The organism is Pseudomonas citronellolis (genome assembly GCF_900112375.1).
Lineage (GTDB): Bacteria > Pseudomonadota > Gammaproteobacteria > Pseudomonadales > Pseudomonadaceae > Pseudomonas > Pseudomonas citronellolis.
This window is the reverse complement of record NZ_FOLS01000016.1, coordinates 1-112194: the sequence shown is the minus strand read 5'-3', so window position 1 is coordinate 112194 and position 112194 is coordinate 1. Positions and strand designations below refer to the sequence as shown.

Here is a 112194-nt window from a genome sequence, read left to right as displayed (position 1 = left end):
ATGGCTATTGAAAAGTCGCTTCCACGGCAATCCAACCGCGATTTCCTCTTTCAGCATGGTCCCAACTCTGAAATCGCTGTCCGCCTTACGATCGAAGATGGACCTGATCTTCTCCTCGGGAAGCAGGTAAGCCGCATCCTGGATCATCGGTAGATACTTGATGCCCTGAGTGAAGCCAGAACGGTCGAAGTATCCAATCGGCCTAGCCTCCACCTTCCGTACAAACGCCTGCCGGCCGTCATGCATCTCAGTGCGACTTTCGTCCAGATACTCGCCCTCGACGATGCAGATGATGTCGCGGAAGCCTCGCTGGATGGATAGGTATTCGCGGATTGAGACTCCCTTGTATTTCTCTCCTTCGTAGAACAGGGTTTCCTTGCTCGACTGTTCGTCGATCTTCAGAACCAATTTTGTTCCATGGACGGCGATGACCTCGCCAACGCGAATACTCATGCCAGGTTCTCGAGGTCTGCATCGGCCGCAGGAGGAGTTGCTGGAGCTATGGGGGGAGCAGGTGCAAGAGCTGTAGCCTCCGGCCAAGCCAATACCTGCTCATTGAATGCGGTGAAGTCCATCACCCCACTCTGTAGCATCAGGCACTTGACGTTACGGTTGCCCTTGAATTTATTCTCCATTTCGGCGTGCCCGGACTGGCTGTAACAGCAAACAAACACCTGCAGACCCGGATTGGAAAGAGAACGCATGACGAGGTTGAAGATGTGCTCGTCGGCAAACGAGAACCCGAAGGTGATGAGCACGGCGTTGGGCTTCTCAAGCTCATAACTGAGCAGCCGCAGCATTTGATAGTAATGCTCCTCGTAGACCGTCTCGTGGAACTTCCACTTGGTCGGGTTCACGATTGGAATCCGCTCATATTTGTCCCAAAAAGCGTCCAGTTCATCATCGGTGAAATCTGGGACTGGGACGTCGGCAAGTGTCGATGCAGGGTTATTAAGCGCAGCCGAAAATGGCTGCAGCAACGCCATAGCGTCAGCATCCAGCAGTTCTTCGCGGCTAGACAGGTCGTAGCCGACCTGAATCGTGGCGTCCAACTTGCTCCAATAGACCGACCCATGCAAATGGATCAGGTTGATTTGAGGGATGCTGCTCTGATGACGGCCGAAGACACCGGCCTGGCAAAGGTAAGACCCGAAATTTCGGGCCTGTAGGATGCGCCGTGTGAACCCCCGTGCACCATCATTCAATACGAAGTCAGTGTGGCCCTCCTTGATAAGCGCGTCGGCCACGAGCGGGAAGCAACCGTCATAGTTCGTCGTGAACACATTGCAACGACGATCCAGCGCTTTGCGGCGTTTTACCATTTCGAGCGCTGTCGTTAGGAAGGTGCGGTAGTTCTTGATAACCGTGGCGCCTGCCTCTCCGGCCACTGCCCGCTCCAGGCTAAGCTCCTCAGCCGGACGGATACAGCTGGCGTAGTAATGCATGAACAGCGGAATTAGGCGCTTGTCGCCCTCACGCTCAAATCTGGTGGCTAGATCTTCCAGCGTGTAGCGCGAATTGCCCTCACCAGTCTGGACCTGCAGTTGGAGGGTCGGGAGCAGGCCGAACGATGCTCCTGATCCGAAGAGGAAATTGATGTCTTGGTTGTAGATGTCGCCGATAGAAATCACTGGCTGTCCTCCCTGGCTGCGCAGAATGACGCAAGGAGACGATACATCTCGTAGTGGGCAGAGTGCCACCGCGGGACCATGAATGACGACGGCGCGAAAGACAGCGACCTCTGTCCGGCTGACATTAACCGCTAAGCTCGAGCGACAGCTAATGGCCGAAAACTGCCGCTCAATGTGTCGAAAAAGTGTCGAAATCAACGAGCCAGAAAGCCTCTGACCTAGTTTTGGAGCCTGAGAAAACTCGAGCAATAGGACGCACTGGGCTGCTCTGCCATAGTGGTTTCAAGGGTTTGATTTCATACGCATGAAAGGTCTGCTTACGGCTCTGGATTCAACTGGTGGTTCGGCTACTACGTGGTGACCTGGTATCCGAAGAAGACGAGGCAGGGGACCTTGGCAGGATCAATCCAACGACCTCCAAAGACATGAAAAAGGGCATCCTAATGGACGCCCTTTCGTATTTTTGAGGCGTAGTCGCAGCGATTCTTTAGCTCCGGCATGACGCCTGGGTGAGCCGCCACTCAGAGAGTGCCAGTTCCCTGCTGTCAAAATCCCTGGGACCGATACTGGAAAGCCAAGTCCGAAGATGCGCAGTTGCAGTCCTCGGAGAGGATGTTCTGGTCGAGGCTATGGTGACGTGCTCTCGGATGTTATGCAGCAGGCAGGGCAGGGGCTGAAATGATGAAACCCCAGCTAGTAGCAGGGGTTTCATTATCGGTGAATTGTTACGGTAGTTGGGGCCCGTGGTCGTTGGCCTGATTCAACGGCTTTGCATCGAAGGCCGGGATCTATGCCCCAGGGCTAGTCAACCGCCGCAGCCATGTCCGCATTGGCAGCCATCTTTCTTGCGCAGAATTTCGTAGAGATCGTCCTTGAGCTGCAGCTTCTGCTTCTTCAGCGACTCGATGGTGTCGTGGGTTGCGGGAGTGATGCCCGCTTCCATGTTCTTGATCTCCTGGTCGAGCTCGTTGTGGCTATGGAAGAGCTTTGCAAAATGCGGATCCTCGGTCTTGAGGCGAGAAATCTTTTCGCGGAACTCGGGAAACATGAGGGTTCTCCAGGGGAGTGAAAAAGGCACTTTGCGGGATTCGAACCTGGCCGGTGTTGAGGTAGATCACTGAAGGCGCCACACGAAAGGGCTTGTCCGCTCCTGGCGGATAGCAACCGTCCCCTGACGGCAATTTTCAGCCCACCGCTACCGCCGAAAAGCTCACCCTCATACTGACCGGCGACTGGAATCGCCTGACCCTGGGCGGCGGCGCCAGCTGGAACTCCAGCAACTCGCTGTACTTCAGCCGCTACAACAGCCGCGTGGGGCAGGACGACTACACCATGGTCAACCTGATGGCGCGCTACCGGCTCACCGACCATCTCTCGACCACGCTGAACCTGAACAACCTGCTCGACGAGAAGTACTACGCTGGGTTCTCCGGCAGCTACGGCCACTACGGGCCACCGCGCAACCTGATGGTGAACGTGCGGTACGACTTCTGAGTTCAGGCCTCATTGGTCGAGGCGTGGAGAGGCCGCAGTGGTCAGCTGTCGCACGAGGTAGCGGCTCGGTAGCATGCGATTTTCGTCGCCAGCGGATCCCGGTGGTGCTGCGTTCTTGATCTGCACTTGCCGTTGACGCAAAACCAATAAATCCGCCTGATCGACCAAGGGACTGAAGAGCAAATCGCCATGAGCGTGACCATCCGCAACGAACAGCCCGAAGACATCGAAACCATCACACTGCTGACCACAGCGGCATTCGAAAACGAAGAACACTCAAGCCATACCGAGCAATTCATCGTCAACGCCCTGCGCCGCTGCTGGCAACTCACCGTCTCCCTGGTGGCGGTAGAAGATGGTGAGGTCGTCGGCCATGTCGCCATCTCACCGGCTCGAATTTCGTCTGGCGCAAGTGGCTGGTACGGACTCGGGCCGATCTCCGTATGGCCGGATCGTCAGGGCCAGGGCATTGGCTCGGCCTTGATGAAAGCGGCCCTGGCAGAGCTGCAACGCCTCGGCGGTATTGGCTGCGTAGTGCTGGGCGACCCTGGCTACTATGGCCGTTTCGGTTTCAAGGCCCACCCGGGTTTGGAATTGCCTGGAGTGCCCCAGGAATACTTCCAGGCGCAGGTATTTGCTGGTGAGCTGCCGACCGGCACTGTTCAGTACCATGAGGCGTTTGAGGCTATCGAGTAGTCGTGTCTCCCTGATGGCGATGCACGGCTAAGCGAAGGTTCAGGCGCTGGATGACTTTGTCTCCAGTGCGGATGAAAACGATCCTGCTTTCACATTGCGACTCCAGGAACTGCAGAGCCAGCTTGAAGTAGCTGTTCAACGATGGAAGGCATTCGGTTCACCGTCCAGCTTCTGGTCTTCCTGGTTTGGGAGGTCGATACGCAAGCTGGTGCAGTAATGCGGCTTTTTGTACGCGCCCGGGATTCGCGCGCAGGGCGCGCTCCTACAAGAGGCTCGGTGTGTGGCAGCCCGTAGGAGCGGATCTCATCCACGAATCGCGCCGGAACCTCTGGCTATCGCGGACAAGGTCCTACCATACGGGCGGGCGCGGCTTCTCGTAGGAGCGAGCTTGCTCGCGAACCAGCCCCGCTGCGGAATCTGTTCGCGAGCAAGCTCGCTCCTACGAAGAGCATCCGGGCGTGGGCTGTAAGACAGTTGCTCCTACAGGACTGCTTCAGCAAACACTGGACCTCGTAGGATGGGTTGAGCGAAGCGATACCCATCGCTATGACCGCATGGGTTTCGCAAACTCAACCCATCCTACGAAGAGCGCCTCGGCGCAGTCGGCACGACAGTTGCGCCTACGGGATCGAAGCGCCACCCACTACCGGCGGATAGCGCTTCACGTCACGCCCCTTACGCCCGGCCGCGTTCCTCAGCGGCGGCATACAACCGCTCGGCATCGGCCGCCAGGTACTCCAGCGCGCAGAAGGCGCCGTCCAGCACATCCTCGGCGGGCGAACCCAGGTCCGGCGCGCCGGCCAGCAGGCGCAGCAGATTGACCAGGGCCGATTGGCGGGATTGGGCAGCGTCGTAAAGCTCCGACGGGGCGGTGTTCTTGAGAGGGTGGGGTAGAACAGCGGATGCGATATGCATGGGAAAATCTCCGAGTAGGCTGGTTTTCCGCGCCCTGACGCCAATCAGGGTGGGCGGACCGTGCAGGTTGGCGTACCGGACTCGGACCGGCGCATCCGAAGATGCCCCACACGGCCCTCCCATAACGCGGGTGCAGCCGTGCTAGACGCAGGACAAAGTCTCCTGCGTCTACCGAGCACGGGACGCCAATCCCGTACCGCCCAGGTTGGGCGGCGAGGCAACGTTAGGGAGTTGCCGCGGGACTGTCAATCGGACGGAACAGGGAGGCGGCTGGGGCGAGAAAAAGGAACAGTTTCATTTTCGGATAGGCAGTCCGCTCCTGGCCGATAGTCACCAGCCACCGACCTGTTTGCTCTGCTGATCCCCTCAAGATCAGGCCCCATTAGCCTCAAAGCTGTCACTGCGCGCCATGCGCCACATCCGCTCGTAGAACTCCCCTTCGATATTGCCGCTGAGCAGTTCGCCCGGCTTGAGGAAGTAGTGCAGGTGGGCGAACAGGCGGATTTCGCTGGACGACACTCGGCGCACCAGGTGTTTGGCTTCCACTTCCGAGGGGTGGCGCAGGCCGGCGGCGGCGAGCATTTCGGCCAGGGCTTTCAGGGTGTTGCGGTGGAAGTTGTAGACGCGCTCGGCCTTGTCCGGCACTACCAGGGCGCGTTGGCGCAGTGGGTCCTGGGTGGCTACGCCAGTGGGGCATTTGTTGGTGTGGCAGCTCTGGCTCTGGATGCAGCCGATGGCGAACATGAAGCCGCGGGCGGAGTTGGCCCAGTCGGCGCCCATGGCCAGTACGCTGGCGATGTCGAAGGCGCTGACCACCTTGCCGCTGGCGCCGACGCGGATCTTGTCGCGCAGGTTCAGGCCGACCAGGGTGTTGTGCACGAACAGCAGGCCTTCGCGCATGGGCAGGCCCATGTGGTCGACGAATTCCACCGGGGCGGCGCCGGTGCCGCCTTCCTTGCCGTCGACCACGATGAAGTCGGGGAGGATGCCGGTTTCGTGCATGGCCTTGGCGATGCCCATGAATTCCCAGGGGTGGCCGATGCACAGCTTGAAGCCCACCGGCTTGCCGCCAGAGAGTTCGCGCAGGCGGACGATGAAGTCGAGCAGTTCCCTGGGCGTGCTGAATTCGCTGTGGCTGGACGGCGATACGCAGTCCTGGCCCATGGGCACGCCGCGGGTGGCGGCGATCTCGGCGGTGACCTTGTGCTTGGGCAGGATGCCGCCGTGGCCCGGCTTGGCGCCCTGGCTGAGCTTGATTTCGATCATCTTCACCTGCGGGCTGGCGGCCTGGGCGGCGAAGCGTTCGGGGTCGAAGCGGCCGTCGTCGCCGCGGCAGCCGAAGTAGCCGCTGCCCAGTTCCCAGGTCAGGTCGCCGCCGTATTCGCGGTGGTAGGGGCTGATGCTGCCTTCGCCGGTGTCGTGGATGAAGTTGCCCATGCGCGCGCCCTTGTTCAGCGCGCGGATGGCGTTGGCGCTGAGGGCGCCGAAGCTCATGGCGGAGATGTTGAACACCGAGATGGAGTAGGGCTGCTTGCACTCGGGCCCGCCGACCGTCACGCGGAAGGTGCTGGGGTCGGCCAGCGGCACCGGGCGGATGGAGTGGGCGATGAATTCGAAGCCGGATTCATAGACGTCGATGAGGGTGCCGAAGGGCTTGTCGGCGGTTTCCTGCTTGGCGCGGGCGTACACCAGGCCGCGCTGGGCGCGGGAGAAGGGCAGGGCCTCGCGGTCGCCTTCGAGCAGGTACTGGCGGATTTCCGGGCGGATGCCTTCGACCAGGTAGCGGATGTTGCCGAGGATGGGGTAGTTGCGCCTCACCGCGTGGGGCGCCTGCAGCAGGTCGAACACGCCCAGCAGGCTGAGGGCGAGTGTCACCAGGGTGAAGGGCCAGACCCAGTCGTGCCCGAGGAAGGGCAGGCTGAACAGGGTGAAGAGCACACAAGCGGCGAAGAAGGCGTAACGGCTTAGCAGCGACAGGTTCATGGAATCTCCAGTCGTCGGGCTTGATCACGGGGGTGGGCTGCCGGCATGGCGCAGCGGACCGCCATTGAGCATGGCAGGCGTTGCGCCGCTGTGCTCGGGCGAAGGTCAATGGGCTGGGCGTTGCGGGCGGATTCTTATGGTGTGGAAGGCTTGCGAGGCCGAACTTAGCCCGAAGCGGGGAAAAAAGAAAGCAAGCTAACGATATTTTCTGTCGCTGAGAAAGCTTGTGCCGCGAACTGCAATATTGGCGCGCCGGCCGCCGTTCGCTGGCGGCCGGCGGCGGGGATCAGAGCGTGGCCTTGACCTGCAGGCCGAAGACCAGGGCGTTGTCGATGCTTTGCCCGGAGAAGGCGCCCGGCTCGATCACGTATTGCACGTCCGGGCGCAGCAGCAGCCAGGGCGTGGCCTGGAAGCCGTAGCTCAGTTCGACCAGGCGCTCGGCGTTGTCCAGCTCGGGGTAGGCCTGGCCGTTGGCCAGGGCGTTGTCTTCCTGCAGTTCGCGGCTGCGCGGGTTGGGCACGGCGCGGCCGAAGCCCAGGGCGAGGGTGTCGCGCGGGCGGCCGGCGAAGGGCTGGTAGAGCACCACGCCGGCGCTGTACCACTTGCTGAAGGGCGAGGCCGCCGAGCTGGCCACCGAGACCTGGCCGAAGAGGTGCAGGCTCTGCCCCGGGCGATGCTGCGCGTGCCACACGGCCTGGTCGGCCAGCAGGTAGTGGCCGTCGCGCCCGGCGACCTTCTCGTCGCTGCCGATGCGCTGGGCGTCGGAACTGTCGTAGTACCAGCCCAGCTTGTATTCGCCGGGCAGCTCGTCGAGGCGTTTGTAGACCAGTTCGACGGGCACCACGGTGCCGGTGCTGTGCTTGGGCGTGAGGTGCCAGGCGCGGCTGGAGTTGCCGTTGCTCTCGGGGTCGACGTTGAAGGCCGCCACGCGCAACTGCCAGGCCGGCGAGAAGCTGTATTTCAGGCGCACGCCCAGGTGGGCGTTGGGGTAGTTGCTCCAGCCGCTGCCGCCGGACATGTTCAGCGGGTGGCCGCAGAAACCGGCGTTCATGAAGTTGCAGAGGATGCCGCTGTCCAGGCCGCCGAGGTCGTTGCCCATGGCCATGTAGCCGAGCTTCACGTCCAGCGCCGGGGTGAACAGGTTGCGCTCGTAGCTCAGTTCGGTGAGGCGGGTGTAGAGGCCGCCGTAGTTTTCCTGCACCGGCAGGCGGTTGCCGACCAGGTCGCCGGAGCCGTCGTTGCCGCGGCGGTCGTTCACGGTCAATTGCACCAGGCCGCCGTTGTCCAGGCCGTAGAGCTTGCCCAGGTCGAAGCGCACGCCGAGCTTGAGGTTCTGCGAATAGCGCGCCGAGCGCTTGAGGCCGCCGTCGGCGTTGTACACGGTCTCGCCGCTGTATTCGCCGGTGAAGCGGATGCCCTGGTCGTCCAGTTCGTGGCGCAGGCCGCCCCAGTCGCCGCTCAGCGTCGAGCGTTCGAGCGGGTCGTCGGCCAGGGCCAGGGACGGGGTGAGGCAGGCGGCGCCCAGCAGCAGGCGCAGGGAGGTGGAGGGGAATCGCATGACGGAACACTTACCGGATGAGGGGAGACGCGGCCCTGGGCCGCGCCGGAAGAGGGCGCCCGCCGGAGTGGCGGGCTCATGGTTCAGGGCAGGGCGTAGGCCATCACGTAGTCGCCGCGGTCCGGCGACTGGCGGGCGCCGCCGGCGGTGACCACGATGTACTGCTTGCCGGTCCTGGGCGAGACGTAGGTCATCGGGCCGCCCTGGCTGCCCACGGGCAGGCGGGCCTTCCAGATTTCCTTGCCGTTGCCGCTGTCGTAGGCGCGCAGGTAGAAGTCCTGGGTGCCGGCGATGAACACCAGGCCGCCCTGGGTGGACAGGGTGCCGCCGAGGGTCGGCAGGCCGATGGGGATCGGCAGGTGCATGCGGATGCCCAGCGGGCCGGTGTCCTCGACCGTGCCCACCGGCACCTGCCAGGCGACCTTGCGGGTCTTCAGGTCGATGGCGCTGAGGGTGCCGAAGGGCGGCGCCTGGCAGGGGATGCCGGCCACCGAGAGGAAGCGGTTCTTGTTCACCGCGTAGGGCGTGCCCTTGAGCGGCACCGCGCCCATGCCGGTGTTCAGCGCTTCGCCGCCGGAAGCGGCCTGGCCCTTGTTGGCCGAGGGGACCATCTGCACCCACAGGCCCAGGCGCATGTCGTTGACGAAGATGAAGCCGTGCACCGGGTCGGTGGAGATGCTGCCCCAGTTCATGCCGCCCAGGGAGCCGGGGAAGCTCAGCGAGAGGTCGGTGCCCGGCGCGGTGTACAGGCCGTCGTAGCGCATCTTCTTGAAGTCGATGCGGCACAGCAGTTGGTCGTACGGGGTGGCGCCCCACATGTCCGATTCGGTGAGGGTCTGCGCGCCTATCTGCGGCATGCCCACCGATTTCGGCTGGGTCGGCGAGTAGGGCTCGTTGGGGATATTGGCGGCTTTCACCGGCACTTCGTCGACCTGGGTCAGCGGCTTGCCGGTGGCGCGGTCGAGCACGTAGATCTGCCCGGCCTTGGTGCCGATCACCACGGCCGGCACGCTCTTGCCGTCGGCCACGGGGAAGTCCACCAGGCTCGGCTGCATGGGCAGGTCGAAGTCCCAGAGGTCGTTGTGCACGGTCTGGAACACCCACTTCTCGGCGCCGGTGGTGGCGTCCACGGCGAGGATCGAGGCGCCGTAGGTGTGGTCGAGCTTCGTGCGCTCCACGCCGTAGATGTCGGTGGAGGAGCTGCCCATGGGCAGGAACACGGTGTTCATCGCCGCGTCGTAGGACATCGGCGCCCAGCTGTTGGGGGTGCTGCGCACGTAGGTGCTGCCCGGCGCCGGGGCCTGCTTGTCCTGCGGGTTGCCCGGGTCGAAGGCCCAGCGCATCTGCCCGCTGATGACGTCGAAGCCGCGGATCACGCCGCCGGGCATGTCGGTCTGGACGTTGTCCGCCACGCGGCCGCCGACCACGACGGTGGTGCCGGCCATCAGCGGTGCGGAGCTGAGCTGGTAGTAGGAGTCGGGCACGTCGCCCAGGCCGGCCTTGAGGTCCACCTGGCCGTCGTTGCCGAAGCCCTGGCAGAAGGCGCCGGTGTCGGCGTCCACGGCGATCAGGCGGGCGTCGATGGTGTTGGTCAGCAGGCGGCGCTGGCAGTTGGCGCCGGCCGGCACGCTGACGGCGGTGACCGGCGTGCTGTTGGGCTGGGTGGGCTGGGCGACGGTCTTGGTCGCGTCGAAGTAGGCCAGGCCGCGGCAGCGCTGCCAGACCTTGGACTGCGCGTTGATTTCGTTCTTCCACAGCTGCTTGCCGGTGTCGGCGTCCAGCGCGATCAGGTCGTTGTGCGGGGTGCAGATGAACACCTTGTCGCCGACCTGCAGCGGGGTGAGTTGGTCCTCGGCGCCGTTGCCGTCGCTCTCGGCCACGTCACCGGTATGGTAGGTCCAGGCCACCTCGAGCTTGTCGACGTTGCCGCGGTTGATCTGGTCCAGCGCGGCGAAGCGGCTGCCGCCCTCGGTGTTGCCGTAGTGGGCCCAGTCCTTCTGCGCGTGGGCCGGGTCCACCGGCGTCAGCCCCGGGCCGTCGCCTGTGGGGGCGACGCTGGGGTGGGCGACGAACATGTTGCCGGCGGCCACCGCCAGCAGCACGGCGAGCACCGCGGCCACGCCATAGGCGCCGCGCCCGGCGACGCCGCCGGAGGCGCGCACCAGCATGGGGTAGATCAGCGCCACCGCCAGGCCGATGGCGCCGAACATGAACAGCCGCGAGAACAGCGGCCAGAACGCCAGCCCGGCGTCGGCCAGGGCCCAGAGGGCGGTGCCCGCCAGGAAGGCGGCGAACAGCCAGGCGCCGGCCGGCTTGCGCAGCGCCAGCAGGACGCCGGGCAGGGCCATGGCCAGGCCGCCGATGAGGAAGTACCAGGAACCGCCCAGGCTGGCCAGGCGGGCGCCGCCGGCGGCCAGGGCGAGGCCGAGGAGGGCGATGACCACCCCCAGGCCGACCAGAATGAAGGTGCTGGCGCCAGAGGCGCGCTGTGCTTGTCTCATGCCGGGAATCTCGCAGTGTGGGAGTGCGAATTATACCCTTAGCAAGCTAATTAACTAGATGGTTAATGGTGTTTTGTCCGATTTCCGACCAGGCGGTCGTGCTCAGCAGGCGATCACGTTCACCGCCAGGCCGCCCTTCGACGTCTCCTTGTACTTGTCCATCATGTCGCGGCCGGTGTCGCGCAGGGTGTCGATGGCCTTGTCCAGCGACACCAGGTGCTGGCCGTCGCCGCGCAGGGCCAGTTGGGCTGCGTTGATGGCCTTGAGCGAGGCCATGGCGTTGCGCTCGATGCAGGGCACCTGGACGAGTCCTGCGACCGGGTCGCAGGTCAGCCCGAGGTTGTGTTCCAGGCCGATTTCGGCGGCGTTCTCCACCTGTTCCAGGCTGCCGCCCAGCACTTCGGCCAGGCCCGCCGCGGCCATGGCGCAGGCCGAGCCGACCTCGCCCTGGCAGCCCACCTCGGCGCCGGAGATGGAGGCGTTGAGCTTGCACAGGATGCCGACGGCGGCAGCGGTCAGCAGGTAGCGCTCGATGGCGTCCATGGGCGCGTCGGCCTGGTAGTGGGCGTAGTAGTGCAGCACCGCCGGGACTATGCCGGCCGCGCCGTTGGTGGGGGCGGTGACCACGCGGCCGCCGGCGGCGTTTTCCTCGTTCACCGCCAGGGCCCAGAGGTCGACCCAGTCCATGGCGCCCAGGGTGCTGGCGATCAGGTTGCCGCTGCCGGCCTCGTTCAGCCGGCGGTAGAGCATGGGCGCGCGGCGGCGCACCCTGAGGCCGCCGGGCAGGGTGCCCTCGGTCTCCAGGCCGCGGCGCACGCAGGCCTGCATTTCCGCCCAGATGTGTGCAAGGCCGGCGTGGATCTGGTCCTCGCTGCGCAGGCTCAGCTCGTTCGCCCACATCAGGTCGCTGATGCGCCGGAAGCCGTGGGCATGGCACAGCCGCAGCAGTTCCTCGGCGCTGTGGAAGGGGTAGGGCATGGGGTTGTCGGGCAGGGCGCGGTCGGTGTTGAAGTCGGCCTCGTCGACCACGAAGCCGCCGCCCACCGAGTAGCAGGTGCGCTCGGCCAGCACGTGGCCGGCGGCGTCCAGGGCGCGCAGGCGCATGCCGTTGGGGTGGGCCGGCAGGCTGCCGTCGTGGAACACCAGGTCGCGGCCGGGGCTGAAGTCGATGACGTGCTCGCCGTCCAGGGCCAGGCTGTGTTCGGCGAAGATGGCGTCCACCAGCGGCGCCAGGGCGGCGGGGTCGGCGTCCGCCGGGTCGATGCCGAGCAGGCCGATCAGGCAGGCACGGTCGGTGGCGTGGCCCTTGCCGGTGGCGCTGAGCGAGCCGTAGAGGTTCACCTCCACGCGCGTTACGCGGGTCAGCAGGTCGGCCGCGCGCAGGCGCTCGACGAACTCGCGGGTGGCGCGCATGGGGCCGACGGTGTGCGAGCTGGACGGGCCGACGCCGGGCTTGAACATGTCGAAGACACTGAGGGTCATGGTTGTGGTCCTCCTGGGTTCAAGCATGGACCTGTTTGGGGGGGATTGCCGGGGGTTGTGGTGTGTGGGGTTAAGAGCGCCCTCTCCCCAACCCTCTCCCTGAAGGGAGAGGGGGCTGTCCTGAGTGGCCGGGGAGTCTGGAGTCATCCTGATACTGCTGGTCCCATCCTCGTCATTCCCGCGAACGCGGGAACCCAGTGCCTTGCACAGGGTTTCAGGGAGCTTGGTGATTGCGCTTCACGCCGAACGGTTCCCTCTCCCGCTTGCGGGGGAGGGGTAGGGAGGGGGAGCGGCGTGCAGGGTTGGCAGTGGAGTGTCGGCGAAGTCCCGTTGCCCTCACCCCAGCCCTCTCCCGGAGGGAGAGGGAGCCGTTCGGAGTGGATAGGGAATTTGGAGTTAGCCTGACACTCCTGGCCTCACCCTCGTCATTCCCGCGAACGCGGGAACCCAGTGCCTAGCACAGGGTTTCAGGGAGCTTGGTGATTGCGCTTCACGCCGAACGGTCCCCTCTCCCGCTTGCGGGGGAGGGTTAGGGTGGGGGAGCGGAGTATGGGGTTGGCAGTGGAGTGTCGGCGAAGTCCGTTGCCCTCACCCCAGCCCTCTCCCGGAGGGAGAGGGGCTGTTCGGAGTGGGTGGGGAATTTGGAGTCATCCTGATACTCCTGGCCTCACCCTCGTCATTCCCGCGAATGCGGGAACCCAGTGCCTTGCACAGGGTTTCAGGGAGCTTCGTGGTTTCGCTTCACGCCGAACGCCGCGTCAGCCGGCAAGTTCGTAGGGCGCATAACCGTTCGCGGTTATGCGCCCTACTTACCCCTGCGCCTGCAGAAACAACGAAAACAACTCCGACTGCGACTTGATCCCCAGCTTGCTGTACATGTGCTTGCGGTGCACCTTCACCGTCTCCGCCGAGATCGCCAGCTTGCGCGCTATCTCCTTGCTGGAGCAGCCGCTGAGCATCAGCCGGCCCACTTCCAGCTCGCGGGCCGTCAGCGGAGTTTCCAGGCGTTCCACGGTTTCTTCCAGGCGGCTCTGCCAGCGCGGCGCCGGTGGCGTGGCCTGCTCCAGCAGTTCGCGTTCGAAGGCCATGCGCTGGCGCATCAGGCCGGCCACCCAGGGGCGCAGCAGGTCGAGCAGGGCGACCTGTTCGGCGCTGAAGCGGCCCTTGCTGCCCAGGGACAGGCACAGGGTGCGCTCGGCGTCGAGCTGCACGTTGAACTGCACCTCGTCGGCCACCACGTTGAGGCGGAAGTAGCGCTGGTAGTAGTCGGTCTGCTCGAAGCATTCCGGGGCCACGTCGGCCAGGCGCAGCAGGCCGCTGCCCGGGGCCTCGCGGCTGGCGATGTAGAAGGGGTCGAGCAGGTACAGGCCCTTGAGGTAGTCCTGGAACAGCGGGTCGGGGCCGCCGTCCTCGCCCGGGCATTCGGCGAACACCTGCGGGCGGCCGTTGCTGAAGAGCAGCGCCACCCAGCTGTCGAATGGCACATACTCGTTCAGCAGGCGCACCAGGGCGAGCCAGAAGTTGGGCTTGTCCAGCGTCTCGATCAACTGCCCGACCGAGCGGTGCCAGGCGATGTCCTGCAGCGTAAGGTTCATGCCTCTACCCCTGTTGGGTTACCACGTGGGCGTAATTACCCGGGCGCGCTGGCGAACTGCATACTCGGTGAATGCCTTGCACCGGCCCGGCGCGCATTCTGACCCTTTTGCGCCGGGCGGTCATGTTTCCCGCCAGGACGGCTGATCCATCCCGCGTGGCGAGCGAGCCCGCAACAAGAACCACAGGAGCTGCAATGAAGGTCGAACTCGTCCAACTGGCCGGCCGCGACGGCGACACCGCCTACAACCTCGGGCGTACCCTGGCGGCGATCCGCGCCTGCGCCGCGGATACCGACCTGGTGGTGTTCCCCGAGACCCAGCTGATGGGCTTCCCCACCGAGGACAACGTCGCCCGCCTCGCCGAGCCGCTGGACGGCCCCAGCGTGCGCGCCGTGCAGCAGGTTGCGCGGGAGCGCGACGTCGCCGTGGTGGTGGGCATCGCCGAGGCCGGCGACGACGGCCGCTTCTACAACACCACGCTGCTGGTCACCCCCGAGGGCATCGCCCTGAAGTACCGCAAGACCCACCTGTGGGCCTCCGACCGCGGCATCTTCACCCCCGGCGACCGCTACGCCACCGCGCTGTTCAAGGGCGTGCGGGTGGGCATCCTGATCTGCTTCGACATCGAGTTCCCGGAAAGCGCCCGCGCCCTCGGCCAGCTGGGCGCCGAGCTGATCCTGGTGACCAACGGCAACATGGACCCCTACGGCCCCACCCACCGCACCGCGATCACCGGCCGGGCCATGGAGAACCAGGCCTACGCGGTGATGGTGAACCGCGTCGGCGAAGGCGACGGCGGCCTGGTGTTCGCCGGCGGCAGCGCGGTGGTCGACCCCTTCGGCCAGCTGCTCTGCGAGGCCGGCCGCGAGGAGTGCCGGATGCGCGTGGAACTGGACCTGGCGCGCCTGCAGCAGGCGCGCCGCGACTACAGCTACATCGCCGAGTGCCGCTTCGTGCTGCCCGGCGAGACGCGCGAGCACGCCGACGGCCTGCGCGAGCTGCTGATTCCGGGCTGAGCCCCGGAAGGCGCAGGGCCGCGCCAACGATCCAGCCAAGAAGTACCGGTGGGAGCGTCCCTCCCGCCTGCGTCTCCCGGGTGAGGGGAGGCGCCTTTGCACGCGTCGATTTCGACTCTGCCATAACAAACACAACTCGGAGTAAGCACTCAATGGCTCGACTCAAGCGCACCCTCTCGCTGGGTTCGGTGGTGCTGTTCGGCATCGCCTACATGACCCCCATCATCGTCCTCGGCACCTTCGGCATCCTCGCCGACACCACCGGCGGCGTGGTGCCCGCGGCCTACCTCGTGGCCTCGGTGGCTATGCTCTTCACCGCCCTCAGCTACGGGCGCATGGCCGCCGCCTTCCCGGTGGCCGGCTCGGCCTACACCTACGTGCGCAAGTCCATCAGCCCCAAGCTGGGCTTCCTCGCCGGCTGGGGCGTGCTGCTGGACTACCTGTTCCTGCCCATGGCCATCTGGCTGATCGGCGCGGCCTACCTGCACTCGGCCTTCCCGGCGGTGCCCCAGGCGCTGTGGGTGCTGGCCTTCATCGGGGTGACCACCGGCATCAACGTCATCGGCCTGCGCCTGGCGAAGAACGTCAACAGCGTGCTGATGCTGGTGCAGTTCCTGGTGCTGGCGGCCTTCGTGCTGCTGGCGGTGCACTACGTGCTGGGTGACGCCAGCAAGCCGCTGTGGTCGCTGGAACCCTTCTTCAAGGAGGGCGTGCAGCTGCCGCTGATCATGAGCGGCGCGGCCATCGCCTGCTATTCGTTCCTGGGCTTCGACGCGGTCAGCACCCTGACCGAGGAAACCCACGAGCCGCGCAAGAACATCCCGCGCGCCATCCTGCTGATCACCCTGATCGGCGGCTTCATCTTCATCGCCGCCAGCTACTTCGTGCAGCTCGCGCACCCGTCCACCGAGTTCCAGAACGCCGACTCGGCGGCCTACGAGATCGCCCGCAACATCGGCGGCGACCTCTTCGTCAGCATCTTCCTCATCGGCCTGATCGTCGGCCAGTTCACCTCCGGTCTGTCGGCCCAGGCCAGCGCCTCGCGCCTGCTGTTCGCCATGGGCCGCGACGGCGTGCTGCCCAAGGCCTTCTTCGGCACCCTGAGCGAGCGCTTCGGCACCCCGGTGGGCAGCATCGTGCTGTGCGGCGTGGTCGCGCTGCTGGCGCTGGAGATGGACGTGACCACCTCCACCTCGTTCATCAACTTCGGCGCCTTCCTGGCCTTCAGCCTGGTCAACCTGTCGGTGATCTTCCACTACTGGATCGCCCGCGGCGAACGCGGCCTGCGCGGCGCGGTGCTGTTCCTGGCCTTCCCGCTGATCGGCCTGGTCGCCGACCTCTGGCTGATGGCCAGCCTCGACCACCTGGCCATCTACCTGGGCCTGGCCTGGCTCACCGCCGGGGTGCTGTACCTGGCCGTGCTCACCGGCGGCTTCCGTCAGCAGCCGCCGGAGATGCACTTCGAGGAGGCCTGATTCAGGCCGGGTGCGGGCCGGCGGGCAACGGCCGGCCGCGCTCGGGAGCGTCGGGCTCCGCCGTGGCGCCCGCGGCCAGTTCGCGGGCGTCGGCGCGTTCAGCGCTGGACAGCTCGCCGGCCCGGAAGCCGGTGATGCGCAGCAGCGCCAGGGTGCAGGTCAGCGAGACCAGGGCGTAGAGCCCCGAGGCGATGGCCACGCCGACGATGCTGCCGGTGCTGTTGAGTATCCACTGGGCCAGCACCGGCGTGCCGCCGCCCACCAGCAGCGAGCACAGCTGGTAGGCCAGCGACAGCCCGGTGTAGCGCACCCGCGCGGGGAAGGCGCGGGCGAGGATGCCGCCCACCGCGCCGTAGAACATCGCATGGGGCACCGTGGCCAGGCACATACCCACGGCGGCTATCCAGTAGACGTTGGTTTCCACGGCGAAGAACATCGCCGGCATCAGGATGAACTCCGGCAGCACCATCAGGCAGGCCGCCTTGCGCATGTCGATGCGCGAGGCCAGCAGCGCGCCGAACGGCTGGCTGAAGAACTGCACCACCAGGGCGATGACGATGATGCTGAGGAAGGTGCCCTGGCTGTAGCCGAGGGTCTTGGTGGCCCAGGACAGGGCGAAGGTGCTCTTGAAGTAGGTGACGTGGATGATCGGCAGCACCCCGGCGCCGAGCAGCACGATCAGCCAGTGCTCGCGCAGCACTTCCACCAGCGGCAGCTTCACGGTCTTCTTCTGCTGCAGCAGGCGCTTCATGTCCTCGGACTCTTCCAGCTTCAGGCGGATGACCATGCCGACGATCACCAGCGCCGCGGAGATCAGGAACGGGATGCGCCAGCCCCAGAGCATGAAGTCCGGCATGGGCAGGGCGCTGAGGGCGAAGAACACCAGGGTCGCCAGCAGGTTGCCGGTGGGCGAGCCCTGCTGGGCGAAGGCGGCGTAGAGGATGCCCTTGCCCTTGGGCGCGCTTTCGCTGGCGATGAGGATGGCGCCGCCCCATTCGCCGCCCACGGCGACGCCCTGGATCACCCGCAATGCCACCAGGGCGACGGGCGCCCACACGCCGATCTGCGCGTAGACCGGCAGCAGGCCGATGCAGGTGGTGGCGATGCCCATCATGATCAGGGTGATCACCAGGGTGTTCTTGCGCCCGATCCGGTCGCCCAGGTGGCCGAAGATGATGCCGCCCAGCGGGCGGGCGACGAAGCCGGACCAGAGGGTGACGAAGGACAGCAGCGTGGCCAGGCCCGGGTCCATGTCGGCGGGGAAGAACACCTTGCCGAACACCAGGGCGGCGGCCAGGCCGTAGATGTAGAAGTCGTACCACTCGATGGTGGTGCCGATGAAGGAGGCGATGCCGGCCTTGCGGGCCTTGCGGTGCAGCGCTGCGTCTGCGGAGGAGGGCGTGCTGGGCATGGGCGGGTCCTGCTTATTGTTGTTGTTCTGGTCGCCGACGCGCAGGCCCCGCGCGCGCCCTCCGGGGGAGGGCGCGGGGTGGCGACTGGCGTGCGTCGGTGTTGCCCCGGGTTGGCTCGGAGTCTATGCGGCGCCCCTGCGGATCAATAGTTTTTTAATCTTATGGTGCGATAAGCGATTGCGTATCGACGCCCTCGTCCAGGCAGGCCTTGAGCGTGGCCAGGAAGGCCTGGGCCGCATGGGGCGCGTCCTGCGCGGCGAGGATGGCGTGGATTTCCGAGCGCGCGCCGCTCTGCTCGATCTCCAGGTAGCGCACCTGGTTCTTCCAGGCCAGGCACAGCGTCTGCGGCAGCAGGGCCACGCCCATGCCCAGGCCGACCATGGCCGCGATGGTCTGCCACAGCCGCGCCTCGTGGCGGATGTGCGGGCTGAAGCCGGCGTCCACGCAGCGGGCGATGATCAGGTCGTGGTAGTGCGGCGACAGGCTGCGCGGGAAGAGGATGAAGCCCTCGTCGCGCAGCTCGGCGAGGTCGATGCGCGCCCGCCCGGCCAGGCGGTGGCCGGCCGGTACGCAGCAGAGGAAGGGGTCGGCGACCAGGCATTCGGAGGCGATCCCGGCCGGCAGCCTGGCCCAGTGCACGAAGCCGATGTCGATCTGCCCGCGTTGCAGCGCCAGGGCCTGTTCCGAGGTGTTCATCTCCATCAGCACCACTTCCATGTTCGGCTGCTCCGCCTCGAAGCGCGCCATGGCCCGCGGCAGGCCGCGGTAGAGCATGGAGTTGACGAAGCCCACGCGCAGCTGGCCCACCGCGCCCTCGGCGGAGAGCAGCGTCAGGCGCTTCACCTTCTCGGCCTGCAGCAACAGGCTGCGCGCCTCGTCGAGCAGCACCTGGCCGGCGTTGGTCAGCTTCACCGACTTGTTGTTGCGCACCAGCAACTGGATGCCCAGTTGCTCCTCCAGCTTCTTGATGTCGAAGCTCAGCGCCGGCTGGGAGATGAACAGGCGCGCGGCGGCGCGGCCGAAATGCAGCTCCTCGGCGACGGCGATGAAGTAGCGCAGTTGCTTGAGGTCCATGGCAGGGCACCCGGGTTTCTACGATTTGTTTTTCTTATCGTGGATGATTTTTATTGTATTGGATACTTATCGTCACGCACTCCTAGTCTCGGCGCCAGAACAAGACCCGGAGACGCGCCATGACCGCCATGCCTGAAGTCCGCCCCGAAGACGCCCTGAACATCCCCGACAGCCGCGGCATCAACCTGTATGCCTGCGACCCCTCGCTGCAGGGCCTGCTGGAGGTGTACCTGCCGCCGGAGGTGCTGGCGCAGTGGCGCGACACCCTCGAACGCCTCGGCGCCCGCGCCGGCGACGAGCTGGACGTGCTGGCCCTGTCGGCGGACAGGAACCCGCCGCTGCTGGCGCCGCGCACCCGCCGCGGCGAGGACCTGCAGAGCATCCGCAAGCACCCGGACTACGTCGCCCTCGAGCGCGTGGCCTATTCGGAACTCGGCCTGGCTTCCATGAGCCACCGCCCGGACGGCGCGCTGCCGCTGGTGAAATACGCGCTCACCTATCTGTTCGTGCAGGCCGAGTTCGGTCTGTGCTGCCCGGTCAGCATGACCGACTCGCTGACCCGCACCCTGCGCAAGTTCGGCGCGCCGGAGCTGGTGGAGCGCTACCTGCCATCGCTGGCTTCGCGGGACTTCGACACGTTGTTCCAGGGCGCCATGTTCATGACCGAACAGGCCGCCGGCTCCGACGTCGCCCGCACCCGCACCCTGGCGCGGCAGCAGGATGGGGAGTGGAAGCTGTACGGCGACAAGTGGTTCTGCTCCAACCCCGACGCCGACCTGGCCATGGTCCTGGCCCGCCCCGAAGGCGCGCCCGAGGGCATGAAGGGCGTGACCCTGTTCCTGCTGCCCAAGCACCGCCCGGACGGCTCGCGCAACGCTTACCGTATCCTGCGCCTGAAGGACAAGCTGGGCAGCCGCTCCATGGCCAGCGGCGAAATCTGCCTGGAAGGCGCCAGCGCCTACCTGATCGGCGAGGTCGGCCGCGGCTTCCAGCAGATGGCCGACATGGTCAACATGTCGCGCCTGTCCAACGGCGTGCGCGCCGCCGGCCTGATGCGCCGGGCGCTCAGCGAGGCGCTGTTCATCGCCCGCCACCGCCGTGCCTTCGGCAAGCACCTGATCGATATGCCGCTGATGCAGAAGCAACTGCTGAAGCTGATGCTGCCGGCCGAGCAGGCGCGCTCCATGTTCATGCAGATCGCCACCCTGCTGCCGCGCGCCGATGGCGGCGACGCCGCGGCGCAGAAGTGCGTGCGCATCCTGACCCCGCTGATCAAGTTCCGCGCCTGCCGCGATGCCCGGCGCGTCACCGGCGACGCCATGGAGGTGCGCGGCGGGGTGGGCTACATCGAGGAATGGAGCGACGCGCGCCTGGTCCGCGACGCCCACCTGGGCTCCATCTGGGAAGGCACCAGCAACATAGTCGCGCTGGACATCGCCCGCGCCGTCACCCGCGAACAGGCCCTGGAGCCGCTGCACCAGTACCTGCGCGGCCTGCTGGCCGAGAGCGGCCTGCCGGACGCCAGCCGCGCCCGTTTCGAGATGCTGTTGGAGCGCAGCGTGGCGCTCATGGCCGACGTGGCCGAGGCGCGCCAGGACGAGCAGGTGCGCCAGGCCGGCAGCGCGCTCTACCACATCGCCAGCGCCATCTTCATGGCCTGGGAAGCCGGCCGCCAGGCCAGCGACCGCCGGCGCCTGGCCCTGGCCCACCTGGTGCTGCAGCACAAGCTGCTGCCGCGCGACCCGCTGGGCCTGCAAGCCGGGGCGTCGCTGCTGGCCCGGCTGCTCGACGAGGGCGAGATGAGCCTGGACGAAGCCATGCAGCTGCTGCCGGCCTGACTTCCCGCAACCGACAAGAATCGACAAGAGAGAGTTGCCATGAACCACGAGACCGGTGCCCTGCGTGGCCTGAAAGTCATCGACCTGAGCCGCGTGCTGGGCGGCCCCTACTGCTCCCAGGCCCTGGCCGACCACGGCGCGGAAGTGATCAAGCTGGAACCCCTGGGCGGCGACGAGACGCGCGGCTGGGGCCCGCCCTTCGAGGGCGATACCGCCGCCTACTTCCGTGGCGTCAACCGTAACAAGAAGGGCATCGCCGTCGACCTGTCCAAGCCCGAGGGCATCGAGTTGCTGCTGCAACTGCTGGAAGGTGCCGACGTGCTGATCGAGAACTTCAAGCCCGGCACCCTGGCGCGCTGGGGCATCGGCTACGCCGAGGTGCTCAGCCCGCGCTTCCCGCGGCTGGTCCACTGCGCGGTATCCGGCTTCGGCGCCGACGGCCCGCTGGGCGGGCTGCCCGGCTACGACGCGGCGATCCAGGCCATGGCCGGGCTGATGAGCGTGAACGGCGAGGCCGAGGGCGGGCCGTTGCGCATCGGCCTGCCGATCGTCGACATGGTCACCGGTCTGAACGCCGTGGCCGGCATCCTGCTGGCGCTGCACGAGCGCGAACGCAGCGGGCGCGGGCAGTCGGTGGACATCGCCCTGTACGACTGCGGCATCTCGCTGCTGCACCCGCACCTGCCGAACCACTTCGCCTCCGGGCGCACGCCGCAACGCACCGGCAACGCCCACCCGAACATCGCCCCCTACGACAGCTACCGCACCGGCGGCGAGCCGATCTTCCTCGCCGTGGGCAACGACCGCCAGTTCGCCAAGCTGTGCGAATACCTGGGCGCCGGCGCGCTGCTGGAAGACCCGCGCTTCGCCGACAACGGCCAGCGCTCGGTCAACCGCGAAGCGCTCAAGCAGGCGCTGGAAGGCCACCTGATGGCCCACGACGGCCGCGAGCTGGCCGAACGGCTGATCCGCCTGGGCGTGCCCTGCGGCGCCATCGCCACGGTGGACCGCGTGGTCGAACACCCGCACACCGCGCATCGCGGCCTGGTGGTGCAACTGGGCGACTACCGCGGCATCGCCTCGCCGGTGAAGCTCTCGCGCACCCCGGCCAGCTACCGCAGCGCGCCGCCGGCCCTGGGCGGGAACACCCGCGAGGTGCTCGCGGAGCTGGGCCTGGCGCCGGAGACCATCGAGGCCCTGTACCGGCGCGGCATCGTCCGCGGCTGAGTCTTTCCGGCAGTTTTGCCCACGTGGGGGACCTGCGCCAGGCGATGGCGCCGTTCCGCTGCGAGCGGTCTATGCTTTTGGGCCGACCCGTCATCGGCAGAGGCAAGCACCATGAGCGACCGTCGCATCACCTTCTACCACTCCCCGCAAACCCGTTCCTCCGGCACCCTGGCGCTGCTGGAGGAACTGGGCGCCGACTACGACCTGCACCTGCTCAACATGCAGGCCGGCGAGCAGCGCCAGCCGGCCTACCTGGCGATCAACCCGATGGGCAAGGTCCCGGCCATCCGCCATGGCGAGGCGCTGGTGACCGAGCAGGGCGCCGTCTACATCTACCTCGCGGACCTGTACTCGGAAGCCGGACTGGCGCCGGCCATCGGCGACCCGCTGCGCGGGCCCTACCTGCGCTGGCTGGTGTTCTACGGCTCCAGCTTCGAACCGGCGGTGACCGACCGTTCCCTGGGCCGCGAGCCGGCGCCCCAGGCGCGCAGCCCCTATGGCGATTTCGAGACGGTGATGAAGGTCATCGATGACCAACTGCAGAAGGGCCCCTACCTGCTCGGCGAACGCTTCACCGCGGCGGACGTGCTCTGGGGCTCGGCGCTGGCCTGGACCACGCACTTCGGCATAGTGCCGAAGACCCCGGCCATCGAGCGCTACATCGCGAAAGTCACCGCGCGGCCCTCCTTCGCCAAGATCGCCGAACGGGACGCGCAATGGCACGCGGAACACGCCGAGGTGGTGGGTAAGGTGTAGGAGCGGGCCCTGCCCGCGATTCGGCGGATAACGCCGTAGGCGTTATCCGCCCTACGGATTTCCGACGGGGTTGCGGCAGGGGTTGGGGCTCTGCAAAGAGCGCCCTCTCCCCAGCCCTCTCCCGCAAGCGGGAGAGGGGGCTGTTCGGAGTGGCCGGAGAATCCTGAGTCATCCTGAAACGCCTAACCCCCACCCCGTCATTCCCGCGAATGCGGGAGCCCAGGGTTCGCGAGCAAGCTCGCTCCTACGAAAAGCAAAAGCAAAAGCAAAAGCGCGTTTGCTCTTGGGATTTCCAGAGAAACATCCGCGAACTCCGGAACGCCCCTTCAGAAGGCCGAGCGAAACCCGCGCTCAGGAGGTCATGCGACATGGATGTCGCGAGAGCCCCGCGGGCTACAGGGACGTACCCTCGGGGCGGGCCTCCGTGGCGGGGGAATTCGTGAGGGTAGCCCGACTCTGTCGGGCCCGTATGCGGGCAAGCCTTTTTGGTTCCTTTTTGCGGGGGTGGCCTTCCACCGTTTGACAAAAGGGACTCGCCCGAGGGGGCGAAACAAAAACTCTCCGCAGACTCGGAGCGGCGCGTTACACCCAAACAAGAAGGCAGCTGGGTTATTCCCCTTCGGGCCAGCGCAAGCGCTGTTCGCGATGGAGCCGCGTCCCGCGTTCGCGGGAATGACGGGGTGAGAGTCGTGTTTTCCGACGTCATTCCCGCGAACGCGGGAACCCAATAGACAGGAGGAATACCGTGCTGCCCGACAACCTGTAGGAGCGGGCCCTGCCCGCGATTTCGCGCGCAGGGCGCGCTCCTACGAAGAGCATCCCGGCGCTGCCCACGACTTCAACCCTTCGCCGCGCTGACCCCTTCCAGCGTGGCGAAGGAGGTGTCCTTGGCCGTCAGCAGGAAGTCGCGCATGAAGGGCGCATCCAGCATGTCCGCGCGGATGGCCGCGTAGAGCGTGCAGTACAGACCCTTCTCGCCCAGGCGCTTGGCCGTCACATAGCCGCGCGAGCTGTATTCGTGCAGCGCCCAGTTGGGCAGGCTGCACACGCCGCGGCCGGAGGCCACCAGCTGCATCATCATCACCGTCAGCTCCGAGGTGCGCACCTGGGCCGGCTCGACGTCGGCCGGCTCCAGGAAGCGGGTGAAGATGTCCAGGCGGTCGCGCTCGATGGGGTAGGTGATCAGCGTCTGGCTGGCCAGGTCTTCCGGCACTATGTAGGGCTTGCCGGCCAGCGCGTGCTGGTTGTCCACCGCCAGCAGCGCCTCGTAGGTGAACAGCGGCACGTAGGTGATGCCGGCGATGTCCACCGGGTCGGAGGTCACCACCAGGTCGAGGTCGCCGCGGGCCAGGGCCGGCAGCGGGGCGAAGGAGAAGCCCGAGGCCAGGTCCAGCTCCACCTCCGGCCAGGCGTCGCGGAACTGGTCGATGGTCGGCATCAGCCACTGGAAGCAGCTGTGACACTCGATGGCCATGTGCAGGCGCCCGGCGGTGCCGCCGGCCAGGCGGGACAGGTCGCGTTCGGCGGTGCGCAGCTGCGGCAGCAGGGAGTCGGCCAGCTGCAGCAGGCGCAGGCCGGCGCTGGTGAAGCGCACCGGCTTGGTCTTGCGGATGAACAGCGACAGGCCCAGGCGGTCCTCCAGTTCCTTGAACTGGTGGGACAGGGCGGATTGAGTCAGGTGCAGGCGTTCGGCGGCTTCCACCAGGCTGTCGGCTTCACGCAGGGCGTGGAGGGTTTTCAGGTGACGAATCTCGAGCATGGCGCCGCTTCCAACATGAGTAAAACTTGATTACATCCGAAACTGGATTGAGTTTGTCTCATGCGCGGCCGGCTGTCGACCCGCCCGTGCCGCCGCCGATCTACCAGCTCAGGTAGAACATGCCCTTGGCCAGCAGCACTATGCCCAGGACGTGGGCGAAGACGCTGTAGTGGATGATCCGCGAGCGCCGTCCGGTCATCCCGCCGCTGTGCATCAGGTACATGGCGCAGAAGAAGTGGCAGAGCACGCTGGCGGCCAGCAGCAGCTTCAGGCTCAGCAGAGTGGCGAAGGGCGAGTCCAGCGGATGGGACAGCAGCGGCAGGTAGCGCAGTTTGAGCATGCCCAGGCCGCTGCCGAAGAGCGTCAGGATCACCCAGGGCATCACCCGCCGCAGGCGCTGGCCGAGGGCGCGCTCCACGGCGCGCAGGGCGTCTGCCGGCACATGGCGGCGCACCCGTTCGAGAATCAGCACCTCGAAGAACACGGTGCCGACGAAGGCGATGGCGGCCAGCAGATGCAGGACCAGCAGGATCGGATAGCTCATGGGCGCCCCTTGGCGAACGACTGCTTCCTTGGAACCATGCCGGGCCGGCCGCGCCCGTGCCATGACGCCGATCAGGCTGGCGGCGACCGCTCGGCGCCTTTCATCAAAGTGTCACGGTTGTGTGGCAGAGCGATGCACGGAAATTCATCAGAATCGGCTTTCACTGGGGTTCTGCATTCCGGATTTTCACATGCGTGCGTTTCTACTGGCGCTGGCACTGTCGTGCCTGGCGCCCCTCACTGCCTTTGCCGGCGATCGTTGCGACCCACGGGTGCCCACCGACACCCTGGACCTGGGCGACGTGCGCCTGGCCTACCAGAGCATAGGCTCGCCGAAGGACCCGACGCTGCTGCTGATCATGGGCCTGGGCGGCCAGCTCATCCACTGGCCCGACGAAGTGGTGCAGACCCTCTGCCAGCAGGGCTTCCGCGTCATCCGCTACGACAACCGCGACGTCGGCCTGAGCGCCTGGCGCGTGCCCACGCCCGGCGCCAACCTCACCTACGAGGTGATCCGCTACCGCCTGGGCCTGCCGGTCAGCGCGCCCTACAGCCTCACCGACATGGCCTGGGACGCCCTGCGCCTGCTGGACGGGCTGCACGTCGAGCAGGCCCACGTGCTGGGCGCGAGCATGGGCGGGATGATCGCCCAGCACGTCGCCGACCTCGCGCCGCAGCGGGTGCTCAGCCTGACCCTGGTGATGACCAGCTCCGGCGCCGAGGGCCTGCCGGCGCCCAGCGACAGCCTGCTGAAACTGCTGGCCCGGCGCGAGGCCGGCAGCCGCGAACAGGCCATCGAGCAGCAGGCCGACCTGCTCGCCGCCCTGGGCAGCCCGGAGGTGAAGGACGACCGCGAGCAACTGCTGCACCAGGCGGCGCAATCCTACGACCGCGCCTTCAACCCCGAGGGGGTGCAGAGGCAGATGCTGGCCATCCTCGCCGAGCCCAGCCGGGTCGACCTGCTCAACCGTTTGAATGTGCCTACGCTGGTGATTCATGGCACCGCCGATCCGTTGTTGCCGGTGATGCATGGGGTGCATGTGGCGGCGCATATCCGCGGGGCGGAGTTGAAGCTGATTCCGGGGATGGCCCACCGTTTCCAGGAAGCCTTCAAGGCGCCGTTGCTGGCGGCGGTGTTGCCTTACCTGCGGGCGCACCAGACGGCGGGGCATGTGGCGCAGTTGTAGGGGGCTTTCGTAGGGCGCATAACGCCTACGGCGTTATCCGCCGAATCGCGGACAGAGTCCGCTCCTACGGTTCCAGGAAAGCCCCGTAGGATGGGTTGAGCGAAGCGATACCCATCACCATGGCCCGATGGGTATCGCAAGCTCAACCCATCCTACGAAAGCACCTCGACGCAGACAGTTGCTCCTACGGTTCCAGGAAAGCGCGGGCGTAGGAGCGGACTCCGTCCGCGATTGGTCACCGGCCACGCCGGACGTTCCGGTGGCACGGCCAACGGCGGATAACCGCGAACGGTTATTCGCCCTACGCTCCCGGATGATCCACCCCTCAAACCGCCTTCGGCAAAGGCGCGAACAGCGCATCGATATCGGCATCATCCAGCTGCCAATCCGTTCCCGCGCCTTCGAGGATGCCGGCCGCCAGCGCGGCCTTCTCCCGCTGCAGCAGCTGGATCTTCTCTTCCACCGTGCCGCGGGCGATCAGTTTGTAGACGAACACCGGCTTGTCCTGGCCGATGCGGTAGGCGCGGTCGCTGGCCTGGTTCTCGGCGGCCGGGTTCCACCAGGGGTCGTAGTGGATCACCGTGTCCGCCGCGGTCAGGTTCAGGCCCACGCCGCCAGCCTTCAGGCTGATCAGGAACAGCGGCACGCGGCCCTGCTGGAAGTCTTCCACCGGCTGGCGGCGGTCGCGGCTGTCGCCGGTCAGCAGGGCGTAGTCGATGCCGCGTTGCTGCAGGGCTTCGCCGACCAGCGCGAGCATCGAGGTGAACTGCGAGAACAACAGCACGCGGCGGCCCTCGGCGAGCAGTTCCTCGAGCATGTCCAGCAGGTATTCCAGCTTGCCCGAGGTCACCGTCTTGGCGCGGCCGCTGGGCGGCGGGGCGTCCTTTTGCACCAGGCGGATGTCGCAGCACACCTGGCGCAGCTTGAGCAGCGCTTCGAGGATGATGATGCGGCTGCGCGCCAGGCCGCGGCGGGCGATTTCGTCGCGGACCTTGCGGTCCAGGGCCAGGCGCACCGTCTCGTAGAGGTCGCGCTGGGCCTCGCTGAGCTCGATGTGCTGGATGAACTCGCTCTTGGGCGGCAGCTCCGAGGCCACCTGCTCCTTGGTGCGGCGCAGCAGGAAGGGGCGGATGCGCGCGGCCAGGTGGGCCAGGCGCGCCTGGTCGCCGTGGCGCTCGATGGGCGTGCGGTAGTGCTGGGCGAACTGCTTGGCGTCGCCCAGCCAGCCGGGCAGCAGGAAGTGGAACAGCGACCAGAGCTCGCCCAGGTGGTTCTCCAGCGGCGTGCCGGTCAGGCACAGGCGGTGCCGCGCGTTCAGCTGGCGCGCGGCCTGGGCCGCCTTGGTGCCGGCGTTCTTGATGTTCTGCGCCTCGTCGAGGATCAGCAGGTGGTAGGCGTGCTTGCCGAGCTTTTCCGCATCGCGGGGGAGCAGGGCGTAGGTGGTGAGGATGAGGTCGTGCTCCTCGATCTTCGCGAAGTCGCGCCGCCGGCCCGCGCCGTGCAGGGCCAGCACGCGCAGGCTGGGAGTGAAGCGCTCGGCCTCGTCCAGCCAGTTGGGGATCAGGCTGGTGGGCATCACCACCAGGGCCGGCGCGCTGAGGCGCCCGGCCTGCTTCTCCAGCAGCACGTGGGCCAGGGACTGCAGCGTCTTGCCCAGGCCCATGTCGTCGGCGAGGATGCCGCTGGCGCCCACCGCGCGCAGTGTCTGCATCCAGCTCAGGCCCTCGTGCTGGTAGGCGCGCAGCTCGGCGCGCAGGCCCTCGGGCAGCGGCGCCGGCTGGGCGCGGTAGTCGCGCAGGCGCAGGGCGATCTCGCGCAACTCGTCGCCGCCCTGCCAGCGCAGCGGCAGCTCTTCCAGCTCGGAGAGCCGCGCGGCGTCCGGCGCGCCCATGCGCAGGCGGCGCACCGGTGCCTGGTCGCCCAGGTAGAACTCCGACAGCGTGCCCAGCAATGGCTTGAGCTTGCCGAAGGGCAGGGCCACCCGCAGCGGCCGCTCCGAGGCGGTCTGCCAGCTGTGCACCGGGTTGCGCCCGGCGTCCAGGCGCAGCACCAGTTGCTCGTCGTCGGAATGGCGGGCCAGGGCCTGCGGGTCGAGCAGCGCCGGCATGCGCCGGATCAGTTCGATCAGCGCCGGCAGCAGGCTGATGCGGCGGCCGTCGACCTCGATGCCCAGTTCCAGGTCGAACCACTGGCGGTCGTCGGTCTCCTCGATCTCGGCGTACCAGTTCTCGATGGGCGTCAGGTCGAAGACGAACTCCGGGCGCACGTCCACGTCCCAGCCGCGCTCGCGCAGCTGCGGCAGGCCCTCGCGCATGAACTGTTGCCAGGTGGCGTCGTCGGGTAGCTCGAACATTTCCCCGGCGCTTTCCTCCAGGGCATCGCTGCGTCGCATCGCCGGCTTGAAGCCGAACTGGCGCAGTTGCTGGCGTAGTTGCTGCTCGCGCTCGGGCTGGCGGCTGAGGCGGACGATGCGGTCGTCGCGGAACACCCGCAGCTCGCTGCCGGTGCGCGGGTTGATCGGCCCCGAGACGGGCATGCCGGCGTACAGGAAGGCCAGCGCGGCGCGGTGCCGGGCGATGTTCTGCATGCGCCCGCTGCGCAGGTCGAAGCCGCTGTGCACATGGCTGCCCAGGGTCAGGCGCGGGCGCGGCGCCAGGTCGGCGGGCGCCGCCGGCGGCTCGGCGGGTGGGGTCATCGGAGGTTCCTTCCGGCAAGCCCGGGGAAATACACAAACGCCCGATGATACCCCTATTTCCTGCGACGCGCTGCCACGGGCGGCTCAGCGGGCGAAGCGCCGCGCCCCCGCCACGCAGGCCACCACCGCCAGGGTCGAGACGGCCATCAGCGGGCTGACCTGCTCGTGCAGCAACAGGCCGGCCAGGGCCAGGCCGAAGAAGGGTTGCAGCAGCTGCAACTGGCCCACCGCGGCGATGCCGCCGCGGGCCAGGCCGTGGTACCAGAAGAAGAAGCCGATGAGCATGCTGAACAGCGACACGTAGCCCAGGCTCAGCCAGGCCGGCAGGCTGGCCGCGGCGAGGTCGGCCGGCCAGGTCCACAAGGTCAGCGGCAGCATCAGCGGCAGCGACAGCACCAGCACCCAGCAGATCACCTGCCAGCTGCCCAGGTGCCGCGACAGCCGCGCGCCCTCGGCGTAGCCCAGGCCGCAGGCGAGGATGGCCGCGAGCATCAGCATATCGCCCAGCAAGCTGCCGGCGCCGCCCTGGCTCAGCGCGTAGCCGGCCACCGCCGCGCTGCCGAGCAGCGAGAACGCCCAGAACGCCGGGCGCGGCCGCTCGCCGGCGCGCAGCACGGCGAAGCTGGCGGTGGCCAGCGGCAGCAGGCCGACGAAGACGATGGCGTGGGCCGAGCTGACGTGGCGCAGGGCCAGGGCGGTGAGCAGCGGGAAGCCGACCACCACGCCCAGGGCCACCACCAGCAGCGCGGGGATGTCCTGGCGCGCCGGGCGGCGCTGGCGCAGCACGAAGAGGATGGCCGCGGCCAGCAGCCCGGCGATGCTGGCCCGGGCCAGGGTGAGGAAGGTCGGTTCGAAGCTGCCCACCGCCACCCGCGTGGCCGGCAGCGAGCCGCTGAAGATGAGCACGCCGAGGAAACCGCTGAACCAACCGCCTAAAGAAGCATTCATCGAGCATTCGCCGAGAGGAGAGGGGAGTCTCGATGGTGGCGCCGGGGAGGGCGGGCGGCCAGTGACAGATCAGTACAATTCGAACAAACTGTCCTTGATTTTCATCGGTACAGTCGAGGTGGCCATGGCCGTGACACGGGTGGACGGGGTGATGCGCCAGGTGCGCGAACGCCTGGCGGCGCGCAGCCTGGTGCCGGGCGAGCGGCTGCCGTCGATCCGCGCGCTGGCGCAGAGCCTGGAGGTGTCCAAGAGCACCGTGGTGGAGGCCTACGAGCGCCTTGTCGCCGAGGGCCTGATCGCCGCCCGGCGCGGTTCCGGCTTCTACGTCTGCGGCCGGCTGCCGCCGCTGTCGCTGGCGGAGATCGGCCCGGCGCTGGACCGCAGCATCGACCCGCTGTGGATTTCCCGCCAGGCGCTGGAAGCCGCCGAGGATTCGCTCAAGCCCGGCTGCGGCTGGCTGCCGCCGTCCTGGCTGCCGGAGGACGAGCTGCGCCGCGCTCTGCGCCAACTGGCCCGCGAGCCGCAGTCGAGCCTGCTGGAGTACGGCCGCCCCTATGGCCACGCCGGCCTGCGCGAGCAGCTGGCGCGGCGCCTGGGCGACTACGGCCTGCAGGTCGGCGCGCAGCAGATCGTGCTCACCGACGGCGGCACCCACGCCATCGACCTGGTCTGCCGCTTCCTGCTGGAGCCCGGCGACGAGGTGCTGGTGGACGACCCCGGCTACTTCAACTTCCAGGCCCTGCTGCGCGCCCACCGCGCGGTGGCCATCGGCGTGCCCTACACGCCGCAGGGGCCGGACATCGAGGCCCTGGCCGGCATCCTGCAGCGCCACCGGCCGCGCCTGTACATCACCAACTCGGCCTTCCACAACCCCACCGGCGCGCAGCTCTCGCCGCTGGTGGCGCACCGCCTGCTGAAACTGGCCGAGGCCCATGACCTGCTGATAGTCGAGGACGACATCTTCGCCGACTTCGAGCATGAGCAGGCGCCGCGGCTATCGGCCTTCGACGGTTTGCAGCGGGTGATCCAGGTCGGCAGCTTCTCCAAGACGCTGTCCGCCTCGGTGCGCTGCGGCTATATCGCGGCGCGGCCAGAATGGTGCGAGCAACTGGTGGACCTGAAGCTGGCCACTTCCTTCGGCAACAGTCCGTTCAATGCCGAGTTGCTCCACGAGCTGCTGCGCAAGGGCGGCTACCGCCGGCATATAGAAAGCCTGCGCGTGCGCCTGGCCGACGCCATGGGCGACACCCTGGCGAGCCTGCGCGGCCTGGGCCTGCAGCCCTGGTTGGAGCCGCGCGGCGGGGTGTTCGTCTGGGCGCGCCTGCCCGGCGCCCTGGATGCCGCCGCGGTGTCCCGCGCGGCGCTGGAGCAGGGCATGGTGCTGGCGCCGGGCAACGTCTTCAGCCTGGGCCAGAACGCGCCGGACTTCCTGCGCTTCAACGTCGCCCAGTGCCAGTCGCCGCGGGTCTTCCAACTGCTCGAACGGGCCATGGAGACGGCCCGGCGGGGGCGCTGAAAACTTTTCTGATTTTTTTCTGCAGGTTTTCCACGGTCGTTCGGCCTCTGTGCAATCCCGCTTGTGCGAACGAGGAAATCCACAGCATGTCCCGCTTCCCCAACACGTCGCCGCGCCCGCTGCTGCGCGCCCTGCGCATCGCCACCCTGGGCCTGGCCGCCAGCCTGCCGCTGGCCGCCGCCGTACCGGCCCTGGCCGCGCCCGCCGCGCACCACTTCAAGGTGCCGGCCGGCAGCCTGGAAGATGCGCTCAACGCCTACGCGCGCCAGGCCGGCGTGCTGCTGACCTTCGACCCGGCGCTGACCCGCGGCCTGCGCAGCCCGGGCCTGGAGGGCGACTACCCGGTGGAGGCCGGCTTCGCCGTGCTGCTCTCCGGCAGCGGCCTGGCCGCCGAGTCCAGCGCCGACGGCAGCTACCGCCTGCAGCGCAGCGCCACCGAAGGCGCCCTGGAGATGAAGGCGCAGACCATCACCGCCCAGGCCGAGGAAGACCCCAAGGGCCCGGCCCACGGCTACCTGGCCAGGCGCAGCGTCACCGCTACCAAGACCGACACGCCGATACACGAGACCCCGCAGTCCATCTCGGTGGTCACCCGCGAGCGCATGGAAGCCCAGGGCGTGCAGTCGGTGAACGAAGCGCTGCGCTACACCCCGGGCGTGTCCTCCTACGGCTCCAACAACCGTTCCGACTGGTACACCGTGATCCGCGGCTTCTCGCCGACCACCTACCAGGACGGCCTGCAACTGCCCACCACCATCAACCTGGCCAGCTGGATGGTCGACCCCTATATGCTGGAGCGCGTGGAAGTGCTGCGCGGCCCGGCCGGCGTGCTCTACGGCCAGGGCGACCCGGGCGGGGTGATCAACCAGGTGTCCAAGCGCCCGAGCACCGTGGCCCAGCACGAAATCCAAGTACAGTACGGCAGCGATGCGCGCAAGCAGCTGGGCATCGACAGCACCGGCCCGCTGGACGACGCCGGGGTGTGGAGCTACCGGGTGGTCGCCGTCGGCCATGACGGCGACATCCGCGACACCCCCTGGGAGGACCGCCGCGTGGCCCTGGCGCCGTCGCTGAGCTGGCAGCCCGACGAGGACACCCGCCTGACCCTGCTGGCCAGCTACCTGAAGGATGACAGCAACGCCCAGGACAACTTCCTGCCGGCCTCGGGCACGCTCAGCCACAGCGCCTACGGCAAGATCCACCGCAGCTACTTCACCGGCGACGAGCACTTCTCCAAATACGAGAAGGAGCAGTACAGCCTGGGCTACGAGTTCGAGAAGCGCCTGAACGACGTCTGGCAGGTGCGCCAGAACCTGCGCTACGCCCACCTCGACCTCAACGACAACATGGTCTACGGCGTCGGCACCCTGGCCTACTGGGACATGGGCGACGACCGCACCCTGATGCGCTTCGCCGGTATCGAGAACCCCGAATACAGCCGCTGGACCCTCGACAACCAGGCCCAGGCCGACTTCAACACCGGCTGGCTGCGCCACACCCTGCTGCTGGGCCTGGACTGGCAGCGCCAGCACACCAGGGACCCGCAGGCCTACGTGCTGACCACCCCGCTGGACCTCTACGGCGGCCCGTCCTACGGCCCGGTGGACGCCTCGGCCTTCACCGCCGACGACTGGACCTACAGCGACCAGACCTCGCGCCAGACCGGCGTCTACCTGCAGGACCAGCTGCACTTCGACGAGCACTGGGTGCTGTCCCTGGGTGGCCGCTACGACTGGGCCAGCGCCAGCACCGACAGCTGGAGCACCGCCTCCAGCAGCCACACCAGCCAGAAGGACGAGGCCTTCAGCGGCCGCGTCGGCCTGGTCTACCTGGCGGACAACGGCCTGGCGCCGTACTTCAGCTACAGCGAGGGCTTCACCCCCAACGCCGGCACCGACTACGCCGGCAAGCCGTTCGATCCGACCAAGGCCAAGCAGTACGAAGTGGGCGTGAAGTTCCAGCCCAAGGGCTCGGACAGCAGCGTGAGCGCGGCGGTGTTCGAGATCACCCAGCGCGACGTGCTGACCCCGGACACCGACCCCACCCACGTCAACAGCTACGTGCAGACCGGCGAAGTGCGCTCGCGCGGCATCGAGCTGGAGGCCGTCGGCGCGGTGACCCGCGAGCTGAACCTGATCGCCACCTACACCTACCAGGACGTGAAGAACACCAAGGCCAACGACGAAAGCGACGGCAAGACGCCGATCAGCATCCCCACGCCGCGCAACATCGCCTCGCTGTGGGCCGACTACACCCTGCGCGACGGCCTACTCAAGGGCCTGGGCTTCGGCGCCGGGGTGCGCTACAACGGCCGCAACCCGGGGGCGCCGGACAACTCGCTGAACGTGCCCAGCTACACCCTGCTGGATGCTGCCGTGCACTACGACACCGGCCCTTGGCGCTTCGCCGTCAACGCCACCAACCTGACCGACCGCGAGTACATCGCCGGCTGCTACGACGCCACCCGCTGCATCTACGGCAACGGCCGCAACGTGCTGGGCAGCGCCACCTACCGCTGGTGATCCTGGCCCTGGACCAAGGCCAAACGGCCAAGTGACGTAGGGCGTATAACCGTTCGCGGTTATACGCCGTTTCACCTTGCCCACAGCCCACGCCAAGGCCAAACCCGGCGCCGCCTCGGACCAAGGCCAAACGGCGGATAACGCGGAGCGTTATTCGCCCTACGCCAAGCTCGACCGTGGCGTAGGGCGTATAACCGTTCGCGGTTATACGCCGTTTCACCATGGCCGCAGCCCGCGCCAAGGCCAAACCCGAAGCCGCCTCGGACCAGGGCCAAACGGCGAATAACGCGGAGCGTTATTCGCCCTACGCCCGCCCCGGAATTTCCTGTTGGTGGCAAAGGCGCGCGGGATTATTCACATCCGTTCTTGCGTATCTCTTTCAAATGCGAACGCATTTCATATAAATTTCCGCTTTTGCCCACCCCGGATCGGGGTGAACTTCTGTCAGCAGGTGAGCACAGCCATGCACCCGTCCGGATTCCCGCCGTTCCAGCCCGAGGTACGCCCATGAGCAGCAAGGGCCGCTTCGGCGCGCAGCTCAGCGCGCGCATCCTGGCAGCGTTGTTCGGCGGCTATGCCCTGGCCTACACCAGCACCGCCTTCCTCAGCGTCTACCTGCCGCTGGCCCGCGCCGACCGCGTGGCCTTCGCCAGCCTGGGCTGCTTCATGGTCTGGGTGGTGGCCATCCTCTACGTGTTCGCCGCCCGCAGCACCTGGCGCGCCTGCCTGGTGCCGCTGGCGCTGAGCGCGCTGCTGGCGCTGGCCGCGTTCCTGCCCCACGATTTCGGAGTCCGCCCATGAGCCTGCGCCAGTCGATGTCCGGGCTGCATACCTGGAGCGGCCTGCTGGTCAGCTGGCTGCTGTTCGTGGTGGTCTTCTCCGGTAGCCTGTCGTGCTTCGACGCGGAGCTGACGCGCTGGATGCTGCCGCAACTGCACGAGGCGGCGCAGCCGACGGTGGGGGTGGACCAGGTCCATGCCGTGCTGGCCGAGCGCGCGCCCAAGGCCCATGCCTACTGGATGCTGCCGCCCAGCGAGCGCGCGCCGTACTGGACCGCCGGCTGGGTGCCCAGCGACCTCAGTGAGTTCCAGTCCTTCCTGATCGACGCCCAGACCGGCGAGGAGCTGCCCAAGACCGTCGGCGGGCGCTTCTTCTTCGACCTGCACTACGGCCTGCACGCCGGCACCCCGGGCATCTACATCGTCGGCGTGGCCGGGATGTTCATGCTGGTGGCGATGGTCAGCGGGGTGATCGTCCACCGGCGCATCTTCAAGGACTTCTTCACCCTGCGGCCGAAGGCGGCGCGCCAGCGCGCCTGGCTCGACGCGCACAACGTGCTGGGGGTGGTTGGCCTGCCGTTCCACGTGCTGCTGGCCTACACCGGGCTGGTGATCTTCATCACCCTGTACATGCAGGCCGGCATCAAGGTCGCCTACAAGGGCGATTTCGAGCGCTTCGAACACGAGGTACAACACGCCTTCGACCGCGAGGAGCTGGGCCGTCCGGCCAAGCCGCCGAAGCCGATCTCGCGCATGGTCGAGCGCGCCCACGAGCTGTGGGGCGACGACAGCCGGCTGGGCTGGATCAACCTCGAACACCCCAACGACGCCTCTTCCATGGTGCAGATCCGCCGGGCCGTGGACCGCGGCATGGTCAACGACCAGCGCACCGTGTCCTTCGATGCCGGAACCGGTGCGCTGCTGCACGTGCAGCCGCCCTACGGCAACGGCTACAAGACCTACGCCTGGCTGACCGGACTGCACATGGCGCAGTTCGGCGGCACCCTGGTGCGCATCCTCTACCTGCTGCTGGGCCTGGCCGGCTGCGCGATGATCTTCGGCGGCCTGCAGGTCTGGGTGGCCAAGCGCGAAGCCCGCGGCAGCCGCGGCCTGGGCCTGGTGCGCACGCTCAACGCCGCGGTCTGCGGCGGCCTGCCGCTGGCCAGCCTGGGCCTGCTGGCGGCCTCGCGCCTGTTGCCGGTGGAACTGCTCCAGCGCCAGCGCTGGGAAGCCGGCACTTTCGTGGTGGTCTGGCTGCTGGCGCTGCTGCACGCGGCATGGCGCCAGGGCAGCGGCCGCACCGCCCGCGAGCAGGCGCTGGTCGCCGCCGTGCTGGCCCTGGGCCTGCCGCTGCTGGGGCTGTTCGGCCCCGAGCCGGGCCGCCTGACCAGCAGCCTGGCCCGCGGCGACTGGATGCTCGCCGGCGTCGACCTGGCATTGTTGCTCAGCGGCGCGCTGTGCGCCGCCCTGGCCTGGCGCCTGGGCCGCCCGCCGGTGCCCGCAACCAAGGCGCGCCGTCGTGAGCGCGTGGAAGGGGAGTACGCCTGATGCTGCTGGTCTTCGGTCTCAACCTGCTGGCGATGACCGCCGCCTGCCTGGGCCTCGCCCGCCACCACCGCGAGCTGTTCGGCAGCGCGCCCAGCGAAGGCCGCGTGCGCCTGCTGCGCGGCGTGGCGCTGGTGGACGGCGGGCTGGCGCTGGCCTACTGCATCCACCTGCTGGGCATCGAGCTGGGCCTGGTCTACTGGGCCTGCCTGCTGATGCTCGCCACCACCACCCTGGTGGCCCTGCTGGCCTGGCTGCCGCGCCTGACGCTGCCGGCGGCGGCGGGGGTGCCGCTGGTGGGCGGGGTGTTGGCGGTGTTGGGGTGAAAGGTTGGCTCGTGCGCCTTACGTCACGGTCTAGCTTGGCGTAGGGCGAAGACGCTCCGGGTTCGACCTTGGCGTGAGCTGTGGCCAAGGTGAGACGGCGTATAACCGCGAACGGTTATACGCCCTACGTCACGGTCGGACTTGGCGTAGGGCGAATAACGCTCCGCGTTATCCGCCGTTTGGCCTTGGTATCAGGCCGAGCCTTGGTCGAGCTTGGCGCCGAACGCCGCGCGGTATTCCCCCGGCGTAGCCCCCAGCGCCGCGCGGAAGCGGTTGCCGAAGTGGCTGGCGCTGGAGAAGCCGCAGGCCAGGGCTATCTCGCTCAGCGCCAGGCTGCCCTGGCGCAGCAGTTCGCAGGCGCGGGCCAGGCGCCGGGCCAGCACGTACTGGTGCGGCGGCATGCCGAAGCTCTCGCGGAACATGCGCGCGAAGTGGTATTCCGAAAGCGCCGCCAGCGCTGCCAGCTCGCCCAGGCTGAGCGGTTCGGCGAGGTTCTGCTCGATGTAGTCGCACAGCCGCCGGCGCAGGACAGGGGCCAGGCCGCCCTTCAGGCGCAGGCCGTCGCGGCGGCCGACCTGGGTGAGCAGGGCGTGGTCGACGATGGCCTGGGCCAGGCTGCTGGTGTGCAGGCGTTCGCCCGGCTCGTTCCAGTCCAGTTGCACCAGCTGGCGGAAGCGCGCGGCCTGCTGCGGGTCGTCGAGGAAGGTGTGTTCGCGCAGGCGCAGCTCGCGCGGTTCGCGGTCGAGCAGCTGCACGCAGCCCAGGGCGAAGCGTTCCGGGCTGAAGTACAGGTGCGCCAGGCGGATGTCGCCGTTGACGATCCACGAGGCTTCCTCGCCGGCCGGCATGATGCACAGCTTGTCCGGCGCGCCCTTGGCGCCGGGGGCGCCGCGGCGGAAGGTGCCGGTGCCGCCGGCCAGGTAGCAGGACAGCGTGTGGTGGTCGGGGCTGAGGTAGTCGCGGGCGTCGTGGCGGTTGCTCCACATGGCCGCGGACAGGCCGTCGCCCAGCTCGGCGCAACGCTCCAGGCGGGCGTTGGGCGAACTGTTCATGGACTGGAAGACCTGTAGTTGTTCGATGGCGGACATGGGGCGACTCCTTCAGGCCTCCACTCTACCCGCGCCCACGCGCGTTGCCAGCCCGGTTGTCGCAATAAGCGCAAGAATCTGCAAGCGGCGCCCCTGCCTGTGGGCAGACACTGGCCTCCCATGACCGGAGGCCAGCCATGAACCTGTCGCTCTACCTGCTCACGGTGCTCATCTGGGGCACCACCTGGATCGCCATCAAGCTGCAGGTCGGCGAGGTCGCCATCCCGCTGTCCATCGCCTACCGCTTCGCCCTGGCGGCGCTGGTGCTGTTCGCCATCCTGCTGCTGTCGCGGCGCCTGCAGCCGCTGGGCCGGCGTGGCCAGGCGCTGTGCCTGGCCCAGGGCCTGTGCCTGTTCTGCGTGAACTTCCTGTGCTTCTACACCGCCAGCCAGTGGATCCCCAGCGGGCTGATCGCCGTGGTGTTCTCCACCGCCACCCTGTGGAACGCGCTGAACGCGCGCATCTTCTTCGGCCAGCGCATCGCCGCCAACGTCGCCGGCGGCGGCGCCCTGGGCCTGCTCGGCCTGGCCCTGCTGTTCTGGCCGGAGCTGACCGGCCACGCCGCCAGCCGCGAGACCTTCTACGGCCTGGGCCTGGCGCTGCTGGGCACGCTGTGCTTCTCCGCCGGCAACCTGCTCTCCAGCCTGCAGCAGAAGGCCGGGCTGCGCCCGCTGAGCACCAACGCCTGGGGCATGCTCTACGGCGCGCTGATCCTGCTGGCGATCTGCCTGGTGCAGGGCGTGCCTTTCACCTTCGACAGTAGCGCGCGCTACGTCGGTTCGCTGTTGTACCTGGCGATCCCCGGCTCGGTGATCGGCTTCACCGCCTACCTGACCCTGGTCGGGCGCATGGGGCCGGAGCGCGCGGCCTACTGCACCGTGCTGTTCCCGGTGGTGGCGCTGAACGTCTCGGCGTTCATGGAGGGTTACCAGTGGAGCGCGCCGGCCCTGGCCGGGCTGGCGCTGGTGATGGCCGGCAACGTGCTGGTGTTCCGCAAGCCGAAGCCGGTTGCGGTGGGGGAGGTGGCGCGGGCGTGATTTACGTCGGTGCAGGGGGGCGGCGAATCCAATCGCGGACGGGGCGCACGGCTTCTCGTAGGAGCGAGCTTGCTCGCGAACGGGCCCCGCAGCGGAGTCTGTTCGCGAGCAAGCTCGCTCCTACGAAGAACATCCTGGCGTGGCCTGTAGGAGCGGACTTCGTCCGCGATCAGCCCTTCCACACCTGCGGGTTGACCAGGTTCTTCGGCCGCTCGCCGCGCAGCGCCGTCTCGAAGTTCTCCAGCGCGCATTCGGCCATGGCCAGGCGCGTTTCGTGGGTGGCCGAGCCGATGTGCGGCAGGGTCACGGCGTTGGGCAGGGCGAACAGCGGCGATTCGGCCAGGGGTTCCTTCTCGTAGACGTCCAGGCCGGCGGCGAGGATGCGTTTTTCCTGCAGCGCCTCGACCAGCGCCGCTTCGTCGATCACCTGGCCGCGGGCGATGTTGACCAGGATGGCGCTGGGCTTCATCAGCTCCAGTTCGCGCTTGCCGATCAGCTTGCGAGTGGCGTCGGACAGCGGCACCACCACGCAGACGAAGTCGGCCTCGCCGAGCAGTTCGTCGAAGCCGCAGTAGCGCGCGCCCAGTTCCTGCTCCAGTTCCGGCTTGCGGCTGTTGCCATGGTAGAGCACGTCCATGTTGAAGCCGAAGCGGCCGCGGCGGGCGATGGCCGCGCCGATGCGGCCCAGGCCGAGGATGCCGAGCTTCTTGCCGTGCACGTCGACGCCGAACAGCGGCGCGTCCACGGTGCGCTTCCACTGCCCGGCCTTGGTCCAGGCGTCCAGCTCGGCGGTGCGCCGGGCGGCGGCCATGATCAGGGCGAAGCCGAGGTCGGCGGTGGTTTCGGTGAGCACGTCCGGGGTGTTGGTCAGGGCGATGCCGCGCTGGTTCAGGTAGGCCAGGTCGTAGTTGTCGTAGCCCACCGAGACGCTGGAGATGACTTCCAGCTGCCCGGCCTGGGCCAGCTGCTTCTCGCCCAGCGGGCGGCCGACGCCGATCATGCCGTGGGCCTGGGGCAGGGCGGCGGCGAACTGGGCGTCGACGTCACCCAGTTTCGGGTCGAGCACGGTGACGTTGAATTGCGCGCGCAGGCGTTCGAGGTGTTCGGGCGCCAGGCGGCTGAAGACGAAGACGTTCTTTTTCATGGTGGGGAAGGCAACGACTGACAGACGGGAGCGCAACCCTAGCATCCCCGCCACCGCCCTTGGCAAGCCCGGGGGCCCAGGCGGCGAGGATGCGGGGCGGTTATCGCGCGGCCAAAGCCGCGCGAGCGCGGGCTAGGCCAGGTGCGGGCGGGCCATGCCGGCCTCGTCGGCCTGCAGCACGCCGGGCAGGTTCTCGCGCAGGTAGCCGACCCAGGTCTTGATCTTGGCGTCCAGGTACTGGCGCGACGGGTACAGGGCGTAGACGTTGAGCAACTGCAGCTTGTGGTGCGGCAGCACGCGCACCAGCGAGCCGTCCTCCAGGCCTTCCAGCGCCGAGTAGACCGGCAGCGCGCCTATGCCCATGCCGCAGCGGATGGCCTCGGTCATGGCGTCGCCGACGTTGACCTGGAAGGTCGGCGGGCCGACGGTGATCATTTCCTGGCCGTTGGGGCCGTCGAACAGCCACTTGTCCAGGGCCAGAACCGGGCTGACCAGGCGCATGCAGTCGTGGTTGACCAGGTCGCTGGGGGTGCGCGGCGCGCCGCGGGCCTCTATGTAGGAGGGCGAGGCGCAGAGGATGCTGTAGGTCTCGCCGATGCGCTGCGACACCAGGCCGGAGTCGGGCAGCTCGGTGGCGACCACGATGGCCACGTCGAAGCCTTCGTCGAGCAGGTCGGGCACGCGGTTGGCCATGGTCAGCTCGAAGCTGACTTCCGGGTGCTGCTGGCGGTAGCCGGCGATGGCGCGGATGACGTAGTGCTGGCCGATGCCGGTCATCGAGTGCACGCGCAGGCGCCCGGCGGGGCGGGCGTGAGCGTCGCCGGCCTCGGCTTCGGCCTCCTCGACGTAGGCGAGGATCTGCTCGCAGCGCAGCAGGTAGCGCTGGCCCGCCTCGGTCAGCGCGATGCGCCGGGTGGTGCGGTTGAGCAGGCGCGCGCGCAGGTGGGTTTCCAGGTTGGCCACGGCGCGCGAGACGTAGGCGGTGGTGGTGCCCAACTGCTGGGCCGCGGCGGTGAAGCTGCCGGTCTCGGCCACGCAGACGAACGCGCGCATGGTTTGCAGAGTGTCCATTCGGAGCCCTCGGGAACGACAGGGTGGCTTATTGTCACATGAGACATCCGGCCGCATTATTTCATTATCGGTAATAAAGATTCACAAATTGGCCGTCTTATCCGTTTCGTCCCGTCTCCCTAGAATTTACTCGCCTGAATGGTTTCTTCGGCATCCTCTACGCTTAAACAGCAAGTTCACCCTCCAGGACTCTCATCCGTGTCGCGTCACCTCGTGAAAGGACTGGCGTTCGTCGGCTCCTTTGTCGTTTTCTCAACAATTGCCGGTTGCATCAGTACCCATGGCATCGCCCCGCAGGAACAGCGCCTGGGCAATGACCAACTGGCCACCGACGCCGCCATCCAGTCCGCCAACCGCGATGCGAAGTGGCCGGCCGAGCAGTGGTGGCGCGCCTTTGGCGACCCGCAGTTGAACACCTGGGTGCAAACCGCCCTGGATAACAGCCCGAGCCTTTCCGAGGCCGAGGCGCGGGTGCGCATGGCACTGTCGATGGCCGGGGTGGCCGAGTCCGCCGAGTCGCCGCAGGTCAGCGCGGATGCCTCGCTGACCCGTCACAAGTGGCCCACCGACTATTTCTACGGCCCGGGCGACCTGGCCGACACCACCAGCTGGAACAACAACGCTTCCCTGGGCTTCTCCTACAACCTCGACCTCTGGGGCCGTGAGCGCAGCAACACCGAGCGCTACATGAACGTGGCCTACATGACCGCCGCCGAGGCGCGCATGGCCCAGCTGGAGCTGGAGAGCAACCTCGTCCGCGCCTACATCCAGATGTCGCTGCAGTACGCCGAGCTGGACATCGCCGAGGCCATGCTCGAACAGCAGCAACAGATTCTCTCCCTGGCCCAGCGCCGCCTGGCCGGGGGCCTGGGCACCCAGTTCGAGGTCAGCGAGGCCGAGGTGCCGCTGCCGGAGACCAAGCGCAAGATCGACGCCATCGAGGAAGCCATCGCGCTGTCGCGCAACCAGATCGCCGCCCTGGCCGGCAAGGGCCCGGGCGCCGGCGCCGCGCTGGGACGGCCGAAGCTGGCCCTGGCGAAGCAGCCGGGGCTGCCCAGCGCGCTGCCGCTGGAGCTGGTCGGCCGCCGTCCGGACGTGGTCGCCATGCGCTGGAAGGTCGCCGCGCAGGCCAAGGGCGTGGACGTGGCCCGCGCCGAGTTCTATCCCAACGTCGACCTGATCGCCAGCCTGGGCTACAGCGCCGTGGGCGGTGGCATGCTGGAGTTCATCACCGCGCGCAAGTTCACCTACAGCGCGGGCCCGGCGATCTCCCTGCCGATCTTCGACGGCGGCCGCCGCCGCGCCCAGCTGGGCCAGGAGTCGGCCGGCTACGACGCCGCCGTGGCGCAGTACAACCAGACCCTGGTGCAGGCGCTCAAGGGCGTTTCCGACCAGTTGATCCGCACCCATTCGATGGAGAAGCAGCAGACCCTCGCCGAGCAGGCGGTGGCCTCCGCGCAGAAGACCTACGACATCGCCGCCAAGGCCTTCCGCGGCGGCCTGACCGACTACCTGCACGTGCTCAACGCCCAGACCCGTCTGTTCCAGCAGCAACTGACCCTGCAGCAGGTGCAGGCCGCGCGCCTGGAAACCCACGCCGGCCTGGTGGTGGCCCTGGGTGGCGGCCTGATGGCGCCCAAGGACGCGCCGGGCGAGCACCGGATGGTCCCCGAGACCGTCTCCGTGCGGCCGCTGAGCGAGCGCTGAGATGGCCAGCAGCCAAGCTCTGCAAACCCGCTCGCCGCTGGAGGAGGTGCGCCGCGCCTTCTTCGAGTGGGCGCGCAGCGACGGCGTGACCTGGGTCTACGTCGCCAAGGTGCTGACCGCCGCCATGCTCACCCTGTGGCTGGCCATGCGCCTGGAGCTGCCGCAGCCGAGCACCGCGACCATCACCGTGTTCATCGTGATGCAGCCGCAGAGCGGCCAGGTGTTCGCCAAGAGCTTCTACCGCATCCTCGGCTCCCTGGTCGGGCTGACGGTGATGGTGGCGCTGATCGCGGTGTTCGCCCAGGAGCGGGTGCTGTTCCTGCTGGTGGTGGCGCTGTGGGTCGGCGCCTGCACCGCCGGCGCCGCGCGCTACCGCGACTTCCGTTCCTACGCCTGCGTGCTGGCCGGCTACACCGCGACGCTGATCGGCCTGCCGGCCACCCTGCACCCGGAAGCCGCCTTCATGTCGGCGGTATGGCGGGTGCTGGAGATCAGCCTGGGCATCCTCTGCTCGACCGTGGTCAGCGCCGTGGTGCTGCCGCAGACTTCCGCCGCGGCCATGCGCAACGCCCTGTACCAGCGCTTCGGCGCCTTCGCCTGGTTCGTCCTCGACAACCTCGGCGGCGGCCAGCGCCAGCGTTTCGAGGCGGCCAACGTCAACTTCGTGTCCCAGGCCGTGGGCCTGGAGGCGCTGCGCAGCGCGACGCGCTTCGAAGACCCGCACATGCGCCTGCGCAGCGGCCGCCTGGCGCGCCTGAACAACGAGTTCATGGTCCTGACCACCCGCTACCACGCCCTGCACCAGTTGCTCGAACGCCTGCGCAGCCAGGGCGGCGAGCGCGTGCTGGAAGCCCTGGAGCCGTGCCTGGACGAGCTGCGCGAAGTGCTCGGGCCGTGGAAGGGCAAGCCGCTGCTGGACCGCGACGCCGCGGCCCTGGCCGAGCAGCTGGAAATGCGCCGCCAGCGCCTGATGCAGCGCATCCGCGAGGCCCGCGCCGCGGTGCGCGAACAGGTCGAGGAGGTCGGCGAGCGCCTGGACTTCAACACCGCCGCCGAGCTGCTCTACCGCCTGGTGGCCGACCTGCACAACTACGCCCTGACCCACGCCTCCCTGGCCGACCACCACCACGAGCGGGAGAACTGGAAGTTCGGCTTCTCGCCCAAGGCCAACCTGGTCGGCTCGCTGGTCGCCGGGGCGCGCACCACCCTCATGATCCTGGTGTTCGGCCTGTTCTGGATCGAGACCGCCTGGCCCAGCGGCAGCACCTTCGTGCTTAACGCCGCGGCCGTGGCGGCGCTGGTCTCGGCCGTGCCGGACCCCGCCAAGCTGGCCATGCAGATGGCCGTGGGCACCTTCTTCGCGGCCATCCTGGGCTTCGCCGAGACCTTCTTCGTGTTCCCCCACCTGGATGGCTTCCCGCTGCTGTGCGTGGCCCTGGCGCCGGTGTTCGCCCTGGGCGCCTTCCTCTCGGTGAAGCCGGCCTACGGCGGCTACGGCCTGGGCCTGCTGGTGTTCTTCAGCTTCGGCGCCATCCCGGCCAACATGACCGTCTACGACGCCGGGCGCATGCTCAACGAGTACATCGCCCTGGTGCTGTCGCAGAGCTGCGCGGCGCTGGTGGTGGCGGTGCTGCTGCCGCCCACCAGCGCCTGGCTGTGGCGGCGCCTGGAGAAGGACCTGCGCATGCGCGTGGTCGAGGCCATCAGCGGCAAGAGCGCGGGCCTGGAGGCCACCTTCGAGAGCCGCACCCGCGACCTGATGAACCAGGCCTACGGCGTCGCCGCGCGGCGCCCGGACGTGCAGCGCGGCCTGCTGCGCTGGATGTTCCTGGTGCTGGAGGTGGGCCACGCCATCATCGAGCTGCGCAACGAACAGGCGCGTCTGCCGGACGAGCCCTGCTACGCCGAGGCCATGCCCTGGCGCCAGGCCATCCGCAGCATGGGCCGCGCGCTGATCCGCCTGTTCGTGCAGCCGGGCGAGGCCAACCGCGAGCGCGCCCTGGCCGCCGTGGAACATGCCATCCTCACCACCAAGGCCACCGAGGAGCCGTGCGCGCCGGACTTCGAGAGTTCGCCCCTGCGCCGGGTGGTCAGCTACCTGCACTTCATCCGCACCACGCTGCTCGACCCGCAGTCGCCGCTGCGTGATGCCAGCCAAGGAAACGCCAGCCATGCCGCTTGACGACCTGCCGCGGGAAATCGCTTTCCACGGCGTCTACATGCCGACCCTCACCGCGCTCTTCGTGGTCGCGGCGGTGATCTGCTGGGTCATCGACCGCATCTTCGCCTCCATCGGCCTGTACCGCTTCACCTGGCACCCGGCGCTGTTCCGCGTGTGCCTGTTCGCCTGCCTGTTCGGCGGCCTGTCCCTGACCGTCTACCGATAACGAGCCAGTTCCCATGACCTTGAAATCCGTCTTCAGCCTGCTGGCGACCCTGATCATCCTGGTGATCGCCGTGTTCATCGGCCGCACCCTCTGGGTGAACTACATGGACACCCCCTGGACCCGCGACGGCCGCGTGCGCGCCGACATCATCAACGTCGCCCCGGACGTGTCCGGCGTGGTGGTCGACGTGCCGGTGCGCGACAACCAGCAGGTGAAGAAGGGCGACCTGCTGATGCAGATCGACCCCGACCACTACCGCATCGCCGTGAAGCAGGCCGAGGCCCAGGTCGCCTCGCGCCTGGCCACGCTGAAGATGCGCCAGCTCAACGCCAAGCGCCGCGCCGCGATGGACAACGAAGTGGTGTCCCGCGAGAGCCTGGACGACGCCAGCAACACCGCCGCCGCCGCCGAGGCCGACTACCAGCAGGCCCAGGCCGCGCTGGACGCCGCCAAGCTGAACCTGGAGCGCACCCAGGTGCGCGCCTCGGTGGACGGCTACGTGACCAACCTCAACGTGCACCGCGGCGACTACGCCCGCACCGGCGAGGCGAAGATGGCGCTGGTCGACGAGAACTCCTACTGGGTCTACGGCTACTTCGAGGAAACCAAGCTGCCGCACATCGCCGTGGGCGACCCGGCCGAGCTGCAGCTGATGAGCGGCCAGCGCCTGAAGGGCCACGTGGAAAGCATCGCCCGCGCCATCTACGACCGCGACAACCCGGAAAGCCGCGAACTGGTCGCCGACGTCAACCCGACCTTCAACTGGGTGCGCCTGGCCCAGCGCGTGCCGGTGCGCATCCACATCGACGAAGTGCCGGAAGGCGTGCTGCTGGCGGCGGGCATCACCACCACGGTGATCGTCAACCCGGGCAGCCAGGACGCGACGGCGCAGTGAGCGCAATGCGCGTCAGGTAAAAAACAGGGGCTTCGGCCCCCGTTCGTTTTTCCCGGCGGAGGCCCTGTAGGAGCGGGCCCTGCCCGCGATTCGCGCGCAGGGCGCGCTCCTACATGGAATGGCGTAGGTGGGGCAGCGTAGGAGCGGATCTTATCCGCGAACCGAGCCGGAACCTCCGGCTATCGCGGACAAGGTCCGCTCCTACGGGGGAGGAATACCGTGTTTCCCGGCAACCTGTAGGAGCGGGCCCTGCCCGCGATATCGCGCGCAGGGCGCGCTCCTACATGGAATGGCGTGGGCGGGCACAGCTTCTCGTAGGAGCGAGCTTGCTCGCGAACAAACGCGGTGCCATGCGGTTCGCGAGCAAGCTCGCTCCTACGAAGATACCAAGAGCGTTTCGGCGCTGATCCAACCGCCTCAGCGCTTGGCCAGGGTAGCGCCGCGCCCCAGGTTCTGCGCCTTGGCCACGCTGCAGCTGGCGCCGGCGAGGAATTGCGAGTTGCTCAGCCATTCCTGCTGCGGGTAGTAGGCGAACACGTAGCTGCCTTTCTGCAGGGTGTCGATCAGCTTCTGCGCCACCTGCGGGCGCACCGCCGGGCAGCCCTGGCTGCGGCCCAGGCGGCCGAGGCCGGGGACCACCTTGGGATCGGCGTAGGCTGCCGCGTGCATGACGATGGCGCGTTCTTCGCTGTTGTCGTTGAAGCCCGGTTCCAGGCCCAGCAGGCGCAGCGAGCGGCCGTGCTTGCCGCGGTAGGTCTGGCCGGTCTGGTACAGGCCGATGGACGACTGGTAGCTGTTGGGACGGTTGGAGAACGAAGTGGCGAGGTCGTCACCGCTGTTCTTGCCGTGGGCCACCCACTCCTCGAACAGCAGCTTGCGCCGCTGCAGGTCGAACACCCACAGGCGCTTGTCGCGCGAGGCCTTGGAGTAGTCGATGACGGTCAGCAGTTCGTCGCGCCCGCCCAGTTGCGCGGCGTTGGCGCACTGGTAGGCGCTGAGCGCCAGGCGCAGGGCCTGCAGGTTGGTGGCCGGGGCCAGGCGGTGGAGTTCCTCGGCGCTGGGCAGCGCCGCTTGGGCGAGGCTGCTGCCGAGCGCGTAGAGCGCGCCCACGGCGAGCAGCGGCCGGAGTTTCCCCCAGACGGTGGATATGGACGGCATGGCGCCGTTCCCCCTTTGTCACTTCCTAAGGTCTGTTTTCGATTGCGCATGCAAGTGCGCGAAATTGGGGGGATTCTCGCCTATTTTTTGATCGATGCCGGTACCGCTTGTCGGTCGTTGGTGGTGATCACCGTGAAGTCCGGGTTGCTGCGCGTCTCGCGGCTGGACGGCAGGTCGGTGATGACCAGGGTGCTGCCGACGTCCATGGCCAGCAGCAGCGAGTGCAGGAAGTGCGCGTCCATGCTGAACTGGCCGAGCTGTTCGGCGGGCGTCAGGCCGGCCTGCGGGTTGCTCACCTGCACCGCGCTCCAGCGCAGGTTCGGGCTAGGGCTGGCCAGCTGTTCGGGGCTGGGCCGCTCCAGCAGCGAGAAGGCCGCCACGCCGGTGCGCGCGCCGGGGTTGTCGAGGGCCACCGGGGCGCTGCCGATCTGGGTGCCGCCGCGGTACACGTAGGCGCGGCGGTCGGCGCGGCTGATCAGCACCGCGATCGGCCCGAGGGTTTCGCCCGGGTCGCTCCAGTAGGGTTCCACCGCCGGGCTGGCCGGGCCGCTGGCCTTGCCTTCGCTCACCTGCGGGGCTAGCAGGCCGGGGTGGTAGACCTCCACCGGCGAGCTCTTGGCGTCGGAGATGATCACCGTGGTGTTGCTGAAGCCGGTGACCTCGTAGAGCTTCTTGGCGAAGGCCATGGGCAGGCGGATGCAGCCGTGGGAGGCGGGGTAGCCGGGCAGGTTGCCGGCGTGCAGGGCGATGCCGTCCCAGGTCAGGCGCTGCATGTAGGGCATGGGCGCGCTGTCGTACAGGTCGGAGTGGTACTCCACCTTCTTCTGCAGGATGGTGAACACGCCGGTGGGGGTTTCCTTGCCGCGCTTGCCGGTGCTGACCGTGGCCACGCCGATGGCGATGCCGTTGCGGTACACGTAGGCGCGCTGTTCGGTGAGGCTGACCACCACCGTGACCGGGCCCTGCGGGGAAATCTCCGGGTACCAGAGGAACTGCCCGGGCTTGAGCTTCTTCAGCGCCGCCTGCAGGTCGTTGAGCGGCGAGGCGTGGCCGGAGTTGGCCTCGGCGGGGAGGACGACCAGGCTGAACAGCAGCAGGACGAAAGACAGGATCTTCATCGTATTCCTTCGAGGCGCGGGCGTCCTCGCAGCTTAGTCGGGGCCGAGCCGCCCCTGCAATCCGCGATGCCGGACGGCAGGCCTCAGTCCAGCGCGGCCAGCTCGGCGGCGCTCAGGGCGCGGTACTGGCCCGGCGCCAGCTGCGGGTCCAGGGCCAGGCCGCCCATGCGTTCGCGGTGCAGGCGGGTGACCTTGTTCTGGAAGTGCCCGAACATGCGCTTGACCTGGTGGTAGCGGCCTTCGTGGAGGGTCAGGCGCGCCGCCCGCGGGGCGAGGATCTCCAGCTGCGCGGGGAGGGTGGTGAGGTCCTCGTGGCGGAAGTACAGGCCGCGGGCGAAGACTTCGGCGTAGTGGGCCTCGATCGGCTGCTCGGTCTCCACGTAGTAGACCTTGGGCAGCTTGCGCCCGGGCAGGGTCATGCGCCGTGACCACTGGCCGTCGTTGGTGATCAGCAGCAGGCCGGTGGTGTTGAAGTCCAGCCGCCCGCCGATGTGCAGTTCGTGCTTGTCCGGTTCGTCGAGCAGGTCGAGCACGGTACGGTGTTCCGGGTCCCGGGTGGCGCTGACGCAACCGGCGGGCTTGTGCAGCATGAAGTAGCGCGCCGGGCGGCCGGCCTGCAGCACCTCGCCATCCAGCTCCACGCGGCTGAATTCGCGCACCTCGTGGCGGCTGTCGCGGACCTCCACGCCATCCACCTTCAGGCGCCCGGCGGCCAGCAGCAGGCGAGCGTCCTGGCGGCTGAAGCGGGGCAGGTTGGTGAGGAAGCGGTCCAGGCGCATCAGGCGGGTTCGTCGTCGGGCGGCAGGCTCTGCGCACAGCGCGGGCACAGGCAGGCGCGGTCGAGCAGCTGTGGCGGGACGCGGGCCAGGGCGGCGGGGTCGATGCGCGTCTGGAAGCACCAGCAGAGCGTCCCGTCGGCGTCCGGGTCGGCCTGGCTGCAGCTGTTGCGCTGGCCGCAGAGGGGGCAACGGGTGGGATCGGGGGTGTCGGTCATGGTGCGGGTCGGTGCTTTGCTGGAGCACAGGGTGCAGCGGGTGGCGCTGGGGTGCAAGGGGAATCGGATGCTTGGGGGGTGTGAATGGGGTTTGCTGGGGGTGGAGGTGTTGGGGTTAAGAGCGCCCTCTCCCCAACCCTCTCCCGCAAGCGGGAGAGGGGGCTGTTCGGAGTGGGTGGGGAGTTTGGAGTCATCCTGGAACGCCTAGCCCCACCCCGTCATTCCCGCGAATGCGGGAATCCAGTGACGGGCGGTTCGCGAGCAAGCTCGCTCCTACGAAAAGCAAAAGCAAAAGCAAAAGCAAAAGCAAAAGCGCGTTTGCTCTTGGGATTTCCAGAGAAATATCCGAGCGCACCGGAGTGCCCCTTCAGAAGGCCGAGCGAAACCGGCGCTCAGGAGGTCATGCGACATGGATGTCGCGAGAGCCCCGATGGGCTACAGGGACGTACCCTCGGGGCGGGCCTCCGTGGCGGGGGAATTCGCGAGGGTAGCCCGACTCTGTCGGGCCCGTATGCGGGGCAAGCCTTTTTGGTTCCTTTTGTGGCGTTTGACAAAAGGGACTCGCCCGAGGGGGCGAAACAAAAAATCTCCGCAGACTCGGTGCGGCGCGTTACACCGAGCCCAACGCAAAAGTCTCTGGGTTCCCGCGTTCGCGGGAATGACGGGGGGGGGGAGGTTGGGTGCGAGGGACCAAGCCCTCGCAAGCAAGCAAATCCATACCCCCATCCCAAATGAAAATGCCGTTTCTCCCAAGGGAAGAAACGGCATTCTCTTCAAAGCCCCACCACACCGGCAGGGCTTTCCTCACGCCAAAAGGCTTAGGCTTGAACGACCGGAATCTTGGCGTTCGCAGCAGCTTCCTTGAACTCGGCGATCTGGTCGAAGCTCAGGTAGCGGTAGATATCGGCAGACATGCTGTCGATATCCTTCGCGTAGGCCATGTACTCCTCGACGGTCGGCAGCTTGCCGATGATCGAAGCCACAGCGGCCAGCTCCGCCGACGCCAGGAACACGTCGGTGGAATCGCCCAGGCGGTTCGGGAAGTTACGGGTGGAGGTGGAGACCACGGTGGAACCGGTCTGTACGCGCGCCTGGTTGCCCATGCACAGCGAGCAGCCCGGCATTTCCATGCGCGCGCCAGCCTTGCCGTAGATGCCGTAGTAGCCTTCCTCGGTCAGCTGGTGGGCGTCCATCTTGGTCGGCGGGGCCAGCCACAGACGGGTCGGAATGCCACCCTTGACCTTGTCCAGCAGCTTGCCGGCGGCGCGGAAGTGACCGATGTTGGTCATGCACGAACCGATGAACACCTCGTCGATCTTGCGGCCTTGCACGCTGGACAGCAGGCGGGCGTCGTCCGGATCGTTCGGGGCGCAGAGCACCGGCTCTTTGACGTCGGCCAGGTCGATCTCGATGACCGCGGCGTATTCGGCGTCCTTGTCGGCTTCCAGCAGTTGCGGGTTGGCCAGCCAGGCCTCCATCGCTTTCGCGCGGCGCTCCAGGGTGCGGGCGTCGCCGTAGCCTTCGCCGATCATCCAGCGCAGCAGGGTGATGTTCGACTTCAGGTATTCGGCGATGGCCTCTTCCGGCAGCTTGATGGTGCAACCGGCGGCGGAGCGTTCGGCCGAGGCGTCGGACAGCTCGAAGGCTTGCTCGACGGTCAGGTCGTTCAGACCTTCGATCTCGAGGATGCGGCCGGAGAAGATGTTCTTCTTGCCTTTCTTCTCGACGGTCAGCAGGCCGGCCTGGATGGCGTAGTAGGGGATGGCATGGACCAGGTCACGCAGGGTGATGCCCGGTTGCAGCTTGCCCTTGAAGCGCACCAGTACCGATTCGGGCATGTCCAGCGGCATGACGCCAGTGGCAGCGGCGAAGGCCACCAGGCCGGAACCGGCCGGGAAGCTGATGCCGATCGGGAAGCGGGTGTGCGAGTCGCCGCCGGTGCCGACGGTGTCGGGCAGCAGCATGCGGTTCAGCCAGCTGTGGATGATGCCGTCGCCCGGACGCAGGGACACGCCGCCGCGGGTCATGATGAAGTCCGGCAGGGTGTGGTGGGTCTTGACGTCGATCGGCTTCGGATAGGCCGCGGTGTGGCAGAAGGACTGCATCACCAGGTCGGCGGAGAAGCCCAGGCAGGCCAGGTCCTTCAGCTCGTCGCGGGTCATCGGGCCGGTGGTGTCCTGGGAACCGACGGTGGTCATCTTCGGTTCGCAGTAGGTGCCCGGACGCACGCCCTTGCCTTCCGGCAGGCCGCAGGCGCGACCGACCATCTTCTGCGCCAGGGTGAAGCCCTTGCCGGTGTCGGCGGGGGATTCCGGCTTCTTGAACAGGTCGGACGGGGCCAGGCCCAGTTCGGCGCGGGCCTTCTCGGTCAGGCCACGGCCGACGATCAGCGGGATACGGCCGCCGGCGCGGACTTCGTCCAGCAGCACGGGGGTCTTCAGCTCGAAGGTGGTGACCACTTCGCCGCTGTCGTGGCGGGTGACCTTGCCTTCGTACGGGTACACGTCGATGACGTCGCCCATGGCCAGGTTGGTGCAGTCGAACTCGATCGGCAGGGCGCCGGCGTCTTCCATGGTGTTGTAGAAGATCGGGGCGATCTTGGTGCCGAAGCAGAAGCCGCCAGCGCGCTTGTTCGGCACGTAGGGGATGTCGTCGCCGAAGAACCACAGCACCGAGTTGGTGGCGGATTTACGCGAGGAGCCGGTGCCGACCACGTCGCCGACGTAGGCGACCGGGAAGCCCTTGGCCTTGACCGCTTCGATCTGCTTCAGCGGGCCGACGGCGCCCGGCTGGACCGGCTCGATGCCGTCGCGGGCCATCTTCAGCATGGCCAGGGCGTGCAGCGGGATGTCCGGGCGCGACCAGGCGTCGGGCGCCGGGGACAGGTCGTCGGTGTTGGTTTCGCCGGGCACCTTGAACACGGTCAGGGTGATCTTCTCGGCCAGCGCCGGGCGGGCCTGGAACCACTCGCCGTCGGCCCAGGATTGCAGCACGGCCTTGGCGGCGGCGTTGCCTTTCTTGGCGCGTTCGGAAACGTCGTGGAAGGCGTCGAACATCAGCAGGGTGTGCTTCAGTTGCGCGGCGGCGACTTCTGCCAGTTCGGCGTCGTCGAGGGCTTCGACCAGGGTGGCGATGTTGTAGCCGCCCTGCATGGTGCCGAGCAGTTCGAGGGCGCGCTTGCGGTCGATCAGCGGCGAAGCGGCTTCGCCCTTGACCACGGCGGACAGGTAGCCGGCCTTGACGTAGGCGGCTTCGTCGACGCCCGGCGGGACGCGGTTGGTGATCAGGTCGAGGAGGAATTCTTCTTCGCCGGCCGGCGGGTTTTTCAGGAGTTCGACCAGACCTGCGGTCTGTTCGGCGTTCAGCGGCTGGGGCACGATACCCTGGGCGGCACGCTCTTCTACGTGTTTGCGGTAGGCTTCAAGCACAGTATTTCCCTCATCAGTGGTCCCGTGGGACGCGTATCCAGGAGACCTCGCCGATCCATTCGTCAGGCATGGTGGACGGTAATCCACGGACCTACGACGGCACCGGCAGCCTCCAGACAGAAGCTGTTTTCAAAGTTTTACGCCGGAGGGCCTGGGACGAGGGGGACTGGGCGCTTGAGGGAGGCGCCCAGGCCGCGAGGCCGCCGGAATCTGTGCTTCGTGACGCTTTGAAAACAGCTTCGAACGGGCATTGCGCCTTGTGAAAGGCGGGCCGATTCTACTGGAATTCATTGCTGAAAGTAAGCGCCATTGCGCCGATGCGGAAGGTGATCTTGCCTAGACAAAGGGCTAAGATGACGCCCGTCCCCCGTTGTCCCGAAGCCGTTCCGCCATGTCCTCCCAGCGCATCAAGACCCCCTGTGTCGGCCTCTGTTCCACCGTCTACGGCGACCTCGTGTGCCGCGGCTGCAAGCGCTTCCATCACGAGGTGGTGAACTGGAACCTGTACGGCGAGGAGGAGAAGCGCGCGGTGTGGAAGCGCCTGGAAGTGCTGCTGGTGCAGGTGATGGTGGCCAAGCTGGAGGTGTTCGACGCGCCGCGCCTGCGCGCCCAGCTGGAGCAGCGGCAGATCCGCTTCGTCCCCGAGCAGTCGCCGTACTGCTGGGCCTACCAGCTGATCGCCCGCGGCTCGCGGCTGATCCAGAACCTCGATGCCTACGGCGTGGCCCTGCTGCCGGAGTTCCGCGAGCGGCCGCTGCCGGAGCTGCGCGACGCCATCGACCGCGAGTTCTTCCTGCTTTCCGAGGCCCACTACGACCGCTACATCGCCCCGCGCTTCCTCAGCGAGGGGATGGACCTGCGGGTCTGAACCAGCACCCGCCGTTCGTCGGTTTCAGCGCCGCGCCTGCTTCAGCGTCTCGGCGATGAGGAAGGCCAGCTCCAGCGACTGGTCGGCGTTCAGCCGCGGGTCGCAGTGGGTGTGGTAGCGGTCGCTGAGCCCGGCCTCGGTGATCGGCCGCGCGCCGCCGATGCACTCGGTGACGTTCTGCCCGGTCATCTCGATGTGGATGCCGCCGGCGTGGCTGCCTTCGGCCTTGTGCACCTCGAAGAACTGCCGCACTTCGGCGAGGATGCGCGCGAAGTCGCGGGTCTTGTAGCCGCTGGAGGCCTTGATGGTGTTGCCGTGCATCGGGTCGCAGCTCCACAGCACCTGGCGGCCTTCGCGCTGCACGGTGCGGATCAGCCGCGGCAGGCCGTCGCCGACCTTGTCGGCGCCCATGCGCACGATCAGGTTGAGGCGGCCGGGGTCGTTGTCCGGGTTGAGGATGTCGATCAGGCGCAGCAGCTCCTCGTCGCCCATGCTCGGCCCGACCTTGACGCCGATGGGGTTGCCCACCCCGCGCAGCATCTCGACATGGGCGCCGTCCAGCTGGCGGGTGCGGTCGCCGATCCAGAGCATGTGCGCCGAGCAGTCGTACCAGCCGCCGGTCAGGCTGTCGCGGCGGATGAAGGCTTCCTCGTAGTTCAGCAGCAGCGCCTCGTGGGCGGTGAAGAAGCTCACCTCGCGCAGTTGTGGGGCCGTGTCCAGGCCGCAGGCGCGCATGAAGGCGAGGGTTTCGTCGATGCGCCCGGCGAGCTGGCTGTATTTTTCCGCCAGGGCCGAGTTGGCGATGAAGTCGAGGTTCCACTTGTGCACTTCGTGGAGGTCGGCGAAGCCGCCCTGGGCGAAGGCGCGCAGCAGGTTGAGGGTGGCGGTGGACTGGTGGTAGGCCTGCAGCAGGCGCTGCGGGTCCGGCACGCGGTTGGTCTCGTCGAAGCCGATGCCGTTGACGATGTCGCCGCGGTAGGCCGGCAGGGTCAGGTCGCCCACGGTTTCCTCGCCGGAGGAGCGCGGCTTGGCGAACTGCCCGGCCATGCGCCCGACCTTCACCACCGGGCAGCCGGCGGCGAAGGTCATCACCACCGCCATCTGCAGCAGCACCTTGAAGGTGTCGCGGATTTTCGCCGCGGAGAACTCGGCGAAGCTCTCGGCGCAGTCGCCGCCCTGCAGCAGGAAGGCGCGCCCGGCGGTGACCTCGGCGAACTGCCGGCGCAACTCGCGGGCCTCGCCGGCGAACACCAGCGGCGGATAGCTGGCGAGGCTCTGTTCGACCTGCTGTAGGCGCGTGGCGTCGGGGTAGACGGGTTGCTGCTGGATGGGGCGGCTTCTCCAGCTGTCGGGGCTCCAGGTCTGGCTCATCGGGGGCTCGCGGGGCAATGGCGGATAGTCGCCCATGGTAACACCGGGCGGGGCCACCTTCAGCGCGGCGGGGCTGGTATCCTTCGCCTTCCATGAGCCCGCGGCCGTCGCCGTCCTTGCCCTGCGGAGAGCCCGCGTGTACCAGAGCCTGCCTTCCAATACCCTTCCGCATCGCCGGCCGCGCGCTGGCGCCCGTTGCCGTGGCCGGGGGCGCCGGGCATGAGCGAGGACCTGCTGATAGCCGAGGAGCGCGACGCCTACGGGGTGATCCGCGTGGTGGAGCAGGGCGGCTACCGCTACCTGGAGTTCGGCGAGGAGGTGGAGCAGAGCTGCGTGCGCATCGGCGATCCGGCCTGGCTGGAGTACGACTATTCCCGCGCCATGCTGCTGGGCGCGCTGTGCCATCCCGCGCCGCGCCGCGCGCTGTTCCTCGGCTTCGGCGCCGGCAGCCTGACCCAGGCCTGCCTGAAGCACCTGGCGCTGGACGAGGCGGAGGCCGTCGAGCTGCGCCCGGCGATTCCGCGCCTGGCCCGCGAGCACCTGGGCCTGGTGGACGAGCCGCGCCTGCGGTTGCGCATCGGCGACGCGGTGGAGGAGCTGGGCAACTGCGAGCCGGCCGACCTGATCTTCCTCGATCTCTATACCGACACCGGACCCGCGCCGGCGCACCTGGGCTGGGACTTCCTCGGCGCCTGCCGCGACAAGCTGCGCCCCGGCGGCTGGCTGATCATCAACCAGTGGAGCACCGACGACGGCCGGCCGCTGGGCGCGGCCCTGCTGCGCGGGCGCTTCCACCGCCACTACCTGGAATGCCCGGTGCCGGAGGGCAACGTGATCGTCTTCGTGCCCGCCGACGTCGAGCAGAGCCTGGAGCCGCGCGGGCTGAAAAAGCGCGCCAAGGCCCTGCAGGGCGACCTGGGCTATGACCTGGGCGTCTACATCGACGCGCTGCGCCCCGCGCAGTAGCGGCGGGGCGCCCGCTCAGGGGAGCTGGTAGCTGAGCGTCAGGTTGAGCCGCGGGCTGCGCTCGTCGTTGTCGATGGCGCGGTCGGCGAACGGTTTGGCCACTTCCATTCCCAGCACGTACTGCTTGCGGTTGGAGAAGCGCACCCCGACGGCGCCGGAGCCGAGCTTGGCGCCGGGCTGGCCGTTGGCGTTGTAGTGGGTGCGCGCGCCGTCCACCACCAGGTAGGGCTGCAACTGGTTCATCCACCTGTTCTGCCAGAGGAACGAGTAGTTCACCTCGTAGGAGGCGCCCCAGCCCTTGTCGCCGGTGGCCTGGTCGTCCGGATAGCCGCGGCCGAAGTTGGCGCCGCCGTAGGTGATCTGCTCGGAGTCCGGCAGGCTGTCGTGGGCCCACTGGAAGCTGACGTTGGCCACGCCCTGCATGCGTTCGCCGAACTGGTTCTGCTGGGCGCCGAAGCCGAGCACGCGGGTGAAGTCCTTCTTCGCCGGCGCGGTGCTCTGCGCGTCGAAGGCGTTCAGGCCCTTGTAGACGGCCAGGCTGCCGGCGCGCGCCTGCTTCTCGGCGAACTGCTGGACCAGGGTGTCGATGCCCACCACGCGCAACTTGCTGCGCAGCTTCACGCTGTAGGGCGTGGCCGGCGCCAGCAGGTCGTAGCGGCTGCTGTCGTCGACCGTGTAGGCGCGCAGGTTGACGTCCCAGGTGAGGTTGCGGCGCAGCAGCACGGGGATGCCCAGGCCGGCGCTGACCCGTTCGTTCTCGCGCTTGCGCGCGTACTGCAGCGGGCCGATCACCACGCGGTCTTCCAGGCTGGCGTTGTAGTGGCTGTAGCCGGCCATCAGTTGCAGGCCGTTGTCGCCCAGCAACTGGCTGTAGTTCCAGGCGCGGTAGTGCTCCTTGTCGTCGCCGGGCGGGTAGAGGTAGCTGAACTGCAGTTGTTCGCCGCGGCCCAGCAGAGAGGCCAGGGTGGCGTTGAACAGCCCGCGCGGGTTGCCGTGGCGCGAGTCGAAGTCGGCGCCGGTGGTGACCATCTCGTGCCTGCCGAGCATCTCCAGCACGGCGCCGCCATCGGTGGTGGTCGGCGGGTTGAGGACCATGTCCATCTGCAGGCCGGGAACCCGGCTCATCAGCACGCTGAAGCGCTCGAAGCTGGCGCGGCTCAGCGGCCGTTCGGCCTTCAGGCGCTCGATCCAGCGCGCCACGCGGGCCTGGTGCACGCCCAGGTCGCCGGCGCTGCGCACTTCGCGCAGGTGGCCTTCGATCAGCATGATGCGCCCGACGCCGCCGCGGAATTCCTGGTTGGGCACGTAGGCGAAGGAAATGACGAAGCCGTCGTCCTGGTAGCGCCGGGTGATGGCCTTGGCCGCCGCCACCAGTTCGCCGATCTTGATCTCGCGGCGGGTCAGCGGCTCCAGCAGGGGCTTCCAGGTGGCGATGGGGTAGTGGCCGCCGCCGGCGACTTCGATGCGCCGCAGGCGGATGCGCCGTTCGAGCAACTGCTGCGGCTGCGCGGCCGCCGGGGTGCTGACCCGCGGCGCCTGCGGGCGCACGTCGCCGCCGGGCAGGTTGGGCCTGGGCAGGCTCTGTTCGATGTCGGAACCGGGCAGTTGGATGGGGCGGTCGGCCCAGGCGAGGGGGCTGGCTAACAACAGCGTTACTACGGTCAGCTTGCGCATGGCTTCTCCCTGAAGCCGTTAAATGAAAGGGCGAAGGGCCGTTGCCGACCCTTCGCCGTTCGCTTTGGCGGGCTTGCCGTCAGTTTCCGGACTTGCCGCCCAGGCTGCCGGTCACGCCGCCCAGCAGGCCACCCACGGTGCCCAGGGTGCCGCCGAGCAGGCCGCCGTTGCTGGCCAGGCCGTTGCTGCCGACGCTGCTGGTGACGCCGCCGAGGGTGCCAGTGACGCCGGAGAGCAGGCCGCTGACCGGGCTGCTGCTGCCGGTGACGCCGCCCAGGGTGCCGGTGACGCCGGAGAGCAGGCCGCTGACCGGACTGCTGCCGCCGGTGACGCCGCCCAGGGTGCCGGTGACGCCGGAGAGCAGGCCGCTGACCGGGCTGCTGCCACCAGTGACGCCGCCCAGGGTGCCGGTGACGCCAGAGAGCAGACCACCGACCGGGTTGCTGCTACCGGTAGCGCCGCTCAGGGTGCCGGTAACGCCGGAGAGCAGGCCGCCGACCGGATTGCTGCTGCCGGTGGCGCCGCCCAGGGCGCCGGTGACGCCCGAGAGCAGCCCGCCGATCGGGTTGCTGGGGCTGCTGCCGGCCTGTGCGTTGACCAGGCCGCCCGTCGCGCTCACGGCCTCGCCGACGTTGGTCACGACGCTGCCCACCGGCGCGAGGACCGGCGTGGCGCTGCCGAGCTGGGTGCCGACCTGGCCCACCAGGCCGCCGACCGTGGTCACCAGGTTGTTCACCGGCGCGCCCAGGCCGGTGGTGGCGCCGACCTGCTGGGTCACGCCCTCGACCTGGCCGACCAGGCCGGCGGTGGTGGCGCTGAGCTGCTTGGTCAGCGGGCTGAGCGGGCCGCTGGTGACGGCGCCGCTGAGGGAGTCGCCGAGCATGCTGATCTGCCCGCCGACGCCATCGACCACGCCGCCCAGGGTGGCGGTCACCGGTTTCAGCGGGGTGTTGGCGCCCACCGCGGCGACGGTGCTGCCCAGGTCGCTGACCGCGTTGCCGACGCTGCTCACCGTGCCGGTGGCGCCGGCGACTGTGGTGCCCAGGGCATTGGGATTGCTGCCGAGCTGGCCGATGCCGTTGGTGATACCGCTGCCCAGGCTGTTCACGCCCTGGCCGACGTCCTGGATGACGTTGCCGGCGCCTTCGCTCACGCCGCTGCCGACCACCGGCAGGTCAATGCCCTTGACCACGCCGCCGACGCCATTGACGGTGTTGCCCAGGGCGCTGACCGCTTCGCCGGTGTTGCTGAGAATGGTGCTGGTGGTGCTGGAGGTGGTGCTGCCGCCATCACCGCCATTGTTGCCGCCATTGCCGCCGTCGCCACCGCTGCCGCCAGTACCGCCGGAACCGCTGCCATCGCCACCGCTACCCGAGCCACCGTCGCCGGCGCCCTGGCCGGAACCGTTTCCGGAACTGGCGACACTGCTGTGATGGCCGCCCTTGCTGCTGCACCCTTGCAGCGACATGGCAACGACCAGAAGAGACAATGCGAATACACGAATGGGACCAGACATCTTGTTGGGCTCCTCCCTGACGGGCTCTGGTGTTTCAGGGGAAGCCTCGATCCGCCAGCGGGAAGAGCGCCTCTCCTGATTTCCGGCACAGTCTTCGTGCTTTGTCGGGAGGGCGAAATTGCCTCTTGTAGATAGTCGTTTGGTCGTTTGCGTCCCGTTGATTCGCCTGTGGTTCCAATGGAAATGGCGGCCTTTGCGGGGCCGTTTAATACTTTCGATATAGCGCTTTGCCGGGGTGCGTCGAAGGCGCGCGTGGGCGTCGTCGCGAAGGGCGGTGGCGGGGCGCTGCGGCTAGTTGCCGGAGAAGTTGCCTTCGCGCTTTTCCAGCAGCGACTGCAGGCCTTCGCGGGCGTCCTCGCTGGCGAGCAGCGCCTTGAGCTGTTGCGGCAGCTCGCGGATGGCCACCGCCGTCCCCTGCTCCTGGGCGCGCCGCGCCGAGGCCAGGGTGGCGCGCACGGCCAGCGGGGCGCGGCGGGCGATGCGCGCGGCCAGCTTCAGGGCTTCGGGCAGCAGTTCCTCGGGCGGGTGGATTTCCTGCACCAGGCCCAGGCGCCAGGCTTCGTGGGCGTCGAACTCGTCGCCGCTGAGCAGCCAGCGCATGGCGTTGCCCCAGCCGGCCACCTGCGGCAGGCGCAGGGTGGCGCCGCCCAGCGGCAGCAGGCCGCGGCGCACCTCCATCTGGGCGAAGCGGGCGTTGCTGGCGCACAGGCAGATGTCCGCCGTGAGCATCAGCTCGATGCCGATGGTGTAGCAGTAGCCCTGCACGGCGACCACCAGCGGCTTGCTCAGCCGCGGCCCGCCGAGGGTGCCCCAGGGATCGACCGCACCGGCCGGCAGCTGCCAGCCGTCGTGCAGGCGCTGGCTGACGTCGGCCAGGTCGAGGCCGGCGCTGAAGTGTTCGCCGTGGGCGACGATCAGCGCGCAGCGCAGGTCGTCGTCGCGTTCGTAGTCGCCCAGGGCCAGCATCAGCTCGTCGAGCATGCGTTGGTCGAAGGCGTTGCGCTTCTGCGGCCGGTTGAGGCCCAGCAGCAGGAGGTGGCCGCGGCGCGTGACGGTGACGCGGGGTTCGCTGGTAGGGTTCACGGCGCGTGCTCCTGGCAGGTGGCCCTGCTCGGTATAGACGGCGGGTGGCCGGTTGTGCAAGTCTTGACCGTTCGGCCAGCGGTAGTGGAAAAGCCGCACATCGGCGGCGTTTTTCCGGTATGATGCGCGCCGGCCTATCACGGCCCCGTTCGGGACCGCACCCTTCGGCGCTTCGCGCTCCGTCTGTGCTACCGCTTCCGCGGACTTCCTTGACGTATTCTTCCAACAGTTCAGTTCGCAAATCCCCGCTTCCAGCTGCCTGGGTGACTTCTACTGTCGTACAGGGCATGCGCAGCTCGGCCATTGGGTCTTTGCGGATGTATTTAGAGGCAAAACCCATGACCCAGGAAACCGGCGGCTTCGCCGCGCTCGGCATTCATCCCAATATTCTCGCCGCCATCGCCGCGGTCGGCTACGAAGAGCCGTCGCCCATCCAGGCCCAGTCGATCCCGGTGATCCTCGAAGGCCACGACATGATCGGCCAGGCCCAGACCGGCACCGGCAAGACCGCCGCCTTCGCCCTGCCGCTGCTGTCGAAGATCGAGGCCACGCGCCGCGAACCCCAGGTGCTGATCCTGGTGCCGACCCGCGAACTGGCCCTGCAGGTGGCCACCGCCTGCGAAACCTACTCCAAGCAGATGCCGGGCGTCGGCGTGGTCGCGGTCTACGGCGGCGCGCCCATGGGCCCGCAGCTCAAGGCCCTGCGCCAGGGCGCCCAGGTGCTGGTGGCCACCCCCGGCCGCCTGTGCGACCACCTGCGCCGCGACGAGAACCTGCTGGGCACCGTCGAGCGCCTGGTCCTCGACGAGGCCGACGAGATGCTCAAGCTCGGCTTCATGGACGACCTGGAAGTGATCTTCGAGGCCATGCCGGCCAGCCGCCAGACCGTGCTGTTCTCCGCGACCCTGCCGGCCTCGATCCGCAGCATCGCCGAACGCCACCTGAAAGAACCCAAGCACGTCCGCATCGCCGCCAAGACCCAGACCGTGGCGCGCATCGAGCAGGTCCACCTGATGGTCCATGCCGACCAGAAGGCCGCCTCCATCCTGCGCCTGCTGGAAGTCGAGCAGTTCGACGCGCTGATCGGCTTCGTGCGCACCAAGCAGGCCACCCTGGACATCGCCGAGCTGCTCGAGCGCCAGGGCTACCGCGCCGCCGCGCTGAACGGCGATATCCCGCAGGCCCAGCGCGAGCGCGTCATCGAGTCGCTCAAGGACGGCTCGCTGGACATCGTCATCGCCACCGACGTGGCCGCCCGCGGCCTGGACGTGGCGCGCATCACCCACGTGCTGAACATCGACATGCCGTACGACCCCGAGTCCTACGTGCACCGCATCGGCCGTACTGGCCGCGCCGGCCGCGAAGGCCGCGCGCTGCTGCTGGTGACCCCGCGCGAGCGCCGCATGCTGCAGGTGATCGAGCGCGTCACCGGGCAGAAGGTCGGCGAAGTGCGCCTGCCCGACGCCGACACCGTGCTGGAAGCACGCCTGGCGCGCCTGGCCTCCAGCCTGCAGCCGCTGCTGGAAACCGCTGTCGCCAGCCGTGGCGCCGTGCGCGACGAGCTGTGCCGCCGCCTGGGCACCGATGCCGAAACCCTGTCCGCGGTGCTGCTGGCCAAGCTCACCGAAGGCAAGGCCCTGGACCTGGAGTCGGTGCGCCGCGAGCAGCCGCTGACCCCGGCCGCCCCGCGCGAGCGCAGCGAACGCTACGAGCGTGGCGATCGCGGTGAGCGCAGTGACCGTGGCGAACGTTGCGAGCGCCGCCCGATGGCCGCCCCGGCCGAAGGCAAGGCCCGCTGCCGCACCGCCCTGGGCGCGCGCGACGGCGTGGCGGCGAAGAACCTGCTGGGTGCCATCCTCAACGAGGGCGGCCTGTCCCGCGAGGCCATCGGCCGCATCCAGATCCGCGAGACCTTCAGCCTGATCGAACTGCCCGAAGACGGCCTGGAGCGCCTGCTCGGCAAGCTCAAGGACACCCGCGTCGCCGGCAAGGCCCTGCGCCTGCGCCGCTACCGCGAGGATTGATCCGCGCGCTACGCGCCGCGATCGAATGAAAACGCCGCATCCGGGTGACCGGGTGCGGCGTTTTTGTTTGGAGCAATTGTCTTGCCGGCCGCGCGAGGTGCTTTTCGTAGGATGGGTTGAGCTTGCGAAACCCATGCTGCCATTGGTGATGGGTATCGCTTCGCTCAACCCATCCTACGAAGGTTGTAGGAGGCATGGCATTTCCACCCGTAGGAGCGGACTCCGTCCGCGATAGCCGGAGGTTCCGGCGTGATTCGCGGATGAGATCCGCTCCTACGCCACCCACCCGTGCCATTCCCCTGTAGGAGCGCGCCCTGCGCGCGAATCGCGGGCAGGGCCCGCTCCTACAGTTTGCTGGGAGGCATGGCGTTCCCCCCCCCCCCCCGTAGGATGGGTTGAGCGAAGCGATACCCATCGCCCCGCCCGTCTGCTCAGCTGTCTTCCAGCGGCCCCATCGCGGTGGTGTTGAAGCCGCCGTCGACGTAGAGGATTTCGCCGCTGATGCCGCTGGCCAGGTCGGAGCAGAGGAAGGCCGCGGCGTTGCCGACTTCTTCGATGGTCACGTTGCGCCGCAGCGGGGTCTGGCGTTCGTTGGCGGCGAGCATCTTGCGGAAGCTCTTGATGCCGGAGGCGGCCAGGGTGCGGATCGGGCCGGCGGACACCGCGTTGACCCGCGTGCCCTCCGGGCCCAGGCTGCCGGCCAGGTAGCGCACGCCGGCTTCCAGGCTGGCCTTGGCCATGCCCATCACGTTGTAGTTGGGCATGGTGCGCTCGGCGCCCAGGTAGGTGAGGGTCAGCAGGCTGCCGTTGCGGCCTTTCATCATTTCGCGGCCGGCCTTGGCCAGGGCGACGAAGCTGTAGGCGCTGATGTCGTGGGCGATGCGGAAGCCGTCGCGGCTGGTGACGCTGGTGAAGTCGCCGTCCAGCTGGTCGCCCGGGGCGAAGCCCACCGAGTGGACGATGATGTCCAGGCCGTCCCACTGTTTGCCCAGCTCGCGGAACACCGCCTCGATGTCGGCATCGTTGGCGACGTCGCAGGGGAAGCACAGCTCGGCGCTGGAGCCCCAGCCGGCGGCGAATTCCTCGACGCGGCCCTTGAGCTTGTCGTTCTGGTAGGTGAAGGCGAGCTGCGCGCCTTCGCGGTGCATCGTCTCGGCGATGCCCGAGGCGATGGACAGCTTGCTGGCCACGCCGACGATCAGCGCGCGTTTACCGGCTAGAAAACCCATGTTCGTTCCTTCCTTGCAGGTCATTCTTCAAGCGCAGCCGCCGGGGCCATGAAGGCGGCTTCCAGCAATTGCTGCGTGTAGGGATGCTGCGGCGCGCTGAAGATTTCCTGCGCCGGGCCGCCTTCGACCACCTTGCCCTGGCGGATCACCAGCAGCTGATGGCTCAGGGCCTTGACCACCGCGAGGTCGTGGCTGATGAACAGGTAGGTGAGGTTGTACTTGGCCTGCAGCTGGCGCAGCAGGTCGACCACCTGGCGCTGCACCGAGCGGTCCAGCGCCGAGGTCGGCTCGTCCAGCAGGATCAGCGCCGGCTTGAGCACCAGGGCGCGGGCGATGGCGATGCGCTGGCGCTGGCCGCCGGAGAATTCGTGGGGGTAGCGATGGCGCGCCTGCGGGTCCAGGCCGACTTCCAGCAGCGCGTCGATGATCCGCTGCTGCTGTTCCTTCTCGTCGCAGATGCCGTGGATCTCCAGGCCCTCGCCGACGATCTGGCCCACCGACAGGCGCGGGCTGAGGCTGCCGTACGGGTCCTGGAAGACTACCTGCATCTCGCGGCGCAGCGGGCGCACCTCGGCCTGGTTCATGGCGTCCAGGGCGTTGCCCTCGAAGCGGATGCCGCCGCGGCTGTCGATCAGCCGCAGGATGGCCAGGCCCAGGGTGGACTTGCCCGAGCCGCTTTCGCCGACGATGCCCAGGGTCTGCCCGCGGGGCAGGCTGAAGTCGATGCCGTCCACCGCCTTGATGTGGGCGACGGTGCGGCGGAACACGCCCTTCTTGATCGGGAACCAGACGCGCAGGTCCTGCACGCTCAGCAGTTCCTCGCCCGGCGGGTTGGCCGCCGGCGCGCCGCTGGGTTCGGCGCCGAGCAGCTCGCGGGTGTAGGGGTGCTGCGGGGCCTCGAACAGCTGCTCGCAGTCGGCCTGCTCGACGATCTTGCCCTTCTGCATCACGCACACGCGGTGGGCGATGCGCCGCACCAGGTTGAGGTCGTGGGTGATCAGCAGCAGGGCCATGCCCAGGCGCGCCTGTAGCTCGGCCAGCAGGTCGAGGATCTTCAGCTGCACGGTGACGTCCAGCGCCGTGGTCGGCTCGTCGGCGATCAGCAGTTCCGGCTCGTTGGCCAGGGCCATGGCGATCATCACCCGCTGGCGCTGGCCGCCGGACAGCTCGTGGGGGTAGGACTTCAGCCGCGTGGCCGGGTCGGGGATGCCGACCAGGTCGAGCAGTTCGAGGGTGCGCGCGCGCGCCGCCTGGCCCTGCAGGCCCTTGTGCAGGGCGAGCACTTCGCCGATCTGCTTCTCCACGGTGTGCAGCGGGTTCAGCGAGGTCATGGGCTCCTGGAAGACCATGGCGATGCGGTTGCCGCGGATGCCGCGCAGCTTGCGTTCCGGCGCCTTCAGCAGGTCCAGCCCGGCATAGCGGACGCTGCCGCCGGGATGGCTGGCCGTGGGGTAGGGCAGCAGGCGCAGGAGGGAAAGGGCGGTGACCGACTTGCCCGAGCCGCTTTCGCCGACCAGGGCCAGGGTCTCGCCGCGACGGATGTCGAAGCTGACCTTGTCCACGGCGTGGACGCATTCCTCGCCGCAGGCGAAGTCGACGCAAAGGTCGCGGATTTCCACCAGGTTGTCTTGGGCGCTCTGGCTCATCTCACTTCCTCGGGTCGAAGGCATCGCGGGCGGCCTCGCCGATGAACACCAGCAGGCTGAGCATCAGCGCCAGCACCACGAAGGCGCTGATCCCCAGCCACGGCGCCTGCAGGTTGGACTTGCCCTGGGCGACCAGCTCGCCGAGGGACGGCGAGCCGGCTGGCAGGCCGAAGCCGAGGAAGTCCAGGGAGGTCAGGGTGGCGATGGCGCCGGTGAGGATGAAGGGCATGAAGGTCAGGGTGGAGATCATCGCGTTGGGCAGGATGTGGCGGAACATGATCTTGCCGTTCTTCATGCCCAGGGCGCGGGCCGCGCGCACGTATTCCAGGTTGCGCCCGCGGAGGAACTCGGCGCGCACCACGTCCACCAGGCTCATCCAGGAGAACAGCAGCATGATGCCCAGCAGCCACCAGAAGTTCGGCTGCACGAAGCTGGCGAGGATGATCAGCAGGTAGAGCACCGGCAGGCCCGACCAGATTTCCAGGAAGCGCTGGCCGAGCAGGTCTACCCAGCCGCCGTAGAAGCCCTGCAGGGCGCCGACCAGCACGCCGATCAGCGAGCTGAGCAGGGTCAGCACCAGGGCGAACAGCACCGAGATGCGGAAGCCGTAGATCACCCGGGCCAGCACGTCGCGGGCCTGGTCGTCGGTGCCCAGCAGGTTCTCCCGGCTCGGCGCCGAGGGCACCGGCACGCGCAGGTCGTAGTTGATGCTGTCGTAGCTGTAGGTGATCGGCGGCCAGAGCACCCAGGCGTCCTTCTCGGCGAACTGCTGGCGCATGTAGGGCGCCTTGTAGTTGCCCTCCAGGGGGAATTCGCCGCCGAACACGGTCTCCGGGTAGCGCTTGAGCACCGGGAAGTACCACTGGCCGTCGTAGTGCACCGCCAGCGGCCTGTCGTTGGCGATCAGCTCGGCGCCCAGGCTCAGCACGAACAGCGCGAGGAACAGCCACAGCGACCACCAGCCGCGCTTGTTGGCCTTGAAGCGCGCCCAGCGGCGCTGGTTCATCGGGGACAGGCGCATCGGATCACTCCCGGTTCTCGAAGTCGATGCGCGGATCGACGAGGGTGTAGAGGACGTCGCTGACCAGCTTCATGATCAGACCGAACAGGGTGAAGATGAACAGGGTGCCGAACACCACCGGGTAGTCGCGGTTGAGCGCCGACTCGAAGCTGAGCAGGCCCAGGCCGTCGAGGGAGAAGATCACCTCGATCAGCAGCGAGCCGGTGAAGAACACCCCCAGCAGCGCCGAGGGCAGGCCGGCGATGATCAGCAGCATGGCGTTGCGGAACACGTGGCCGTAGAGCACCTGGCGCTCGGTCAGGCCCTTGGCGCGGGCGGTGACCACGTATTGCTTGCCGATCTCGTCGAGGAAGCTGTTCTTGGTCAGCAGGGTGATGGTGGCGAAGTTGCCGATGACCAGGGCGGTGATCGGCAGGGCCAGGTGCCAGAAGTAGTCCTTGACCTTGCCGAAGGTGCTCAGCTCGTCGAAGTCGTTGGAGGTCAGCCCGCGCAGGGGGAACCAGTCCCAGTAGCTGCCGCCGGCGAACAGCACCACCAGCAGGATGGCGAAGAGGAAGGCGGGGATGGCGTAGCCGATGATGATCGCCGAGCTGGTCCATATGTCGAACTGGCTGCCGTTGCGCACTGCCTTGGCGATGCCCAGGGGGATGGACACCAGGTACATGATCAGAGTGCTCCACAGCCCCAGGGAGATGGACACCGGCAGCTTCTCGATGATCAGGTCGGTGACCTTGGCGTCGCGGAAGAAGCTGCTGCCGAAGTCCAGGTGCACGTAGTTCTTGAGCATGATCCAGAAGCGCTCGGGCGCCGGCTTGTCGAAGCCGTACATGCGCTCGATCTCCTTCACCAGCTCCGGGTCCAGGCCCTGGCCGCCGCGGTAGTGCGAGCCGCCGGAGGAGGCCAGCTCGCCGCCGGAGCCGGCGATGCGCCCGGTGGCCCCGCCGGCGGCGGCGTTGACGCCTTCGAGCTTGGCGATCATCTGGTCCACCGGCCCGCCGGGGGCGGCCTGGATGATGATGAAGTTGATCAGCAGGATGCCGAACAGCGTCGGCACGATCAGCAGCAGGCGGCGCAGGATGTAGGCGAGCATCAGCGGGTCTCCTGCGCCTGGGTCACGGCCTGAGTCGGCTCGGCCTTGTCGCGGGCCTGCCACCAGGTCATCAGCGCGTAGCTGTAGGGCGGCAGCTTCGCGGGGTGGGCGATGCGGTTCCAGTAGGCCAGGCGCCAGGTGTCCAGGTACCAGTTGGGCACCACGTAATGGCCCCACTGCAGGGCGCGGTCCAGGGCGCGGGCGTGGCGCACCAGGGAGTCGCGCGAGTCGGCCTTGATCAGGCCGTCCACCAGTTCGTCGATGGCCGCGTCGCGCAGGCCGATGAAGTTGCGGCTGCCGGGGTTGTCGGCGCTGGCCGAATGCCAGAACTCGCGCTGCTCGTTGCCCGGCGAGTTGGACTGCGGCCAGCTGGCGACCATCATGTCGAAGTCCCGCGAGCGCAGGCGGTTGATGTACTGGGAGATGTCCACCACGCGGATCTGCATGTCGATGCCCAGCTCGGCGAGGTTGCGCTTGTAGGGCAGCAGCACGCGCAGGAAGTCGGCCTGCACCAGCATGAATTCGAAGCTCAGCGGCTTGCCGTCGGGGCCGACCATGCGGTCGTCGACGATCTTGTAGCCGGCCTCCAGCAGCAGCTTGTAGGCCTTGCGCTTCTGCTCGCGGATGATGCCGCTGCCGTCGCTGACCGGCGGCTCGTAGACTTTGTCGAAGACCTGCGGCGGCAATTTGCCGCGCAGCGGTTCGAGGATCGCCAGCTCCTGCGCGTCGGGCAGTTCGTGGGCGGCCATCTCGGAGTTCTCGAAGTAGCTGCGGTCACGCTTGTAGGAGCCGAAGAACAGCTGCTTGTTGGTCCACTCGAAGTCGAACAGCAGGCTGATGGCCTCGCGCACCCGCGCGTCCTGGAACACCGGGCGGCGGGTGTTGAAGGCGAAGCCCTGCATGCCCCAGGGGTTGTCGTTGTGCAGCTCCTGGCGGACGATGCGGCCGTCGCGTATCGCCGGCGAGTCGTAGGCGGTGGCCCAGTTCTTCGCGATGCGCTCCTCGTTGAAGTCGAACTGCCCGGCCTTGAAGGCTTCCAGGGCCACGGTCAGGTCGCGGTAGGAGTCCACCACCACGGCGTCGAAGTTGTTGAAGCCGCGGTTCACCGGCAGGTCCCTGGCCCAGTAGTCCTTGACCCGCTCGTAGCGGATCGAGCGGCCCGGGTCGACCTTGGCGACGCGGTAGGGGCCGCTGCCCAGCGGCGGCTCCAGACTGGTCTTGGCGAAGTCGCGGCTGGCCCACCAGTGCTTGGGCAGTATCTGCAGCTGGCCGAGGATCAGCGGCAGCTCGCGGTTGCCCGGGCGCTTGAAGTCGAAGCGCACGCGCAGTTTGTCCTCGGCCACCACCTTGTCGACGTCCGCGTAGTAGTTGCGGTACATCGGGTCGCCCTGCTTGATCAGCGTCTGGAAGGTGAAGACCACGTCGTCGGCGGTGACCGGGGTGCCGTCGTTGAAGCGCGCCTGGGGGCGCAGGTAGAAGCGCACGAAGCGCTGCTCGGGGTCCTTCTCGATCTTCTCGGCGAGCAGGCCGTATTCGGTGAAGGGCTCGTCGAGGGAATGGAAGGTCAGGGTGTCGTAGATGAGGCTGATCTGCGAGGCCGGGTTGCCCTTGGGGATGAACGGGTTGAGGCTGTCGAAGCCGCCGGTGTCGGAGAGCCGCAGGGTGCCGCCCTTGGGGGCGTCGGGGTTGACGAAGTCGAAGTGGCGGTAGCCGGCCGGGTATTTCGGCGCCTCGTCGTAGAGGGTGATGGCATGTTGCGGCGCGGCCTGCAGGCCGGCGCCCAGGCCGAGCAGGCCGAGCAGGAGGAGGGCGCGGAGCTTCATCGACGGCGCTCCGCCGCCGATCCGGTGGTGGGCGCGGGTGCGGGGCGGGGGGCGCTGGTCGGCATTCTGGGCATGGTCTGCTCGTAGGTGCGTTCGGGCTGGCATCGTTTGTACTGGTTGGGGCCCGTCCCGTGCAAGGGGCGGCAGCGGACGCACGGCGCGGCGGGCGACGGCGCGCCGGCGCTTGCACGGGCGTCCCGAGAGGGCCACGGTAACAGCTTGTATTGCGGGGAAAAAGCTCGGGCCGGAAGCTTAGGCCGTGCTTTCGGGGAAAAAGTTGCCGGGGGCGGGGAGCGCCGGCGGGGTTTCAGTGCCACCGCGGGGTTTGCTGCAACGGATCGGCAATCGCGGACGGAGTCCGCTCCTACATCACCGGTTGGCAACGATTCTCGTAGGAGCGAGCTTGCTCGCGAACCGCATGGCACCGCGTTTGTTCGCGAGCAAGAACTAGGCGTCCCCCTCGATCCTACGAAGAACATCGCAAGGGGCGTAGGGCGTATAACCGTTCGCGGTTATACGCCGCTACACCGCACCTGCCGCCAACGCCATTGCTGGGCCGGACGGGAAATCAGCGGCTCGCGGTATCGAGATAAAGCGTCAACGTCTGCCCAGGCTTGAGCGCGTGGGCGCTGCTGCGCGGGTTCCAGCGCTTGATGTGCTGCATCTCGACGTTGAAGCGCTTGGCGATCAGGTACATGGAATCGCCCTGCTTGACCTTGTAGTAGGTCGCCGCTTCCTGCTGTTGCTGCTTGGCCTTGCCGCTGGCGCCGCTGCGCGATGCCAGCTGGGTGGCGCCTTGCAGCTTGAGCACCTGGCCGGGCTTGACGCCGTGGCCGTCCAGGCCGTTCCAGCGCTTCAGGTCGTCGACGCCGACACCGGTGGCGCGGGCGATCTGCCAGAGGTTGTCGCCGCTCTTGACCTTGTAGCTGCGGGTGGCGTTGGCCAGGCTGGGCGCCTTGGTCACGCCGGCCTTGGCCACCTGGCGCGCGGGCTCCAGTTCCGGCATGCGGCTGCCCTTGGCCGGGATCAGCAGCGCCTGGCCGTTGCGCACGCGGTTGGAGCTCAGGCGGTTGCTGCTCTTGAGCTCGGCCACGCTGATGCCGTGCTTGGCCGCGATGCTGCGCAGGCTGTCGCCGCGGCGCACCTTGTACTGCTTCCAGCTCACCAGGTCCTGGGGCTGCAGGGTGGCGAGGCCGGCCTTGAGGCGTTCCACCTTCTCCTTGGGCACCAGCAGCTGCTGCGGGCCGTCCATGGTGATGCGGCGCTTGAAGGCCGGGTTGAGCAGGTACAGCTCGTCCTCGTCGAGTTCGGCCAGCGCCGCGACGCGCGACAGGTCCAGGCCGGGCTTGACCTTCACCGCGGCGAAGTAGGATTCGTTGGCGATGGGGTTGAGGTTGATGCCGTAGGCTTCCGGCGACATCACCAGCTGCGACAGGGCCAGCAGCTTGGGCACGTAGTCCTGGGTTTCCTGGGGCAGCGGCAGGTTCCAGTAGTCGGTCGGCAGGCCGAGCTTCTGGTTGCGCTCGATGGCGCGGCTGACGGTGCCTTCGCCGGCGTTGTAGGCGGCCAGGGCGAGCAGCCAGTCGCCGTTGAACATGTCGTGCAGGCGGTTCAGGTAGGTCAGCGCCGCGTTGGTCGAGGCCTTGATGTCGCGGCGGCCGTCGTACCAGCTGGTCTGGCGCAGGTTGAAGTGGGTGCCGGTGGTGGGGATGAACTGCCACAGGCCCACCGCCTGGGCGCGGGACACGGCGAGGGGGTTGTAGGCGCTCTCGATCATCGGCAGCAGCGCCAGTTCCAGCGGCATCTGCCGCTCTTCCAGGCGCTCCACCACGTAGTGCATGTAGGGGCTGCCGCGCTCGGAGGCCTGCTCGATGAAGGCCTGGTTGCTGACGAACCACAGGCGCTGGCGTTCGATGCGCGGGTTGGTGTCGGTGGCGTCGGCCTGTAGCTGGAAGCCGTGGCGCATGCGCTGCCAGATGTCGCTGTCGGCGTAGGCCGGGTTGAACTGTACGTCCACCGCGCGGCTGGCGGGGCGATAGGTCAGGGCGTCCTGGTCGGTGCCGCTGTGCTGGCTGGTCTGGCAGCCGGCGAGGGCGCCGGCGCCGAGCAGGACGGAGACTCGTATGGCACGAGCCAATGCGTCTAGATCGCTGGTCTTACTGGTCTTTGGCGGCATTGGCGGATGACTTTGTCCAGGGTAAAAATTTCGGGGATTCTAGAAACCGCGCCGGACGTGGTCAAGATTTCGCCAGACCTCAGAATTTATCTTTCCATTGCCGAATGACCGCAAAAACCTCTGCGGGGCTGGCTGTCGGCCCGCCGTTCCGCTCGTCGGCGGCTTTTTTCACGCTGTTTTCCGAGGTGCGCAGGAAGGGGTTGGTGGCCCGTTCCAGGGCAATGCTGGAGGGCAGGCTGATGCGGCCCTGTTCGCGCCAGACGCTGACCTCGTCGAAGCGCGCGGCCAGCTCGGCGTTGCCAGGCTCCACCGCGCGGGCGAAGCGCAGGTTGCTCAGGGTGTATTCGTGGGCGCAGTACACGCCGGTGGCGCCCGGCAGCGCGGCGAGGCGGCCCAGGGAGGCGTGCATCTGCGCCGGGGTGCCCTCGAACAGGCGGCCGCAGCCGCCGGCGAACAGGGTGTCGCCGCAGAACAGCAGGGGCGCGTCGGCGTCCGCATGGTAATAGGCGATGTGCCCGAGGGTGTGGCCGGGCACCTCGATGACCTCGAAGCCCAGGCCCAGCACCTCGACGCGCTCGCCGTCGCGCAGCGCCAGGTCGATGGCCGGGATGCGCTCGCCGGCCGGGCCCAGCACGCGGGCGCCGCTGGTCTGTTTCAGGCGCGCCACGCCGCCGACGTGGTCCTGGTGGTGGTGGGTGACCAGGATGTCGGTCAGGCGCCAATCCGGGTGCGCGGCCAGCCAGGCCTCCACCGGCGCGGCGTCGCCCGGGTCGACCACCGCGCAGGTCCGGGTGGTCACATCCTGCAACAGCCAGATGTAGTTGTCGGAAAAGGCGGGTAGCGCGTCGATCTGTATCATGGCCGGATGTCGCTAAGCGGAATGGGTTGGCGCATAGTAGTGCGAATGTGCCGTCCTGTGTTCGCCGAACGGCGTCGACCGCCCTCCTGGCGGCGACAGCCAACCTGTTTCAGGGGGTGGTGAGAATGGAACGAGAACCCTTCGCCCAGGCCGATGCCGACTGGCTGGAGCTGATCGCCGAGGCGCGCGACTGGTTCGCCGGGCCGCTGGGCGCCATGATGCTGGCCGAGGAGCAGCGCCTGCTCTGCGACGAGCTGCAGCGCTACTTCGGCGGCTACCTGGTGCACTACGGCCCGCACGCAGAGCTGCCGGAGAGCACCGGCAACATCCAGCGCGGCGTGCGCCTGGGGCCGCCGCTGCCGGGGGTGGAGATCGCCTGCGACGAATGCGCCTGGCCGCTGGGCGAGCACGCCGCCGACGTGGTGCTGTTGCAGCACGGCCTGGACTTCTGCCTGTCGCCGCACCGCCTGCTGCGTGAAGCCGCGCGCAGTGTGCGCCCCGGCGGGCACCTGCTGGTGATCGGCGTCAATCCGCGCAGTGCCTGGGGCCTGCGGCATTATTTCGCTTCCGACGGCCTGGGCCGGGCGCGCTGCATTTCCCCCGGGCGCGTCTGCGACTGGCTCAACCTGCTGGGCTTCGCGCTGGAGAAACGCCGCTTCGGGTGCTATCGTCCGCCGCTTGCCTCGGCTGTCTGGCAGGCGCGCCTGGCGCGCATGGAAGGCTGGGGCGCGGGCCTCAAGGGCACCGGCGCCGGCTTCTACCTGCTGGTGGCGCGCAAGCTGGTGGTCGGCCTGCGGCCGTTGCGCCAGGCTCGCCGCGAGGCCCGCGGCCAACTGGTGCCGCTGCCGGTGGCCAAGGTCAGCCGGCGCGATTCGGAAATCTAGCGACGGCCTTCGCCAGTCCCTCGTGCCACCATCCCGGGGCGGGACGCCGCGGGCCGTACTGAAGGTGATATGAGCGAAGAAGAGAAGGTCGTCATCTATACCGACGGCGCCTGCAAGGGCAACCCCGGCCGCGGTGGCTGGGGCGCGGTGCTGTTCTACAAGGGCGCCGAGCGCGAACTCTGGGGCGGCGAGCTGGAGACCACCAACAACCGCATGGAGCTGACGGCGGCCATCATGGCCCTGGCGGCGCTCAAGCGGTCCTGCGAGATCCGCCTGGTCACCGACTCCGAGTACGTGATGAAAGGCATCAAGGAATGGTTGCCGAACTGGAAGAAGCGCGGCTGGAAGACCGCCGCCAAGCAGCCGGTGAAGAATGCCGACCTGTGGCAGGCGCTGGACGAGCAGGTCAACCGGCATAATGTCGAGTGGCAGTGGGTGCGCGGCCACACCGGGCACCCCGGCAACGAGCGCGCCGACATGCTCGCCAACCGCGGCGTCGCCGAACTGCCGCGCTGAATATTGCAACGGGCGCCCGCGGGCGCCCTCCATGGTCAAAGCTACAAGGTCCTGAAATGCGCAGCGTCGTACTGGATACCGAAACCACCGGCATGCCGGTCACCGATGGCCACCGGATCATCGAGATCGGCTGCGTCGAGCTGGAAGGCCGCCGCCTCACCGGCCGCCACTTCCACGTCTACCTGCAGCCCGATCGCGAGATCGACGAAGGCGCCATCGCCGTCCACGGCATCACCAACGAATACGTCAAGGACAAGCCGCGCTTCCGCGAGGTGGCCGACGAGTTCTTCGAGTTCATCCACGGCGCCCAGTTGATCATCCACAACGCGGCGTTCGACATCGGCTTCATCAACAACGAGTTCGCCCTGCTGGGGCAGAGCGAGCGCGCCGAGGTCAGCGACTACTGCTCGGTGCTCGACACCCTGATGATGGCCCGCGAGCGCCACCCGGGGCAGCGCAACAACCTCGACGCCCTGTGCAAGCGCTACGGCGTCGACAACTCCGGCCGCGACCTGCACGGCGCACTGCTCGACGCCGAGATTCTCGCCGACGTCTACCTGGCGATGACCGGTGGCCAGACCAGCCTGTCGCTGGCCGGCCATGGCGCCGAGGGCGACGGCAGCGGCCGCCCGCAGCCCAGCGCGATCCGCCGCCTGGCGGCCGGCCGCGCGCTGACCCGGGTGATCCGCGCCAGCGACGAGGAACTGGCGGCCCACGCCGTGCGCCTCGCCGCGGTGGAAAAATCCACCGGCGGCCCGTCGCTGTGGGCGCAACTGGAAGCCCCCGCTGCACAGGAATAGCCATCGGCGTAGGGCGTATAACCGTTCGCGGTTATACGCCGTTTCACCTTGGCCCCAGGCCACTGCGGAGCCAGACTCGAAGCCCCTGTCCGGACCGCCCCGACCCTGACCGTGAAGCCGGGCAGGACTCGGGCCTATCGGCGTACAACCGCGAACGGTTGTACGCCCTACGGCTCCGCCCAGCCCCTCGTCCGCTCCACCGCCTTCTTCCAGCCCGCATACAGCCGCTCCCGCTCGGCCGCCTCGCAGTTGGGCTGGAACACTCGCTCGATCACCGCCTTGCCCTTCAGTTCGTCCAGGCCCTGCCAGAAGCCACTGGCCAGCCCCGCCAGCACGGCGGCGCCCAGCGCCGTGGTCTCGCGCATCTGCGGGCGTTCCACCGGGGTGCCGAGGATGTCGGCCTGGAACTGCATGAGGAAGTTGTTGGCCACCGCGCCGCCGTCCACGCGCAGGGCGCGCAAGGGCTCGCCGGCGTCCTGCTGCATGGCGTCGAGCACGTCGCGGGTCTGGTAGGCGATGGATTCCAGGGTGGCGCGGATCAGGTGGTCGGCCTTCACCCCGCGGGTCAGGCCGAACAGCGCGCCGCGGGCGTACGGGTCCCAGTAGGGCGCGCCCAGGCCGGTGAAGGCCGGCACCAGGTAGACGCCGTTGCTGTCCTTGACCTTGCTGGCGAAGTACTCGGAGTCGTGGGCGTCGTTGATCACCTTCAGCTCGTCGCGCAGCCACTGCACCGTGGAGCCGCCGTTGAACACCGCGCCTTCCAGGGCGTACTGCGGCTCGCCGCGGGGCCCGCAGGCGATGGTGGTGAGCAGGCCGTGGGTGGACTTCACCGCCTTGGCGCCGGTGTGCATCAGCAGGAAGCAGCCGGTGCCGTAGGTGTTCTTCGCCTGGCCGGGCTCCACGCAGAGCTGGCCGAACAGCGCGGCCTGCTGGTCGCCGGCGATCCCGGCGATGGGTGTGCGGTGCACGCCCAGGCCGCCGACCCGCGCCTGGCCGAACACCCCGGAGGAGGCCTGGACCTTCGGCAGCATGGCGCGGGGAATGTCCAGGGCCGCCAGCAGGCGATCGTCCCAGTCGAGCTTGTGGATGTCGAACAGCAGCGTGCGTGAGGCGTTGGTGTAGTCGGTGACGTGCACCTCGCCCTCGGTGAGCTTCCACACCAGCCAGCTGTCCACGGTGCCGAACAGCAGCTCGCCGCGGCGGGCGCGCTCGCGGGCGCCGTCGACGTTGTCGAGAATCCATTTCAGCTTGGTGCCGGAGAAATAGGGGTCGATGACCAGCCCGGTGGTGTCACGGATGTAGGGCTCCAGGCCGTCGGCGCGCAATTGCTCGCAGATGCCCGCGCTGCGCCGGCATTGCCAGACGATGGCGTTGTGGATCGGCCGACCCGTGGCCTTGTCCCACACCACCGTGGTCTCGCGCTGGTTGGTGATGCCGATGGCCGCCACCTCGCCGAAGCCGATGCTGGCCTGGGCCAGGGCCTCGACCAGGGTCGAACTCTGGGTGGCCCAGATTTCCATGGGGTCGTGCTCGACCCAGCCGGCCTGGGGGTAGATCTGCGCGAATTCGCGCTGGGCCACGCTGACCACGTTGGCGTCGCGGTCGAAGATGATGGCGCGGGAACTGGTGGTGCCCTGGTCGAGGGCGACGATGTATTTCTTGTTCTGGCTGTCGGTCATGACGTTGGCCTTGTGCTGCATCCGGCAGAGCCCGGGTCGTCTGCGACCTTAGGCCATTCCGCGCGCCGGGTGAAGGGCCGCGCGCAGGCGGATTCGGCCGGCGACCCTTGCTATGCTTGGGCATCGTTCACGGACAGACCCCGGACCGCCATGACCCCCGCCATCGACCTGCTGAAGAAGGCCCGCGCCGAGCACCGCGTGCTGAGCTACGAACACGATCCCAAGGCGCCGTCCTACGGCCTGGAGGCCGCCGAGAAGCTCGGCCTGGAGCCGGCGCGGGTGTTCAAGACGCTGCTCGCCGCCACCGAGAAGGGCGAACTACTGGTGGCCGTGGTACCGGTGGCCGGCAGCCTCGACCTGAAGGCCCTGGCCCACGCCGCCGGGGCGAAGAAGGCCGACATGGCCGAGCCCAGCGCCGCGCAGCGCGCCACCGGCTACCTGGTCGGCGGCATCAGCCCGCTGGGGCAGAAGAAGCGCCTGCGCACCTTCATCGACGAGTCCGCCCGGCAGTTCCCGAGCATCCACGTCAGCGCCGGACGCCGCGGCCTGGAGGTGGAGCTGAGCGCCGAGACCCTGGCCGGGCTGACCTCGGCCAGTTTCGCCGCCATCGGCCGGGCCTGAGGGCGCGACTGTGCCGATGCGAAAGTCGCACACTGTATAGCAGCGCCGAACGCGCGGGACGGCATGCTGGAGCCCCACTCAGAGGAGAACGCCATGCAGCTCGAATTCCACCAGGTCGATGCCTTCACCCACCGTCCGTTCGCCGGCAACCCGGCCATGGTCTATCGCCTGGACGCCTGGCTGGCCGACGAGCTGATGCAGAACATCGCCGCCGAGCACAACCTGTCGGAGACCGCCTTCCTGGTCCGCGAGGCCGATGGTTGGCGCATCCGCTGGTTCACCCCGGCCGCCGAGGTGCCGCTGTGCGGGCACGCCACCCTGGCCAGCGCCCATGTGCTGTTCGAAGTGTTCGGCGAGCCGGGCGAGCGCCTGGAGCTGAACTCGCTGTCCGGCCCGCTGCGGGTGTACCGCGAGGACCAGCGCCTGGCCCTGGACTTCCCGGCGCAGCCGCCGCGCGAGGCGGGCAGCACCGTGGAGCTGGAGCAGGCCCTGGGCCTGCCGGTGGTCGACGCGCTCGCCACCACGGCGCACCTGATGGTGCTGCTGGAATCGGAAGAGGCGGTGCGCGCCTGCACGCCGGACTTCGTCGCCCTGGCGAAGCTGCCGTACCTGGGCGTGATAGTCACCGCGCGGGGGGAGGGCGAGCATGACTTCGTCTCGCGCTTCTTCGCCCCGGCCATCGGCATCAACGAAGACCCGGTCACCGGCGCCGCCCACTGCTGCCTGATCCCCTACTGGTCGCAGCGCCTGAGCAAGCTGCAGCTGCGCGCCTTGCAGTGCTCGGCCCGCGGCGGCGAACTCTGGTGCCGGCTGGAAGGCGACCGCGTGCGTATCGCCGGCCAGGCGCGGCTGGTGGCGAGTGGGCGGTTGGTGATCTGACGGTGGGTTTGGCGTAGGGCGAATAACGCTCCGCGTTATCCGCCGTTTGGCCTTGGCCCCAGGCGGCTCCGGGGTTGGCCTGGGTGTTGGCTGGGGATTGGGTGTGGCGGCGTATAACCGCGAACGGTTATACGCCCTACGGTGGGCTTGGCGTAGGGCGGATAACGCTCCGCGTTATCCGCCGTTTGGCCTTGGTTCCAGGCGGCTTCGGGGTTGGCCTGGGCGTTGGCTGGGGCTTGGGTGTGGCGGCGTATAACCGCGAACGGTTATACGCCCTTCGTTTCCGGTGGTAATTCGATGATGAAACGTGTCCAGCCGTCTGCGGATTCGGCGCGGATGCTGCCGCCGTGGGCCTGGACGATGGAGCGGCAGATCGCCAGGCCGAGGCCGGCGTGCACGCCCTGGCCCTCGCGCTGGGCCGCCTCGCGGTGGTGGAAGCGGTCGAACAGCCTTGGCAGTTGCTCGGCGGGGATCGCCGGGCCCTGGTTCTCCACGCTGATCTGGCCGGGCTGCAGGCGCACGCGGATGGCGCCGTCTGCGGGAGTGAAGCGCAGGGCGTTGTCCAGCAGGTTGGCCAGCGTCCGGCGCAGCATGCCGCGGTCGCCGCGTACCTGCGCCTGGCCCTCGCGCGCCAGATGGACGCCCTGGTCCTCGGCCAGCGGCGCGTAGAACTCCAGCAGGGCATCCACTTCCGCGGCCAGGTCCAGGCTGTCGCGCCCGGGGGCCAGCAGGCCGTGGTCGGCCTTGGCCAGCAGCAACATGTCGTTGACCATCGCGGTCAGCCGCTGCAGTTCCTCCAGGTTGCCGTGCAGCGCCTCGCGGTAGTCGTCCTCGCCGCGCGGGCGCGACAGCACCACCTGGGTCTGCGTCAGCAGCGCGGTGAGCGGCGTGCGCAGTTCGTGGGCGATGTCCGCGGAGAACGCCGACAGGCGCTGGAAGGCTTCCTCCAGGCGCGCCAGCATGGCGTTCAGCTCGCTGGCCAGGCCGCGCAGTTCCGCGGGTAGGCGGCTGGCGTCCAGGCGGGTGGTCAGCGACTGCGCCGAGACCTGCGCCGCCACCTCGCGCATGCGCCGCAGCGGGCGCAGGCTGGCGCGGGTGGCCCAGGCGCCGAGCAGTGCGGTGGCCAGGGCGGAGAGGCCCATGGTCAGCCAGATCAACTGCTGCATGCGGCCGAGGAAGTGCTGGTGGTGGGTGATGTCCAGCACCAGGGTCAGCTGGCGCCCGGCGGGCTCGGCCGGGTCCAGCGGCACGCGCATCTCGCGGTAGGCGGGCGGTTCGCCCATGCCTTCCGTGCCGCTGCTCATGCGCGGCGGCTCGTCCAGCCAGCGCTGGCCGTCGGCGCCCTCCAGGCGCAGGCCCAGGTCCGGGTGGCGCGTCAGTTCGTGCTCCAGCGTTTTGCGTTGCGCAGTCAGGCCGGAGGGATCGCGCACCGGGCCGAGCAGTTCGCGGAAGAAGGGCAGGCGGCCGGCCATCACCTGGCGGTCCAGCTCGACGAAGTGCGCCTCGCTGGCGCGGCTGAACACCACCCCGGCGATCAGCGACACGGCCGCGGTGCAGGCGGCGAACAGCAGGCTCAGGCGGACGCCCAGCGAAACCCGCGCGGCGGCGCTCATGGCGCGCGCTCTTCGAGCACGTAGCCCATGCCGCGCACGGTGTGGATCAGGCGCTGCGGGAAGTCGTCGTCGACCTTGGCGCGCAGGCGGCGGATGGCCACCTCGATGACGTTGGTGTCGCTGTCGAAGTTCATGTCCCACACCTGGGAGGCGATCAGCGACTTGGGCAGCACCTCGCCATGGCGGCGCAGCAGCAGTTCCAGCAGGGCGAACTCCTTGGCGGTCAGCTCGATGCGCCGGCCGCCGCGCTGCACCCGGCGGCGCAGCAGGTCCAGCTCCAGGTCGGCCAGTTGCAGCACGGTCTCCTGCAACTGCTGGCCGCCGCGGCGCAGCAGGGTGCGCACGCGGGCCAGCAGCTCGACGAAGGCGAAGGGCTTGACCAGGTAGTCGTCGGCGCCCTGTTCCAGGCCGCGCACGCGGTCCTCCACCGCGTCGCGCGCGGTGAGGAACAGCACCGGCAGGGCCAGGCCAGCCTGGCGCACGGCCTGGAGGATCTGCCAGCCGTCGCGGCCGGGCAGCATGACGTCGAGGATCGCCAGGTCGTAGCCGCCGGACAGCGCCAGCTGTTCGCCCTCGGCGCCGTCGCCGCAGAGGTCCACGGCATAGCCGGCCTCGCTCAGGCCCTGGCGCAGGTACTGGCCGATGCGGGGTTCGTCTTCGACGATCAGCAGTTTCAAGGTGGATGGCCTCCGTGGCGGAATGCCGGTCATTGTATCCAGCGCTGCCGGTGGCGCCGCCAAGCTGACACAACTGTAATCTTCCCGACAGCCAACCGGCAGGTGGTCGGCGGCAACATTGGAGGCAGTCATCTGCAAGAGGTCCGCGTCATGCGTACACGCCAGCTTTTCAACGCCGCCATCCTCGGCCTCGCCGCCGCCTTCGCCCTGCCGGCCCTGGCCGACGCCGGCCACGGCCATGGGTACGACTTCGGCAAGCCGGCCGCGGCCGCGCAGGCCACCCGCAGCGTAGAGGTCACCCTGGGCGAGATGTACTTCGAGCCCAAGTCGCTGCAGGTGAAGGTTGGCGAGACGGTGCGCTTCGTCATCCACAACAAGGGCAGCCTGCTGCACGAATTCAACCTCGGCAACGCCGCCATGCACGCCGAGCACCAGAAGGAAATGCAGCAGATGCAGGCGATGGGCATGCTCACACCCACCGGCATGAGCCACGGCATGGCCGGCATGGGCCATTCGAAGATGATGAAGCACGACGACCCCAACAGCGTGCTGGTGGAGCCGGGCAAGACCGCCGAGCTGACCTGGACCTTCACCAGGGCCACCGTGCTGGAATTCGCCTGCAACATCCCCGGCCACTACCAGGCCGGCATGGTCGGCCGGTTGACCGTCGAGCCCTGAACGCCGGCGCAATTGGAGATGAATCAGCCCTCGTAGGAGCGCGCCGCGCCGGGATGCTCTTCGTAGGAGCGAGCTTGCTCGCGAATGAGCCCTGCAGCGGAGTCTGTTCGCGAGCAAGCTCGCTCCTACGAAAAGCCGTGCTCGCCTGCGACGTAGGAGCAACTGTCTATTGGCTTTCCGCGTTCGCGGGAATGACGGGGTATGAGGATGGTGCCTGGCCTCGACGCCGCTCAGGACAGCCCCCTCTCCCGCTTGCGGGAGAGGGTTGGGGAGAGGGCGCTCTCAAGCCCGGGTTCGTAGGGCATCGGTGCCCCGGCCAGCGGCGTATAACCGCGAACGGTTATACGCCCTACGTGCAGGAGGACTCCGTCCGCGATCCGCTCCGAGGCCGCCAACCGTCACCCGGGCCTCCCGCGCCTGCTGAAACCACCCGGGCATTTGTATACACTTGCCCGGCCCGCCACCCCGGCGGGCGCCGACACGATTCCCGCAGGTCCATTGCATGCAGCATCCCGCCGAACACTCGCCGCTGGGCAAATCCAGCGAATACGTCTCCACCTACGCGCCCGAGCTGCTGTTCCCCATCAGCCGCGCTACCAAGTGGGCCGAGTTGGGCCTGGACGGCGCCAACCTGCCGTACCGCGGCGTGGACATCTGGAACTGCTACGAACTGTCCTGGCTGACCCCCGGCGGCAAGCCGGTGGTGGCCATCGGCGAATTCGCCATCCCGGCGCAGTCGCCGAACATCATCGAGTCGAAGTCCTTCAAGCTCTACCTCAACTCGCTGAACCAGAGCCCGTTCGACAGCCGCGAGGCGCTGCGGGCGGTGCTGGAGCGCGACCTGTCCGCCGCCGCCGGCGCGCCGGTGGGCGTGCGCCTGCGCAGCCTGGACGAAGTGGCCGAGGAGGGCGTAGCGAAGCTGCCTGGCCGCTGCATCGACGACCTCGACATCGCCGTGGACAGCTACGACCACCCGCGCCCGGAACTGCTGCGTTGCGACGACGCCCGACGGGTGGACGAGGTGCTCTACAGCCACCTGCTGAAATCCAACTGCCCGGTCACCGGCCAGCCGGACTGGGGCACCCTGGTGGTGGACTACGCCGGCCCAGCGCTCGACCCCGCGAGCCTGCTGGCCTACGTGGTTTCCTTCCGCCAGCATCAGGATTTCCACGAGCAGTGCGTGGAGCGCATCTACCTCGACCTGCAGCGTCTGCTGCAGCCCAGCCGACTGACCGTTTATGCGCGCTATGTGCGTCGCGGGGGGTTGGATATCAACCCCTACCGCAGCAGCATGGATATCGCGCCGGACAATCGTCGGTTGGTGCGGCAGTAACGATACGGCTTCATCGCGGGCGGAGATTCCGGCGCGATTCGCGGATGAGATCCGCTTCTACGCTGCGCCACCCGCGCCATTCCCCTGTAGGAGCGCGCCCTGCGCGCGATATCGCGGACGGAGTCCGCTCCTACGGTTTCAGGGAAGCACGGTCGTAGGAGCGGACTCCGTCCGCGATTGACCTCCGGCCGCGCGATCGTAATCCCTCTCGTCATTCCCGCCGAATGCCTTTCCCGATACTGAATGGCATTCTGATTCTACGCCTTGCGGCCACCGCCCTGGGGAAAGAGCGCACGGCCAATGAAGCTGGCGGTGTCGCGCAAACTGCTGCCGATGCTTTCCAGCTCATCGCGGCGGTGCTGGGCGCTGATGCCGATGGCAGAAATGATGAAGCGCGGCTGCCGATCGCGGTCGGTGACCGCGCTGGCGACCATGCTCACGCCGCGGTACAGGTGGTCCTGATCCATGGCCCAGCCGCGTTCCAGGGCTTCGTGGGCGTCGGCCTGGTACTGCTCGAAGGCCGGCGGGTTCTCCCAGCGTACCCGTGACAGGCGCCGGCGCAGTTCGTCCTCCGGCAGTTGGCGCAGGCCGGCGATGCAGCGCCCGGCGGCGCCCACCAGTTCCGGCAGGCGCGTGCCCATGGCCACGTTGACGTGGGCGATCTGCGGCTCGGAGCGGGCGATCACGCGGATGTGCGCGTCGTCCGTGACCTGCCAGAGGGCGACGAGTATCCGGTGGGCCAGGCTCAGGCGCTCCAGTTCCGGCTGGATCAGGTCGGCGTAGCTGCGGCCGATGAAGCTCACCGCCAGTTCCGACAGGCCCAGGCCCAGCTGGTAGGTCTTGGTCTCGTTGTCGAACGACGCCAGCTGCTCGTTGTGCAGCGTGCGCAGGATATTGAAGGCGCTGCTGGGGCTGATGCCGGTGGCGCGGGCGATGGCGGCCACGCCTTCGGGGGCTTCGGCGTGGGCCAGGTGGCGGAGGATCTGAATGGCGTTCACCACGGCCCCCACATCCTTGGTGCTGGCGCTCTTGGTACTGGCTTCCGGTGCGGTTTCTTTGTTTTTCATATTCAGTATTCGGGTTGACATTCAGCGGGGTGAATATATGCTGGCTTCACGGAGCGCACAACCGCTGCCCTGAAGCCGCCGGTTGGTGCGTCCACGTCGTTGCACTTTGCAGCAAAGGTCGAACAAGAATAAAGGAGGACCTACGTGGCAGATCTCCCCGAGTGCGTCGTTCCGGGCCCCGAGGCCCAGTACCTCGCCTTCCTGGCCCAGGGCCGCTTCATGCTGCAGCGCAGCCGTTCCACCGGGCGCTACGTCTTCTACCCGCGCAACCTGGTGCCGGGCAGTGGCGAGGCGGACCTGGATTGGGTGCCGGCCAGCGGCCTGGGCACCCTCTATGCGATCACCGTGAACCGCGCCCGTGGCGGCGACTACAACGTCGCCCTGGTCGACCTGGACGAGGGCGTGCGCATGATGTCGCGCGTCGAGGGCCATCTCGAACTGCCCATCGGCACTCGCCTGAAGGCGCGTATCGTCGAGCAGGAAGGCACCCCCGTGGTGGTGTTCGACGCGCTTGCGGAGGTGCAGCCATGAGCCAGGTCCTGCGCGGCAAGACCGCCATCGTCGGCATCGGCAGCGCCGGCATCGGCGAGGCCCCCGGCCACAGCGCCATCGAACTGCTCGGCCAGGCCTCGGTGAAGGCCATCGCCGACGCCGGGCTGAAGCTGTCCGACATCGACGCGGTGTTCGCCGCCACCAGTTCCCACGCCTTCCCGACGCTGTCGGTCTGCGAATACCTGGGTATCCGCCCGAAGTTCGTCGACGGCACCAACATCGGCGGCTCCAGCTTCGAACTGCACCTGCTGCAGGCCACCCTGGCCCTGGAGGCCGGGCTGTGCGACGCGGCGCTGATCTGCTACGGCTCCAACCAGCGCACCGCCGGCGGCAAGCTGGTGTCCATGAGCGAGCCGCAGTGGCACGAGACGCCCTACAAGCCGCGCCACCCGATCACCGCCTACGCCCTGGCCGCCAGCCGCCACATGCACCAGTACGGCACCACCCGCGCGCAGCTGGCGGAGGTGGCGGTGGCCGCGCGGGGCTGGGCCAATCTCAACCCCGAGGCCTTCGCCCGCGGCCCGCTGACCGTCGAAGAGGTGCTCGCCGCGCGCATGGTCAGCGACCCGCTGAGCAAGGCCGACTGCTGCCTGGTCACCGACGGCGGCGGCGCCTGCGTGCTGGTGCGCGCCGACCGCGCCCGCGACCTGCCGAATGCGCCGGTGTATTTCCTTGGCGCCGCCGGTGCGCAGTGGCACCGCTCCATCGTGGCGATGCCCGACCTCACCGTCACCGCCGCCAGCGAAAGCGGCCCTCGGGCCATGGCGATGGCCGGGGTAGCGCACGCCGACATCGACCTGGTGATGCTCTACGACGCCTTCACCATCAATACCCTGCTGTTCCTCGAAGACCTCGGCTTCTGCCCGAAGGGCGAGGGCGGGCGCTTCGTCGAGGGCGGGCGCATCGCCCCCGGCGGCGAGTTGGCGGTGAATACCAATGGCGGCGGGCTGTCCTGCGTGCATCCGGGCATGTACGGCATGTTCCTGATCATCGAGGCGGTGACGCAGTTGCGCCGCCAGGCCGGCGAGCGCCAGTTGCGCAAGGCCGACGTCGCCCTGCTGCACGGCAACGGCGGCACCCTGTCCAGCCAGGTCACGGCCCTGCTCGGCACCCAGTCGGTGCTCTGAAACCCCCCGGGTTCGGCGCCCCACCGGTGGCCGCTCCGGCGGCCCGCCGTGGACGCGCTCGCCCTCGCGCCGGGACGGTCGGTCCGGCAACCGTCAACAGTTCAGGTGGAAAGCCATGTCAGTGAGTCACTCGCAACACCCTGGCAACGCCTCGTGCTTCGCCAGCCTCACGCCCCTGCTGCAACCGCGTTCCGTGGCCGTGGTCGGCGCCTCCAGCGACCCGCACCGCATCGGTGGCCGGCCCATCGCCTACATGCTGCGCAACGGCTTCGGCGGCCGCATCCTGCCGGTGAACCCCAACCGCAGCGAAATCCAGGGCCTGCCGGCCTTCGCCAGCGTCGAGGCGCTGCCCGAGGCGCCCGACGTGGCCATAGTCGCGCTGCCGGCGCCGCAGGTGCTGGAGACCATCCAGGCCCTGGGCCGCAAGGGCGCGCGCAGCGCCATCGTGTTCTCCTCCGGCTTCAGCGAGGTGGGCGGCGAGGGCGTGCTGATGCAGGAGGCCATGGTCGAGGCCGCCCGCGCGGCGAACATGCGCCTGCTGGGCCCCAACGCCCTGGGCGTGTTCAACGCCAACCTGGGCTACTACGCCTTCTTCTCCACCAGCCTGGAGCGCGGCATCCCGCTGGCCGGGCGCGTCGGCATCGCCACCCAGTCCGGCGCCTACGGCGCGCACCTGCTGGGCCTGGCGCGGCAGCGCGGGCTGGGCACGCCGATCTGCGTGGCCACCGGCAACGAGGCCGACGTCACCCTGGGCGACGCCATCGGCTGGCTGGTGGAGTCGCCGGAAGTCGACGTGGTCATGGCCTACGCCGAATCCATCCGCAACGTCGACAGCTTCCTCGCCGCCCTGGCGGCCGCCCACCGCGCCGGCAAGCCGGTGATCCTGCACAAGGTCGGGCGCAGTGAGCTGGGCGGCCGCGCGGCCATGTCTCACACCGCTTCCCTGGCCGGCGACGACAAGGTGCTGGACGCGGTGCTGGCCGACTACGCGGTGGTCCGCGCGCGCAATACCGAGGAACTGATCGACATCGCCTACCTCGCCACCCAGCGCATCTACCCGGTGGCCAACAGCCTGGGGATGATCACCGTCAGCGGCGGCGCCGGGATCATCGTCAGCGACGCCGCCGAGGACGTCGGCCTGCCGATGCCGCCCATGCCCGAGGCGGCTCAGGCGCGGCTGAAGCAGCGGCTGTCGTTCGCCTCGCCGATCAACCCGGTGGACTGCACCGCCCAGGCCCTGAACGACCTGAGCCTGGTGCATGACTTCACCGAATCCATGGTGGTGGACGGCGGCTACAAGTCGCTGATCGCCTTCTTCACCCAGGCCGGTACCGTCGCCTCCATCGGCCCGAAGCTGGCCGAGCAGTTCGGCCGGATCAAGGCCGACCACCCGGACCGCCTGTTCGTGGTCTCGGTGATGGGCGAGGGCGACGAGCTGGAACCCTACCGCAAGGCCGGCTTCGCCCTGTTCGAGGACCCGACCCGCGCGGTGCACGCCATCCAGGCCATGGGCCGGCTCGGCGAGGCTTTCGCCAAACCGTTGCGCCAGGTGCCGGCGCCCGGCGGCGTGGAGCTGCCGCCGCGCACGCCGGGGGAGGCCGAGGCCAAGCAGCTACTGGCCCGCGCCGGTATCGAGTCGGCGCCGGAGCGGGTGCTGGTCAGCGCCGCGGAGGCCGCCGCCTTCGCCGAGCAGATCGGCTTCCCGGTGGTGCTGAAGATCGCCTCGGCGGACATCCTGCACAAATCGGAGATCGGCGGCGTGTTGCTGGGCGTGGACAGCGCCGCGGCGGTGCGCGAAGGCTTCGACCTGCTGCTGCAGCGCGCCGCCGAACATGCCCCGCAGGCCCGCATCGACGGCGTGCTGGTGGCGCGTCAGCTGCAGGGCGGCGTGGAGTGCTTCATGGGCATCCAGCGCGACCCGCTGTTCGGCCCGGTGGCGCTGTTCGGCCTCGGTGGCATCTTCGTCGAAGTGCTCAAGGACGTGGTGTTCCGCCGCTGCCCGTTCGGCGCGGAGGAGGCCGAGGCGATGATCCGCAGCATCAAGGGCGCGCCGCTGCTGCTCGGCGCCCGCGGCCGCCCGGTGACCGACGTGAAGGCGCTGGCGCAGGTGCTCTCGCGGCTCTCGCAGTTCGCCGCCCAGGCCGGCCCGCGGCTGCGCTCGGTGGACCTCAACCCGGTGTTCGCCATGCCCGAGGGGCAGCGCGCCTGGGCCGCCGACGCAGTGCTGGAAGTCGAGGAGGTGGCCGATGGCGCTGAATCCTGAGCACCTGCTGAACTACCGCATCCCCGAGGTGCGCCAGCGCTATAGCCGCGAGGACAGCGCCTTCTACGCGCTGTCGGTGGGCCTGGGCGCCGACCCCCTGGACGAGCACCAACTGGCCTTCGTCGACGCCAATCGCGATCTCCAGGCGCTGCCCTGCATGGCCGTGGTGCTGGGCCACCCGGGCTTCTGGCTGGGCAACCCGGACACCGGCGTCGACGCCCTGCGCCTGGTGCATGGCGAGCAGAGCGTGGAGTGGCTCAAGCCGCTGCCGCCCGAAGGCGAGGTGATCGGCCGTACCCGCGTCACCGGCCTGGTGGACAAGGGCGCCGGCAAGGGCGCGCTGCTGTACAGCGAGAAGGTGTTGAGCGATGCCGTCAGCGGCGAGGTGCTGGCCATTGCCCGCGGCACTACCTTCCTGCGCGGCGACGGCGGTTTCGGCGGCGACAGCCAGTCGCTTAGTCAGCCGCACAGCCTGCCCGAGCGCGCGCCGGACCTGGTCATCGACCTGCCGACGCGCCCGGAGCAGGCCCTGTACTACCGCCTCAACGGCGACGACAACCCGCTCCACGCCAGCCCGGCGGCAGCGGCCCGCGGCGGCTTCCCCCGGCCGATCCTGCATGGCCTGTGCACCCTCGGCGTGGCCTTCCACGCGTTGTTGCGCGGCTTCGCCGACTACCGCGCGGAACGCTTCGGGCAGTTGCAGGTGCGTTTCTCCGCGCCGGTATTCCCCGGCGAGACCCTGCGTACGGAAATCTGGAACGACGGCTCCTTCCGCACCCGCGTGGTCGAGCGTGATCGGGTGGTGCTGGACAACGGCCACGTGCGCCTGACGCCGGAGGCGAACAGCTGAGCCGGGCGGCATGGCGACAACTCCCTCAACCAACCTGCGAGAACAAGAACAATGAGCGCATCCATGAGTCCTCCCCAGGACGCCGGGTTCCCCCGGCGGACCCTGGTCATCGCCTTCTTCTTCTGCTTCCTCGGGCTGCTCGCCGACGGCGTCGACCTGATGTTCCTCGCCTACAGCCTGAACAGCCTCAAGGCCGAGTTCGGCCTGAGCAACTTCGAGGCCGGCTCGCTGGGCAGCATCACCCTGGCCGGCATGGCCATCGGCGGCATCTACGGCGGCTGGTGCTGCGACCGCTTCGGCCGGGTGCGGGTGGTGACCTGGACCATCGTGATCTTCTCGCTCGGCACCGCGCTGCTGGGGCTCACCCACAACTACTGGCAGTTCGCGCTGATCCGCTTCCTGTCCTCGCTGGGCCTGGGCTCGCTGTTCGTCGCCTGCAACATCCTGATGTCCGAGTTCGTCGCCAGCAAATACCGCACCACCATTCTGGCGACCATGCAGGCCGGCTGGACCGTGGGCTACCTGGTGGCGACCATCCTCGCCGGGCAGATCATCCCCGAGTTCGGCTGGCGCACGCTGTTCTTCACCGCCCTGGCGCCGGCGCTGATCTGCCTGGCGCTGCGCCCCTGGGTGCCGGAGTCGCCATCGTGGCTGGCGGCTCGCGCCCAGCGCCGCCAGCAGCCGGCCGGCGCGCGCGCCGCACCCGCCGCCCGTGGCGGCGTGCAGGGCCTGCTGGCCGATGCGGGCACGCGGCGCATGTTCCTGCTGTGGACGCTGACCTCGTGCTTCCTGCTGTTCGGCTACTACGGCACCAACAACTGGATGCCCTCGTACCTGGAAAGCGAGCTGGGCATGAACTTCAAGTCCATGACCGGCTACATGGTCGGCACCTACACCGCGATGATCCTCGGCAAGGTGGCCGCCGGGGTGGCCTCGGACCGCTTCGGCCGCCGCGCCACCTTCGCCGCCGGCGCCATCGGCAGCGCCATCTTCATGCCGCTGATCGTGTTCTGGCACACGCCGGACAACATCGTCTGGATCCTCACCCTGTTCGGCTTCATCTACGGCGTGCCGGTGGGCGTGCTGGCCACCTACATGACCGAGAGCTTCTCCACCCGGGTGCGCGGCGCCGCGGTGGGCACCGCCTACAACCTCGGCCGCGTCGGCGCGGCGGTGGCGCCGGCGGCCATCGGCCTCTTGGCCTCGCACATCTCCATCGGCGCCGGCTTCCTGGTGATGGGCATCACCTACGTGATCACCGGCCTGATCCCGGCGCTGTTCATCCCCGACCGCCTGTACGACCCGAACCGCGCATCGAGCGACGCCGATGCCAGCGTCGAGCCCGCCGCCCCGGCGCGCGCCGATGCCACCGAGCCGCGGCCGGTGAAGGCCTGAGCCCATGACGGAGCCCCTTGCGATGAACGATTCACCCATGGCGGCCAGCCTGGCCGAGCCCGCGACGGTGTTTCCCACCGGCCACTTCACCTTCCAGGAGTTCATCGGCCTGGAACGCTGGGCCGAGGGCGAGCTGGCGCGCATCCGCCTGAAGCACCGCGCGGAGCTGATGAACTACCTCGGCCACTTCCACGGCGGGGTGCTGATGACCGTGCTCGACGCCGCCATGGCCGGAGCCATCCGCATCTGCTCGCCGGGCTGCTCGATGGTCACCATCGACATGGCCACGCACTTCATGGGCACCGCCCGCGGCGAGCTCAACGCCGTCGGCCGGGTGCTACGGCGCACGCGCAACCTGTGCTTCTGCACAGCCGAGATCCACAACGAGGACGGCGAGCTGGTCGCCAGCGCCTCGGGCAGCTTCAAGTACCGGGCCGCCGAGGCCGGGAGCCGTTCCACCGACACGAGTACGACGACATGACCGACACCGCCGAACTGGCCCGCGAGCGCGAGGAGCGCTTGCGCATGATCCGTGACAGCGCCGCCTCCCTGGTTCCGCCCGACGGCGACCTGGGCCGGGTGCGCCGCCTGCGCTTCAACGAGCCGGGCGTGGACCGCGCAGCCTGGGCCGAAGTTTGCGCCATGGGCTGGCCGGGCCTGCGCCTGGGAGAAGAGTTGGGCGGCAGCGGCTTGGGCATGGCCGAATACGCCGCGCTGCTGGAGGAACTGGGGCGCGGCCTGCTGCCGGAGCCGCTGATCGAGGCGAGCCTGGTGGCGCCGCTGCTGCCGGACGCGGAGCGCGAAGCGCTGCTGGCCGGCGAAAAGCTGGTGTTGCCGGCGGGCATCGTCTACGACGAAGGCGCCGCGCTGCCGCAACTGCGTGACGGCAAGCTGCATGGCGAGGTCGGCCATGTCGCCCTGGGCGCCGCCGCCGATGCTTGGCTGGTGGCCTGCGACGGCGGCCTGGCGTTGGTGGAGCGCGGCGCCGAAGGACTGCGCCTGAGCCAGGAACCGACCCAGGACGGTGGCCACCTGGCGCGCCTGCGTTTCGACGCCACGCCGGCACGCGTGCTGGCGGCACCGCCCGCCGCGCTGGACGAAGCTACGCTGGCCTGCGCCGCCTACCTGGTGGGGTTGATGGACGCCGCCTTCGAGCGCACCCGCGACTACCTCGGCGTGCGCAGCCAGTTCGGCCGCGCCATCGGCAGCTTCCAGGCCCTGCAGCACCGCATGGTCGACCTGAAGATCCAGATCGAACTGGCGCGCGCCGTGGTCGCCCGGGCCGCCGACGCCATCGACACCCGGACGCCGCTGGCCGAGGTCCGGCGCCTGGTGTCCACCGCCAAGGTGCGCGCCGCCGAGGCCGCGCTGCTGGTCACCCGCCAGGCGATCCAACTGCACGGCGGCATCGGCTTCACCGACGAGGCCGACATCGGCCTGTTCCTGCGCCGCGCCATGGTGCTGCTCAACGCCCAGGGTTCGCTGGCCTTTCACAAGGCGCGCTATATCGCGCTGCTGCAACGCGAGGTGGCCTGATGAGCGGGATGCTGCTGCAAGAGACGCACGGCAGCGTGCGCCTGCTGCGCTTCAACAACCCGGCGCGGCGCAACGCGCTGGCCCCGGCGCTGCGCCAGGAACTGCTGCAGGCTCTGCGCGAGGCCGACGCCGACGCGCAGGTGCGCAGCGTGGTGATCACCGGCAGCGCGGAAGTGTTCTGCGCCGGCGGCGACCTCAGCGACATGAACGTCGACGGGCTCGGCGCCGGCCGCGCGCGCATGCACAACAACGCTGCCCTGGTGCAGCAGATGGTGCGCATGGGCAAGCCGCTGATCGCCGCTATAGAAGGTTGGGCGGTGGGCGCCGGGCTGTCCGTGGCACTGGCCTGCGACAGCCTGGTGTGCGGCGGCACGGCGCGCTTCGCCGCCGGCTTCGGCAAGGTCGGCCTGCTCGCCGACCTCGGCCTGCTGCATACCCTGCCGGCGCGGGTGGGGCACGGCCAGGCCCGGCAGATCCTGATGTTCGGCCAGGTGGTTGAGGCCGAGGAAGCGCTGCGCATCGGCCTGGTGGACCAGCTCTGCGCACCCGGCGCCGCGCTGGACGCGGCCCTGGCCCGCGCCGCCCTGGTCGAACAGCAGGCGCCGTTGCCGCTGGCCATGACCAAGGCCCTGCTCGCCGATGGCCTCGACTTGCTGCTGGAGCGCGAGGGCGAGTTGCAGAGCCAGTTGTTCCTCAGCGCCGACCATGCCGAGGGCAAGGCGGCCTTCCTGGCCAAGCGCACCCCCGCATTCACCGGACAATGAGCCGAGGGCACTGAAATGACCGACTACAACGCCATGGGCGATGGCGAGTTCTGCCTGAGGGTGCGCGAGTGGATCGCCGCCAACTACCCGCAACGCATCCGCAACCCGGCCCACCGCCTGGGCCGCGACGACACCTGGGAGTGGTACCAGGCGCTGTCGCGCCAGGGCTGGCTGTGCCCCGGCTGGCCGGTGCGCTACGGCGGCATGGGCCTTTCCGCCGGCAAGCAACTGATCATGATCGAGGAAATGGAAGGCTACGGCTGCGCGCGCCTGCCCGACAGCGGCATCACCATGCTCGGCCCGCTGCTGATCCGTTACGGCAGCGACGCCCAGCGCGAGCGCTTCCTGCCGCGCATCCTCAGCGGCGAGGACATCTGGTGCCAGGGCTACAGCGAGCCCAACGCCGGCTCCGACCTGGCCAGCCTGCGCACCGAGGCGGTGCTGGAGGGCGGCCAGTGGCGGATCAACGGCCAGAAGACCTGGACCACCATGGGCAGCGAGGCCAACTGGATCTTCGTGCTGGCGCGCACCGAGCGCGGCGGCAAGCTGCAGCAGGGCATCAGCTTCCTGCTGGTGCCGATGGACAGCCCCGGCGTGGAGGTGCGGCCGATCCTCAACCTGGAGCTGCAGGGCGAGTTCTGCGAGGTGTTCTTCAACGACGTGCGGGTGCCGGCCGACCACCTGGTGGGCGAGGTCAACCAGGGTTGGAGCATGGCCAAGGCGCTGCTGGGCTTCGAGCGCATCTTCCTCGGCTCGCCCAAGCAGGCCACCTTCGCCTTCGAGCGCCTGGCGCGCCTGGCCCGGCGCCAGGGCCTGTGGGACGACCCGGCGTTCGCCCAGCGCTTCGCCGCGCTGGGCATGGACCTGGACTGCCACAAGGCGCTGTACGGGCACTTCGCCGAGCGCCTGCGGCGCGGCGAGAACCTGGGCCCGGAGGTGTCGATGCTGAAGGTCCACCAGTCCGAGCTGTACCAGCGCATCAGCGAACTGGGCCTGGAGATCGCCGGCCCCGATTCGGCGCTGCTGCAGCCCTTGGCCGACGACCCCGAGCTGCACCCGGCGGGCATCTTCATCCAGTCGCGGCCCACCACCATCTACGGCGGCACCAACGAAATCCAGCGCAACATCCTGGCCAAGAGCCTGCTCGGCCTGCCGGGCTGAAGGCCGCAGCCGAATCCATACGAGAGGAAAGAGTGATGAGTGAACGACTGAACGAAGGCAAGGTAGCGATCGTCACCGGCGCCGGTGGCGGCATCGGCCGCGAGATCGCCCTGGCCCTGGCCGCCAGCGGGGCGAAGGTGCTGATCAACGACATCGGCGTGTCGTTGGGCGGCGAGGGCGGCTCGGCCTCGCCGGCCGAGGAAACCCTCGGGCTGATCCGCCAGCGCGGCGGCGAGGGGGCGATCAATACCGACAGCGTGTCGGACTGGGACAGCGCCCGGCGCATCGTCGCCAGCGCCCTGGACGCCTTCGGCCGGCTGGACATAGTGGTCAACAACGCCGGCATCCTGCGCGACGCCATCTTCCACAAGATGAGCGCCGAGGACTGGCTGTCGGTGATCAACGTGCACCTCAACGGCAGCTTCTTCGTCAGCCGCGCCGCCGCCGAGCGCTTCCGCGAGCAGGGCAGCGGCGCCTTCGTGCACATGACCAGCACCTCGGGGCTGATCGGCAACTTCGGCCAGGCCAACTACTCGGCGGCCAAGTTGGGCATAGTCGCGCTGTCCAAGTCCATTGCCCTCGACATGCAGCGCTACAACGTGCGTTCCAACTGCATCGCGCCCTTCGCCTGGAGCCGCATGACCGACTCCATCCCGGCCGATACCCCGGAACAGAAGGCGCGGGTGGAGAAGCTGCAGCGCATGACCCCCGATAAGAACGCGCCGCTGGCCGTGTACCTGGCCTCCGACGCCGCCCGCGAGGTCAACGGCCAGGTGTTCGCCGCGCGCAACCACGAGCTGTTCCTGATGAGCCAGAGCCGCCCGCTGCGCAGCGTGCACAGCGAGCACGGCTGGACGCCGCAGAGCATCGCCGAGCACGGCATGCCGGCGCTGCGCGGCAGCTTCATGGACCTGGCGCGCAGCCCGGACGTGTTCTCCTGGGACCCGATCTGACCACGGAGGCGTCATGGGTATCTTCAACACCCGTTTCACCGAGACCTTCGGCGTCGAGCACCCGATCATGCAGGGCGGCATGCAGTGGGTGGGGCGCGCCGAGCTGGCCGCGGCGGTGGCCAACGCCGGCGGCCTGGCGACGCTGTCGGCGCTGACGCAGCCGCGCCCGGAGGCGCTGGCCGGGGAGATCGCGCGTTGCCGCGAGCTGACCGACAAGCCCTTCGGCGTCAACCTGACGCTGCTGCCGACGCAGAAGCCGGTGCCCTATGCCGAGTACCGCGCGGCGATCATCGAGGCCGGCATCGGCGTGGTCGAGACCGCCGGCAACAACCCCGGCGAGCACATCGCCGAGCTGCGCCGGCATGGCGTCAAGGTGATCCACAAGTGCACCTCGCTGCGCCATGCGCTCAAGGCCGAGCAACTGGGCGTGGACGCGGTGTCCATCGACGGCTTCGAGTGCGCCGGCCACCCGGGCGAGGACGACATCCCCGGGCTGGTGCTGATCCCGGTCGCGGCCAAGCGCCTGCGGGTGCCGATCATCGCTTCCGGCGGTTTCGCCGACGGCCGCGGGCTGGTGGCGGCGCTGGCGCTGGGGGCGGACGCGATCAACATGGGCACGCGCTTCCTCAGCACCCGCGAATGCCCGATCCACCCGCAGGTGAAGGCGGCCATTCGCGCCGCCGACGAGCGTTCCACCGACCTCATCATGCGCAGCCTGCGCAACACCGCGCGGGTGGCGCGCAACGCGGTGAGCCAGGAAGTACGGGCGATCGAGGCGCGCAGCGGCGCCACCTACGCCGACATCGCCGCGCTGGTCAGCGGCCAGCGCGGGCGCGCCGTCTACGAGCAGGGCGACACCGACCTGGGCATCTGGTCGGCCGGCATGGTCCAGGGCCTGATCGATGACGAGCCAAGTTGCGCCGAGCTGCTGCGCGGCATCGTCGAACAGGCCCGCGCCCTGGTGCGCCAGCGCCTGGAGGGCATGCTCGCCGACTGATCGCCATTCTCACGCGGCGCCGCAGGAGGGCGCCGCCTCACCTCACCGAACGAAGAGACAACAACAATGAAAAATCTTCCCGCACGGGCGCTGGCCTCGGTCGCCGCCTGCCTACCGTTCTGCGCCCAGGCCGACTTCATCGGCGACAGCAAGGCCAGCCTGGAACTGCGCAACTTCTACTTCAACCGCGACTACCGCCAGGCCGGCGCCAGCCAGTCCTATTCCGAGGAATGGGCCCAGGGCTTCCTGCTGCGCTACGAGTCCGGCTACACCGAGGGCAGCATCGGCGTGGGCCTGGACGCCCTGGGCCTGCTCGGGCTCAAGCTCGACTCCAGCCCGGACCGCTCCGGCTCCGGCCTGCTGCCGTACTCGGCCAGCGACCGCCGTGCCGCCGACGATTATTCCGACCTGGGCCTGACCGCCAAGCTGCGCGCCGCCAACAGCACGCTGAAGATCGGCACCCTGACGCCCAAGCTGCCGGTGGTGCAGTACAACGACACCCGCCTGCACCCGCAGACCTTCCAGGGCGGCCTGGCGGAAATCAACGAGATCGACGGCCTGGCCGTGCAGCTTGGCCAGTTGCGCCAGGTGAAGCAGCGCGACTCGACCAACGCCGAGGACCTGAGCATCACCCGCGGCAACAAGCGCAACATCCAGCCCGGGCGGCATAGCACCAGCGACCGCTTCAACCTGGCTGGCGGCAGCTACCGCTGGAGCGACAGCCTGAGCACCAGCTACCACTACGGCAACCTGGAGGACTTCTACCGCCAGCACTACCTGGGCCTGGTGCACCAGCTACCGATCGCCAAGGACCAGTCGCTGAAGTCCGACATCCGCTGGGCGCGCTCCACCGACGAGGGCGGCAGCAACGTCGACAACCGCGCGCTCAACGCCCTGTTCACCTACCGCCTGGGCGGCCATGGCTTCGGCCTGGGCTACCAGCGCATGTCCGGCGACACCGGCTACGCCTACCTGGCCGGCACCGACCCGTACCTGACCAACTTCGTGCAGATCGGCGACTTCGCCAACAAGGACGAGCGTTCCTGGCAGCTGCGCTACGACTTCGACTTCGCCGCCGTCGGCCTGCCCGGGCTGACCTTCATGACGCGCTACCTGCGCGGCGACAACATCGACTTGCTCAACGGCCAGGGCAACGGCAAGGAATGGGAACGTGACACCGACATCGGCTACGTGGTGCAGAGCGGGGCGCTGAAGAACCTGGGCCTGAAGGTGCGCAACGGCAGTTTCCGCAGCGACTTCGGCAACGACGTGGACGAAACCCGCGTCATCATCAGTTACACATTGCCGCTCTGGTAAAGGCGATGCGGCCCGCGCCAAGAGGGGGCGGGCCGCCGGGGGGAAGGGTTCAGATGCCCATGTTGGCCAGGCTCTGCATGATCGAGCGCAGGGTGCCGGCGAGGGTCGGGTGGCTGACCTCGAAGCGCTCCACCGCCAGGTTGACGCCATCCAGCAGGCTGTCGTCGGCGAGAGCTTCCTCGTTGGCCAGTTGCAGTTCGATGTCTTCTATCAGCGTCTCCAGCTCCCCGCGCTGCTCTTCGCTCAGCGGCGGCTGCTGTTCCAGCTGGTCGCGCAGTCGCTGCAGTTCTTCACGCAGTTGACGTGTCGGCATGGTGGTTTCCTTCTGCGGTGGCTACCCAGGATGGACCGCCGCGCGGCGGCGAAAAATCCATCTCCATGCCACACAGCTTAACCCGCCGAACGCAACCGTGTCTGATGCCCGTCAATGCGCAGCAGGCGTTCCAGCAGCGGGAAGAAGTGCGCAAGCTCCGGGGTGCGCATGGCCGGGTCCTTGCCCAGGTCGTCCAGGCGCCGCAGGGTGACGGCGTCCTGGGCGTAGGGGGCGCTGAGGAAGGCGCTGGCGCCGCGCTCGTCGAAGGGCCCGCCCTGCAGCGCCAGGCTGTGCCGCGAGGCCGGCGACAGGCCGGCGTGGTAGGCGGCGTCCACCGCGCACAGGTAGCGCTTGGCGGCCACGTGCAGGCGGACCGGCTGCCACACCGATTCGGGCAGCAGCTCGCGCAGCAGCTTGGCGCCGACTTCCTCGTGGCGCAGGTCGCGGGCCTCGATCTCGTCGGGGTTTTCGTAGAGGTGGCCGATGTCGTGCAGCAGCGCGGCGATCACCAGGGCGTCGGAGCAGCCGGCGCGCTCGGCCAGGGTGGCGCATTGCAGGGCGTGCTCGGCCTGGCTCACCGATTCGCCGTAGGGCTCGGCGCCGTGGCTGGCGAAGCGTTCGGCCAGCTCGTCGAGGAAGGCGTGGCGGGCGCGGTTCATGGCTTTTCTCCTTTGGCGCGGCGGCTGGCGATGTCCAGCAGGCAGGAATCCAGCTCGCCCAGGTGGTCGATGACCGAGTGCACGCCCAGGCGGTACAGGCCGAAGGTCGCCTGGGCGCGGCGCAGGTCGCGCTGGTTGCCATCCAGCGCTTCCCAGTCGCGCATCGACAGGCCGCACAACGGGCCGCTGGCGGCCAGGCCGATGGTCCACAGCCCGGCATTGAGGCCGGCCTGGAGCAGCCGCGGCTGGCTGCTCACCAGCACGCAGCCGTCCAGCTGCGGGGTACCCAGCTCCATCAGCGCGCGCCAGCAGGCGTCCGGCGCCGGCCAGGGCCGCCCGGCGTGGGCGATGCCGCTGTCCAGGGCGCCGTCGAGGGCGGCGGCCAGGCGTTCGCTGGCCGGTTCCGGCAGTTCCTCCAGCCAGGCGCAGGGCACGCCCTGGCGGTTCAGCTGGTGCAGGGCGGACAGGGCTTCGGCGATGGGCTCGGCATGGGCGTCGGCGGCTTCGGCCAGGCGTTTGCGGAAGCGCGCGACCTCCTCGGCGCTGGGCAGGCGGCCGAGCACATGGCCCAGGGCCTGCTGCGGGGCCAGGGTGGCGGCCTCGGCGAGGCGTTCCTGCGGGCAGTCCGGGCAGCTCTGCTGCAGGGCGCGGGGCAGGGTGCGGGCGCCGAAGTCCACCAGGTCGCCGGCGAGTCCGAAGAGCAGGGAGGTGAAGCGGGGTAGGTCGGCGGCAGTCGAGGCGGGCATGGCAGGACGTCTGGACAATGGTCTAGGCCAGACTAGACGCGCATTGTGACGATCCGGTGAAGCCGGCCTGCGCGCGGACCCGCTGCCTTTATAATGGCGCGCCTTTCGCTGGAGAGCCCACCATGGCGGCCGAACGACCCCTGCATTACCTGCGCATCCGCGACCAACTGGCCGGGGACATCCGCCAGGGCGGCCTGGCCGCGAAGCTGCCGGGCGAGCGCGAGCTGGCCGAGCGCTTCGGCTGCACCCGGGTGACCCTGCGCGAGGCCCTGCAGCAGCTGGAGACCGAGGGCCTGCTGTACCGCGAGAACCGCCGCGGCTGGTTCGTCGCGCCGCCGCGGGTGCGCTACAACCCGACGCGCACCGCCGGTTTCATGGACTACGTCGCCGCCCAGGGCCGCCAGCCGCGCACCGAGACGCTGCGCCGCGAGGTGCGCGCGGCGGACGCACGGCTCGCCGCACGCATGGGCCTGGAGGAGGGCGCCCGGCTGTTCGCCATCGAGCGGCGGCGCTGGATCGACCAGCGCCCGGTGATGCTGGAGCGCATCCTGCTGGACGCCGCCTGGTGCCCGGGCTTGCTGGAGGAGGACCTGGACGGTTCCCTCACCCAGGTGCTGCGCGAACGCCTCGGCAAGCGCCCGCAGCGCTGCGAGCTGGCCATGCACCCCTGCGCCCTGGGCGCCGCGGAGGCCGAGCCGCTGCAGCTGGCGCCGGGCGCGCCGGGGCTGTTCCTCGAACGCCTGAGCTACGCCGAGGACGACCGGCTGGTGGAGCTGGACCAGGAGTTCTGGCGGCCGGATGCTCTGGAGATTGTCATCCAGGCCCGCTACCCGGACTGAATCGGGCGAGGTGGCTTTTTGTAGGAGCGAGCTTGCTCGCGAATGGGGCTGTTCGTGCCACCGGGGTGTCCTGCGTGGCCGGTGAATCCAATCGCGGACGAAGTCCGCTCCTACGCCCGTGCCTCCCTGTAACCGTAGGAGCGGACTCTGTCCGCGATTCGGACTTCCAGTAGCGTAGGGCGAATAACCGTTCGCGGTTATCCGCCGCCTCACCTTTCTCATCGACCCTGCCTCGGTCGGTCCGGGGGAATGCGTGACCAGCGCCAGGCTCGACACCGAGCGGGCCGGTAACCAAGGTCAAACGGCGGATAACGCCATAGGCGTTATGCGCCCTACGGATTTCCGGAAAACTTTGGGTGCTGGGCTCAAGAGCGCCCTCTCCCCAGCACCGCAGCCCCTGGCAAACCCCATTCGCGAGCAAGCTCGCTCCTACGAAGCCCCTTCCGACGCAGTCGGCAAGAGAACCGCATCGGCGAAAATGCTGGCTCTTGGCTATTGTGAGGAGAGGGCGACGCCTCCAGCCGCGCTCCGGGTGCGAAGGCGTTAGAAACAATCCGATGTCTGCAAATCGAATTTGGAACTATATACTGCGCAGCGGTTCGAGGCCGCGGCGGCGGCCTCATGAGACTTTCAAAGGAGAAACCCGATGCGCCCACATGGCGTCAACTGGATGCAGCGCACCGCTCGCCTGCTGGCCGGAGCCAGCCTGGCCATGCTCCCCTTCCTGGCCCAGGCGGCGAGCGAGGACGACCCCTGGGAGAGCGTCAACCGCCCGATCTTCGTGTTCAACGACACCCTCGACACCTATGCGCTCAAGCCCCTGGCGCAGGGCTACCAGAAGGTGACGCCGAATTTCGTGCAGGACGGCATCCACAACTTCTTCAGCAACATCGGCGACGTGCGCAACCTGGCCAACGACCTGCTGCAGGGCAAGCTCGAGCACGCCGGCGTCGACACCAGCCGCCTGCTGTTCAACACCACCTTCGGCCTGGCCGGCTTCATCGACGTGGCCACCCGCATGGGCCTGCAGCGCAACGACGAGGATTTCGGCCAGACCCTCGGCTACTGGGGCGTGGGCAGCGGCCCGTACGTGATGCTGCCGCTGCTGGGCCCGAGCACCCTGCGCGACGCGCCGTCGAAGATCCCGGACGCCTATACCGGCATGTACCCGTACATCGACGACGTGTCCGTGCGCAACAGCATCCGCGCCGTGGATGTGGTCGACACCCGCGCCGACCTGATCAAGTCCGAGAAGCTGATTTCCGGCGACAAGTACAACTTCATCCGCAACGCCTACCTGCAGAACCGCGAGTTCAAGGTCAAGGACGGCCAGGTCGAAGACGACTTCTGACACACCCGCCACCCATCCGCCCCGGGGCTGCCGCAAGCGCGCCGTGCCGCCGTCTTGAACCCTTGGGCGGATGGGAGTAGTGTCTGCGCCTTGTCGCACCCGACCCGCGCCGTTTTCATTGCCATGCGCGCCCACTCCACCACCTCCGGCGCCGTTTGCCTGGATAACCCATGCACAAACCCAGTGCCACGCTGCTGATCATCGATGACGACGAGGCCGTTCGCGAAAGCCTCGCGGCCTACCTGGAAGACAGTGGTTTCAAAGTCCTGCAGGCGACCAACGGCCAGCAGGGCCTGCAGGTCTTCCAGCACGAACTGCCCGACCTGGTCATCTGTGACCTGCGCATGCCGCAGATGGACGGCCTGGAGCTGATCCGCCGGGTCAGCGAGATGGCGGTGGAAACGCCGGTCATCGTGCTTTCCGGGGCCGGGGTGATGAGCGACGTGGTCGAGGCCCTGCGCCTGGGCGCCGCCGACTACCTGATCAAGCCCCTGGAAGACCTGGCCGTGCTGGAGCACTCGGTGCGCCGCGCCCTGGACCGCGCCTACCTGCGTTCGGAGAACCGCCGCTACCGCGAGAAGCTGGAAGCCGCCAACCGCGAACTGCAGGCCAGCCTGAACCTGCTGCAGGAAGACCAGAACGCCGGGCGCCAGGTGCAGATGAACATGCTGCCGGTGACGCCCTGGGAAGCCGAGGGGCTGAAGTTCGCCCACCAGATCATCCCGTCGCTGTACCTGTCCGGCGACTTCGTCGACTACTTCCGCGTCGACGAGCGGCGCATCGGCTTCTACCTCGCCGACGTCTCCGGCCATGGCGCCTCCTCGGCGTTCGTGACCGTGCTGCTGAAGTTCATGACCACCCGCCTGCTGTACGAGTCGCGGCGCGCGGGCACGCTGCCCGAGTTCAAGCCTTCCGAGGTGCTCGGGCACATCAACCGCGGGTTGATCAACACCAAGCTGGGCAAGCACGTGACCATGCTCGGCGGGGTGATCGACCTGGAAACCGATCGCTTGACCTACAGCATCGGTGGCCACCTGCCGCTGCCGGTACTCTACGTCGACGGCGAAGCACGCTACCTCGAGGGCCGCGGCCTGCCCGTGGGCCTGTTCGAGGACGCCACCTACGACGACCGGACCATGGACCTGCCCAGGTCCTTCAGCCTGTCGTTGTTCTCCGACGGCATACTGGATGTGCTGCCCGGGGCTACATTGAAAGAAAAGGAGACGGCCCTGCCCGAGCAGGTCGTCGCCGCCGGCGGGACGCTGGACGGCCTGCGCCAGGTCTTCGGACTGGCCAAGTTGTCCGAGATGCCGGATGATATCGCCTTGCTGGTGTTGAGCAGGAACCTTGCATGAGTACCGGTAAAATCCAGTTCGCCGAGCAGGATGGCTCATTCGTCCTGAAGTTCGTGGGCGAAGTCCGACTGACCCTGTGTTCGGCGCTGGATGCCACCATTGAAAAAATCTTCGCCGCGTTGAATTTCACGGCGATCATCATCGATCTCACGGAAACCCAGAGCATCGACAGCACCACCCTGGGACTGCTGGCCAAGCTGTCGATCCTCTCGCGGCAGAAGGTGGGGCTGTTGCCGACCCTGGTGACCACCAACCCGGACATCACCCGGTTGCTGCAGTCCATGGGCTTCGACCAGGTGTTCAACATCGTCGACCGGCCCATCCCCTGCACGGACTGCCTCACCGACCTGCCGCCCCAGGACCAGTCCGAGGAAGTGGTGCGCAGCAAGGTGCTGGAGGCCCACCGCATCCTCATGGGCCTGAACGAGTCCAACCGTGAAGCCTTCCACGACCTGGTGAGTGCCCTCGAGCACCACTGATCCGCCGGAGCCCGTCGATACAACGCAAACCGGCGCCCTGGGGCGCCGGTTCGTTTTGCTGCGCGTAGGTTTCAGCGGCCGCCGAGCAGGGCTTCCAGCTTCTCCTGGTCGCGGGCGAACAGGCGGATGCCCTCGGCCAGCTTCTCGGTGGCCATGGCGTCCTCGTTCATCTGCCAGCGGAAGGCGCTCTCGTCCAGCACCTGGCGCGCCTCGCCGCCGCCGGGCTGCAGGGTGCGCGGCAGTTCGCCCTGGGCGTCGGCCAGTTGCTGCAGCAGGTCCGGGCTGATGGTCAGGCGGTCGCAGCCGGCCAGTTGCTCGATCTGCCCGAGGTTGCGGAAGCTCGCGCCCATCACCACGGTGCGGTAGCCGTTGGCCTTGTAATAGCGGTAGATGCGCGACACCGACTGCACGCCCGGGTCCTCGGCGCCGACGTAGTCGCGGGCGTTGGCCTTCTTGTACCAGTCGTAGATGCGGCCGACGAAGGGCGAGATGAGGAACACCCCGGCGTCGGCGCAGGCCGTGGCCTGGGCGAAGGAGAACAGCAGGGTGAGGTTGGTCTGGATGCCGTCGCGTTCCAACTGCTCGGCTGCGCGGATGCCTTCCCAGGTGGAGGCGATCTTGATCAGCACGCGGTCCTTGCCGACGCCTTGTTCGTCGTACAGCTCGACCAGCCGGCGGGCGCGGGCCAGGGTGTCTTCGGTGTCGAAGGACAGGCGCGCGTCCACTTCGGTGGAGACGCGACCGGGGATGACCCCGAGGATGTCCTTGCCCACCGCCACGGCGAAGCGGTCGCAGGCCAGGCCCGCGTCACCGCCGCTGGCCGCGGTGGCGCGGGCCAGGTGCTCGGCGTAGCGGGGCAGGGTGGCGGCCTTGAGCAGCAGCGAGGGGTTGGTGGTGGCATCCACCGGCTTCAGGCGGGCAATGGCGTCGAAATCGCCGGTATCGGCGACGACGGTGGTGTACTGCTTCAGTTGTTCCAGCTTGGAGGTCATGGCAGGTCTTCCGAGTGCGATCCCCATGACCTTACCCGAGCGCAACCCCGCGCTCAACGGGACCTAGCGGCCATCCAGAAGTTCGATGGCCTGGTCGAGCACCTGCAGCGGATCGGCGGCCTTGTGCACGTCCACCGAAAGCAGCTGGCGGAAGCGCCGGGCGCCGGGGAAACCCTGGCCGAGGCCGAGCACGTGGCGCGTCACATGGTGCATGGCGCCGCCCTCGGCGATGTGCCGCTGGATGTACGGGCGCATCCGCGCCAGGGCCTCGGCGCGGCTGATCGCCGGGACCGTGGCGCCGTACAGCGCGGCGTCCACCTGGGCCAGCAGGTAGGGGTTGTGATAGGCCTCGCGGCCGAGCATCACGCCGTCGAAGGTGCGCAGGTGCTCCTGGCATTCGGCCAGGGTCTTGATGCCGCCGTTGAGGACGATCTCCAGGTCCGGGAAATCGCGCTTGAGCTGCGCCGCCACCTCGTAGCGCAGCGGCGGAACCTCGCGGTTCTCCTTGGGCGAGAGGCCTTCGAGGATGGCGATGCGCGCATGCACGGTGAAACTGCGGCAGCCGGCCTCGCGCACCTGGCCGACGAAGTCGCACAGCTCGGCATAGCTGTCGCGCCCGTTGATGCCGATGCGGTGCTTGACCGTGACCGGAATGGAAACCGCCTCGCGCATGGCCACGACGCACTCGGCCACCAGCGCCGGATGGGCCATCAGGCAGGCGCCGATCATATTGTGCTGCACCCGGTCGCTGGGGCAGCCGACGTTCAGGTTGACCTCGTCGTAACCCGCAGCCTCTGCCAGCTTCGCCGCCGCCGCCAGCTCGGCCGGCACGCTGCCGCCCAGCTGCAGCGCCAGCGGGTGCTCGCACTCGTCATGGCGCAGGAAGCGCGCGGCATCGCCATGCAGCAAGGCCCCGGTGGTGACCATCTCGGTGTAGAGCAGGGCATGGCTCGACAGCTGGCGCAGGAAGAACCGGCAGTGGCGGTCGGTCCAGTCCATCATGGGCGCCACGGAGAATCTATGAGAAAAATTCATTTAAAATCAATATTTTGCATTTGTGAAATTTCGTGGTAACAAATCTGGTAACGCACGCATCGTAATTATCGGCAACGAATAGACATTAAACGCGGCGCTGTCGGCATGAAAAAACGCCCGGTGAAGGGCGTTTGGGGACGTCGCGGGCAACCGCTGTTACCAGATGGCGCCTAGTATACCTCGGTTGGTTGAGCCCTATAGGCATTGCCATTCGCCGAAGCCAGGGCCAACGTAATGTCGGACGCTGCAGCGTCGGCTGTCGTAGTCGTCGAACACCTCCACCTCGATGACCGGGGTTCCGGTCTTGGTGAAGAACGTGTAGATGCGCCCCGGCGTACCTATCTGGCTGTGCACGCTCTTGACGTGGGCATAGCTGGCCTCTGGCATCGAGGTCCAGTTGACGTGCATCAGGCACTCGGCCAATCCGAATGCCGGCAACCACTTCAGTGGCAGTTCGCGCAGCGGCAGCGGCTGAACAACCTGAGCCTCGGTAGTTGCTGCCAGCGCCTGGCGGATCTTCTCGATAGCCTGGCTTCCGGTTTCCCGCCGTTGCTGTGCAGCGGCCTCAGTGACGTCCTTGCAGCAGCTCGGCGGTTCGGGATCGCATACGTCCCGCGCCAGGCCGCATGCGTCGCAACGCATCTGGTCGGAGTGCTGCCGGGCCTTGCAGTCACGCGATTTGATGACCATGGCTTAGCGCTCCTTCGGTGGAATTGGAGGGGCTAAAGGCCCCCTCGGTGGAATGATGTTGCCCCGTACCGATCGCGGCGGCGGTGGGGGTGGCGGCTCATCAGGTCGGACGGCTGGCGTAGGGATGCGAGCAGTGACGTTGTGGAGGTCGTCGACGACTGCGCCCTGGAAGTCACCAAGAGCAAGCGCGTCCCAGGCATTGGCTTTTCGCCACGAGAACTCTCCCCACTTCACCACCTCGACTTCGGGGATACGCAGCCCGAACCAGCCCAGGCGGACTCTCGTGCGACCGGTGAGCTTGTCCATCAGGCTTCCTCCTCGCTGTAGGCCTCGGGGCCCGCTTCAGCAATGCGTTGCTCGGTCTCCAACAAGCGGCGCTTCAGCTCAACCATATGTTGATCTTCCGGGCAGATCGGCGCCCCGCTCGCGAACAGCGTCATCTCCCGGGGCACGCACACGGCCATCTCAAGGAGGCGGCCATCCGGCAACACGGGTGAGCGCTTGCGCGCCTGGGCGATCAGGTGTGTGCCGCGGTCCTCGAACCACGACTCGATGCCGTTGCTGTCCGTCCAATGGCAAAAGATCCGCCTGGTCGGCCGTGAGAGCGCGATGGACGAGATCAGCAGCATTGTCCAGGCGCCTAAGCCGACGCCCCACCAGCCGCTCCCCAGCGGGGCGAAGAGGGCGGTCAGGCCGGCGAGGTCGAGCCAGTTGAACTGCTGCATCGTGAGCAGACGGCGGATACGGTAGGTGATCAGCATGTTCTATTCCCCCAAGCCCAGGTACTTCTTCCAGGGCACCTTGACGCCGTTGACCAGGAAGCCCCACACACCGCGCCACCGGCCGGAGATGAACAGGGTGTACACGCCGCCTTCGCTGACTTCGGTGATTGAGTGGTACTCACCGAAGCGCAGAGGAGCGGTGTCACCACGACGGCGGATGTGCAGGGTATGGTCGCGGCCAAACCGCTCACACCAATCCGCGTCATCGACGAGGCGCTTCTCGACGTACCAGCCCTTCAGGATGATGGTGCGTGCGTCCCACGGGTGGTCGTGCATGTGCCGATCCGTATCCTCGCGCTTGATGTGGTGCACGCGGAACGACCACGGGATGAGGGACGCCCAGCGCGGGACATTGGTCTCTCGGTCGTACGGGTTGAACACCCAATAACGTTCCATGTAGCTGGGGTTCTCGTTGCTCGGCAGGTGCATGTAGGGCGTGCGCTTGGCGTAGTGGATGAGGGCCTCGGCGACACGCGGACGAGCGAGCTGGCGCGCCAGCAGGTTCCACAGGAAGGTCTTCATCAGATGCCTCCCATGGCGATCGACACGTCGGTGATCAGCAGGCCATCGCAACGTCCATGCGAACCGTGGCTGATCATGCTCACGGACAGCCCTCGGGGCTGTACGCCGCTCTCTTTGGCCAGGCGAGCAAGGCGTGCACTGATGTAGTTCGCGATGTCGGTCTGCGCTGCTGCTTTGGCCTGCTGGATCTGCTTCAGGGTGGGCTCAGCCATGGCGCACCCCCTCCAAGCTCAAGGTCTCCTCGACCTGCCGGTTGAACCCCTTGTGCTGCATCTCCGACTCGAAGATGAATTCGTCACCGATGACGAGCACGTCGAGTCGCCGGGCGACGGTCTCCATTACGAGCGCTCGGCGCGCATCACGGGCTACCAGCACGCCGGGACGGTTCTTCACCCGAAGCGCGCCTTCGGGGGTAATCAGGTCGTTGCGAGTCACGATTCGTCTCCTTGATCAACCTTTTGTTGATTCTCCAGGCGAGCGGAAGCCTCTTGGTGCCAGATGGTCTTGGCCCTGGCCGTACAGCGTTCCAGCGACCAGGTGGGGTTCTCCGTCTGCAACCGCTTCACGATGGCGAGGATGCCGGGGCGACGGTGCTCCGGGTTGCAGCTGTCGTTGAGCGACCGCTCCGTGTGAAATACGGCATCGGTGTTCCGGTAGTTCACTTCCGCTTCCTCCTCATCGGGATCCCCCGTTTGGTGCTTGGGGTGTAGGCGCCAACGCCTGCGTGGGTGTCCGGGTTGTCGTTGAACCTGCAGTAGGCTCGCCAATCGATCAGCGATTCGGTTTGGTCACGCCACTGCCGCGCTGGGATTTCGAGCTGCATGGCGGGCTCACCAAGTGCGGTGCCGGCGAACTGCGGCATGCTGCCGGCCCAGTTCGCGAACGATCCGCATAGCCTGCTTGGCCTCCTTGATGAACTTGTCGAACGCTTCAAGAGGGCCGGGGTTAGGGTTGCCGACCATCGAGCCACGCCAGGCTTCGGCTTCCTCGACAGCGCGAGCAAGCGCTCTGATGTGGCGCGGGAACAGCTCATCGGACACGGGGTTCTTAGCCATGGTCGATGTCCTCGCTCGGATGCTTTGCCCGGTACTCCCGCATCGCCGCGGCGCAGGCGCCTTCCGGCGTATCTGCCTGGCCGGAGGCGATGACTTGGCGGTTCGGGTTGTCCTGGTGGAAGTGGCTGCACACCCAGGCCCTCCAACCGCTGGCGTCCAGCACATCCCGGGCGATCTTCCGCATGTTCGCTGCCGGCATATCGTCCTGCGCCGCGCACGGGAAGTCGGCGATGGTTTGAAGGGCGACGATCAGCGAGCCGTTCACGACTTCACCTCCTCGCCGGCCTGGATGCGGCGAAGCACCTCCTGGCGGTGGACCGGCACTGCCTTCGGCGCACTGACGCCGATACGCACCTGGCCGCTTTGCTGGCCGAGGACAGTGATGACGATGTCGTCGCCGATGTGGATGGTTTCGCCGGTACGGCGGGTAAGGATCAGCATGTCTGTGACTCCGTTCGGTGGATGGTTTAATCAACATAAAGTTGATTCGTTGTTGAGATTAATAGCACTCGTATTGGGTGTCAAATATTTCTACAGGTCGTTGTCGTCGTAGCGCTGCCAGGCGATGCTCGGCCCCTTGGTCCAGCGAGCATCGGCGTCCTTCAGGATCACCGCCGAGGTGTCGAACGTCCGGCAGGCCTCGCTGAGTAGCGAGCTGGTGATCCTGGCCCCGGTGTTCAGCCGAACCTTGGGCACCAGGCGGAGGGTAGGGGACCGCTGCAGGCCCTCACCAAACGCCTCCTCCAGCTCCAGCCTCCGAACGGAATGCGGCGATGAATCCTGGCCATCGAGCAGTGGCACCAAGGGGAGGGCGTGGACCAGCGTCAGCACGCCGTCGAGCAGCACGCCGTCGAAGGCAGCACCGAGCATCCAATCGCGCTCGCCGTTGAATGCCAGGATCCGGTGAAGCTCGCAAAGCTGTTCGCGAAGGTCCGTAGTGACGCTGTCGGGCGGCAGCAGCTTGTGCTTGCTGTGCCAACCCACCCAGTTGTGCTCCTTCCCCTCAAGCAGCACCGCGATCACGCGGGTGCCTTGCAGCTCGGGCTCGATCCAGTGGGTGAAGGCGGTGTGCCTCGGATCGAACGGGACAGGCCACATGACCTCGGACATCCAGTAAGCCGTCATCGGTGAGTCCGCCTCGTCGCAGTATTGGCAGGGACTTGCACGGCGACTGCGGTCGGGGAGGCTTCCGCCGACAACCGCGAGCCCCGCGCAGTATTCACAGGCCATGATCTTCTTCCGGCGGAGTGTTCTTCGCCTGACGCTCCTGTGCCTTCTCACGGGCCTCTGCGATCAGGTTGGAAACGTCCACCAGGTCGTGCAGCACGGAAGCCTGAAGCCCGACCACGCAGTCGCTGCCGGTCTCCCGATAGCTGGCGATGGCTTTGATGGCGTCGTCCGACAGAGAGCCGCGCACCGCGGTGACAGCTGCAGCACCAGCGTCGAGCAGGCGCCGCGGGATGGTGATGCCACGCATGGTGCCCTTGGTCACCTTGGCCTTACCGTTCTTCACGGCCTTCGCGTGCTCAGCGGCGATCACCTCGCCGGTCTTGCTGCCGTGCTTGGCCAGTAGTTCGACGGCCTCGGTCAGGGCGATACGGCCCTCCTCGACAGCTTGCTGCACGTCGTGGTTCGCGTGGTGGAGGGCCAGGTGCATCTTGACGTGCTTCAGCGGTTTGCCGATGGCATCGGCGATCTGCGCCGCATCCAGGCCGAACTCGCTCTCTAGGCGTCCGTAGTTGTGAGCAACCTCGACCTCGGACATGGCGAGGCCTTCGTTGCCGGTGGTGATGCGGATGCACCGGGCCAGGTCGTTGCCCTCACTGGGCACGCAGTCGACGTACTCCAGGTCGTCGATCTTCTCCAGCAGCTTCTGCCGAGACGCCTCGTCCATGTCATCACGCAGCAGGCCACGCAGCTCAGCCTGCTTCTCGGGAATGGTCACGCCGTAGCCGTAGTGGCGGCGGTGGCCTTGGACGATCTCGACGGCGCCGGTATCCGGGTTGACGTTGACCTCCAACGGCGGGACCTTGCCGCCCTTGCGCATGAAAGCGACGATCTCGGGCAGGCTGTCACGGTAGCGCTGGGTGGTGGTGTCGCGACCGCTCTGTCCGTCGACGATGACGAGGTCGCTGTAGCGGAAGCGGTAGAGGTCGCGGGACTTCGCCTTGCCGCTGCGGCGAAGGCTCTTGAAGGAATGTTTCTCGGCCATGATGGGCTCCAGGGTTCAGGCGTTCTTGATTCGTTCCAGGGTGTCGAGGATGGCGTAGGCCTTCACCGGGTTCGGTTGGCCGACAGGGGCGCCGTCCAGTGAGGTCTGCTGCCAGCCGTGCTCGGTCTTGACGACCTGGCCGCTACGTTGGTCGTTGACGATGATGTCGAGCAGGCCAGGGCCGCGGTCACGGATGCTGATGCGCTCAGTCGCCATTGGGCAGTTCCAGGCGTTCCACGAACGTCACGGCGCGCCGCAGGTAGTGGGCTACCGGGGGCGGTGCTTCGTATGGGTACGGACGGTTTGGTTGCATGGCCCGCTGGAGGTCTTGATAGGCCCGCCAGTCGTCCCAGGACTGATACGACACGCGTGTGTCGGTGACCTCGGTCAAGCGAATCAGGTGCAGGGCGTTGGAGCCTGACAAGCCTCCGGAGAAACGGGCGTACCAGACTTCGCCGGCCTTCACGTCGGGGAAGACGGTCTCACCGGCACGCAGCGGGCCGTGCAGGACTCCACGGTTGACGGCGTCACGGATTGCCCGCTGGGCGGCCTCCTGCATCTCGGTGGTGCCACTTAGCGAGACGGAATCGCAGTGAACGGTGACACTGCCGCCGGTGAACCAGCCGTGCTCGTCAATACGCGTCGTGCCGTTCTGCACCGCCAGTAGGATCTCGTTGGCCTTGGCCACGATGGCGTTACCTATCGCTGTGCCGAGAGGCAGCGTGGCCTGATGACGATCGAGCAGGCCGAGACGAACCAAGTCGTCGACTGCGTCGGAGTTCGACATCGAGGCGTTGTTGCTCCGGCGGAACCGCAGCAGGTTCCACAGGTGGGCATCATTGAGCTTCATGGCCTGGCCCTCAGATCTTCTTGCCGTTGGGCGCCAAGCGAGCCTCGCGCTTGTGATCGCTGCGGCACTGGTTGTAGGCCAGCTTCTCGAACAGGGCGGCGAACAGATCGAACCCGCGACCGCCCCCCACGTCGAGTTCGCGGATCATGGCGTCGCCGAGTTCCACCTCGAACATCTTCCGGTGGCCCAGCTTGTCGTCCGTCAGGTTCTTGCGGACACCCTCGAAGCCTTCGCTGATCTCGGTGACGATCAACATGCACAGCTCGCCGTCGTTGCGTTCCTTCGGCTCGCCGGTCTCCAAGTCACTCCACCAGCCGGCGGCACGGTTGAGACCGTGGATCAGCGCTTGCAGCATGCGGCCGTAGTGCAGCATCTCTCTCAGCGCGCCCGTAGCCATCTTGGGCGTTACGTCCTCCGGCCAGAATTGCCGCAGGGCGGCCTGGACCGCGGGACTGTGGGCAAGCAGCGCGATGGCCGTGTCGGTGTCGATCTGGCCGGCGTGAAACCGTGCTTCCAGTGATAGGTTCGCATTGGTCATTTCGGGCTTCCTTTGTGCCTTCTGCACAAAAAGTTGATTCACAGGTCGTCGTATTCCGCCGAGAGCCGGATGTAATCGGCCTCGCTGATCGGCTCTGCCAGCGGTTCGTCAGGGAACGGCTCACCGGGCTCGCACCTGCCCACGCAGCCTGACTCGGCGTGGTGCCAGTAGCGGACGGTATCGATGTCGTCATCATCGCCCTGGCTGCCGGCCGAGCCCTTGTCGATCTTGAGGTCCGGCTGGGTGCTCGAAGTACCCGCTACGCGACGGGTGCGAACCTCGTCTTGCTCGACACGCCACACCCTGACACCGGCCTGCTGGTAGATGGTGTCCAGGTCGACCCGGCGTGCATCGAGGTACACGTCGATCTTCTTGCCCAGGTCGACCAGCGGGCGGGCGTCCTTCTTCTCGACGCCGGCCAGGAAGAAGCTGTCGCCGATCTCCATGCCCTGCAGCTTCTGGACATTCTCCGACTCCATGTCGATGCGAGGGCGCCGACGGCGGCCGGGGCGTTCCACGTCTTTTTCCACAATGATCACCACTTCGTTGACATTCACAGGTCGTCGTCCTCGCTCATCGCATTCCGTGCCGTCTCGAACTCGTCCTCCTCATCACCGGCCGGCAGAGAGTCTTCGAGCCCGTTGGCCTCGTCGTCGATGAGGCGACGCCGGTCGGCCTTGCTCAGCTCCGGCGAGCGGTAGACCTCCTGCCCGTTGATGGACAGGCTGCCGCCGTGCTTGTCGGCGGCATCGGTCAGCTTCTTCACCGCACTGGCTACGCCGCCGCGGATCTCCACTTCCTCGGCGCCCAACTGGTCGGTCAGGGTGTCCACCAGCTTCTTCACCGCGGAGGTGACCAGCAGCAGGTTGGCGTCGAGGATTGCAGCTGGATCGCCATCGGTGTCGCGATGGCTCTCGCCCAGGGCGACGTCGCTGAACTTCAGGCCCTTGAAGATGAGTTGGTTGGTCACCTTGAAGCGCATGAGCTCGTCACCCTCGTCGAACAGGCTGGCACTCATCTCGACGACGTTGAAGCCGTACTCCAGGTACTCTTGGGGTTCGTCACCGCTGAGGTCGATGTCCTTGAACGACACCTGCGACTTTTCGCGGTCCATCAGCTTGGCGGCGTAGCCACGCTTCAGGCTGCCCATGTCGTCAGACTTGGCGAGGCTGGTCAGCCAGGTGTCGGCCGGGATCTTGAAGGTGAGCGGGCGCACGGCCAGGCTGCCCATGGCGCGACGCAGGGTGTCGAGGGCATCCTCGGCCAGCTTGGCGTTGCTGCTGTCGATCAGCAGCAGGTTGTCCAGGGCGATCATGTTCACCACGCGGTGCTTGATGAACGCCCGGGGCAGCAGCTCGGCCTCGACCTCGTCGCGGATCTGCGCGATCTCCTTCCGGTAGCACTTCCGCTGCTCGCGCTCCTCGATCGTGCGCACTTTGGCGGCGATGTGCTCGCGGATGGTGGCGCCCGGCAGCTGGCGCTCATGCACGTAGAGGGAGAACAGCGTGTTGCCGTTGGCACCGTCCCAAACCAGGTGGTCGTTGATCGTCGGCGCCGGGAGATCGAAGCCCAGGCAACGCCATTGGCTGCCGGTCGGCTCGTGGGCCAGGACGCTCTTCAGCTTCTCGCCCAGGGCGTCGCTGTCGTGCAGCAGGTCGACGTGCTCGGGATCCGAGACGCGGTAAATCATCAGGTTCTTCAACATGACTATGCTCCCAGCCCGTCGGCCTTCACCTGGCCGATAGCCTTTCTACCGGCGGCGCTGATGCGCCAGGTACGGCCGCTGTTGGTGGAGCGCTCGATCAGCAGGCCTTTGGATACCAGGCTGCTGGCCGTGCGTCCGTTGCCACCCGCGGCGGCGATTTCGCTATAGCTGACGGAGGCGCCGTTCTGCAGGGCCTTCAGCACCGTCTCCTGGGGACGGGACAGCTTCGGTTTCTCGCTCACTGCTGTTCCTCCTGCGCGGCTTCGGTCTCGGCCGGCTTCTCGACACCGGGGACGGCGGGAGAGGTCTCGACGATCTTCTGGATGATCGGCTTCCAGACCTTCCACCAGGCCAAGGCCTGCGAGTCCATGCGCGCGATCTCGTCGTCGCCGAAGGCCCACCACTCGGCGAGGGTGTGGAACTGACAGCCGATCTGCATGTGGGTGGCGGTGTAGGTCACGTCCCAGGTGTCGGCCTGGATTGCCTTGACCTCGGCGCGGTTGCCGGTGCAACCCCACAGCGATGCCACGCCGTCGAGGTTCGCGCCGTCGAGGTTCGCGCCG

106 protein-coding genes (1 of these 106 only partly in view) are annotated in these 112194 nt (G+C 68.0%); 44 read left to right on the top strand and 62 right to left on the bottom strand.

Features of this window, described 5'->3' with window-relative positions; genetic code table 11:
• From BM060_RS16540 to BM060_RS16530, 3 genes are all read right to left on the bottom strand, one after another.
• Positions 1 to 453, bottom strand: partial view of an ATP-binding protein gene (locus BM060_RS16540; RefSeq protein ID WP_074981099.1) — the beginning only. 1350 nt of this gene lie to the left of the window's left edge; 453 of the gene's 1803 nt are visible here — the first part of the coding sequence; the start codon lies at positions 451 to 453; its stop codon lies off the left edge, out of view.
• On the bottom strand, positions 450 to 1631 hold the full coding sequence (locus BM060_RS16535) for an SIR2 family protein (RefSeq protein ID WP_074981097.1): 1182 nt from the start codon (positions 1629 to 1631) through the stop codon (positions 450 to 452). The genes BM060_RS16540 and BM060_RS16535 overlap by 4 nt, the downstream gene beginning before the upstream one ends.
• 805 nt (positions 1632 to 2436) lie before the next feature.
• Positions 2437 to 2679 carry an HP1242/YdcH family protein gene (locus tag BM060_RS16530; protein ID WP_009619027.1) on the bottom strand — a complete coding sequence of 81 codons (243 nt, stop codon included), beginning with the start codon at positions 2677 to 2679 and terminating at the stop codon, positions 2437 to 2439.
• A gap of 170 nt (positions 2680 to 2849) precedes the next feature.
• On the opposite strand from BM060_RS16530, the gene BM060_RS16525 reads away from it, so the two are divergent.
• Positions 2850 to 3125, top strand: coding sequence for a TonB-dependent receptor domain-containing protein (locus BM060_RS16525; protein WP_083426789.1), 276 nt, complete (start codon positions 2850 to 2852; stop codon positions 3123 to 3125).
• Positions 3126 to 3314: 189 nt separating this feature from the next.
• Positions 3315 to 3821, top strand: coding sequence for a GNAT family N-acetyltransferase (locus BM060_RS16520; protein ID WP_074981094.1), 507 nt, complete (start codon positions 3315 to 3317; stop codon positions 3819 to 3821).
• 675 nt (positions 3822 to 4496) lie between these two features.
• Here BM060_RS16520 and BM060_RS16515 read toward each other — a convergent pair.
• The 6 genes from BM060_RS16515 to BM060_RS16490 all read right to left on the bottom strand — a co-directional run bounded on the left by BM060_RS16515 (position 4497) and on the right by BM060_RS16490 (position 13855).
• Complete coding sequence (locus BM060_RS16515; RefSeq protein ID WP_058489046.1) at positions 4497 to 4736, bottom strand: hypothetical protein; 240 nt, start codon at positions 4734 to 4736, stop codon at positions 4497 to 4499.
• Between the two features lie 372 nt (positions 4737 to 5108).
• Complete coding sequence (locus tag BM060_RS16510) at positions 5109 to 6719, bottom strand: FMN-binding glutamate synthase family protein (RefSeq protein WP_074981092.1); 1611 nt, start codon at positions 6717 to 6719, stop codon at positions 5109 to 5111.
• A gap of 286 nt (positions 6720 to 7005) precedes the next feature.
• Positions 7006 to 8277, bottom strand: coding sequence for a carbohydrate porin (locus BM060_RS16505; protein WP_074981090.1), 1272 nt, complete (start codon positions 8275 to 8277; stop codon positions 7006 to 7008).
• Between the two features lie 83 nt (positions 8278 to 8360).
• Positions 8361 to 10778 carry a glucose/quinate/shikimate family membrane-bound PQQ-dependent dehydrogenase gene (locus BM060_RS16500; RefSeq protein ID WP_074981088.1) on the bottom strand — a complete coding sequence of 806 codons (2418 nt, stop codon included), beginning with the start codon at positions 10776 to 10778 and terminating at the stop codon, positions 8361 to 8363.
• 102 nt (positions 10779 to 10880) lie between these two features.
• On the bottom strand, positions 10881 to 12260 hold the full coding sequence (locus BM060_RS16495; RefSeq protein WP_074981086.1) for an L-serine ammonia-lyase: 1380 nt from the start codon (positions 12258 to 12260) through the stop codon (positions 10881 to 10883).
• Between the two features lie 809 nt (positions 12261 to 13069).
• Positions 13070 to 13855, bottom strand: a complete 786-nt coding sequence (locus BM060_RS16490; RefSeq protein ID WP_074981084.1) for a helix-turn-helix transcriptional regulator — start codon at positions 13853 to 13855, stop codon at positions 13070 to 13072.
• 194 nt (positions 13856 to 14049) lie between these two features.
• Here BM060_RS16490 and BM060_RS16485 point away from each other — a divergent pair, with 194 nt between their 5' ends.
• A complete protein-coding gene (locus tag BM060_RS16485; RefSeq protein WP_074981081.1) occupies positions 14050 to 14871 on the top strand; it encodes a carbon-nitrogen hydrolase family protein in 822 nt (273 codons plus the stop codon).
• A 152-nt stretch (positions 14872 to 15023) separates the two neighbouring features.
• Positions 15024 to 16346: an APC family permease gene (locus BM060_RS16480; RefSeq protein WP_058489051.1), complete on the top strand. Its 1323-nt coding sequence runs from the start codon at positions 15024 to 15026 to the stop codon at positions 16344 to 16346.
• A gap of 1 nt (position 16347) precedes the next feature.
• Here the strand turns inward: BM060_RS16480 and BM060_RS16475 are convergent, their stop codons facing one another.
• On the bottom strand, positions 16348 to 17757 hold the full coding sequence (locus BM060_RS16475) for an MFS transporter (RefSeq protein ID WP_074981079.1): 1410 nt from the start codon (positions 17755 to 17757) through the stop codon (positions 16348 to 16350).
• 160 nt (positions 17758 to 17917) lie between these two features.
• The gene (locus BM060_RS16470; RefSeq protein ID WP_074981076.1) at positions 17918 to 18832 is read right to left on the bottom strand and encodes a LysR family transcriptional regulator; all 915 of its coding nucleotides are present in this window, start codon (positions 18830 to 18832) and stop codon (positions 17918 to 17920) included.
• Between the two features lie 119 nt (positions 18833 to 18951).
• Here BM060_RS16470 and BM060_RS16465 point away from each other — a divergent pair, with 119 nt between their 5' ends.
• The 3 genes from BM060_RS16465 to BM060_RS16455 all read left to right on the top strand — a co-directional run bounded on the left by BM060_RS16465 (position 18952) and on the right by BM060_RS16455 (position 22653).
• Positions 18952 to 20670 (top strand): acyl-CoA dehydrogenase family protein, encoded by a 1719-nt coding sequence (locus BM060_RS16465; protein WP_074981074.1) that lies wholly within the window; start codon positions 18952 to 18954, stop codon positions 20668 to 20670.
• A 39-nt stretch (positions 20671 to 20709) separates the two neighbouring features.
• Positions 20710 to 21897: a CaiB/BaiF CoA transferase family protein gene (locus BM060_RS16460; protein WP_074981072.1), complete on the top strand. Its 1188-nt coding sequence runs from the start codon at positions 20710 to 20712 to the stop codon at positions 21895 to 21897.
• A 111-nt stretch (positions 21898 to 22008) separates the two neighbouring features.
• A complete protein-coding gene (locus tag BM060_RS16455; protein ID WP_074981070.1) occupies positions 22009 to 22653 on the top strand; it encodes a glutathione S-transferase family protein in 645 nt (214 codons plus the stop codon).
• A gap of 838 nt (positions 22654 to 23491) precedes the next feature.
• Here the strand turns inward: BM060_RS16455 and metR are convergent.
• Together metR and BM060_RS16445 are read right to left on the bottom strand one after the other, a co-directional pair.
• Complete coding sequence (gene metR, locus BM060_RS16450) at positions 23492 to 24412, bottom strand: transcriptional regulator MetR (protein ID WP_074981068.1); 921 nt, start codon at positions 24410 to 24412, stop codon at positions 23492 to 23494.
• Between the two features lie 100 nt (positions 24413 to 24512).
• The gene (locus tag BM060_RS16445) at positions 24513 to 24956 is read right to left on the bottom strand and encodes a CopD family copper resistance protein (RefSeq protein WP_074981066.1); all 444 of its coding nucleotides are present in this window, start codon (positions 24954 to 24956) and stop codon (positions 24513 to 24515) included.
• Positions 24957 to 25146: 190 nt separating this feature from the next.
• On the opposite strand from BM060_RS16445, the gene BM060_RS16440 reads away from it, so the two are divergent.
• The gene (locus BM060_RS16440; protein WP_074981063.1) at positions 25147 to 26142 is read left to right on the top strand and encodes an alpha/beta fold hydrolase; all 996 of its coding nucleotides are present in this window, start codon (positions 25147 to 25149) and stop codon (positions 26140 to 26142) included.
• A gap of 325 nt (positions 26143 to 26467) precedes the next feature.
• Here BM060_RS16440 and BM060_RS16435 read toward each other — a convergent pair whose 3' ends face one another.
• A complete protein-coding gene (locus BM060_RS16435) occupies positions 26468 to 28837 on the bottom strand; it encodes a DEAD/DEAH box helicase (protein WP_074981060.1) in 2370 nt (789 codons plus the stop codon).
• Positions 28838 to 28921: 84 nt separating this feature from the next.
• Positions 28922 to 29785, bottom strand: a complete 864-nt coding sequence (locus BM060_RS16430; protein WP_074981057.1) for a DMT family transporter — start codon at positions 29783 to 29785, stop codon at positions 28922 to 28924.
• A 124-nt stretch (positions 29786 to 29909) separates the two neighbouring features.
• On the opposite strand from BM060_RS16430, the gene BM060_RS16425 reads away from it, so the two are divergent.
• From BM060_RS16425 to BM060_RS16405, 5 genes are all read left to right on the top strand, one after another.
• A complete protein-coding gene (locus BM060_RS16425) occupies positions 29910 to 31301 on the top strand; it encodes an aminotransferase-like domain-containing protein (protein ID WP_074981177.1) in 1392 nt (463 codons plus the stop codon).
• Positions 31302 to 31387: 86 nt separating this feature from the next.
• Entirely contained in the window at positions 31388 to 33823 is a 2436-nt protein-coding gene (locus tag BM060_RS16420; protein WP_074981054.1) for a TonB-dependent siderophore receptor, read from the top strand.
• 507 nt (positions 33824 to 34330) lie between these two features.
• On the top strand, positions 34331 to 34624 hold the full coding sequence (locus BM060_RS16415; RefSeq protein ID WP_009619068.1) for a DUF3649 domain-containing protein: 294 nt from the start codon (positions 34331 to 34333) through the stop codon (positions 34622 to 34624).
• Positions 34621 to 36150: a PepSY-associated TM helix domain-containing protein gene (locus BM060_RS16410; RefSeq protein ID WP_074981052.1), complete on the top strand. Its 1530-nt coding sequence runs from the start codon at positions 34621 to 34623 to the stop codon at positions 36148 to 36150. Before BM060_RS16415 ends, BM060_RS16410 begins: the two co-directional genes overlap by 4 nt.
• Positions 36150 to 36473, top strand: a complete 324-nt coding sequence (locus BM060_RS16405; protein ID WP_074981049.1) for a DUF3325 domain-containing protein — start codon at positions 36150 to 36152, stop codon at positions 36471 to 36473. The genes BM060_RS16410 and BM060_RS16405 overlap by 1 nt, the downstream gene beginning before the upstream one ends.
• A gap of 191 nt (positions 36474 to 36664) precedes the next feature.
• On the opposite strand, the gene BM060_RS16400 is transcribed toward BM060_RS16405, so the two are convergent.
• Positions 36665 to 37561, bottom strand: a complete 897-nt coding sequence (locus BM060_RS16400; protein WP_074981047.1) for a helix-turn-helix domain-containing protein — start codon at positions 37559 to 37561, stop codon at positions 36665 to 36667.
• Between the two features lie 137 nt (positions 37562 to 37698).
• Here BM060_RS16400 and BM060_RS16395 point away from each other — a divergent pair, with 137 nt between their 5' ends.
• Positions 37699 to 38598, top strand: coding sequence for a DMT family transporter (locus tag BM060_RS16395; protein ID WP_074981045.1), 900 nt, complete (start codon positions 37699 to 37701; stop codon positions 38596 to 38598).
• A 169-nt stretch (positions 38599 to 38767) separates the two neighbouring features.
• Here the strand turns inward: BM060_RS16395 and BM060_RS16390 are convergent, their stop codons facing one another.
• Positions 38768 to 39742 (bottom strand): 2-hydroxyacid dehydrogenase, encoded by a 975-nt coding sequence (locus BM060_RS16390; RefSeq protein WP_074981043.1) that lies wholly within the window; start codon positions 39740 to 39742, stop codon positions 38768 to 38770.
• Positions 39743 to 39874: 132 nt separating this feature from the next.
• Positions 39875 to 40813, bottom strand: a complete 939-nt coding sequence (locus BM060_RS16385; protein WP_074981041.1) for a LysR family transcriptional regulator — start codon at positions 40811 to 40813, stop codon at positions 39875 to 39877.
• Positions 40814 to 41011: 198 nt separating this feature from the next.
• Between BM060_RS16385 and BM060_RS16380 the strand changes: the two genes are divergently transcribed.
• The 4 genes from BM060_RS16380 to BM060_RS16365 are packed head-to-tail and all read left to right on the top strand — an operon-like array spanning position 41012 to position 45802.
• Positions 41012 to 42520 carry an efflux transporter outer membrane subunit gene (locus BM060_RS16380; protein ID WP_083426788.1) on the top strand — a complete coding sequence of 503 codons (1509 nt, stop codon included), beginning with the start codon at positions 41012 to 41014 and terminating at the stop codon, positions 42518 to 42520.
• Position 42521: 1 nt separating this feature from the next.
• Positions 42522 to 44702: an FUSC family protein gene (locus tag BM060_RS16375; RefSeq protein ID WP_074981039.1), complete on the top strand. Its 2181-nt coding sequence runs from the start codon at positions 42522 to 42524 to the stop codon at positions 44700 to 44702.
• A gap of 4 nt (positions 44703 to 44706) precedes the next feature.
• Positions 44707 to 44907: a DUF1656 domain-containing protein gene (locus BM060_RS16370; protein WP_074981174.1), complete on the top strand. Its 201-nt coding sequence runs from the start codon at positions 44707 to 44709 to the stop codon at positions 44905 to 44907.
• Between the two features lie 13 nt (positions 44908 to 44920).
• Entirely contained in the window at positions 44921 to 45802 is an 882-nt protein-coding gene (locus tag BM060_RS16365) for an efflux RND transporter periplasmic adaptor subunit (protein WP_074981037.1), read from the top strand.
• 417 nt (positions 45803 to 46219) lie between these two features.
• On the opposite strand, the gene BM060_RS16360 is transcribed toward BM060_RS16365, so the two are convergent.
• From BM060_RS16360 to acnB, 5 genes are all read right to left on the bottom strand, one after another.
• A complete protein-coding gene (locus tag BM060_RS16360; RefSeq protein WP_074981035.1) occupies positions 46220 to 46960 on the bottom strand; it encodes a murein L,D-transpeptidase catalytic domain family protein in 741 nt (246 codons plus the stop codon).
• Between the two features lie 80 nt (positions 46961 to 47040).
• On the bottom strand, positions 47041 to 48078 hold the full coding sequence (locus tag BM060_RS16355) for a L,D-transpeptidase (RefSeq protein WP_074981033.1): 1038 nt from the start codon (positions 48076 to 48078) through the stop codon (positions 47041 to 47043).
• Positions 48079 to 48161: 83 nt separating this feature from the next.
• On the bottom strand, positions 48162 to 48857 hold the full coding sequence (locus tag BM060_RS16350; protein ID WP_074981031.1) for a pseudouridine synthase: 696 nt from the start codon (positions 48855 to 48857) through the stop codon (positions 48162 to 48164).
• Positions 48857 to 49072 carry a cysteine-rich CWC family protein gene (locus BM060_RS16345; protein WP_009619090.1) on the bottom strand — a complete coding sequence of 72 codons (216 nt, stop codon included), beginning with the start codon at positions 49070 to 49072 and terminating at the stop codon, positions 48857 to 48859. The genes BM060_RS16350 and BM060_RS16345 overlap by 1 nt, the downstream gene beginning before the upstream one ends.
• Before the next feature lie 818 nt (positions 49073 to 49890).
• On the bottom strand, positions 49891 to 52500 hold the full coding sequence (gene acnB, locus BM060_RS16340; RefSeq protein ID WP_074981029.1) for a bifunctional aconitate hydratase 2/2-methylisocitrate dehydratase: 2610 nt from the start codon (positions 52498 to 52500) through the stop codon (positions 49891 to 49893).
• A 391-nt stretch (positions 52501 to 52891) separates the two neighbouring features.
• Between acnB and BM060_RS16330 the strand changes: the two genes are divergently transcribed.
• Positions 52892 to 53368 carry a DUF1289 domain-containing protein gene (locus BM060_RS16330; RefSeq protein ID WP_074981027.1) on the top strand — a complete coding sequence of 159 codons (477 nt, stop codon included), beginning with the start codon at positions 52892 to 52894 and terminating at the stop codon, positions 53366 to 53368.
• Positions 53369 to 53392: 24 nt separating this feature from the next.
• Here the strand turns inward: BM060_RS16330 and BM060_RS16325 are convergent, their stop codons facing one another.
• A complete protein-coding gene (locus BM060_RS16325) occupies positions 53393 to 54739 on the bottom strand; it encodes a class II 3-deoxy-7-phosphoheptulonate synthase (RefSeq protein WP_074981025.1) in 1347 nt (448 codons plus the stop codon).
• A gap of 219 nt (positions 54740 to 54958) precedes the next feature.
• On the opposite strand from BM060_RS16325, the gene BM060_RS16320 reads away from it, so the two are divergent.
• Positions 54959 to 55705 (top strand): spermidine synthase, encoded by a 747-nt coding sequence (locus tag BM060_RS16320; protein ID WP_074981023.1) that lies wholly within the window; start codon positions 54959 to 54961, stop codon positions 55703 to 55705.
• Between the two features lie 15 nt (positions 55706 to 55720).
• Here BM060_RS16320 and BM060_RS16315 read toward each other — a convergent pair whose 3' ends face one another.
• From BM060_RS16315 to BM060_RS16305, 3 genes are all read right to left on the bottom strand, one after another.
• On the bottom strand, positions 55721 to 57379 hold the full coding sequence (locus BM060_RS16315) for a ShlB/FhaC/HecB family hemolysin secretion/activation protein (RefSeq protein WP_074981021.1): 1659 nt from the start codon (positions 57377 to 57379) through the stop codon (positions 55721 to 55723).
• A gap of 79 nt (positions 57380 to 57458) precedes the next feature.
• Entirely contained in the window at positions 57459 to 58847 is a 1389-nt protein-coding gene (locus BM060_RS16310; protein WP_245322955.1) for a collagen-like triple helix repeat-containing protein, read from the bottom strand.
• A 339-nt stretch (positions 58848 to 59186) separates the two neighbouring features.
• The gene (locus tag BM060_RS16305) at positions 59187 to 59978 is read right to left on the bottom strand and encodes a crotonase/enoyl-CoA hydratase family protein (protein ID WP_074981017.1); all 792 of its coding nucleotides are present in this window, start codon (positions 59976 to 59978) and stop codon (positions 59187 to 59189) included.
• A gap of 338 nt (positions 59979 to 60316) precedes the next feature.
• Here BM060_RS16305 and BM060_RS16300 point away from each other — a divergent pair, with 338 nt between their 5' ends.
• Entirely contained in the window at positions 60317 to 62002 is a 1686-nt protein-coding gene (locus tag BM060_RS16300) for a DEAD/DEAH box helicase (RefSeq protein WP_074981015.1), read from the top strand.
• 431 nt (positions 62003 to 62433) lie between these two features.
• On the opposite strand, the gene fabI is transcribed toward BM060_RS16300, so the two are convergent.
• The 7 genes from fabI to gloB form a co-directional block, all read right to left on the bottom strand.
• Positions 62434 to 63231: an enoyl-ACP reductase FabI gene (gene fabI, locus BM060_RS16295; protein ID WP_074981012.1), complete on the bottom strand. Its 798-nt coding sequence runs from the start codon at positions 63229 to 63231 to the stop codon at positions 62434 to 62436.
• Between the two features lie 20 nt (positions 63232 to 63251).
• On the bottom strand, positions 63252 to 64877 hold the full coding sequence (locus BM060_RS16290) for an ABC transporter ATP-binding protein (protein ID WP_074981009.1): 1626 nt from the start codon (positions 64875 to 64877) through the stop codon (positions 63252 to 63254).
• Position 64878: 1 nt separating this feature from the next.
• Entirely contained in the window at positions 64879 to 65898 is a 1020-nt protein-coding gene (locus BM060_RS16285) for an ABC transporter permease (RefSeq protein ID WP_074981007.1), read from the bottom strand.
• Between the two features lie 4 nt (positions 65899 to 65902).
• Positions 65903 to 66988, bottom strand: a complete 1086-nt coding sequence (locus BM060_RS16280; protein WP_009619104.1) for a microcin C ABC transporter permease YejB — start codon at positions 66986 to 66988, stop codon at positions 65903 to 65905.
• Positions 66988 to 68811 carry an extracellular solute-binding protein gene (locus tag BM060_RS16275; protein WP_074981005.1) on the bottom strand — a complete coding sequence of 608 codons (1824 nt, stop codon included), beginning with the start codon at positions 68809 to 68811 and terminating at the stop codon, positions 66988 to 66990. The genes BM060_RS16280 and BM060_RS16275 overlap by 1 nt, the downstream gene beginning before the upstream one ends.
• 568 nt (positions 68812 to 69379) lie before the next feature.
• Positions 69380 to 70987, bottom strand: a complete 1608-nt coding sequence (locus BM060_RS16270) for a LysM peptidoglycan-binding domain-containing protein (RefSeq protein WP_074981002.1) — start codon at positions 70985 to 70987, stop codon at positions 69380 to 69382.
• A 79-nt stretch (positions 70988 to 71066) separates the two neighbouring features.
• Positions 71067 to 71846, bottom strand: coding sequence for a hydroxyacylglutathione hydrolase (gloB, locus tag BM060_RS16265; protein WP_074981000.1), 780 nt, complete (start codon positions 71844 to 71846; stop codon positions 71067 to 71069).
• A 125-nt stretch (positions 71847 to 71971) separates the two neighbouring features.
• On the opposite strand from gloB, the gene BM060_RS16260 reads away from it, so the two are divergent.
• The 3 genes from BM060_RS16260 (at position 71972) to dnaQ (ending at position 74046) form a co-directional block, all read left to right on the top strand.
• Positions 71972 to 72730, top strand: coding sequence for a class I SAM-dependent methyltransferase (locus BM060_RS16260; protein WP_043315398.1), 759 nt, complete (start codon positions 71972 to 71974; stop codon positions 72728 to 72730).
• A gap of 69 nt (positions 72731 to 72799) precedes the next feature.
• Positions 72800 to 73246: a ribonuclease HI gene (gene rnhA / locus BM060_RS16255; protein WP_009619116.1), complete on the top strand. Its 447-nt coding sequence runs from the start codon at positions 72800 to 72802 to the stop codon at positions 73244 to 73246.
• 56 nt (positions 73247 to 73302) lie between these two features.
• Positions 73303 to 74046 carry a DNA polymerase III subunit epsilon gene (gene dnaQ / locus BM060_RS16250; protein ID WP_074980998.1) on the top strand — a complete coding sequence of 248 codons (744 nt, stop codon included), beginning with the start codon at positions 73303 to 73305 and terminating at the stop codon, positions 74044 to 74046.
• A gap of 167 nt (positions 74047 to 74213) precedes the next feature.
• On the opposite strand, the gene glpK is transcribed toward dnaQ, so the two are convergent.
• A complete protein-coding gene (gene glpK, locus BM060_RS16245) occupies positions 74214 to 75725 on the bottom strand; it encodes a glycerol kinase GlpK (RefSeq protein ID WP_074981168.1) in 1512 nt (503 codons plus the stop codon).
• A 150-nt stretch (positions 75726 to 75875) separates the two neighbouring features.
• On the opposite strand from glpK, the gene ybaK reads away from it, so the two are divergent.
• Together ybaK and BM060_RS16235 are read left to right on the top strand one after the other, a co-directional pair.
• Positions 75876 to 76346, top strand: coding sequence for a Cys-tRNA(Pro) deacylase (ybaK, locus tag BM060_RS16240; RefSeq protein WP_074980996.1), 471 nt, complete (start codon positions 75876 to 75878; stop codon positions 76344 to 76346).
• Between the two features lie 93 nt (positions 76347 to 76439).
• Complete coding sequence (locus BM060_RS16235; protein WP_074980994.1) at positions 76440 to 77225, top strand: PhzF family phenazine biosynthesis protein; 786 nt, start codon at positions 76440 to 76442, stop codon at positions 77223 to 77225.
• A gap of 266 nt (positions 77226 to 77491) precedes the next feature.
• Here BM060_RS16235 and BM060_RS16230 read toward each other — a convergent pair whose 3' ends face one another.
• Positions 77492 to 78838, bottom strand: coding sequence for a heavy metal sensor histidine kinase (locus BM060_RS16230; protein ID WP_074980993.1), 1347 nt, complete (start codon positions 78836 to 78838; stop codon positions 77492 to 77494).
• Positions 78835 to 79515 (bottom strand): heavy metal response regulator transcription factor, encoded by a 681-nt coding sequence (locus BM060_RS16225; protein ID WP_074980991.1) that lies wholly within the window; start codon positions 79513 to 79515, stop codon positions 78835 to 78837. The genes BM060_RS16230 and BM060_RS16225 overlap by 4 nt, the downstream gene beginning before the upstream one ends.
• A 150-nt stretch (positions 79516 to 79665) precedes the next feature.
• Here BM060_RS16225 and copI point away from each other — a divergent pair, with 150 nt between their 5' ends.
• Together copI and queF are read left to right on the top strand one after the other, a co-directional pair.
• Positions 79666 to 80193 (top strand): copper-resistant cuproprotein CopI, encoded by a 528-nt coding sequence (copI, locus tag BM060_RS16220; RefSeq protein WP_074980990.1) that lies wholly within the window; start codon positions 79666 to 79668, stop codon positions 80191 to 80193.
• A gap of 502 nt (positions 80194 to 80695) precedes the next feature.
• Positions 80696 to 81526: an NADPH-dependent 7-cyano-7-deazaguanine reductase QueF gene (gene queF / locus BM060_RS16215; protein ID WP_074980988.1), complete on the top strand. Its 831-nt coding sequence runs from the start codon at positions 80696 to 80698 to the stop codon at positions 81524 to 81526.
• Between the two features lie 257 nt (positions 81527 to 81783).
• Here queF and BM060_RS16210 read toward each other — a convergent pair whose 3' ends face one another.
• Positions 81784 to 82593, bottom strand: a complete 810-nt coding sequence (locus tag BM060_RS16210; RefSeq protein ID WP_058071330.1) for an IclR family transcriptional regulator — start codon at positions 82591 to 82593, stop codon at positions 81784 to 81786.
• Between the two features lie 144 nt (positions 82594 to 82737).
• On the opposite strand from BM060_RS16210, the gene BM060_RS16205 reads away from it, so the two are divergent.
• The 12 genes from BM060_RS16205 (at position 82738) to BM060_RS16150 (ending at position 95508) form a co-directional block, all read left to right on the top strand.
• Positions 82738 to 83124: a Zn-ribbon domain-containing OB-fold protein gene (locus tag BM060_RS16205; RefSeq protein WP_074980986.1), complete on the top strand. Its 387-nt coding sequence runs from the start codon at positions 82738 to 82740 to the stop codon at positions 83122 to 83124.
• The gene (locus tag BM060_RS16200; RefSeq protein WP_074980984.1) at positions 83121 to 84272 is read left to right on the top strand and encodes a thiolase family protein; all 1152 of its coding nucleotides are present in this window, start codon (positions 83121 to 83123) and stop codon (positions 84270 to 84272) included. Before BM060_RS16205 ends, BM060_RS16200 begins: the two co-directional genes overlap by 4 nt.
• 115 nt (positions 84273 to 84387) lie before the next feature.
• A complete protein-coding gene (locus tag BM060_RS16195; RefSeq protein ID WP_074980982.1) occupies positions 84388 to 86535 on the top strand; it encodes an acetate--CoA ligase family protein in 2148 nt (715 codons plus the stop codon).
• Positions 86519 to 87385 (top strand): MaoC/PaaZ C-terminal domain-containing protein, encoded by an 867-nt coding sequence (locus BM060_RS16190; protein WP_074980980.1) that lies wholly within the window; start codon positions 86519 to 86521, stop codon positions 87383 to 87385. Before BM060_RS16195 ends, BM060_RS16190 begins: the two co-directional genes overlap by 17 nt.
• Positions 87386 to 87436: 51 nt before the next feature.
• Positions 87437 to 88780 (top strand): MFS transporter, encoded by a 1344-nt coding sequence (locus BM060_RS16185; protein WP_074980978.1) that lies wholly within the window; start codon positions 87437 to 87439, stop codon positions 88778 to 88780.
• A gap of 37 nt (positions 88781 to 88817) precedes the next feature.
• The gene (locus BM060_RS16180; protein ID WP_074980976.1) at positions 88818 to 89261 is read left to right on the top strand and encodes a PaaI family thioesterase; all 444 of its coding nucleotides are present in this window, start codon (positions 88818 to 88820) and stop codon (positions 89259 to 89261) included.
• Positions 89258 to 90316 carry an acyl-CoA dehydrogenase family protein gene (locus BM060_RS16175; protein ID WP_074980974.1) on the top strand — a complete coding sequence of 353 codons (1059 nt, stop codon included), beginning with the start codon at positions 89258 to 89260 and terminating at the stop codon, positions 90314 to 90316. Before BM060_RS16180 ends, BM060_RS16175 begins: the two co-directional genes overlap by 4 nt.
• Complete coding sequence (locus BM060_RS16170; RefSeq protein ID WP_074980972.1) at positions 90316 to 91080, top strand: enoyl-CoA hydratase/isomerase family protein; 765 nt, start codon at positions 90316 to 90318, stop codon at positions 91078 to 91080. Before BM060_RS16175 ends, BM060_RS16170 begins: the two co-directional genes overlap by 1 nt.
• Before the next feature lie 15 nt (positions 91081 to 91095).
• Positions 91096 to 92241 (top strand): acyl-CoA dehydrogenase family protein, encoded by a 1146-nt coding sequence (locus tag BM060_RS16165; protein WP_074980971.1) that lies wholly within the window; start codon positions 91096 to 91098, stop codon positions 92239 to 92241.
• A 35-nt stretch (positions 92242 to 92276) separates the two neighbouring features.
• The gene (locus BM060_RS16160) at positions 92277 to 93194 is read left to right on the top strand and encodes an SDR family NAD(P)-dependent oxidoreductase (protein WP_074980970.1); all 918 of its coding nucleotides are present in this window, start codon (positions 92277 to 92279) and stop codon (positions 93192 to 93194) included.
• A 13-nt stretch (positions 93195 to 93207) separates the two neighbouring features.
• On the top strand, positions 93208 to 94191 hold the full coding sequence (locus BM060_RS16155; RefSeq protein ID WP_074980967.1) for an NADH:ubiquinone reductase: 984 nt from the start codon (positions 93208 to 93210) through the stop codon (positions 94189 to 94191).
• 66 nt (positions 94192 to 94257) lie between these two features.
• Positions 94258 to 95508 carry an OprD family porin gene (locus BM060_RS16150; protein WP_074980966.1) on the top strand — a complete coding sequence of 417 codons (1251 nt, stop codon included), beginning with the start codon at positions 94258 to 94260 and terminating at the stop codon, positions 95506 to 95508.
• 49 nt (positions 95509 to 95557) lie between these two features.
• On the opposite strand, the gene BM060_RS16145 is transcribed toward BM060_RS16150, so the two are convergent.
• The 3 genes from BM060_RS16145 to pcrP form a co-directional block, all read right to left on the bottom strand.
• On the bottom strand, positions 95558 to 95821 hold the full coding sequence (locus BM060_RS16145) for a DUF4404 family protein (protein WP_009619150.1): 264 nt from the start codon (positions 95819 to 95821) through the stop codon (positions 95558 to 95560).
• Between the two features lie 77 nt (positions 95822 to 95898).
• Positions 95899 to 96480 carry a phosphonate degradation HD-domain oxygenase gene (locus BM060_RS16140; RefSeq protein WP_061561261.1) on the bottom strand — a complete coding sequence of 194 codons (582 nt, stop codon included), beginning with the start codon at positions 96478 to 96480 and terminating at the stop codon, positions 95899 to 95901.
• Positions 96477 to 97226: an HAD superfamily inactivated hydrolase PcrP gene (pcrP, locus tag BM060_RS16135; protein ID WP_074980964.1), complete on the bottom strand. Its 750-nt coding sequence runs from the start codon at positions 97224 to 97226 to the stop codon at positions 96477 to 96479. The genes BM060_RS16140 and pcrP overlap by 4 nt, the downstream gene beginning before the upstream one ends.
• A 122-nt stretch (positions 97227 to 97348) precedes the next feature.
• On the opposite strand from pcrP, the gene BM060_RS16130 reads away from it, so the two are divergent.
• The 4 genes from BM060_RS16130 to rssC all read left to right on the top strand — a co-directional run bounded on the left by BM060_RS16130 (position 97349) and on the right by rssC (position 101250).
• Entirely contained in the window at positions 97349 to 98065 is a 717-nt protein-coding gene (locus BM060_RS16130; protein ID WP_074980962.1) for a UTRA domain-containing protein, read from the top strand.
• 646 nt (positions 98066 to 98711) lie between these two features.
• Entirely contained in the window at positions 98712 to 99416 is a 705-nt protein-coding gene (locus tag BM060_RS16125; RefSeq protein WP_074980960.1) for an MlaA family lipoprotein, read from the top strand.
• A 170-nt stretch (positions 99417 to 99586) separates the two neighbouring features.
• On the top strand, positions 99587 to 100771 hold the full coding sequence (rssB, locus tag BM060_RS16120) for a two-component system response regulator RssB (protein ID WP_009619157.1): 1185 nt from the start codon (positions 99587 to 99589) through the stop codon (positions 100769 to 100771).
• Positions 100768 to 101250, top strand: a complete 483-nt coding sequence (gene rssC, locus BM060_RS16115) for an anti-sigma factor antagonist RssC (protein WP_043266908.1) — start codon at positions 100768 to 100770, stop codon at positions 101248 to 101250. Before rssB ends, rssC begins: the two co-directional genes overlap by 4 nt.
• A gap of 71 nt (positions 101251 to 101321) precedes the next feature.
• Here rssC and tal read toward each other — a convergent pair whose 3' ends face one another.
• From tal to BM060_RS32985, 21 genes are all read right to left on the bottom strand, one after another.
• Complete coding sequence (tal, locus tag BM060_RS16110; protein WP_074980958.1) at positions 101322 to 102242, bottom strand: transaldolase; 921 nt, start codon at positions 102240 to 102242, stop codon at positions 101322 to 101324.
• A gap of 63 nt (positions 102243 to 102305) precedes the next feature.
• A complete protein-coding gene (gene dusA, locus BM060_RS16105; protein ID WP_074980956.1) occupies positions 102306 to 103277 on the bottom strand; it encodes a tRNA dihydrouridine(20/20a) synthase DusA in 972 nt (323 codons plus the stop codon).
• 195 nt (positions 103278 to 103472) lie between these two features.
• Positions 103473 to 103967, bottom strand: coding sequence for a hypothetical protein (locus BM060_RS16100; RefSeq protein WP_074980954.1), 495 nt, complete (start codon positions 103965 to 103967; stop codon positions 103473 to 103475).
• A 3-nt stretch (positions 103968 to 103970) separates the two neighbouring features.
• Positions 103971 to 104273: a hypothetical protein gene (locus BM060_RS32495; protein WP_135499783.1), complete on the bottom strand. Its 303-nt coding sequence runs from the start codon at positions 104271 to 104273 to the stop codon at positions 103971 to 103973.
• Complete coding sequence (locus BM060_RS16095) at positions 104273 to 104728, bottom strand: hypothetical protein (protein WP_074980953.1); 456 nt, start codon at positions 104726 to 104728, stop codon at positions 104273 to 104275. Before BM060_RS16095 ends, BM060_RS32495 begins: the two co-directional genes overlap by 1 nt.
• A 3-nt stretch (positions 104729 to 104731) precedes the next feature.
• On the bottom strand, positions 104732 to 105271 hold the full coding sequence (locus tag BM060_RS16090) for a hypothetical protein (RefSeq protein ID WP_074980950.1): 540 nt from the start codon (positions 105269 to 105271) through the stop codon (positions 104732 to 104734).
• A complete protein-coding gene (locus BM060_RS16085; protein ID WP_074980948.1) occupies positions 105271 to 105483 on the bottom strand; it encodes a hypothetical protein in 213 nt (70 codons plus the stop codon). The genes BM060_RS16090 and BM060_RS16085 overlap by 1 nt, the downstream gene beginning before the upstream one ends.
• On the bottom strand, positions 105476 to 105706 hold the full coding sequence (locus BM060_RS16080; protein WP_074980946.1) for a hypothetical protein: 231 nt from the start codon (positions 105704 to 105706) through the stop codon (positions 105476 to 105478). The genes BM060_RS16085 and BM060_RS16080 overlap by 8 nt, the downstream gene beginning before the upstream one ends.
• On the bottom strand, positions 105703 to 105933 hold the full coding sequence (locus tag BM060_RS16075; protein ID WP_074980944.1) for a hypothetical protein: 231 nt from the start codon (positions 105931 to 105933) through the stop codon (positions 105703 to 105705). Before BM060_RS16075 ends, BM060_RS16080 begins: the two co-directional genes overlap by 4 nt.
• Positions 105934 to 106101: 168 nt before the next feature.
• Complete coding sequence (locus BM060_RS16070; RefSeq protein WP_074980943.1) at positions 106102 to 106326, bottom strand: hypothetical protein; 225 nt, start codon at positions 106324 to 106326, stop codon at positions 106102 to 106104.
• Positions 106319 to 106591, bottom strand: a complete 273-nt coding sequence (locus BM060_RS16065; RefSeq protein ID WP_074980942.1) for a hypothetical protein — start codon at positions 106589 to 106591, stop codon at positions 106319 to 106321. Before BM060_RS16065 ends, BM060_RS16070 begins: the two co-directional genes overlap by 8 nt.
• On the bottom strand, positions 106588 to 106767 hold the full coding sequence (gene csrA / locus BM060_RS16060) for a carbon storage regulator CsrA (protein WP_074980941.1): 180 nt from the start codon (positions 106765 to 106767) through the stop codon (positions 106588 to 106590). The genes BM060_RS16065 and csrA overlap by 4 nt, the downstream gene beginning before the upstream one ends.
• Positions 106768 to 106857: 90 nt before the next feature.
• Complete coding sequence (locus BM060_RS16055) at positions 106858 to 107556, bottom strand: hypothetical protein (protein WP_074980940.1); 699 nt, start codon at positions 107554 to 107556, stop codon at positions 106858 to 106860.
• Complete coding sequence (locus tag BM060_RS16050) at positions 107546 to 108538, bottom strand: ParB-like helix-turn-helix domain-containing protein (RefSeq protein ID WP_074980939.1); 993 nt, start codon at positions 108536 to 108538, stop codon at positions 107546 to 107548. The genes BM060_RS16055 and BM060_RS16050 overlap by 11 nt, the downstream gene beginning before the upstream one ends.
• A gap of 15 nt (positions 108539 to 108553) precedes the next feature.
• Positions 108554 to 108754 carry a hypothetical protein gene (locus BM060_RS16045; protein WP_074980938.1) on the bottom strand — a complete coding sequence of 67 codons (201 nt, stop codon included), beginning with the start codon at positions 108752 to 108754 and terminating at the stop codon, positions 108554 to 108556.
• Positions 108744 to 109388, bottom strand: a complete 645-nt coding sequence (locus tag BM060_RS16040) for a hypothetical protein (RefSeq protein WP_074980937.1) — start codon at positions 109386 to 109388, stop codon at positions 108744 to 108746. The genes BM060_RS16045 and BM060_RS16040 overlap by 11 nt, the downstream gene beginning before the upstream one ends.
• A 10-nt stretch (positions 109389 to 109398) precedes the next feature.
• Positions 109399 to 109926: a nucleoside triphosphate pyrophosphohydrolase family protein gene (locus BM060_RS16035; protein WP_245322929.1), complete on the bottom strand. Its 528-nt coding sequence runs from the start codon at positions 109924 to 109926 to the stop codon at positions 109399 to 109401.
• A gap of 38 nt (positions 109927 to 109964) precedes the next feature.
• Positions 109965 to 110483, bottom strand: a complete 519-nt coding sequence (locus BM060_RS16030; RefSeq protein WP_074980936.1) for a hypothetical protein — start codon at positions 110481 to 110483, stop codon at positions 109965 to 109967.
• The gene (locus BM060_RS16025; RefSeq protein ID WP_074980935.1) at positions 110480 to 111631 is read right to left on the bottom strand and encodes a recombination-associated protein RdgC; all 1152 of its coding nucleotides are present in this window, start codon (positions 111629 to 111631) and stop codon (positions 110480 to 110482) included. The genes BM060_RS16030 and BM060_RS16025 overlap by 4 nt, the downstream gene beginning before the upstream one ends.
• Positions 111632 to 111633: 2 nt before the next feature.
• A complete protein-coding gene (locus BM060_RS16020) occupies positions 111634 to 111873 on the bottom strand; it encodes a hypothetical protein (protein WP_074980934.1) in 240 nt (79 codons plus the stop codon).
• A partial coding sequence (locus tag BM060_RS32985; protein WP_256257830.1) for a hypothetical protein occupies positions 111870 to 112194 on the bottom strand: 325 nt, incomplete at its 5' end. The genes BM060_RS16020 and BM060_RS32985, both read right to left, overlap by 4 nt.

Coding starts and splice junctions, on each gene's coding strand:
- BM060_RS16530 (WP_009619027.1), bottom strand. CDS start 2,679: ATGTTTCCCGAGTTCCGCGAAAAGATTTCTCGCCTCAAGACCGAGGAT.
- BM060_RS16520 (WP_074981094.1), top strand. CDS start 3,315: ATGAGCGTGACCATCCGCAACGAACAGCCCGAAGACATCGAAACCATC.
- BM060_RS16515 (WP_058489046.1), bottom strand. CDS start 4,736: ATGCATATCGCATCCGCTGTTCTACCCCACCCTCTCAAGAACACCGCC.
- BM060_RS16510 (WP_074981092.1), bottom strand. CDS start 6,719: ATGAACCTGTCGCTGCTAAGCCGTTACGCCTTCTTCGCCGCTTGTGTG.
- BM060_RS16505 (WP_074981090.1), bottom strand. CDS start 8,277: ATGCGATTCCCCTCCACCTCCCTGCGCCTGCTGCTGGGCGCCGCCTGC.
- BM060_RS16500 (WP_074981088.1), bottom strand. CDS start 10,778: ATGAGACAAGCACAGCGCGCCTCTGGCGCCAGCACCTTCATTCTGGTC.
- BM060_RS16495 (WP_074981086.1), bottom strand. CDS start 12,260: ATGACCCTCAGTGTCTTCGACATGTTCAAGCCCGGCGTCGGCCCGTCC.
- BM060_RS16490 (WP_074981084.1), bottom strand. CDS start 13,855: ATGAACCTTACGCTGCAGGACATCGCCTGGCACCGCTCGGTCGGGCAG.
- BM060_RS16485 (WP_074981081.1), top strand. CDS start 14,050: ATGAAGGTCGAACTCGTCCAACTGGCCGGCCGCGACGGCGACACCGCC.
- BM060_RS16480 (WP_058489051.1), top strand. CDS start 15,024: ATGGCTCGACTCAAGCGCACCCTCTCGCTGGGTTCGGTGGTGCTGTTC.
- BM060_RS16475 (WP_074981079.1), bottom strand. CDS start 17,757: ATGCCCAGCACGCCCTCCTCCGCAGACGCAGCGCTGCACCGCAAGGCC.
- BM060_RS16470 (WP_074981076.1), bottom strand. CDS start 18,832: ATGGACCTCAAGCAACTGCGCTACTTCATCGCCGTCGCCGAGGAGCTG.
- BM060_RS16465 (WP_074981074.1), top strand. CDS start 18,952: ATGACCGCCATGCCTGAAGTCCGCCCCGAAGACGCCCTGAACATCCCC.
- BM060_RS16460 (WP_074981072.1), top strand. CDS start 20,710: ATGAACCACGAGACCGGTGCCCTGCGTGGCCTGAAAGTCATCGACCTG.
- BM060_RS16455 (WP_074981070.1), top strand. CDS start 22,009: ATGAGCGACCGTCGCATCACCTTCTACCACTCCCCGCAAACCCGTTCC.
- metR (WP_074981068.1), bottom strand. CDS start 24,412: ATGCTCGAGATTCGTCACCTGAAAACCCTCCACGCCCTGCGTGAAGCC.
- BM060_RS16445 (WP_074981066.1), bottom strand. CDS start 24,956: ATGAGCTATCCGATCCTGCTGGTCCTGCATCTGCTGGCCGCCATCGCC.
- BM060_RS16440 (WP_074981063.1), top strand. CDS start 25,147: ATGCGTGCGTTTCTACTGGCGCTGGCACTGTCGTGCCTGGCGCCCCTC.
- BM060_RS16435 (WP_074981060.1), bottom strand. CDS start 28,837: ATGACCCCACCCGCCGAGCCGCCGGCGGCGCCCGCCGACCTGGCGCCG.
- BM060_RS16430 (WP_074981057.1), bottom strand. CDS start 29,785: ATGAATGCTTCTTTAGGCGGTTGGTTCAGCGGTTTCCTCGGCGTGCTC.
- BM060_RS16425 (WP_074981177.1), top strand. CDS start 29,910: ATGGCCGTGACACGGGTGGACGGGGTGATGCGCCAGGTGCGCGAACGC.
- BM060_RS16420 (WP_074981054.1), top strand. CDS start 31,388: ATGTCCCGCTTCCCCAACACGTCGCCGCGCCCGCTGCTGCGCGCCCTG.
- BM060_RS16415 (WP_009619068.1), top strand. CDS start 34,331: ATGAGCAGCAAGGGCCGCTTCGGCGCGCAGCTCAGCGCGCGCATCCTG.
- BM060_RS16410 (WP_074981052.1), top strand. CDS start 34,621: ATGAGCCTGCGCCAGTCGATGTCCGGGCTGCATACCTGGAGCGGCCTG.
- BM060_RS16405 (WP_074981049.1), top strand. CDS start 36,150: ATGCTGCTGGTCTTCGGTCTCAACCTGCTGGCGATGACCGCCGCCTGC.
- BM060_RS16400 (WP_074981047.1), bottom strand. CDS start 37,561: ATGTCCGCCATCGAACAACTACAGGTCTTCCAGTCCATGAACAGTTCG.
- BM060_RS16395 (WP_074981045.1), top strand. CDS start 37,699: ATGAACCTGTCGCTCTACCTGCTCACGGTGCTCATCTGGGGCACCACC.
- BM060_RS16390 (WP_074981043.1), bottom strand. CDS start 39,742: ATGAAAAAGAACGTCTTCGTCTTCAGCCGCCTGGCGCCCGAACACCTC.
- BM060_RS16385 (WP_074981041.1), bottom strand. CDS start 40,813: ATGGACACTCTGCAAACCATGCGCGCGTTCGTCTGCGTGGCCGAGACC.
- BM060_RS16375 (WP_074981039.1), top strand. CDS start 42,522: ATGGCCAGCAGCCAAGCTCTGCAAACCCGCTCGCCGCTGGAGGAGGTG.
- BM060_RS16365 (WP_074981037.1), top strand. CDS start 44,921: ATGACCTTGAAATCCGTCTTCAGCCTGCTGGCGACCCTGATCATCCTG.
- BM060_RS16360 (WP_074981035.1), bottom strand. CDS start 46,960: ATGCCGTCCATATCCACCGTCTGGGGGAAACTCCGGCCGCTGCTCGCC.
- BM060_RS16355 (WP_074981033.1), bottom strand. CDS start 48,078: ATGAAGATCCTGTCTTTCGTCCTGCTGCTGTTCAGCCTGGTCGTCCTC.
- BM060_RS16350 (WP_074981031.1), bottom strand. CDS start 48,857: ATGCGCCTGGACCGCTTCCTCACCAACCTGCCCCGCTTCAGCCGCCAG.
- BM060_RS16345 (WP_009619090.1), bottom strand. CDS start 49,072: ATGACCGACACCCCCGATCCCACCCGTTGCCCCCTCTGCGGCCAGCGC.
- BM060_RS16330 (WP_074981027.1), top strand. CDS start 52,892: ATGTCCTCCCAGCGCATCAAGACCCCCTGTGTCGGCCTCTGTTCCACC.
- BM060_RS16325 (WP_074981025.1), bottom strand. CDS start 54,739: ATGAGCCAGACCTGGAGCCCCGACAGCTGGAGAAGCCGCCCCATCCAG.
- BM060_RS16320 (WP_074981023.1), top strand. CDS start 54,959: ATGAGCGAGGACCTGCTGATAGCCGAGGAGCGCGACGCCTACGGGGTG.
- BM060_RS16315 (WP_074981021.1), bottom strand. CDS start 57,379: ATGCGCAAGCTGACCGTAGTAACGCTGTTGTTAGCCAGCCCCCTCGCC.
- BM060_RS16310 (WP_245322955.1), bottom strand. CDS start 58,847: ATGTCGCTGCAAGGGTGCAGCAGCAAGGGCGGCCATCACAGCAGTGTC.
- BM060_RS16300 (WP_074981015.1), top strand. CDS start 60,317: ATGACCCAGGAAACCGGCGGCTTCGCCGCGCTCGGCATTCATCCCAAT.
- fabI (WP_074981012.1), bottom strand. CDS start 63,231: ATGGGTTTTCTAGCCGGTAAACGCGCGCTGATCGTCGGCGTGGCCAGC.
- BM060_RS16290 (WP_074981009.1), bottom strand. CDS start 64,877: ATGAGCCAGAGCGCCCAAGACAACCTGGTGGAAATCCGCGACCTTTGC.
- BM060_RS16285 (WP_074981007.1), bottom strand. CDS start 65,898: ATGCGCCTGTCCCCGATGAACCAGCGCCGCTGGGCGCGCTTCAAGGCC.
- BM060_RS16280 (WP_009619104.1), bottom strand. CDS start 66,988: ATGCTCGCCTACATCCTGCGCCGCCTGCTGCTGATCGTGCCGACGCTG.
- BM060_RS16275 (WP_074981005.1), bottom strand. CDS start 68,811: ATGAAGCTCCGCGCCCTCCTCCTGCTCGGCCTGCTCGGCCTGGGCGCC.
- BM060_RS16270 (WP_074981002.1), bottom strand. CDS start 70,987: ATGCCGCCAAAGACCAGTAAGACCAGCGATCTAGACGCATTGGCTCGT.
- gloB (WP_074981000.1), bottom strand. CDS start 71,846: ATGATACAGATCGACGCGCTACCCGCCTTTTCCGACAACTACATCTGG.
- BM060_RS16260 (WP_043315398.1), top strand. CDS start 71,972: ATGGAACGAGAACCCTTCGCCCAGGCCGATGCCGACTGGCTGGAGCTG.
- rnhA (WP_009619116.1), top strand. CDS start 72,800: ATGAGCGAAGAAGAGAAGGTCGTCATCTATACCGACGGCGCCTGCAAG.
- dnaQ (WP_074980998.1), top strand. CDS start 73,303: ATGCGCAGCGTCGTACTGGATACCGAAACCACCGGCATGCCGGTCACC.
- glpK (WP_074981168.1), bottom strand. CDS start 75,725: ATGACCGACAGCCAGAACAAGAAATACATCGTCGCCCTCGACCAGGGC.
- ybaK (WP_074980996.1), top strand. CDS start 75,876: ATGACCCCCGCCATCGACCTGCTGAAGAAGGCCCGCGCCGAGCACCGC.
- BM060_RS16235 (WP_074980994.1), top strand. CDS start 76,440: ATGCAGCTCGAATTCCACCAGGTCGATGCCTTCACCCACCGTCCGTTC.
- BM060_RS16230 (WP_074980993.1), bottom strand. CDS start 78,838: ATGAGCGCCGCCGCGCGGGTTTCGCTGGGCGTCCGCCTGAGCCTGCTG.
- copI (WP_074980990.1), top strand. CDS start 79,666: ATGCGTACACGCCAGCTTTTCAACGCCGCCATCCTCGGCCTCGCCGCC.
- queF (WP_074980988.1), top strand. CDS start 80,696: ATGCAGCATCCCGCCGAACACTCGCCGCTGGGCAAATCCAGCGAATAC.
- BM060_RS16210 (WP_058071330.1), bottom strand. CDS start 82,593: ATGAAAAACAAAGAAACCGCACCGGAAGCCAGTACCAAGAGCGCCAGC.
- BM060_RS16200 (WP_074980984.1), top strand. CDS start 83,121: ATGAGCCAGGTCCTGCGCGGCAAGACCGCCATCGTCGGCATCGGCAGC.
- BM060_RS16195 (WP_074980982.1), top strand. CDS start 84,388: ATGTCAGTGAGTCACTCGCAACACCCTGGCAACGCCTCGTGCTTCGCC.
- BM060_RS16190 (WP_074980980.1), top strand. CDS start 86,519: ATGGCGCTGAATCCTGAGCACCTGCTGAACTACCGCATCCCCGAGGTG.
- BM060_RS16185 (WP_074980978.1), top strand. CDS start 87,437: ATGAGCGCATCCATGAGTCCTCCCCAGGACGCCGGGTTCCCCCGGCGG.
- BM060_RS16180 (WP_074980976.1), top strand. CDS start 88,818: ATGGCGGCCAGCCTGGCCGAGCCCGCGACGGTGTTTCCCACCGGCCAC.
- BM060_RS16175 (WP_074980974.1), top strand. CDS start 89,258: ATGACCGACACCGCCGAACTGGCCCGCGAGCGCGAGGAGCGCTTGCGC.
- BM060_RS16170 (WP_074980972.1), top strand. CDS start 90,316: ATGAGCGGGATGCTGCTGCAAGAGACGCACGGCAGCGTGCGCCTGCTG.
- BM060_RS16165 (WP_074980971.1), top strand. CDS start 91,096: ATGACCGACTACAACGCCATGGGCGATGGCGAGTTCTGCCTGAGGGTG.
- BM060_RS16160 (WP_074980970.1), top strand. CDS start 92,277: ATGAGTGAACGACTGAACGAAGGCAAGGTAGCGATCGTCACCGGCGCC.
- BM060_RS16155 (WP_074980967.1), top strand. CDS start 93,208: ATGGGTATCTTCAACACCCGTTTCACCGAGACCTTCGGCGTCGAGCAC.
- BM060_RS16150 (WP_074980966.1), top strand. CDS start 94,258: ATGAAAAATCTTCCCGCACGGGCGCTGGCCTCGGTCGCCGCCTGCCTA.
- BM060_RS16145 (WP_009619150.1), bottom strand. CDS start 95,821: ATGCCGACACGTCAACTGCGTGAAGAACTGCAGCGACTGCGCGACCAG.
- BM060_RS16140 (WP_061561261.1), bottom strand. CDS start 96,480: ATGAACCGCGCCCGCCACGCCTTCCTCGACGAGCTGGCCGAACGCTTC.
- pcrP (WP_074980964.1), bottom strand. CDS start 97,226: ATGCCCGCCTCGACTGCCGCCGACCTACCCCGCTTCACCTCCCTGCTC.
- BM060_RS16130 (WP_074980962.1), top strand. CDS start 97,349: ATGGCGGCCGAACGACCCCTGCATTACCTGCGCATCCGCGACCAACTG.
- BM060_RS16125 (WP_074980960.1), top strand. CDS start 98,712: ATGCGCCCACATGGCGTCAACTGGATGCAGCGCACCGCTCGCCTGCTG.
- rssB (WP_009619157.1), top strand. CDS start 99,587: ATGCACAAACCCAGTGCCACGCTGCTGATCATCGATGACGACGAGGCC.
- rssC (WP_043266908.1), top strand. CDS start 100,768: ATGAGTACCGGTAAAATCCAGTTCGCCGAGCAGGATGGCTCATTCGTC.
- tal (WP_074980958.1), bottom strand. CDS start 102,242: ATGACCTCCAAGCTGGAACAACTGAAGCAGTACACCACCGTCGTCGCC.
- dusA (WP_074980956.1), bottom strand. CDS start 103,277: ATGAATTTTTCTCATAGATTCTCCGTGGCGCCCATGATGGACTGGACC.
- BM060_RS16100 (WP_074980954.1), bottom strand. CDS start 103,967: ATGGTCATCAAATCGCGTGACTGCAAGGCCCGGCAGCACTCCGACCAG.
- BM060_RS32495 (WP_135499783.1), bottom strand. CDS start 104,273: ATGGACAAGCTCACCGGTCGCACGAGAGTCCGCCTGGGCTGGTTCGGG.
- BM060_RS16095 (WP_074980953.1), bottom strand. CDS start 104,728: ATGCTGATCACCTACCGTATCCGCCGTCTGCTCACGATGCAGCAGTTC.
- BM060_RS16090 (WP_074980950.1), bottom strand. CDS start 105,271: ATGAAGACCTTCCTGTGGAACCTGCTGGCGCGCCAGCTCGCTCGTCCG.
- BM060_RS16085 (WP_074980948.1), bottom strand. CDS start 105,483: ATGGCTGAGCCCACCCTGAAGCAGATCCAGCAGGCCAAAGCAGCAGCG.
- BM060_RS16070 (WP_074980943.1), bottom strand. CDS start 106,326: ATGGCTAAGAACCCCGTGTCCGATGAGCTGTTCCCGCGCCACATCAGA.
- csrA (WP_074980941.1), bottom strand. CDS start 106,767: ATGCTGATCCTTACCCGCCGTACCGGCGAAACCATCCACATCGGCGAC.
- BM060_RS16055 (WP_074980940.1), bottom strand. CDS start 107,556: ATGGCCTGTGAATACTGCGCGGGGCTCGCGGTTGTCGGCGGAAGCCTC.
- BM060_RS16050 (WP_074980939.1), bottom strand. CDS start 108,538: ATGGCCGAGAAACATTCCTTCAAGAGCCTTCGCCGCAGCGGCAAGGCG.
- BM060_RS16045 (WP_074980938.1), bottom strand. CDS start 108,754: ATGGCGACTGAGCGCATCAGCATCCGTGACCGCGGCCCTGGCCTGCTC.
- BM060_RS16040 (WP_074980937.1), bottom strand. CDS start 109,388: ATGAAGCTCAATGATGCCCACCTGTGGAACCTGCTGCGGTTCCGCCGG.
- BM060_RS16035 (WP_245322929.1), bottom strand. CDS start 109,926: ATGACCAATGCGAACCTATCACTGGAAGCACGGTTTCACGCCGGCCAG.
- BM060_RS16025 (WP_074980935.1), bottom strand. CDS start 111,631: ATGTTGAAGAACCTGATGATTTACCGCGTCTCGGATCCCGAGCACGTC.